The following is a 99,860-nucleotide window of genomic DNA, read 5'->3' on the forward strand; positions in this document are numbered from 1 at the left end:
TGTTAATACAGGGCGTGTCGGAGGGGTATTTTCTTGATAAGAGAAAGTGACCGTTGGCTGATAATAACCTAAAGGCCGTAGGCCCTCTTTAATTGCCTTTTCAACACGCGCACGAAAACGCCCGTCTGGTGCAACTTCTTCTGTTGTTATGTTTGATAGCTGGACTCGTACATTCTTTTCGAGTTGCCCTTCTAAACCTTCTACTTTTAAACGTAAATTTGCCCCATAAGCAAAAGACGTTATAGAAGACAGACAGAGAACGTAGATAACGGAGTATCTCGGCACGTTTTCTCCTCAATATTATTTATATCATTCGGTAATTGACGACAAATAGTTTTAAGCTTTATTGTAGATTTAGTTTATAACAATATTAAACCTTTACCATAGTAAAGCGTTTACAAATATAAAATTTGGAGTTTACCTTGCAACATAAAGCTTATCATCCTGAGCATGCCGTAATCGGCAGCACAACGCCATTAGAAATTTCTGCTAATCATGCCGTCAATGGGCATTCTATCCGTGAGATCCCAGAAAATATGCAAATTGCTTATTTTGCCATGGGCTGCTTTTGGGGCGTTGAACGCCTATTTTGGCAACAACCCGGTGTTTATAGCACAAGTGCCGGTTATAGCGGTGGTGTAACAGAAAATCCCACCTATGAGCAAGTTTGCCAAGGCCGTACCGGTCATGCAGAGGTCGTTCGTGTGGTATTTGATCCGACCCTTATCAGCTATCAACAATTATTGGCTATTTTTTGGGAGAATCATGACCCTTCCCAAGGTATGCGCCAAGGTAATGATATTGGTAGCCAATATCGCTCGGCCATTTATACCCTAACCCCAGAGCAATATGCACAAGCTATTGAGTCAAAACAACGTTATCAACAAGCTATCAATAGTGAAGGGGCACATAAAGAGATCACCACTGAAATACAACCTGCCGGACCTTTCTATTTTGCTGAAGATTATCATCAGCAATACCTATTTAAAAACCCTCAAGGTTATTGTGGACTTGGTGGCATTGGTATCTGTTTTCCACCGGCAAACTAACACTAGCAGAAAATAGCAGGGCGATGATATAATTACGCCCTCTTATCTATCTTTGTGTCTATTTTTATAAAATAGTCTATCACAATATATTGATTTATCTTCGATTATTAACACTCAAGTATTACCCTCTGGATTTAATACTCTGGGTGATGTGAGCCTTATATGCTTAATAGTTTACTCATTGTGCTTTTGCTGTGTGCCATTAGCGCCTTTTTTTCGCTGTCTGAAATATCACTGGCGGCCTCCCGTCGTATTAAACTCAAACAGTTGGTTGACGAAGGAAATATCAACGCCGCTCGTGTATTAAAAATGCAAGAAACCCCCGGTATGTTTTTTACCGTGGTACAAATTGGTCTTAACGCCGTTGCCATTTTGGCGGGTATTGTCGGTGAATCTGCTTTTTCTCCCGCATTAAAAGATCTCTTTTCCCGCTTTTTAGAAGCACCTCTCGCGCAACAATTAGGATCGGTCTGTTCATTTATTATCGTCACATCAATGTTTATTCTGCTTGCCGATTTAACTCCTAAACGTATCGGCATGATCAAGCCAGAAGTCATTGCACTGAAAATTGTTAATCCTATGCGTTTTTGTCTCGCCTTATTCCGCCCTTTAGTTTGGTTGTTTAATGGCATGGCAGATCTTATCTTTAAACTATTTAAAATCCCGATGGTAAGAAATGAAGATATTACATCTGATGATATCTTTGCGATTGTCGAAGCCGGTGCAGTAGCGGGGGTATTACGTAAACAAGAGCACGAATTAATTGAAAATGTCTTTGAATTAGAATCACGTACCGTACCATCAGCCATGACACCACGTGAAGATGTTGTCTACTTTGATCGCGAAGAGACAGAAGAAGATATTAAGCATAAAATTGCCACCCAGCCCCACTCTAAATTCTTAGTTTGTGAAGGGGATATTGACCATATTATTGGTTATGTAGATTCAAAAGAGCTACTCAACCGTGTGATCAATGGGCAAAGTCTCAACCTCAAAGAAGGTGTGCATATCCGTAAAGCCCTTATTATTCCGGATACCTTAACTTTATCTGACATGCTAGAAAGCTTTAAAACCTCAGGGGAAGATTTTGCCATTATTCTCAATGAATACGCGATGGTGATGGGCGTTATCACCTTAAATGACGTGATGACCACTTTAATGGGCGATCTGATTGGCCCGGGTCAAGAAGAGCAAATCGTCAGTCGTGATGAGCATTCATGGTTGGTTGAAGGTGGAACACCTATTGATGATGTTATGCGGGCATTAGATATTGATGATTTCCCGGATTCTAGCAATTACGAAACCATTGCAGGGTTTATGATGTTCCGTTTGCGTAAGATCCCCAAACGTACTGACTATGTGAAGTTTGCAGGTTATAAATTTGAAGTGGTGGATATTGATAACTATAAAATTGATCAACTGCTTGTCACTAAAATTGATGATATTCCGCCAGTAAAACCGGTTTTGCAAGAAGCAATACCTGCTCCTCAAACAACGACAGAAGTGCCATTTGAGCACGAAGAGCATAAAGCCTAAATCAACTGGTAACAAACTGAAATTAATAACTGAGTCTTATCGTAAAAGCACAAGATATAGACTCAGTTATCTATCAGATAAAAGTTAGCCCATTTCAGCTTTGAGTAAAACCACCTGCTGGTTAACTTCACTCATCACATTAAAATGCAGCTTATCTTTTATTTTCGGCAATAAAATTTTACCGTAATCGAACTCAAATGCGCCCATTCCTTTGATATAAAACCGTCCACGAAATAACGTCTTAACGTAGAGAGCAATTTTTTCTGGGTTATAGCGATTGAAGATCTTCATCTTTCAGTTAGTCTCCCATGCTCAGTTGTGAATTTAATCAGTCATAAAGACCGATCTTTATATACCAAATTTAAAGACCTAATTATAAGTACTAGGTTCCATTTATTTAAATTTCTTATCTATTTTTACACTTATTGACAGTAAAGAAGATAAGTCGAGACTGTGAATACTTTATCTTACACCCTATATGTTAAAAAAATGTATCAACAATGAGGTATTATTCTTTTTTAGCCTCTATGCTTAAATAGCCGATAAAGTCGAATTTAATAATAGGACAATAACGATGCACAAAATAACCTTGGCTGCACTTTTGCTTAGCACATCTACATGGGTATTTGCCCATAATATTACTGAAGATGCCCTACTACCGGCGATCTCTGTGAGTGACAAAGGGGAGCTTCTTTATGATGGTGCCAAAGATAAATTTAGCTATCAAAATTGGAATAGCGGACTACTTAGTGGCAAAGTACGCACAATTCAACATATCGCTGGGCGTAGTAAGGCTAAAGAGATGAATGCGCCACTGATTGAAGCCATCAAACAAGCCAAATTTCCACAAAATAGTTATCAGACAACCACTATCATCAATACTGATGATGCTATCTTTGGTACTGGGCCTTTTGTTCGCGGTAGTGTTGAAGACAGTAAAAAAGAGTTTCCTTGGTCACAATTTATTGTTGATGCTGATGGTGTAGCGCAAAAAGGTTGGGGACTAGAAAAAGAGAGTTCAGCAATTATTGTGCTGGATAAACAAGGAAAAGTTCGTTTTGTCAAAGAAGGTGTATTAAGTGGTGCAGAAATAACTTCCGCCATTAACCTTATCAATGACTTAATTAAAGAATAGTATTTAAATCATCTGTATCGGAGCCCTTTAAACTTAAGGGCTCTGCTCTCGTTATCATTAGAAAATAGAAACTCTAAAACCAGGATTTATCAGTGATTCTCTCGGTGAATAATCAAGTGTCACCCCTTTCCAATCGGTAACATGTGCCCCTGCGGCTATCGCAATAGCGTGTCCTGCTGCAGTATCCCATGTATGAGTAGGTCCAAAACGCGGATAAAGCTGAGCTTTTCCTTCTGCCACTAGACAAAATTTTAATGAAGATCCAACAGCCACCGTTTGGTGCTCACCCAATTGCGATAAATATTCTTTTAATTCATCATCTTGATGAGAACGACTAATAACAATCACGGGGGGTTCAGCACGGCTGACTTTTATTGGTAAACGCTGACCACAGGTTTCTTTCCATGCCTGTTTATTGGCTGCTGAGTAGAGAATATTTTGTACTGGTGCATACACAACACCTAATACCGGCACACCCTGTTCAATCAACGCAATATTAACCGTAAACTCACCATTTTTATTGATAAACTCTTTGGTACCATCGAGGGGATCAATCAGCCAATAACGTTGCCAATGGCGACGTTCTTCCCACGCAGGAGGATCTTCTTCAGATAATTGAGGAATATCTGGCGCAATACTGGCAAGTCCTTGCTTAATAATTTGATGGGCGGCTAAATCTGCTGCAGTAACCGGTGAATGGTCACTCTTTTCCTGTACTTCAATTGGCGCTGATTGTTGATAAATTTGCATTATCGCCTGACCCGCTTGGCGGGCTAATTCGCTGACTTGTTCTAACATAATGCACCTCACTTATTTTTATAAGAATGGTACTCACTCTTATAAAAATCAATTATCTTGCACTCTCTTTACTCTAGTATAGAGACAAAAATAGCCGGAAAAAACCGGCTATAGTGTTATTTTTTGCAGAAGAAGAAATTATAAAATTTCTAATAGTTCTACTTCGAAAACTAATGTTGCAAAAGGAGGAATAGCCGCCCCCGCACCACGTTCACCATAAGCTAATTGGTAAGGAATATATAATTCCCATTTAGAGCCTACTGGCATCAAGGTTAATGCTTCAATCCATCCTGCAATCACCCCATTAACAGGGAATTCTGCTGGCTGACCACGCTGTACTGAGCTATCAAATACCGTACCATCGATTAAACGACCAGTATAATGCACACGAACATGATCAGTACGAGCTGGAATAGCGCCATCTCCTGCTTTCAGTACTTTGTACTGTAAACCAGATTCAGTAACCTGCACGCCTTCTTTTTTTACATTTTCTGCTAAGAATACTTTACCTGCTTCTGCCAGTGCTGCTTGACGCTCTTGACGAACTGCTTCAGCACGCTCATGCATAGTACGTAAAGCATTGTGTAACGTTTCAACAGGTACAGAAGGAGTATTGCCTTCTAACGCGTCAGTCAAGCCGGCAAGCAGTGCTGCTGGCTCTAATCCTTGGAGACCTGATTCAGTCAGTTGTTGACCGACTTGCAGACCAATACCGTAACTTGCCTGCGATTCAATAGAATCAAATGATGGTTTTGACATGAAAAAATACCTGTTTTTATGAAAGTTAGTGCCAAGAATAACAGTGGTAAGCTAGAGCGTAAACCTCCCGTCTTGGCTAATCGCGATTATTCGTCGAAAACGCGATAAATTTGCGCTATTTGTCATGGATATTGACCTTTCTTGACGATATTTTTCAGACTTTTTTTCACAAGCCCCTCACACAAGCATATAATTAAAGACAAGGTAGCTCTGTTAACCCAGCGCTCAATATCAATATATATGTTCAGAGAGGTACGAAGTGAAAATAACTGACAATCCCTATTTCCGTGAACAAGGATATATTGACGGTATTTGGTGTGATGCAAAAAGCAAAGACACGGTTGAAGTGATTGATCCTGCAACAAATCAGCCCATTGGTACTGTGCCAAATATGGCAACAGAAGAAGCCAAAGCGGCTGTTGATGCAGCCGCCAAAGCATTACCGACATGGCGTGCGTTAACCGCACATCAAAGAAGCACTTTACTGCAACGCTGGTTCCAACTGATACAGGATAACAAGCGTCAACTTGCAGAACTGATGACGTTTGAACAAGGTAAACCCGTGGCCGAAGCTGAAGGCGAAATCACCTACGCAGCCTCATTTATTGAGTGGTTTGCTGAGCAAGGTAAAAGAACCAACGGTGAAATTATCCCCTCCCCTTCATCAGATAAGCGGCTTATGGTGATCAAACAAGGGATTGGTGTTTGTGCGGCTATCACACCTTGGAACTTCCCTGCTGCCATGATCACCCGTAAAGCAGCCCCAGCATTAGCAGCTGGGTGTACTATGGTGATAAAACCTGCCAACGAAACCCCCTATACAGCCCTTGCGTTAGCTGAATTAGCCGCGCAAGCAGGAATACCTGCCGGTGTTATTAATATTGTCACTGGTGATGCAGTTAAAATCGGTGAGGTGTTCACATCAGACAATCGCGTGCGCAAATTAAGTTTTACTGGCTCTACAGGGGTTGGCCGTTTATTAATGCGCCAATGTGCTGACAGTGTGAAAAAAGTCTCACTGGAGCTAGGGGGAAATGCGCCATTTATTGTTTTTAATGACGCCGATATTGAGAAAGCGGTTGCTGGTGCTATGGGGGCGAAATTCCGTAACGCCGGACAGACTTGCGTGTGTGCAAATCGTTTTTATATCCATAAAGATGTATATCAACAATTTAGTGAACGCTTTGTTGCTGAGGTTAAAAAACTAAAAGTCGGTAATGGCTTTACCGAAGGCGTGACTATTGGGCCTCTTATTAATCATAAGGCGGTAGAAAAATCACAATCACTCCTTGCTGATACCTTACAACGCGGTGCGACACTGCTATGTGGTGGTGAAAGAGATAAATCAGGTGAAAATTTCTTTCAGCCTACTGTGGTCGGTAATGTGCCTGCTGATAGTCATATTCTTGAAGAAGAGATCTTTGGCCCCGTGGCACCTTTAGTCATTTTTGACAATGAAGAAGAAGTAGTACATCTAGCCAATAATACCATCTATGGCTTAGCCGCTTATTTCTACAGTGAAGATCCACAACGTATTTGGCGTGTGGCTGAAAATCTAGAATATGGCATGGTCGGTATTAACACAGGTCTAATTTCTAATGAAGTGGCTCCTTTCGGTGGTATAAAGCAGTCTGGCTTAGGTCGTGAAGGCTCTGAGCATGGTATTGAGGACTATATGGAAATGAAATACCTCTGCCAAGGCCTGTAAACGAGGCCACTGATTAACAGTAAAAGTCATCGCAAGGACGCGATTGCTTTTTGCAACCATTATCTTTTATTAAATAAACAATACCCTCGATAAATATCAAGGGTATTGATGTCAGCCCAATAGGTTATTTATTCACTTTAATTAGTGATAAAGCATTTCATGAACAATATCTTCCCCTTTCATTGAATAAGGGTAATAAGTTGGCCAATTAGTTAGCTCTTTAAGTAATTCATCTTGTGAACTGTTTCCCATATATAGATGAAAATGCTGTGCTTTTTCTGGTGCAATAATATGATCGCTAAACTGAATAAACCGTGGAGCTTGGCTGTTGGCATCGTCACATCTAAACAGATAGCGAACACCTTTTTTACCCGATTGATAATGTAGAATACGATAACCATCATAGTGATATTCACAGCTATCGACTTTATCACCACGATGAAACTCTACGATATTATTCTCAATACCAATCATATCAACATCGGTTTTATAGCCTTGTGTATAGTAAGCTCGATATTGTTCTACTGTTTTATCTTGCTTCGTCTCCGCTTTCTTTTGCAAAACGATATCTAATTCGCCACTACGCAGATAGGGTTCAACAGATTGCCATACGCCATCCCAATCGCTTAATGAGCGATTGAGAACGTCCTTGTCCTCAAAAATCCCATTCGCAGCATCTATTTGTGCTTGTGTGCGTACTTTTTCATGATGATGTCCATGTGCCAAAACAGACATAGCACTACCTAAAAAACCCATAATCAAAAGACAAGAAAGGATTGGTTTTTGCATAGGTTACCCCTGAACGGCTTTAAAACGTGGATTTGATTTGCAAATTACATACAGACGTCCACGACGGCGTACCACTTTACAATCAGGGTGGCGCAGCTTCGCACTCTTTAATGAACTTAATACTTGCATTTTTTTCTTCCCTAATTAACAAATCGGCCAAAACGCTTATTAAAGCGTGCCACATTACCTTCTTGAGAATGTGTTTTTTGTTTACCGGTATAAAATGGATGAGACTGAGAAGAGACATCTAAAGTGACATAAGGATAGCGTTGCCCCTCATACTCAATAGTTTTATCAGTTTGAATGGTTGATCCCACTTTAAAATAAGCATCTACGCTAGTGTCATGGAAAATGACAGTACGATATTGTGGATGAATATTTTCTTTCATACTCGCCCTCTTTATGTGATGTTATAATATAACAATATTGAATTGCGATAATGTAGCGCCTTTTTATTTTAATGGCTAGTTTTTTTGATCATTTTTTTTATATACCTATTAGTGATAGTGGCATCTCTATGTGTTGCAAGGGGTGAGGCAACATAGAACATTTGATTAAGCAGAGTAAGTCTATTAAACAAATAAATGCTAAACATTCGCCACATTATGCCGTTGAATAGATAACACTCAGTATTCTTCTGTCTCGCTTAATCGCACAACTATAGGTGATTAAGCATCGGGTGCTTTTGGTAACACCTTCAAGGACGTAATCAAATTAAAGAGATAATTCTGAAAAGAATTCAGGGAGCAGGTAAGGATCATGGTTCGTGCTAGTATGGCAACAAGAAATAAAAAAGAGGTTACAATTAGTGATAGTGATTCACAGTTCAATCATGAGGTGAATATGGGCAAATTCCCAGGCTTACATCGTCGAGCAATCGTTGTTATTGCCATTATTTTGTTAGTCGTTTTTTTCTGGCCAACAAGTGAAGATACCACCCCACCTCAACCCTCATCTTCGACACAAGATCTTCCTGTGCCTGTAGCACCTTCTGTCTCAAATGAAACACAAAATGTCCCTAATACACTACCACCAGCACAAGATAGTCTAAATGCTGAGCAAGAGACAGAAGACTTACCAGAAGAAGGTGAAGCCAATAATACCAATGACAATACGCCAGTAAATACAACGCCTCAAACACCGTCAACCGCGACTGAAAATTGGCAAACTTATACCATTAAAGAGGGGCAAACCCTTGCACAACTATTTAGAGATAATCAGTTGCTTGTCAATGATGCGTTTACTATGGCGAAATCAGAAGGCCCACAAAAGCCGTTAAGCCAGTTACGCGCCGGACAAACCATTCGTTTACAACGAGGTTCACAAGGTGAAGTGAGTATGCTTGAAGTGACTGACAATACCGGTACTATTATTACCTTCACTCGGCTAAGTGATGGTAGTTATTATCGTACGCCATAGTGTCAACAAGCGGTGTGGAGAAATAGAGCAAATAACCTATATAAAAAACGCCAGCTAAGCTGGCGTTTTTCTATCAACATAACTGTTTAATCTAATGATTATTCAGCAACGATGATTACATTCAGTTCAGCGAATACGTCACTGTGAACTTGGAAGTGAACTTCGTGGTCACCAGTTGTACGCAGAACGCCGTTTGGCAGGCGAACTTCGCTCTTACAAATTTCAACGCCAGCTGCAGTTACTGCATCAGCGATGTCACGTGTACCGATTGAACCAAACAGTTTACCTTCGTCACCCGCTTTAGAGCTGATAGTGACAGATCCCAGTGCAGTGATTTTCGCTGCACGAGCTTCAGCTGCAGCTAAAGTTTCAGCTAATTTAGCTTCTAACTCAGCACGACGCGCTTCGAAAAACTCGATGTTTTTCTTAGTCGCAGAAACAGCTTTACCCTGTGGGATTAAATAGTTACGAGCATAGCCCGATTTTACGTTAACCTGATCACCCAGGCTACCCAGATTCGCTACTTTATCAAGCAGAATAATTTGCATTACCTTATCCTCTACAAGTCATTAATGGACTATATAATACCTATTACTGATGACGATCAGTATAAGGTAATAAAGACAGGTAGCGCGCGCGCTTGATAGCACGAGCCAGCTGACGCTGGTATTTTGCACGAGTACCGGTGATACGGCTTGGTACAATTTTACCACTTTCAGTGATATAGTTTTTCAGCGTAGCGATGTCTTTATAATCAATCTCTTGTACGCCTTCCGCTGTGAAACGGCAGAACTTACGACGACGGAAATAACGTGCCATATGGCTAGTCTCCAGAATCTATCAATTCAATCTGTTCGGCATGCAATACCAGTTTAAACAATCCATTTCTCGCCTGATGGCTACTAATGAATCCTGAAACGGTAACTTTGCTACCGACCGTTATACTGTGAGTATCAGTTTGTAACGCTTTCCCACTGGCAATAATGGGCATTCTGCACCATGATTGTCTTTTTAATCCCGCTTCTTCTTGTGTTGAACGATGTTCAATCACAAATTGGCAATGCGGGATCCCAGCAGGGCTAACTTTTCGTATCAATGCTTTGCACACAGTGCCTGTTAGCACTAATCGATTAGCCGTCACAACACTAATTACTCTTCAGAATCCTCTGCTACATCATCAACTTCTTCTTCATCAAGATCTTCAGCAACATCGCGACGACGTTCGTCTTTTGCTTTAACCATTGGTGAAGCTTCAGTCACTGCGTGTTTAGTACGCATGATCATGTTGCGGAGCACGGCATCATTGAAGCGGAAAGTAGTTTCCAGTTCATCAATCACTTCTTGCGGAGCTTCAACGTTCATCAGAACGTAGTGTGCTTTGTGCAGTTTGTTGATTGGATAAGCCAGTTGACGACGACCCCAGTCTTCGAGACGGTGGATCTGACCATTAGCATTAGTGATAGCGGTTTTATAACGTTCGATCATACCAGGAACTTGTTCGCTCTGGTCTGGGTGAACCATAAAAACGATTTCGTAATGACGCATTTGATATTGCTCCTTACGGATTTATCAGCCTCCTGTCAGGGTCAGTCACCACCCATGGAGGCAAGGAACTTGTTTAAGTGTGACTGAAAAAATTGACGCGTAACTATACCCCCCCACGCAATAAAACTCAAGGGAGGAAGAGAATAAAATACGCGCAGTGTTATTTTACAGAAATACGCTGACGCATTGCTTCAAATAAACAAACTCCGGTTGCCACGGAGACATTTAATGAAGAGACTGAGCCTGCCATAGGAATACTGATTAACTCATCACAATGTTCGCGGGTTAAACGGCGCATTCCCTCACCTTCAGCCCCCATAACCAAAGCTAAAGGCCCTGTGAGTTTGCTTTGATATAATGTATGATCCGCTTCCCCCGCGGTGCCAACAATCCAGATGTTCTCTTCTTGTAGTAAGCGTAAAGTACGTGCCAGATTGGTTACACGGATCAAAGGTACGCTTTCTGCAGCACCACAAGCGACTTTTTTCGCCGTGGCATTTAATTGAGCTGAGCGATCTTTTGGTACAATGACTGCGTGAACACCCGCCGCATCAGCACTACGTAAGCATGCCCCTAAGTTGTGTGGATCAGTCACACCATCTAACACTAATAGAAAAGGTGTACCTACTTCAGCTAATAAGTCCGGTAAATTTTGTTCTTGGTACTGACGACTAGGTTTTACCTTAGCAATTATCCCTTGGTGAACCGCACCTTCAGTTTGATTATCTAACCATTGACGATTAGCAACTTGAACTAAGATCCCTTGTTCTTCCAGCGCATGGATCACCGGCATTAAACGACGATCTTCGCGTCCTTTTAACACATAAACTTCTTTAAAACGTGTCGGATCACGCTCAAGCAGTGCTTTTACTGCGTGAATACCATAAATAATATCTTCGCTCATAGCGGTTGTTACTCGTTAAAAAATAAAAGGCACAATAACAGATAAAAGGCGGAAAATCCGCCTTTTTAATAGGAGTCAAACAGTGAATGACTTCGTTGTATAACTACGCTTTAGTGCGTTTCGCCGCACGTTTGGCTTTTAATTTCGCCTCTATCTTTTTGGTTTGTGCAGAGGCTTTTTTACGTTTAGTACTCGCCTTGTCCTTCGCAATTTTCTCTTTAATGACTTTATCTTTACTCTGTTTTTCTTTACTTGATTTACCTTTCCTAAAGGCACTATCAGGTTCAAAGTTTTTGTCTTTGCTGGCATCACGACGACGAGACTTACTACTGCTCGCATTTTTCTTGTCTTTTCCCCCTTTTAACGCACGAACACGTGCTGTTTTCCCGGGGTTACGTGCTTTACGTGTTGTTGAAATCAATGAGAAGTCAATAGTACGTTCATCCATACTGACCGCTTCAACTTTCACTTCAACTTCATCACCCAGACGATACACCTGACCGGATGACTCACCAATTAAACGCTGTCCAACATTATCAAATTGATAGTAATCATTATTTAATGTGGATACATGAACAAGACCATCAATAAATAGATCGTTTAAGCGCACAAAGAAACCGAAACCAGTGACACTGGTAATAATACCGGTAAATTGCTGACCTATTTGATCAAGCATGAAATCACATTTCAGCCAATCAGCCACATCACGGGTTGCTTCATCCGCCCGACGTTCAGTTAAAGAGCAGTGTTCCCCTAACTGAAGCATGGTATCCATATCACTATGATAGCCACCCGTTGGTGTCCAGCGCTGTGAGCCATGGCCTTGCTGTTTCGCTATCTGGTATTTAATAGCACGATGTAATGCTAAGTCAGGATAACGACGGATGGGTGAAGTAAAGTGAGCATAAGATTTTAATGCTAAACCAAAGTGACCTCGATTTTCAGGATCGTAAATCGCCTGTTTCATGGAGCGCAATACCATGGTTTGTAGCATTTCGTGATCTGGACGCTCTTCGACTTCTTTCATGACTCGTGCATAATCGCCTGGCTCCGGTGTTAATCCTCCCGGTAACGTTAAACCCAGTTCATTAAATACCGAACGTAAATTCATTACGCTCTCTTCTTTGGGTTTATCATGCACACGATATAACGCAGGCTCTTCATTTTTCTCAACAAAACGCGCCGCCGCAATATTGGCTAAAATCATGCACTCTTCAATTAATTTATGTGCATCATTACGTACAACCGGTTCGATACGATCGATACGACGTTCTGCATTGAAAATAAATTTCGCTTCTTCCGATTCAAAACCAATGGCACCACGCTGTTCACGCGCCTTATCGAGGGCTTGGTATAGCTCATAAAGGTGCTCAATATCTTTTACGATCGGTTGGTAGTGCTCACGTAACTCTTCATCACCTTGAATGATTTTCCATACTTTGGTGTAAGTCATTCGCGCATGAGAGCTCATTACGGCTTCATAGAATTTATAAGATGAAAGGCGCCCCTGCTCAGAAACGGTCATTTCACAAACCATACATAAACGGTCGACTTGTGGATTTAATGAACATAATCCATTCGACAGTACTTCTGGCAGCATAGGGACAACTTGAGAAGGAAAATAGACCGAATTGCCTCGGCTACGCGCTTCTGTGTCTAATGCAGTTTGAGGGCGTACATAATAGCTCACATCTGCAATTGCCACCCATAAACGCCAGCCCCCGCCTTTTTTACGCTGGCAATAAACGGCATCATCAAAGTCTCGCGCATCTTCACCATCAATGGTAATTAAAGGGAGATCACGCAAATCAACGCGACCTTGTTTCGCTGACTCTGGCACATCCTCTTTTAAATCAGCGATTTCTTTTTCTACTTTAGGTGGCCAAGTATGAGGAATTTCATGGGTGCGTAGTGCAATTTCTACCGCAATTCCCGTCCCCATAGTTTCACCTAAAATTTCAACAATGCGTCCTACCGCTTGAGTACGCCGTGTTGGTCTTGTGGTAACTTCAACCACCACCACATTCCCCATACGTGCGCCCATGATATCTTCTTTAGGGATAAGAATATCAAAACTTAAACGGCTATCGTCAGGTACCACAAATCCCATACCTGACTCAATAAAATAGCGCCCAACAATTTGGCTGTTTCTGGGTTCAAGAACACGAACGACGCGACCTTCTCGACGCCCTTTTCTATCCATGCCTAGGGGTTGCGCTAAAATCACATCACCATGCATGGTTTTTTTCATTTCATCTTGTGAAAGATAGAGATCATCCTTTTGGCCTTCCGCACGTAAAAAACCATAGCCGTCACGGTGACCGATAACTTTACCTTTCCAAAGATCGAGGCGTTCAGGTAAGGCATAACACTGACGTCGAGTAAAAACTAACTGACCATCTCGTTCCATAGCCCGTAAACGACGACGTAATGCTTCCAGATTTTCTTCACCTGAAATTTTCAATGCCTGCGCGATATCTTCACGGCTCATCGGGGCCGGGCGTTTCTTCATTTCTTCTAAAATAAATTCACGACTAGCAATTGGAGAGGCGTATTTTTCGGCTTCTCTATCCTGAAAAGGATCTTTGGACATTATGACCTCCAAGCTATCAGAATGATGAAATTGTCGACTCAAACATCTTCTAATAACAATTTATATAAGGGGCTGTTGTTTTCTACCAATTCAGCCAGTGTATGACGGTCTAGCTCTTTCAAAAACTGTTCTATCGCTTGATTTAATACAAGTTTTAATCGACAAGCTGGGGTGATATGACAAAACTCAGCACTACAGTTAACCAGTGAAAGCGGCTCTAAAGCACGAACGACCTCGCCGACAATAATATCAGCGGCAGGTTTACCTAAGCGTATACCACCATTTTTTCCACGTATCGCTTCGACAAATCCCATATGACTTAGCTGATTAATAATCTTAACCATATGATTACGTGACACACCATAGACCTGCGTCACTTCGGTGATGCTCGTCATTTTGCCTTCTGGCAATGAAGCCATATATATCAACGCCCGCAATCCATAATCTGTAAAACTGGTTAATTGCACAATGACCTCTGAAAAGTAAAACTCCCAGTTAAAGAAGTTAAAGGATAAATAATGAGTAATGAGAATATCATTTTATTAAGCAATATTATGTTTAATTTTTGGACATTTAGCAAAGATATACTCAAAAGTCCGCGCTTTTAGGCTTACTCACCACAACCATTAAAATAATAGCGATATCACAGGCAAAGAAAAAGCGATCCTGTCGCTTTTCAACAGATCGCTTCTCTTAGTTGACAACAAAATAACGTTATCTTATTTCACTTCTGACCATAGCCCTAAAACAAAAACGCAACCGAGCGGGAAAGAGTTTTTCGTTTTATTGCTAATCAACATAGTGACTCAGTTCGGCTTTGTTACAGATACGAAAAAATCGCCCCTGTCATTTTCAGGGACGATTTTCACATCAAACCAATTAATACAATAAATTATGCATCAAATGGATGACGGAGAATAATCGTTTCTGAACGATCTGGACCTGTAGAAACAATATCAACAGGCACACCAGTTAACTCTTCAACGCGTTTAATATAATTTAACGCAGCTTGTGGTAACTGTGCTTTATCTTTAACGCCGAAAGTGCTTTCGTTCCAGCCAGGCATAGATTCATAAATAGGCTCAATACCTTCCCAATCATCTGCTGCTAATGGTGTAGTTTCAATCACTTCGCCATTTGGTAAGCGATAACCTACACACACTTTAACTTCTTTCAGACCATCTAAGACATCAAGTTTGGTCATGCAGAAGCCTGACAATGAGTTGATTTGAACAGCACGGCGGATAGCAATAATATCTAACCAACCAGTACGGCGACTACGACCTGTTGTTGCACCGAACTCTTGGCCTTTTTCACGTAGGAAATCGCCCGTTTCGTCAAATAATTCTGTAGGGAATGGACCTGCACCAACACGGGTAGAATAGGCTTTAATGATACCTAATACATAACCAACATAACGAGGACCTAAGCCGGAACCTGTTGCAACACCACCTGCGGTGGTATTTGAAGAGGTGACATACGGATAAGTACCGTGATCGATATCTAATAGAGTACCTTGCGCCCCTTCAAACATCACTAACTCACCTTTTTGTGTTGCTTTGTAAAGTAAGTCAGAAACGTCAACAACCATCCCAGTTAAGATATCAGCGATCGCCATGATATCGTCTAAGGTTTTTTGGTAATCAACAGGCTCAACTTTGTAATAATTAACCAGTTGGAAATTATGGTATTCGATGATCTCTTTAAGCTTCTGAGCGAATGCTTTTTTATCAAATAGATCACCAACACGTAAACCACGGCGTGCGACTTTATCTTCATAAGCAGGACCAATACCACGACCCGTAGTACCAATCGCTTTCTCACCACGCGCCTTTTCACGGGCGTTATCTAATGCAATGTGATAAGGCAGAATTAATGGGCAAGCTTCTGACAGCAGTAGACGTGAACGAACAGGAATACCACGCTCTTCGAGCTGTGTCATTTCTTTCATCAGTGCTTCTGGCGATAATACGACACCGTTTGCGATGATGCTGACAACATTTTCACGAAGAATGCCTGATGGGATTAAGTGGAGAACGGTTTTTTCACCGTCAATGACTAGGGTGTGACCTGCGTTATGTCCGCCTTGGTAACGAACAACATACTTAGCGCGTTCTGTCAGCAAGTCGACGATCTTGCCTTTGCCTTCGTCACCCCATTGGGTGCCTAATACGACAACGTTATTACTCATTTCAAAATACACTCGGTTGCTTAAAAAAGGATTCTACCATCTCAATTCAAGAGTTACAGTAGATTTTATCTAATTATGCCATCCCCGCTTTTAAGCAATAGATTATCTTGCCATTGTCAATATTTTTGCCCGAAAAAACCACATCACAAGATATTTGTGATTTTTATCAACAGTTTTGATCGCAAAAACAGGAAGCAGAGTGACATAAAAGTGAAAATGGCTAAGAAGACGCCTCGGGATTGCCGAAGGTTTATCTTGAAATGCAATTTTCACTTTATACTATCTCAGCTAAAGGCAATTTGGAAATGGTTGCGAGCGATTTTTCGTTTCATTCAATAATAAAAAATGATTTTCTTTATTCGTTTTAATTCTATCTGCTTGATTAAAAGCTAAAAAAATCCCCTAAGTTTTATCTTAGGGGATGATTATTTATTTTCTTGAACGATGACGATTACTCTTCAATCGCTCTCGCTTTAGTTGGTGCTTTCATATAGCGTAAGAAATCGCTATCTGGACTTAACACCATGACGTCATTACCGTCTTTATTAAAGCTATTCTCATAAGCACGTAAGCTACGGATAAACGCATAGAAGTCAGGATCTTGACTGAATGCATCAGCAAATAGTTTAGTTGCTTGCGCATCCCCTTCACCTCGAATACGTAACGATTCACGCTCCGATTCAGCTAAGGTTTCTGTCACTGTTTTATCTGCCGCAGCACGGATTTTCACCGCTTCTTCTTGACCTTGTGAACGGTGACGACGAGCAACCGCTTCACGCTCTGCACGCATACGTTGATAAATGGCTTCAGAAACTTCCATTGGTAAGTTGATTTGTTTGATACGAACATCAATCACTTCAATACCTAATGCCGCCATACTGTTCATATTGATAGCAGGGGCTTTACCTTTGGTCTCTTCTGCCACTTTCTTCGCAGCAATAGCAATAGCATCATCTGCATCGCTTTTATCGCGAGAAGGTGTACCTTCATTCAACGCATTACGTACATCAATGGTTAAACGACCACGTGAATCAGTGATAATTTGGTTTACACTCATACGACCAATTTCAGAGCGTAAACGGTCACTAAATTTACGACGCAATAAGGTTTCTGCTTGCATCGTATTACCACCACCAGTAGCTAGGTAGTAAGTACTAAAATCACTGATACGCCATTTCAGATAAGAGTCAACTAACAAGTCTTTGTTCTCACCTGATAAGAAGCGATCTTGCTGGATATTCATCGTTTGGATACGCGCATCCAGTTTTTTCACATTCTCAATAAATGGAATTTTAAAGTGAATACCCGGTTCATAAACGACCGGTTTATTTTCACCATCACGTACCACTTTCGAGAAACGTAAAATAATACCGCGTTCATATTGTTGCACGACAAATACTGAGGAGTACAACAACGCTAAAATAATAACTGCAACAACAGCGATAACTTTACGCATGATTATTGTCCTCCTTGATTAGAGCCATAAGGCTGACCATAACCACCACTATTATTGCTACCATATCCACCGTTACCATAAGTTGTTGCTGGTTTCTGAGTAGGTGTTGTGTTGGTACTTGGCGTAGGGGTTGAAATACGCGCAGGTGCCTCTGTGACACTATTAAATGACGTTGGCGCTTTTGGTTGCTGGCGTAACATTTGCTCTAAAGGCAGAACCAACATACTGTTACCTTTGTCATTGGCAATGACTTTACGTGTTTTCGACAACACTTTTTCCATTGTTTCAATATACAGACGCTCACGAGTAATTTCCGGTGCTGCGCGATATTCAGGTAAGATTTTGGCGAAACTCGCCACCTCACCTTCTGCTTTCATCACCACACTCGTTTTATAAGCGGTTGCTTCTTCAATCATACGTTGTGCGTTACCTTTCGCTAATGGTAACACTTCGTTTTTATAAGCCTCAGCCTGACGAATGGTTTTCTGCTCTTCTTCTCGTGCCGCAATTACGTCATCGAATGCCGCTTTTACCGCTTCTGGTGGGCGAGCAACTTGGAAGTTGACGTCCACAATGGAGATCCCCATTTTATAAGGGCGGATCGTCTCTTCTAATTCTTGACGAGTTTGATCACGAATTTCTGAACGGTTCGATGTCAGGATCTTTTCCATTTCTGAACGACCAATGACACCACGGACGGCACTGTCTGTCGCTTGTCCTAGGCTATTCATTGGCGTTGTGACATTAAAGAGAAATGCTTCTGGATCTGAGACAACATATTGAACGTTTATCTCAACTTGAACCATGTTTTCATCTGATGTCAACATCATGCCACCCGTAGTTAAATCACGGATGGTTTTTACGTTGACAGGCTGAACTTCATCAATGAAAGTCGGTTTCCAGTTTAAACCAGGCTCGACGATTTGGTAAAATTTACCGAAACGAGTCACAACACCTTGTTCGGCTTCTTTAATGGTATAAAAACCACTGGCAGCCCAAACGACAACCACTGCACCTAATGCAAGAGAAACTAATACGTTTCCAGCATTACCACGAGGTCCGCCATTTTGCCCAGAAGAGGAGTTTCCTCCTTTTTTACCACCGAAACCGCCAAGTTTTGCACTCAGTTTCCGGAACAAATCATCGAGATCTGATGCTTTACGATCCCGACCTCCTTGATTACCGTTAGAGTTCCCGTCGCCGTTATTATTACCGCCGTTTCGGTTCCCCCACGGGTCGCGGTCTTGTCCGTTGTTACCGGGCTGATTCCACGCCATGTTCTAGCTCCATTATTATGATTAGATTTATCAGGCTTAAGAGCCGATTTCATCGCCAGCTCTCAGTTAATGTTCTTTAGTATGGCCAATTATCAGACCACGTAATCCAATAAAGTAGGCTCCTGCTTGCAAAGTCGATGCCAGTCTACCATAGGCATTCGGGTGATTAGCCCAACTTTACCGTCTTTTTCAATCCATTCACGCTCAATAGCCTGTAATTGATAAAAACGGCTACGTAATCGCCCTGCTTCTTCTGGCGGTAAACGCAATTCAACGTGTGCGATCTCACCTGAAAGGCGCTCTGTCAACGCCTGATATAACAGAGGAATACCTTCACCTGTTTGTGCAGAAACCCAAACCCTAACAGGTAAATTATCTTCATTTCGATCAATTCTTGGGGTGAAGTCCTCAAGAAGATCAATTTTATTCATCACATACAGTGTCGGTATCTCGTGAGCATCAATCTCTTCTAATACATTTTCAACTGCATGAATGTTCTCTTCAAAACGGCTATCAGCGGCATCAATAACATGAAGAAGCAATGTCGCTTCACGTGTTTCTTGTAGCGTTGCCTTAAATGCCGCCACCAGATCATGAGGTAGATGTCGGATAAAACCAACCGTATCAGCTAACACCACGGTACCAACATCATCGACCTGAATTCGTCTTAAGGTAGGATCCAGTGTCGCAAACAACTGATCAGCAGCATACACATCAGCACAGGTTATACGATTGAATAAACTCGACTTACCCGCATTGGTGTAACCCACCAGAGATAACGTTGGAATATCAGCTTTACTTCGCGCTTGTCGTCCTTGTTCACGCTGACGTTCAACTTTGCCTAGACGCATTAGAATTTGACTAATTTTGCCTCTGAGCAAACGTCGGTCCGTTTCAAGCTGTGTTTCGCCAGGGCCACGTAATCCAATCCCCCCTTTTTGTCGTTCTAAGTGTGTCCACCCTCGAACTAAACGGGTTGATAAATGACGTAACTGAGCGAGTTCTACCTGTAGCTTTCCTTCGTGAGTTCTTGCTCGTTGAGCAAAAATATCGAGGATAACTCCCGTGCGATCAACTACACGACATTCACAAAGTCTTTCCAGATTTCGTTCTTGTGCCGGTGAGAGTGCGTGATTAAATAACACCACATCTGCACCACTCGCTTTTACTGCTTCTGCGATTTCTTCCGCTTTACCTTCTCCCACATAATATTTGGAGTGAGGCGCTCTACGGCTCCCTGTAATAATTTGAACTGGTTTTACACCGGCAGATGTCACCAAAGATTCAAACTCTTGCAAGTCATCAATATCCTTTTCTTGCGAAAAGAAAACGTGCACTAAAACGGCTAATTCGCCACCTTCATAACGATCAAACAAAGGCGAAACCTCATGGACTTTATAAAAACAGGAAAAACATAGGTAAAGTCTCCCTACCTATGTTTTTATTATATTAAGAATAATATTTGATAATTATTCTGCAACATCATCCTGCTGAGTCGCGTTACCGCCACTGTAGTTTGTACCCGCTTGGTTGGTACCTGTATTGCTATGATGAGAAACAGGACGAGAAGGTACTACGGTAGAGATAGCATGTTTGTATACCATCTGACTAACAGTGTTTTTCAGCAGAATAACAAATTGGTCAAAAGATTCGATCTGACCCTGTAATTTAATGCCGTTTACCAAATAGATTGAAACAGGGACCCTTTCACGACGTAATGCGTTCAGAAAAGGATCTTGCAAAGATTGCCCCTTAGCCATTCTATGTTTTCCTTATTTTGTTGTTTTATACTAGAACCTAATGGTTCGAAAAAATGAACTACTCAAAAATTGCACTTTAGCAACTATCAATTTTACACAAACCTACCATCTATGCACTAACTACCTGCAAAACAGTGTTAAGAGACTGTTCAAAATCTTCACTATCTAACCAATGAACATCATGCCAACCTCTTAACCAAGTGATTTGTCGCTTCGCTAATTGCCGGGTAGCGCAGATCCCTCGATAAACCATCTCATCATAGTCGATTTCGCCGGATAAATATGACCACATCTGGCGATAGCCGACACAACGTATAGAAGGTAAATCTTCATGCAGATCGCCCCGTTGGTATAATGATTTTACTTCATCTTCAAAGCCACACGTTAACATCTGTTTAAAACGTGCTTCAATGCGTTGATGAAGTACATTTCTATCTTTCGGAGCAATCGCAAACTGATAAACATCATAAGGCAATGCTTCGCCTGATATTTGAGTTAATTCTGTCATCGATTTACCTGAAATCAGGTAAACTTCCAGTGCACGAGAAAGGCGTTGAGGATCATTAGGATGGATCCGTTTGGCCGCAACGGGATCGACGGATGCTAGCTCTTGATGAATTGCCTCCCACCCTTGTTCGGCTGCTTTTTTTTCGATTTCAGCACGAATTTCTGGATTAGCACTGGGTAAAGGCGATAAGCCTTCTAATAACGCTTTAAAATATAGCATAGTCCCGCCCACTAATAGTGGAATTCGTCCTGCAGCCGTAATTTCTTCCATTGCTTTTAACGCATCTTTACGAAAGTCTGCGGCAGAATAAGGTAATGCGGGATCTAGAATATCAATTAAACGATGTGGTGCAAGCGACTGCTCTGTCTCATCCGGTTTCGCAGTACCAATATCCATACCACGATAAATAAGAGCAGAATCAACACTAATAAGATCAACGGGCAGTTTTTGTCTTAGCGCAATGGCTAATGCGGTTTTACCAGAGGCTGTTGGCCCCATCAGAAAGATTGCTTTAGGTTTTATTTGCGTTTTTACTTCGCTCATTATTCAGTGCCGCTACCACAGGTTGTAATTCTATTAATTGTAATAAGTTTTTGGACGGCTGTCTGACATATTGTGGACATAATCGTTCAATATCAGCCAATAATCCTACTGCCTGAGCCTGTGACCAAACACCCGACTCATGACTTAACTGTTTTGCTAACCAATGCCCAATTTGTTGTTTAGAGCATAATTTTTCTGTTGCCAAATAAGCTAATAGCTTTGTCAGTAATACAGGTAAATTTTGCTGTCGCAACGGCAACGAGACCGCATGGATCGTCGCTTTACCATGAGAGATGTCAATAACAATCCCAAAATCACTGATTAACGCCTGAAACTGCTTAAATGTATTAATTTCATCTTTACTGAGTGTGACTTTTAAAGGCACTAGCAAAGGTTGGGGTTTCAAATTTTCATTTTCTGGCAATAACTGGGCACATTTTAACAGAAAATCAGCTTCTTCCAATGCTAACAGCCCTAGACCTTGCGAAGATTCAATTAACGCATATTTCTGCTGATAAATCGCCAATACCCGGCCAAAAGTATAATCTGTTTGCGCTGCGCTGGCATTAACAGAACGAGGCACCACTGAAATTACATTTGTTTCATTGTTATTAGTTGTATGACCAACATCAACCAAATTCAATGGGGGACGAGGGGGAAATAGAGGTATTTTTTCTTTATTTTCAACATCGCTCGCACTTTCTTGCATCATTTTTTGATAAAGCATGCCTTGCGTACGTTGATAACTCTCACCAAACTGACGTGTATCTAGCGTTTTTTGGGGACTCTTTTGCGTATCTGTTAACCCTTTTCCTGCACTTCCTTGGTAAGCTCCCGTGCTCTTTTTTTGCGTAGATGAGGTTACTGGTGCTTGATAAGGCTGCGAAAAAACATTTTCTCCCGCAACTTGGCGATTTTCAGGAAATGTTGTGGCAGTTAAAGCCCCATTATCCTCTTCATCTAAAGATAACGTATCTTCTGTAACCTGCCTTAACACACTCAAGACAGCTTGATAGATAAAATCGTGTACTAAGCGCGATTCGTGAAAACGCACTTCATGTTTGGCAGGATGTACATTGACATCCACTTGATGAGGGTCGACGGTTAAATAAAGCACATAAGAAGGTTGCTGCTCACCTTGCAAATAACCTTCATATGCTTGACGAATAGCATGGTTAATCAATCTATCGCGCATCATGCGCCCATTGACATAACAGTACTGTATTTCACTGCTTTGCACTGGAGCTAAAGGATGCTCTACCCAGCCTTTTATTGCCAGATCACCATGCTCCCACGTCAGTTGCATTGCTTGATCAACAAAATGATTACCACAGATAGCACTTAAACGACGATGATGCTGATGAGTTTCTTTCGCAGCGCGATATTGACGCACCCGCTTACCGTTGTGGGTTAAATTAATTGACACATCAAAGCGGGATAAGGCTATACGACGTACTACTTCATCTATATGACCAAACTCTGTTTTTTCGGTACGTAAAAATTTACGTCTTGCAGGAGTGTTATAAAAAAGATCGAGCACTTCAACTGTGCTCCCCACCGGATGTGCTGCTGGCTTGACTGCCACTGTCATATCACGCCCTTCGGCGTAGGCTTGCCAAGCCTCCTCCTGAGATGCGGTACGAGATGTTAAGGTTAAACGTGATACAGAGCTGATACTGGCTAAGGCTTCACCACGAAACCCCATGCTCATAATGGCTTCAAGATCATCCAGTGTCGATATTTTGCTTGTTGCATGGCGAGCAAGTGCTAACTTCAAATCATCACGAGAAATGCCGCATCCATTATCGCGGATACGAATTAGCTTAGCGCCACCTTTATCGATATCGATATCAATTGTTGTCGCACCCGCATCTAAGCTGTTTTCAAGTAACTCTTTAACAACAGAAGCGGGTCTTTCAACGACTTCCCCTGCTGCAATCTGATTTGCTAACTGAGGAGGTAATAAATTAATCGCCATTACCTTATCCCACGTTTATCTTTATTTTGGCCCATTCTGTAAGGGATGAGCGAGAAAGTAATTTTTTAATCCGGCATAGATTGAAGCGGCTAATTTCTCTTGGTAAGCATCTGAAATCAGCAATTGTTCCTCAGCGGCATGACTAATAAAACCTGTTTCGACCAAAATAGACGGAATATCAGGTGAACGTAAAACCCCTAAGCTGGCGTGCTCTGGTGTTTTTTTATGTAATGATCCTACTTTTCTAAGTTCAGATAACACCGCTACCGCAACGTCATAGCCTACACGCTGTGAATTACCAAATTGTAAATCTAATACTGCTTGGCTTAAATAGGGATCAACCCCTTCTGCGAGTGCATCACCAGCGCCACCGAGAAGCTCTGATTGTTTTTCGCTTTGTTCAAGCCATTTACCTAATTCACTATTCGCGCGACGATTTGACAATACCCAAACAGATGCCCCGCGCGCACTACGATTAGGTGCAGAGTCGGCATGAATAGACACTAACATATTGGCACCTTGCTTACGGGCCACTTCAGAGCGTCCAGCAACAGAAATAAAATAGTCGCCATTGCGGGTTAAAACGGGTTTGAACATAGGATCATTACGCAAAATCGCTTCTAATTTTTTTGCCACTCTTAAGGTAACATCTTTTTCACGATTACCTTTTTGCCCAATAGCGCCGGGATCTTGACCACCATGCCCTGCGTCAATCGCAATAATTATTTGCCGATCGCTCGACGCGGGCTTATTCGAGGTTGTGCGAGGCTTTACTGGTACTACAGGTGCAACGGGTTGCTTAGGTGTACTCACTAAAGGCGCCATCTGTTGATTAGCCACCGTATTTGTGGCTTTGTTTGCTGATAACGCCACTACACTGACCGTCGTTGATGTATTGTTATTTTGTCGAGCATTAATAGGTTTGATAGTAAGTACTAACTTATATTCACCATTGCTATTTAACAAGCGCTCCGTCACCACCACTGGTTTGGCAAGCTCTACCACCATACTTTGATATTGGCTATCTTTTGATTGTGTCGTGCGAATTTTCTGTGCTAATTGCTGACGATTTAATGTCACAGGTAAACCCGTTATTTGGCTACCTTGCTTAAAATCCATCACTAACCTATCTGGATTTTTCAGTGAGTAATATCTATAGCTTGGTTTCCCACCACTAAACGAAAATGTAAGTGTTGTAGCCACATCCCCATTTTCGGCCTTCACTTCTGTTACCGTAGCGGCTTGTGCTATTTGCACCACAAAAAGTGACAGAACAACCAACAAAAAGGTGGCAATATAACGCTGACATTGGCTCACAATAGTGATGAGACTCGACATAATCAATATTCCTTTATGCAGACTGAATACGGGATAAAACAGCATTCCCTCTCTGTGAAAGGGCAATAAAATGGGCTTTACGACCTTCATTTTCATAGCTTAAATGAAGCTCTAAATCCGCATTAGGTATAAACCCTTCCCCTTGAGAAGGCCATTCAATGAGACACAGTGGATCTTGTGCAAAATAGTCACGTATCCCCATAAATTCTAACTCTTCCGCTGAAGCTAAGCGATAAAGATCGAAATGATAGACTGGGCGTGGTGTCAGCATATAAGGCTCTACCAAGGTATATGTTGGACTTTTAACATGACCTTGATGACCTAAAGCTTGTAAAAATCCGCGGCTAAAGGTGGTTTTCCCGGCCCCTAGATCACCAAATAAATAAATAATAAGCCCTTGGTTATTTGTCGCCATTGCGACTGAATGCCCTAGTTTTACTGTTGCAGCTTCATCTTCTAATGTAACAACCCATTCTTTCATATTCATACAATCTATTGTTAGGTAATAACGACTTAGTTAATAGCATGTTAGAGCACATGCAAACAGACCATTTTTATATTCACTTAAAGTAAATTATTATCAGAATCAATTTCAAATAACCATACCATAAATCTATTTCTTACGAGGATTTTTCCTATCGTTGCACTATGATACACTGCGCACTCTTAGGACTCACCTATTAGCTATTATTTCGGTTGCTCATGTCATCACTCGATCTTCATCACCTTGCTCAAAATATAAAACGTTGGGGAACTGAATTAGGATTCCAACAAACAGGAATTTGCGATACTGATTTATCGCTCGAAGAGCCTCGTTTACAAGCTTGGTTAGATAAACAGTATCATGGTGAAATGGCATGGATGGCTAAATATGGCATGACTCGAGCAAGACCCCATGAATTGGTGCCGGGCACATTGCGTGTGATCAGCGTCAGAATGAACTATTTACCAACAGATGCCGCTTTTGCTCGTACCCTTAATAATCCAGAGCAAGGCTATATTAGCCGTTATGCATTGGGTAGAGATTATCACAAAGTATTAAGACAACGCCTTAAAAAATTAGGTGAAAAAATTACGCAATATTGCCAACAGTTTGAATATCAAGGTATTGTTAATTTTCGTCCTTTTGTTGATTCAGCGCCGATAATGGAACGACCATTGGCCGTGAAAGCTGGCCTTGGGTGGGTTGGTAAACACTCACTTGTTATCAATAATCAGGCTGGCTCTTGGTTTTTTCTCGGTGAATTATTAATTAATTTACCTTTGCCTATTGATTCTCCCGTTGAAGAGCAATGCGGTAAATGTGTAGCTTGCATGACCACTTGCCCAACAGGCGCCATCGTAGAGCCTTACACCATTGATGCTCGTCGCTGTATTTCTTACCTAACGATTGAACTTGAAGGCGCTATTCCTGAAGAATTTCGCCCTTTGATGGGCAATCGTATCTATGGTTGTGATGATTGCCAATTAATTTGCCCATGGAATCGTTTTTCTTCGCTCACAGAGGAAGATGATTTTTCTCCGCGCCGTGCCTTACATACACCAGAATTGCTGGATCTATTCCAATGGAGTGAAGAAAAATTTCTGCGTATTACAGAAGGTTCACCGATCCGACGAATTGGCTATTTACGTTGGCTAAGAAATATTAGTGTTGCGTTAGGCAATGCCCCTTATCAGGACAAAATTGTACTGGCCTTGCAAGAGCGCTTTGGTTTAGGGGAGGTTTTAGATGAACATTTGCACTGGGCTATCGCCCAACAGAAAGCCAAAAGAGAAGAAAAAACACTAAAAATACAGACTTCACAACAAAAACGTCTAGTAAGGGCAATAACTAAGGGCCTACCTCGTGATGCTTAGTTTTTAACATGATACGCATACTCATAAGATGAGATAATTTCACCTGTGAATAAAATAAAAACTCTTTGTCTATCAATATGAAGAAAAAATTCAAGCGAAGTGTGGCACAAATTAAAAAAAATAAAAATAAACTTACTTATCAATTGGATAGATAAAAGCAATATTTAACTCACTAGCATAATATGCTAATGACTCAATGATAGCAGCCTGTGGATAACTCTGTGCAGTAAAAAAATAAATTAGTGCTAGATGCAAGGATTATGAGCATCTTATTGTGGATAATTTATTTCGATAAGAATATTAAGATAAGTGGAACTCGGGCTCTTTTTTCCAAAGAAAAGTCATAAAAATACTTTTCTTCATAAAAAATACTCTTCAAAGTATATTTAACAGAATAAAAACCTAAACAACAAAAATTGATCTGAGGTTTAGCTCCCCCCTAAACGAGGAAAGGCGCACATTCTAGTGCTGGCTAAATAGAAATGCAAGCAAAGATCAAAGATAGATCACAAAAAAATAGCTTGATCTTTCTTGCTGTTATCGATTTCCCTTTTTCTGCACTGCAATGGGTCACTCGCTTTAAGTGTATTAGCTACAATCGCTGATCTGCACCTACCACAGTGTAGACTCATTTTTAAAAAGTGAGAGAGAAAATAAAGATTTTTTGGTTATATTTTATACAAGTATTGCTATTTCCTGTCCATAGTTATGCCCTTGTGACTTTTAGAATGCAATAGCTTTATTTGGGTGTTATTAAACAAAATAACGCTTTGTATTGTTGCTTATGCGTGACTGCTCCCCGCCCTGTTGAAGTGACCTCATAGAGTTGGACTGTTCATTAAGCGGTTTTCGCTAAAGGTTTTCTATATTGCATTTTAGCTTTTATCTCTTCACACTCAGATTAGACTTTTTTTAGACTTAATTTAGTCTTATTGATTGAGGTAGATATGCGTTACTCAGAACAAATCAAACCAATTAGTTATTTAAAAGCTAATGTCGCCGAAGTGATGACTAAACTCACTGAATCTGGTGCACCGATGATTATTACTCAAAATGGCGAAGCAAAAGCGGTTATTCAGGATATTACCTCTTATGAAGAGACACAGGAAACATTAGCCTTACTTAAAATATTGGCGTTAGGTCAGCAACAAGTTGAAGCCGGTGAAGTAAAAGATATAAAAAGCGTTGTTCAGCGTTTAAAAAGTAAAAGGAAATAATCGTAATGGCGTCCTATAAAGTGGTAATGACGAAAGATGCCGAAACAGACTTAGAGAACATCTATAACTATATTGCCGACCACGACAGCATAGATAATGCAGATTATGTATTAGATGAGCTGCTTAAGGTCACTAATACACAGGCTAACTTTCCTATGAAAGGCAGTATTCCAAAGGAATTACAAAGTTTAGGTATTCGTGAATATCGGCAAATCTTTTTTAAACCTTATCGTGTCATCTATCACACAATAGCAAAACAAGTGGTTATCTTTATTATTGCGGATGGCAGACGAGACATGCAAGCCCTGCTTACTCGGCGACTTTTAGGGTAAAAATATCTTACTGTATATTCTTATCATAGAGAGACAGGCCGACTTCTAAAAACAGCTTAGCTAATGCTATTACGACAAACGCTTTGATTTATAAGAATTTACTGAGTTTATTGAAGTCTTTGGAAGAAGATTTGGAGCGGGAAACGAGACTCGAACTCGCGACCCCAACCTTGGCAAGGTTGTGCTCTACCAACTGAGCTATTCCCGCATTTGGTAAGTTTTGTGCTGATAATTATCGAAGAAATATTTGGAGCGGGAAACGAGACTCGAACTCGCGACCCCAACCTTGGCAAGGTTGTGCTCTACCAACTGAGCTATTCCCGCGTCGCTAATACTGATAACTATCGAAGAAAGATTGGAGCGGGAAACGAGACTCGAACTCGCGACCCCAACCTTGGCAAGGTTGTGCTCTACCAACTGAGCTATTCCCGCGTCTTTCTTACACCCGTACAAACGAAATTCTTCATCGGTACGGGAAGCGCATTATACGAGAAAAATGCTTAACCGCAAGCCCTTATCAGTAAAAAAATGCGTTTTTTTGATTGCATGACGATAAAATCGTCACAATGATGCAATATCAGCCATCAATCCGCTAATTTCTACTCTTTAATAAAGGTTTGGCGATAATAGGCTAATTCAGCAATAGATTCTCGAATATCATCCAACGCTTGATGAGTATTTTTTTTCTTAAATCCTTCAAGGATTTCAGGTTTCCAGCGACGAGCTAACTCTTTTAGTGTACTGACATCGAGATAACGATAATGAAAATATTTTTCTAATTCAGGCATATAGCGAAATAGAAAACGTCTATCTTGCCCCACACTATTACCACAGATCGGTGATGCACCCTGTGGCACCCATTTTTCAAGGAATTCGATAGTGGCTTGTTGTGCAGCTGCATCATCATACTGACTCTCTTTAACCCGCTGAACTAAACCACTTGCCGTATGTGTTGTAGTATTCCATTCATCCATCGAGACGAGTAATTTATCCGATTGATGTACGGCAATAACGGGACCTTCAGCTAAAATATTAAGTTGGGGATCGGTGACGATAGTGGCAATTTCAATAATACGATCGCGTTCAGGATCAAGGCCGGTCATTTCCAGATCTATCCAGATAAGATTGTTCTCGCTTTTTGACATAATATATCCTAGCTGTTTCTTAGAGTGAGACATGATATTTTAACCTTTATCATAGCGCGTTTACTCAATAAGCACGACAAAAGAACATCTAACCGAATAACACAAGTGAGGATCGGTGACAAAACGTAAATTATCTAAAGGCCAGCAACGCCGAGTACAAGAAAATCATAAAAAGCGTTTGCAAAGCAAAGAGAAAAAAAATCACGTTGAATTAGACGATACACAATTAGGCGAAGCGACCGAAGGCCTCGTTATCAGTCGCTTTGGGCAACATGCAGATATTGAAGCTGCAGATGGCTCTATTACCCGTTGTAATATTCGCCGTACTATTTCATCCCTAGTCACAGGCGATAGAGTGGTGTGGCGCCCTGCATTACAAACCCAAGAAAATGTGCGCGTCAATGGCATTGTAGAAGCTGTTCATGAGCGTACTTCTGTACTCACTCGCCCAGATTATTATGATGGTATTAAGCCTATTGCCGCTAATATTGATCAAATTATTATTGTTTCAGCCATTTTACCTGAGCTTTCACTTAATATTATCGACCGCTACTTAGTGGCTTGTGAAACCTTAAATATCGAACCCCTTATTGTATTGAATAAAGTCGATATGTTAGATGCAGAAAGCCGAGCGATGGTAAGTGAGTGGATGCAAATTTATAAAGATATTGGTTATCGAGTGCTTGAAGTCTCAAGCTATACCAAAGAGGGATTAGAAGCATTAACTCAAGCATTAATTGGCCGCATCTCTATTTTTGCTGGCCAGTCAGGTGTGGGTAAATCGAGCCTTCTCAATACTCTCTTACCACCAATGGAAGAAAGTATTCTGGTCAATCAAGTCTCTGACAACTCAGGGCTTGGACAACATACCACCACCGCATCGCGCCTTTACCATTTCCCTCTAGGAGGCGATGTTATTGATTCACCGGGGGTACGTGAATTTGGTTTGTGGCATTTAACACCTGAGCAAGTGACCAAAGGTTTTATTGAGTTTCGACCTTTCTTAGGAGGCTGTAAATTCCGTGATTGTAAGCATAATGACGATCCGGGTTGCTTGATCACCGAAGCCGTAGATAAAGGTGAAATCGCACCAACCCGATTTGAAAACTATCATCGTATTTTAGAAAGTATGAGTCAGGTGAAAGTGCGTAAAAATATTAATTTAGACTCTTAAGCATAGATTCACTGACAACCCTATTAAGGGTGGGTACAATAGACCCCTTTTGTCGATTTTTTATCGTTCGATCCCAGAGGTTGCCATTTTGGACAAGCTAAAAATTAAACTACAGTATCTATTGCCTAAATTATGGCTAACACAGCTAGCTGGTTGGTTTGCCAATAAAAAAGCAGGTAGCGTTACTCAATTTGCTATCAAAATGTTTGCTCGCGCATATAAAGTTGATATGAATGAAGCGAAAGAGAGCCAATTTCAGGCTTATGCAACATTTAATGAGTTTTTTATTCGTGCATTAAAAGATGGCGCTCGCCCTATTGTTGAAGGAGATAACCAACTGGCTCTCCCCGCAGATGGCGCTGTCAGTCAGCTTGGTCAGATCCAAGACGATCAAATTTTACAAGCCAAAGGGCACTCTTACACCCTTGAAGCGTTGCTAGCAGGTAATTTTACCTTGGCCGACCAGTTCCGCCATGGACAATTTATTACAACCTATCTTTCACCACGGGATTACCACCGTGTTCATATGCCTTGCGATGGGTTATTAAAAGAGATGATTTATGTCCCCGGCGATCTCTTTTCTGTTAATCCTTTAACTGCGGCAAATGTTCCTAACTTATTTGCTCGTAATGAACGTATTATTTGCCTTTTTGACACCCAATTTGGTCCCATGATACAAATTCTTGTTGGAGCGACCATTGTAGGGAGTATTGAAACGGTCTGGTGTGGCATGGTAACACCACCACGTGAAGGTATTATTAAACGTTGGACTTATCCTCAAGCGGATAAAGTTGGCGCTATATTTCTGAAAAAAGGTGAAGAGATGGGACGCTTTAAATTAGGCTCGACCGTTATTAACCTCTTCCCTGAAAATAGTGTTCAATTAAATAAAGATCTGATGAACGGCTCTGTAACATTAATGGGAGAACTACTAGGCTCTATCATTAATGCCACAGGCACTGATCATAAGGCCTGCGATAATAATACCATTAATGAATAATTCGTAATTCGGAGTAAACCTTGTGCGCCTGATAATCAGTCTACTTTTTAGCTTTTTTCTGACTATCTCATTCAATACTTCGGTGTTTGCTGCGGATGTTGATAAATTACGTCAAGATATCAAACAACTTGAAGGCAGTACTAATCCTCAAGATATTGAAACTGTTCAGGCGCTACAAGGCACCATCAATTGGATAAATGATGGTGAAAAAGCTCAAGTTAATGCGGATAATTATCAAAAGACTATTGATGAATATCCGCAGATCACTCAAGAGTTAAGGGCTAAATTACTCGAAGAGAGTCACTCAGTTCCAACAATTCCAGAAAAAATTACTATTCCTGAGCTTGAGCAAAAAATCATTCAAGTGAGTAGCCAACTGATGGAACAAGCTCGGCTACAACAACAAGAGCAAGATAAAAGCCGTGAAATCAGCGAATCACTCAATTTACTCCCTCAGCAACTTTCAGAAGCTCGTCGTTTACTAAGTGATGCAACGGCGCGTTTAGCGGCAATAGGGGCATCAAACACCCCACTAGCAGAAGCACAAAATAAATTAACCCAAGCTGAAGTCACAGCACGAAAAGCGATGGTTAATGAGCTGGAAATGGCGCAACTTTCTGCTAATAATCGTCAAGAAATTACTCGACTGCGCTTGGAGCTATTTAAAAAACGTTATCAACGACTTGATGTACAACTGCAACAATTGCGTAGTTTACTGAATATTAAGCGCCAAGAAGTGGCAGATCTCGCTTTAGAAAAGACAGAAATGCTCGCCGAGCAAGGGGGCGAACTCCCCGAGTTTCTGACTAAGCAAATCGAGACTAACCGTCAACTTTCTCAGATCCTCAATAAACAGACGCAAGAAATGAGTGAGTTAACCGAAAAACAGCGTCTAACAACACAACAAACCCAACAAGTAAGACAGACACTCACAACCATTCGAGAGCAAGCCCAATGGTTAAGTGGCTCTACGGCATTAGGTGAAGCATTAAGAACACAATTGGCTCGCTTACCTGAAATGCCCCGCTCTCAAGAGCTGGATAGAGATATCGTTCAGTTACGTGTTGAGCGATTAGGCTATGAAGAGATGCTAGAAAACCTAGGCAAAATCCAGCCTCCTGAAACTGCCGATGGCTCAAAGCTACCAGAAGCTCAGCAATATATTTTTGACTCTCTCATTCAAGCGCGCCAAGAGTTACTCAATTCTCTTTTATCCGGTTATGACTCCCAAATCTTAGAGTTAACCAAACTCAAAGTAGCCACAACACAACTTGCGGATGCCTTAAAAGAGACAAAAGATGCCACAAACCGCTATATGTTCTGGGTGGCCGATATCAGCCCAATAAAACTCAATTATCCGGTTTTATTAATTAAAGATATTACTCGCCTACTCTCATTAGATACTTTCTCACAATTAGGGCATGCTGCGGTTAACATGCTCAAAAACCAAGATACCTTTATCTATCTACTGGTCACCCTATCTATTGTCGGTTTTAGTCTTCGTACCCGTAAGCATTACAATGCGTTTCTTGAAAGAGTCAGTAATCGCATTGGTAAAGTCACTCAAGATCATTTCTCATTAACGGTGCGTACCGTATTTTGGTCAATATTAATCGCCTTACCACTACCGCTATTATGGTCTGCCGTAGGATATGGTTTACAAAGTGTCGAATGGCGTTATCCCATGGCGGGAGCGATTGGTTATGGTGTAACTGCCGCAGCCCCCGTGCTATGGCTATTTATGATAAGTGCTACCTTTGCTCGCCCTAATGGGTTATTTATCGCGCAATTTAAATGGAAAGAGAGTCGTGTGAAAAAAGCGATGCGCTTTTATCAACTGTCGATTTTCGTCATTGTGCCGTTAATGATGTCGCTTATCACCTTTGAATACTATAGTGACAGAGAATTTGCGCCAACAGTTGGACGTTTTTGCTTTTTATTATTGTGCATTGCTTTAAGTTTTATTACCTCAAGCCTAAAAAAGGCACATGTGCCGCTTTACTTAGATAAACATGGCTCTGGTGATAATGTGATAAATACCATTTTATGGTGGTTCTTGCTTGTTGCCCCTGTTCTTGCAGCCCTCGCGGCTATCTTAGGCTATCTCTCAACCTCCATTGTATTACTGGGTCGCTTAGAGATGTCTGTGGCGATTTGGTTTGCCTTGCTGATTATTTATCATATTATTCAACGATGGATGCTGATCCAACGTCGTAAGCTTGCCTTTGAACGAGCCAAACAAAAACGGGCAGAAATTTTAGCTCAACGAGCTAAAGGGGAAGATGAGAATACCATTGTTGGTAGCAGTGGTGAGAGTACCGCTAACTTAGAGTTGGAAGATCAAGCCATTGACCTTGATGCGATTAGTGCACAATCTATTGGTCTAGTACGTTCTATTCTGACCATGATTGCACTCGTGTCTATGATTTTACTCTGGTCAGAGCTCAATACAGCCTTCTCTTTTGTCGATAATATCCGACTATGGGATGTGACTTCCTCTGTTAATGGCGTCAATACTATCCAGCCCATTACCATGGGGTCTATCTTAGTCGCTATATTAGTGATTATTATCACGGCACAATTGGTAAGAAACCTGCCAGCACTGCTTGAACTGGCAATTTTACAACACTTAGATCTAACACCTGGTACAGGTTACGCCATTACCACTTTAACTAAATACAGCATCACCCTAATAGGCAGTATTGTTGGTTTCTCATTATTAGGTATTGAGTGGTCAAAACTACAATGGTTAATTGCGGCTATGGGGGTAGGTCTTGGTTTTGGCTTACAAGAAATTTTTGCCAACATTATCTCAGGGTTAATGATCTTGTTTGAAAAGCCAATTCGTATTGGTGATACCGTTACTATCCGTAACTTGACTGGGAATATTTCTAAAATCAATACGCGAGCCACCACGCTCACCGATTGGGATAGAAAAGAGATCATTGTGCCTAATAAAGCATTTATTACAGAGCAATTTATTAACTGGTCATTATCAGACTCTATTACACGTATCGTGATGACCATCCCTGCGCCAGCTGATTGCAATAGTGAACAAGTGACCAATGTTTTATTAGAAGCCTCTAAACGCTCTACCATGATTTTAGACAACCCTGCTCCTGAGGTTTACTTGGTTGACCTACAACAAGGGATCCAAATCTTCGAGTTACGTGTTTATGCCGCAGAAATGGGACATAGAATGCCAGCCAGACATGAGATCCATCAAAATATTCTGCTAGCCTTTGCAGAGCATGGCATTCCATTACCGTTCCCGCCGTTCCAAGCACGGGTAGATATGGTGGGTAATACCATTAGTACTTCAATGCGTGCAGCACCGAGAGAAGTAGGCGGATTGTAGTCAATTACATCTATTACTTTGAATAAAAATGCCACTAATTTAAATGAAAAAACCAAAATAGTGGCATTTTTGCTTCTTGTTACCACTCTTCTTACCACTGTTATGCGCCTAGCATTCAATGCAAACAACCTGTTCTAGATAGCTATTGGTATGACAAATTTAGCGCTACAATAGGCATTTCCTCAGTTTTGACGTATCACTACTAATAACTTTTTCCATTTTTTTGTTTAATGAAACTGATGATTAGTAACATAACGAAACTATTTTATCGATATATAATTATATAATATTAGAATATGAACATCAGAAAATGTTACTTAGTTTTCTATTTACTTATAGAGATCTCTTTTATTACCAAAGATCCTTCTTACTAAGTAAAGAATTAAGAAATAATAGCGACCATCTTAGTTGCTTACTGTTTTCTCTTATTTTAATTTTTATCAATTTTTGCAATATAAAAAGCCATCTTTGTTCTGTATTCTTCAAAAATTTGTGCAAACACGCCTATCTTTTTTTATTGCTAAAGATCACAAAAATACGTTTTTATACTTAAATTTACTCAATAAATGAGTATTAAAATACTATTTTCGATATTTTATTTTACTTATTTTTATCATATTTAATTTTTGTTTAACTTAAGTCAAATAATTTTAGTTTATTTTTTAACCTATCATTATCCTCTCCTTTTCCTTGCTGCATCAGCGTGACGTAGCAAAAATCATTCAAATTGCTATATGAAACACCAACAAGCAGTCTAAAAAAGATGAGTTTATTAATTTATTATATACGCAGTTTTGTTTTCTCTTCACACGAGGTGAACACTAACTTGGCCAATTTCTTTTTTATCTTTATTTTTAAATATAATAGATAAACATATTTATTAAAAAAATAAGTAATTAAGAAATTAATTAATATTTATATTTAATAAAAACAAAATAAAAAAAATAAAATGAAAAAAGAAAAGTAAAAAACACAAATAAAAAATATAAAACATCAATTAACAATTTATATTAAAAAAATACTAAAACTTAAGTGGACTATTAATGAAAATAAAAACAATAGTTATAAAAATTACATATAAAAAAATAAAAATTTAAGTGTTATATTCAAAGATAACAATAAAAAATAACTATAAATATTCTTCTCTAATTAAAAAGTAGCATTACAACTTATAATGTTAATATTTTTTTAACTCACAAAAAAAATGCGTATTATTACCTATTAACAATGCTAAGATATATTGCTAGCTTCGTTTAAAATGCATTATTAATAAACAATAATAAGAAGGACTCCATTATGGAAAAATCCCGCACAACATTAGACCAATGGATCACCTTACAAGCTGTTGTTGATTACGGTGGCTTTGCTCAAGCCGCTGATGTGTTACATAGGACTCAATCATCAATTAGCTATACTATCAATAAGTTAGAACAAACCTTGGGTATAGAAATACTTTCTTTAGAAAAAAGACGCGCAGTATTAACTACTGAGGGAGAACTATTGCTAACACTTTCTCGAGAAGTGACAGAAAAAGCATTATCTCTAGAAAAAAAAGCAAAAAACATCAAATTTAACAATAAGTTAAAAATTAACGTACTAATTGACCCAATGTATGTCGCTGATCTTTTTTTAAATAAAATCTCACAATTTATTAAGCAGAATAAACAGTATGATATTAATATTTATAGGAATTCTCTCAGCAAATCAGAAATTTTAGCGCAAAAAGAATATGATTTAATTGTGTCACCTTATTATATTAAATCACTGCAACCTATTGTTTTAGAAAGCATTACAACTACCTTAGTATCACATCCAGATAGCCCATTACAGAAACTACAAGATGAGGAATTATTGCAGGAATTACAAAAACATAGCTGTATTTCTCTTTCTCCTGATTCACCCGATACTGATAATCAAGCCCAAGTCATTCAAGTTGGCTCGGTAGAGACAGCAATTAGCTTAATTCAGCATGGTTTAGGTTATGCACGTCTCCCCCTTATTTTTATTCAAGATGAATTGAATAAAAAAACAATAAAACAATTAATAACGCATAAAAAAGAGAAGGAATATAAATTCTATTTATATTTGAATAAAAATTCATTTATTAATGAAAACTTGCAAAGTTTATTATCAACAATTAGCTATTCAACAAATATCTAAAAATTTTTAATAAAAAATCATTTTAATTAAATTACGACATATTAAATAATTTGATGTAAGAACAAAAAAACTCATGTAAATGTTTATTAACTTAAAAAATTAGCAGTGTTATATTTTATCGGCATACTGTCTATGCAAATAAATTTATACACATATATACTTATAAATAGATTAAAAAGTAAGTTCACTTACTTTTTATATAGGACCGATCATGAGCAAATTAAATAAATCACTCTGTGCATTAGGAGTGACTCTTTCTATATTCTCAGCACCTGCTGCTTTAGCATCAGGCACAATTAACTTTACGGGAGAAATAACCGATCAAGCATGTACTGTTGATGGCTCTTCTAAAAACTTAACCGTCGACTTAGGCAAAGTTTCTTCTAAAAGCTTAGCAACCAAAGGGGAAGTTGCTGGCCTGAAAGATTTTACCATTAAATTAATCGACTGCCCTGTTGATACCACGGTAGCCGTACGTTTTGGCGGTACTCGTGATGCAAGCGACAGAGATATCTTAGCTATAGATCAAGTTTCTGGTGGCGCAACTAACGTAGGTATCGCGTTATTTGAGAAAGATGCTGTTTCCCAAATCAAACTGTATGACGATTCACAAGATGTACAGATCACAGGTACGGAAATTAACCTAGACTACGTTGCTCGTTATAAAGCAACTGATGCGGCAACACCAGGCCCTGCCAATGGCTCTGCTGTATATAGCATCCAATATAAATAATAAATGATAAATATGAGGGTAATCACCATTACCCTCTCACCTCTCCTCAAACTTATGGCCACTTATGAAAAAGAATATTTCCCTAATATTATTTTTACTATTTTCCCTCATAACGGCTAGCCAAGCTGCTGGAATAAGTGTGGGAGGAACACGTTTTGTCTATGACGATAATCTACGTGAAATCAGTATTCCAATTATGAATACAGATAAGGAAAAACCCTATTTAATTCAAAGTTGGGTTTCAGCTTATCAAGGTGATGAAAAAACACCTTTTATTGCAACACCTCCACTATTTCGTATTGAGCCAGATAGTTCAGGCACGGCGCGAATTTCATATACCGGAGCACCTTTGGCGTCAAACCAAGAAGTGGTTTATTGGCTCAATATCAAATCCATTCCACCGATGGAAAAAAGTCCAGAGAATCAACTCCAATTAGTGATTAATTCTCAATTTAAATTGTTTCTCCGTGCCCATGATATTGAACCGCTTGATTTTGATAAGGTGAAATTATCTAAACAAAATAAAGGGTTAGTAATAAATAACGATACGCCGTATCACCTGACAATTAAACATATCTTAGTGGGTGATAAACGCTACCCATTTAATGATTTTGTTAATCCTCACCAAGAAGTGGTCTTGCTAAAAGAAAATCATATTCCGCAGAAAGTTACCGTTCAATTTATCAATGATTACGGTGCGACTGTAGATAAAGTATTAAATTAAGAGTATACGGCGATGACTTTTTCTATGATAGCAGTATCTACAAAACGATTACCCATCAACATGGCAGATAATCTTTATCGTCGTGGAGTGTTAGCTATTGCTATCACGACTGTTTTATTCCCTTATACTGTTCTTGCTGAAGATATTTTTAATCCTGAAGCACTTAATTTAGGTATCGAAAATCACGTTGCAGATATTAACAGCCTGAATTACCTGTCCTATGCAGGAGGACAACTTCCTGGTGTCTATTCTGTCGATATTTATCTTAATGATAAACTTATCGATAATCGTCAAATTCGTTTTATTTTTGATGACGATAAAAAAGTGCTGGCGCCTGAAATCAGTAAACAGGATTTACTCAATTGGGGAGTCAAAGGATCCGTTACAGACGCGTTTAGCCAACAATCTGATAGTAGTAAAATAACGGATATTGCTCGTGTTATTCCTAATGCTACATATAAATATGATTTTTCACGTGCACGATTATCATTTTCGATCCCACAAATTGCATTATATAACTATGGGCAAGGTTATATATCTCCCACAGAATGGAATGATGGGATTAATGCAGCCTTTATTAATTACACCTATCGTCAGAATAAATATTGGTATAGAGACCAAAAAGACAGTGACAATATCTTTTTAGGATTGCGCAGTGGTATTAATCTAGGCGCTTGGCGTGTACGTAATCACAGCACTTACAACAAAAATAGTGATAACGCCGCAGAATGGAACAGTCTACAAACTTACGTTGAACGCGATATCCGCCGTTTAAAAAGTCGATTAACACTAGGTGAAACCGCATCAAGTAATGATGTGTTAGAAAGTGTTCCTTATCGTGGTATTAAATTAGCCTCAGATGAAAGCATGTTGCCACAAAGTCAGCGTGGCTTTGCTCCTGTTGTGAGAGGAATTGCACAAAGCAACGCAATGGTGACTATCCGCCAAAATAATAGTGTTATTTATCAAACCTCTGTTCCCCCCGGTGAATTTGAAATATCAGATCTCTATCCCACCTCTTATAGTGGTGATTTACAAGTGACTGTTGAAGAAGCTGATGGGAGCAAACGTACATTTTCCCAACCCTTCTCTGCAGTCCCCATGATGCAACGAGCTGGGAACTTAAAATATAGTCTCGACTTGGGGAAATATAATGTTGATAGCGCAGAGCGAAAACCGACCTTTTTACAAGCTTCTGCCATTTACGGCTTACCTTATAATTTTTCCCTTTATGGAGGTACGCTACTTTCAGCAGATTATCAAGCTTATGCGATAGGTGCCGGCGTAAATATGGGGTATTTAGGGGCGATTTCAGCCGATATAACTCATGCAAATACCACGCTTATCGATAACCATAAAGCACAAGGGCAATCTTATCGTGTCCAGTATTCAAAATATTTACCGGATACCAAAACAGGATTTTCATTAGCGTCTTATCGCTACTCAACTAAAGATTATTATGATTTTTCAACCACGAATGAACGCTTTTCACAGCTTTATCGTAAGAAAAAACAGTTTCAGATCTCAGTATCGCAAGCATTAGGAGAGCTTGGTTACCTCTCTTTAAATGGTTATCAGCAATACTATTGGTATCAAGATAGAGTCGATCGCAATATCAACCTAAGCTTTAACTCTAATTATCGCTCACTCAGTTATAGTATTTCTTATGCCTATAATAAACGGCAAGAAAGTGAATTAACCGATCAAATTTTATCGATTAACTTTAACCTGCCGTTCAATATGACCAGCAATAACAATTGGTTAAGTTATCGTTATAACACCAGTAAACAAGGTGATTCGATAAGTTCTGTGAGTTTAAGTGGTACTCGTCTCGAAGATAACAATCTTCAGTATGATATTTCGCAAAACTATAACCATACTCGCCAAGAATATAGCGGTGCTATCAATGGTAGTTATAGTGCTTCAGGTGGCGAAATCAGTGCTGGTTATAACTATGATAAACGTTTCCAGTCAGTGAATTGGGGAGCAACTGGCGCGTTATTAATCCATCAAGATGGAATAACCCCATCCCGCACTATCTATGACTCCGCTATTTTAATCAAAGCGGAAGATATTGATCATTTGAAAATTAGCAGTGCACAAAGTTTATATACCAATGCTCAAGGTTATGCCGTTATCCCTAACGTTTCCCGTTATGAACGCAATAGAGTAACGGTTGATCCCGCTTCCTTAAAGGGAAACAACGATGTGGAACTCACTTCAACAACAGTGATCCCAACAAAAGGCGCGATTGTTTTAGCCGATTTTAAAGCTCGCAAGGGTGCAAGAGTATTAGTGAACCTCTCTTATAACGGTAAACCTTTACCATTTGGTAGCCAAGTTGAAATTAGCCAAGATGGACAAGTGATTTCCAGTGGGATTGTGGCTAATGATGGTGAGGTTTTCCTAAATGGTGTACCTGCAAGTAGTCAACTACAAGCCAAATGGGGGAATAGTGCTACCGAACAGTGCCAAGCAACATTAAACGCCGATCTATCGCTCGAGAAAATTCAATTTTTACAACTGGACTGCAGATAGGTGATAAATATGAATAAATATATAACTTTGGGTTGTCTGTCTGCACTTTTGTATACATCAACCGCTTTTGCTGAATATCGTGCCGATACAACCACTAGAACGGTGAGTTATAACAATCCAATTTATGTTTCAAGAACCGCGCCTATTTTAACAGAGCTGGCAACGATTGACTTAGGCACTATGTATGGCTGGACTTGGTGGAATATCACAGGCCCAGTACAAGCGGGGATCTACTTGCCCGGCTATATTTCAGCTTCCAGCCCTAAAGTAGGCAGTGCCTATGTGCGTGAATTAGGGACTAGTGGTATCGGTTATACCCTACACGGGACTATTACTGTCGGTTGCACCGGTTCCGCTTATGTCGATGGACTATATAATGTTGATGGCAACTACAGTAATCGCCTTATTTGCACAAGTAACTTAAACCGTAGTAGTTATACCGCTTCTTTAAAAATGACGTTATATAAACTGCGTAACAATATCAAATCACAAACCATTCCAAGCACATGGGTTGCTATGCTGATTTTGTATCACAATGGAGGATTTATCACCAGTGACAATACTGGCCGTACTGAACCAAAGGTTTACCTTAATCCCCTTAATATTGTTTCCAGTGGCTGTGAAGTTATCAATAATAATATTAATGTTCCTTTAGGCTCTGTGGCAAAATCGAGCTTTAATGGTGTTGGCTCTGTTAGCCCTGATAGTCTACAAGATGTGAATATCGATTTAGATTGTGATCCCGTTTCACCCATTAAGATAAAATTCGATGGCACCCCAGATGCTAGCCAAACCGCCGGCACGATTAGCCTTAATAATGCCAGTGATAGCAATACAGCCAAAGGCTATGGCATTCAGGTGAAATACCAAAACCAACCCATTGAGTTAGGAAAATTGATAACGGTGAGCGAAAAGAATAACAGTGGTAATTTTTCTATTCCTTTAGAAGCGGGTTACATACAAACTTCTGAGACTACCACCGCAGGCAAAGCTGATGGAACACTGCAATTTACCCTGCAATATCATTAAGTAAATTGCGCTCTTAAACTAAAAGGCGGAAGTATATCCGCCTTTTAATTTATCAGCAGGAACCCGCCGAGGCGATTCAGACATCAGTCTGAACGCAGTAGGGATCCACGTCCTTTAGGGCGTGGAGGATTTCAACCCATTGGTTGTGATTAAACCTGATACAACTTACGTAAATAGTGTGCAACAGCATCATCAACATTTGAGCCAATCACTTCCATATCCGGTAATAGATCTTTTAGTAGCTGGTGGGCATTTTGCATAATGCAGCCCTTACCCGCCATCTGTAGCATCTCTTTATCATTCATACCATCACCAAATGCAATGGCATCTTTTACTGAATGTTGCATCAACTTAGCGACTTTTTGTAGTGCCTCTCCTTTTGATACCCCACCCGCCATAATCTCTAGACAATTACGTAATGAAAAACTTGCGTTGATTTTATTGCCCCAGCGTTGATTAATTTTCTTTTCTAACTCAACTAACAATTCATGATCTTCTGAGGTAAAAAAGACTTTGCACACCTGTGTTGTTGGGAAGCCCGTTTGTTCAAATAGACGATAATTAAATACCGATTCTTTAAAAAATTCTTTTAATTCAGGGGTTTCTTTATTGATATACCAATCATCACTGCTATAAATATTCGTTGCGATATCTGGGTGATCAAACACCATTAGGGCTAAGTCATAAACGATTTCAGGTTCAAGATCTTGACTGAAAATCAAGGTACCTTGGGTATTGTGTACTCGAGCCCCATTTGAAGTGATCATATACGCGTCAATACCAAGCCCATCACGAATTTGTGCCACATCGATATGATGACGTCCTGTGGCAAATACAAAATGGATCCCTTTTTCAATAAGCAGATGTAACGTTTCTTTAGTATAGGGAGTTAATAAGTGGTTAGGTGATAACAAGGTGCCATCAAGATCAGAAGCAACTATCGAATACATACACATTCCTGATTAAAATAAATGCTTATCATAAAACTCACAGATTTCAATTAATGCTTGTGAGCGTAGCTTATCTATTTCGAACAAGATTTCATGGTGCGCACCTTCAATCACAAGTGGCAATTTTTGCTTTTCTTCTCTTGTTCTGGACTGACTATAACCATCACAGAAAGCCCTTACTCCCCGATTATCCACCACTTTATCTAGCTCAGCTTCAAGTACTAGCAAAGGGGTGTTAATCTCTTTTGCATGTTCAATCAGCCAATCCCCCGTTTCTAGGCTCTCTTTCATCCAATGATAGGTCGGCCCACCTAAACGTAATTGAGGGAAATCGGCATAGTAACGTAAGTATCGACGATACCTTTCATGGCTATGAGTCAATACATTCAAGATAAATGGCAAAGGAAACCATTTGCCCGTTGATACCGCGTAATTATTTCGTTCTGGAAGACTTTGTTCTGCACGGTTAACTAAAAAATTAGCCACCCAGCGTGGTATCGGTAAATTAATCCCAAACATCGGCGCACACAGTGCGGCGGCTTGGAAAGTATCTGGTTTACGTAATAGGTAGCTGGCTAAAATAGCGCCTCCCATCGAATGGGCTAACGCAAAATAGTGCTGATAGTGATAAGGCAAAACGATAGTATCAATAAATTTCGATAAATCATCGACATAATCACTGAATTTTTCTACGTGCCCTTTTTGCGGATCATCTAATAAGCGCCCTGATAATCCCTGCCCCCGATGATCGAGAAGAAAAATATCATAGCCAAGGTGATAAAAATCGAAGGCCACTTCAGGATATTTCACATAACTTTCACTACGACCAGAGCAGATCACCAACGCTTTTTTGTGTGATGAAGAGCGCCAATGAACATAGCGAATGCTCACGCCATCGACTCCGGTAAATTCGCCTTCCTGTCGTTGGTTCCAAAAGTCCAATAAGATACCATTCGTAAAAGCAGAGAATTGCTTTTCACGAGATAACCACATGTGCTGAAAAAGTGTGGTTGTCATTCGGCTCCTCCTCGTTGGCGCTATTCGAACCCCTCAATATGATCACGGATAAGTGTCATAAATGCTGGCCCAAATCGTTCTAGTTTTCGTTGTCCTACCCCATTGATCAACAACAATTCATCAGGGCAGACAGGGCATTGTTCCGCCATTTCAATCAGTGTGACATCATTAAATACCACAAAGGGTGGAATATTTTCTTCATCAGCAATAGATTTACGTAATTTGCGTAGTTTCGCAAATAATTTCCTATCGTACTGTCGATGACTATTTTTTGTTTGCTGATAACGGCTTTTTGTTGGGCTTAATAGTCGTGGTACTGCCAAGGGTAATGACACCTCACCACGCAATATCGGTCGAGCTATCTCAGTCAATTGTAATGCAGAACGATGAACGATATTTTGCGCAACCATACCTAAATGGATCAATTGGCGGATCACACTCATCCAATATTCATGGCTATGGGCTTTACCAATACCATAAACTGGCAATTTATCATGACCATTATCGCGAATGCGTTGATTATTGGCACCGCGTAAAATTTCAACAATATAACCAATGCCAAAACGTTGTCCGGTACGATAGATGCAAGATAACGCTTTTTGTGCATCCACTAACCCATCATATTGTTTAGGTGGATCAAGGCAAATATCGCAGTTACCACAAGCTTGTTGGCGGTGTTCACCAAAGTAATTAAGTAACACTAAACGTCGACAAGTTTGTGCTTCGGCAAAAGCCCCCATGGCATTTAATTTATGGGATTCAATCGCTTTTTGTTCACTTTCTGGCTTCTCATCTAAACAACGACGTAGCCAAGCCATATCCGCGGGATCATAAAACAGCACCGCTTGTGCAGGTAAACCATCGCGTCCTGCGCGTCCCGTTTCTTGATAGTAAGATTCAATATTACGCGGAATATCAAAATGAACCACAAAACGTACATTGGGTTTATTAATTCCCATGCCGAAAGCGACCGTTGCGACCACAATCTGCAAATCATCGCGTTGAAAAGCATCTTGCACTTTTGCTCGTGTGGCAATATCCATACCCGCATGATAAGCGGCGATACTTAATCCTCGCTTACCTAGTCGTTCAGCGGTCTCTTCTACTTTGCTGCGACTATTACAATAGATAATGCCTGATTTTCCTTTCTGCCCACGAATAAACAGCCAAAGTTGATCGAGCGGTTTATATTTTTCAACTAAAGTATAGCGAATATTCGGTCGGTCAAAACTGCTAATATGAACTAAAGGTGTGCGCAACGCGAGCTGATTAATAATGTCATGACGTGTTGTATTATCAGCTGTCGCCGTTAACGCAATAATAGGGACATCAGGAAGATACTGTCTTAATAAGCCAATTCCTCGGTATTCAGGGCGAAAATCATGACCCCATTGAGAAATACAGTGTGCTTCATCCACCGCTAATAAAGCAGGCTGCCATTGCACTAAATGGTGAAGAAAACTCTCCATCATTAGGCGTTCAGGTGCAATATATAACAGTTTTATTTCACCCCGTTGACAACGCATTTGTACTTGCAGTTGTTCATCTCGGCTTTGAGTTGAGTTAAGAAATGCCGCGTCAATACCGTGTAAGCAGAGTTGATCAACTTGATCTTTCATTAGGGAAATCAACGGAGAAACAACTACGGTTAAGCCATCAAGCAAAAGCGCAGGTATTTGATAGCAAAGCGATTTTCCCCCTCCCGTCGGCATGACGACTAAACAGTCGCGCCCGGTGATAATGGTATCAATAATCTCTTGCTGGCCTGGTCGAAATTGCTGATAACCAAAGGTTTCGCGCAAAATAACCTGAGCTGATGGCATTGAATTAAGAACTTCTGCTGTGGACACGCCATTCCTCTGAAAAGCTGGTAAGAACGATAATGAGGAGTAAAAGAAAAGGCACCAGTATAAAGGTGCCATCACCACTTGTCGTGTTATGCTACCCTAGAATGAAGAAAATTACAGCATATCATTGAGCATAACGCCGACACCGATACGAGTTTGACGGAAATTATAATCAATCATCGACTCCCCATACCCACTAAATAGTTGGGTATAAAAGCGTACATGCTTGGTAATAGGATAGCTCCAGCCTAGCTCAGCAGCACCGTATCCGCTACTCCAGTTATAACGCCCTGTTAAAGTAAACGTACTTTCGCCTAAACGATAACCCGCTTTTAAGCGGTAATATCCCATATAGCGATTAATATCGGGATTATCATCATTTTTAGCACTTTCATTAAAACGGTACCAAGGTTTCAGATCGAGTTGGAAATTACCTTTTTGCGCCATAAAACGTGCATAAACACGATTCCAACTTCGTGAAGTAGGCTCTGCGCGGCCATTCGATTCATGGTTAAATCCCGTTTCAATTTCTCTTAATGTCCAACCGGCAAATTGATAATCCGTCGCCCAACCTAAAAACAGTTGTGGTTCATAGTTGGTTTCACGAAACGGCGCAGACTCTTTTTTATTACTTAGCTGCCACCAAGAGCGTTGCGTATAGGAAGCTGCTAATACAGAATTTTCCCCGGCAATGCCACGCCACAGCGGGAATGCAAGACTTATCTGAAACTTAACTTCATCTTTTTTAGCCTTATGACCCCAATCATAACTGGCAATCGCCTCTTTATTCATATCGGAGGTTTTTGTGTAAATAATATAATTAGATTCATAAGGGTAAAGTACAAAGGGTGAATCATACTCTTGTAATAGACCGGAAATAATACTGCCCTGAACCAACGGTGTTGGAGATGATACAGGTGATATCTCCGCCGCCACTCCCCATACAGGGTAGGTTAAAATCACCGTGAGTAAAGAACGGATGTAACGCATAGTTAATTATCCTGTATTATTAGTGAACAATATAAAAGATAGCACTTAATATTTGTCGTGAGCGCTTATAAATCAGCTTTATTCGCGTTAGGCGTCCATATTTTACACGTTATTTCCATTAAATCTCATATATTTTCTCGACACTCTATTAACCTGATGAATGGGAAATTACCTTTTTGTCATCTATTATTAACAAAACATTAACCTAATAATAAAATGTCGAGGAACTTTAAAATGGAGAAAATATTAACACTGGAAGAAGCACAAGCGTTGATTGGACATGTTTTTGTCTATCAAATGCCTTTTAATCAACTGATAGGTTTAGAATTAATTCGCTTCGAACAAGATTATGCTGAGATCCAATTTCGCTACCAAGACAAACTGGTTGGCAATATCGCACAACGCATTTTACATGGTGGCATGATAGCCTCGGTGTTAGACGTAAGTGCAGGTTTAGTCTGTGTAGGTAATGCCCTAACACGTCTAGCCCCTATATCCCAAGAGCAACTTGAACAAAAACTGGCCAAAATGGGTACTATCGATCTACGAGTTGATTATTTACGCCCAGGGCGAGGGGAATGTTTTACCGCAAGTAGTCATATACTACGTAGTGGTAATAAAGTTTCTGTGGCAAGGGTTGAATTACACAATGAAAAACAAGTTCATATCGCCAGCGGCACAGCAACTTATATTGTTGGCTGATGCGACTTATCCATTATCTTGGGTAGATTAATATTAATTACTTGTAAAAAAACATGCCTAATGACACATTAGATAATGTCATTGGGTATGATAACCCCGTCACATATTTCATTTCCATCAATACCAGAGATAGCATGAGCCAGAAAAACACTTTAAAAGGCGTTTTATGTGCCCTAGGCGCCTATTTGATCTGGGGTATTGCCCCTGTCTATTTTAAAAGCATTCAAGAAGTGCCCGCAGAAGAGATCTTAACACACCGTATTTTATGGTCATTCTTCTTTATGTTGCTTTTAATGTCGATCACTCGCCATTGGCCCTATTTACGCCAACTTGTTCGTCAGCCCAAAAAAGTACTAATGTTAGCACTTACTGCGGTGATTATTGCCAGTAACTGGCTTATCTATATATGGGCGGTTAACCACGGATTTATGTTAGAAGCCAGTCTTGGTTACTTTATTAATCCATTAGTTAATGTGTTATTCGGTATGATTTTTTTAGGCGAGCGCTTTCGCCGTATGCAATGGTTCGCCGTAAGCTTAGCCTTTACTGGCGTCTTTATCCAATTATGGCAATTCGGCTCTGTACCTGTTATCGGCCTTAGTTTAGCAGTCACATTCGGCCTATATGGACTATTACGTAAAAAACTTGGGGTAGATGCACAAACGGGTATGACAATAGAAACACTGTGGCTGTTTCCTGTTGCTTTAGTTTATATCCTCTTTTTTACCCATTCACCCACCAGCAATATGTTAGAAAATAGCTGGTCGCTAAATACATTACTGATTGCTGCAGGGGTTATCACCACCGTACCCTTACTGCTCTTTACCGAAGCAGCTCAACATTTGCGTCTATCTACCCTAGGATTTTTCCAGTATATAGGACCCACATTGATGTTTATTCTCGCCACTATGGTGTATGGAGAACAAATCGATGCGGAGCGTTTAGTGACCTTTGGGTTTATTTGGGTCGCCCTTATCTTATTTACTTTAGATGCACTCTACACTCAGCAACGTTTAAGACGAAGTTAGCACATACTTACTATTGAGCTAAATTATCAATACTAATGAAAGCGCCAGAAAGATACCCCTTTCTGGCAGGGCTTGAGTGCTCTTCTTTTGTATTACAACCCATTGCTATCGCTTCTATACGGCGTTGTGAGCGTCTAAAGAATGTTGATGTAGAATTAGTTGCAATACGGATAGCACCGATCACCCCACTTAAATACAGATTCATGCGTGGCACAAAATCACGTTGATGTCGTAATAATCGACAATAGAGATCTTCTTCAAACGGGTTGGCAGGAGCACTAGGATGGTAAGTATCAAAACGCTGCTCATAAATAGGCTCCACGGGAGGCATTTTATCAACAGAGAAATCCTCAGCGATTTTTGTCACAGGCTTAATTGAATAATAAGTATCAAATAATACAGAAGTAATTTTCATCAGCTAACTCCGTTAAAATAATCTGTAACGGAATTATTAATTCTGTTAATTATATGTTCATTAAAAAAAACACCCTTAACTATCTTCTAGATTAGTAAGGGTGTTTTTTTATATTGTTCTCTTTTAAAAAATTAACAGTGTCAATAAATAACAAATCACTCTAATCGTGCAAAAGCAGCAACCAACCACTTAATACCTTCACCATTAAAGGCTATTTGTAATCGGCAGTGTTCACCGCTACCTTCGATATTAATAATAGTACCTTCACCAAATTTAGGGTGCTTAACCCGTTGACCAAGGGAGTAACCTGTATCATTACTAACAATCGGTGTACCTAAACGATGATGATTCACGGGACGTGAAACCGTCGCCCGTAACCGTACTTCTTCAACACACTCTTTTGGTAACTCGCCAATAAAGCGCGAAGGTCGATGGCTCACTTCTTTACCATATAAACGGCGGTTTTCAGCGTAAGTAAGTGTTAACTTTTTCATGGCGCGCGTCACACCAACATAAGCTAGCCGACGCTCTTCTTCTAAGCGCCCACCTTCATCCAAGGACATCTGGCTTGGGAACATGCCTTCTTCAACCCCGACAATAAACACTTGTGAGAACTCTAGCCCTTTCGCCGAGTGTAGTGTCATCAATTGAACAGCATCTTGATACGCATCAGCCTGTCCTTCTCCTGATTCTAATGCCGCATGAGAGAGAAAAGCTTGCAATGGCATTAAATCTTCGTCTTCATCTTGATAGCTAAATTGACGAGTCGCCGTCACCAGCTCTTCCAAGTTTTCAATCCGCGCTTGTGCTTTTTCACCCTTTTCCTGCTCATACATCGCTTTTAAGCCAGAATCGCGAATAATACGGTCTGTTTGCACATGCAACGGCATATCCGCTGTTTCATTTGCTAACGTCTCAATTAATTCTAAAAAGCGCGCAATTGCCGCAATAGCCCGGCCTGCTAGCATTTTATGCTCAATAACCTGTAATGCACTTTCCCATAATGTGATTTGGTTATCTCTAGCTACTTGGCGAACCACATCTAAGGTTCTATCACCAATTCCACGCGTTGGCGTATTCACAACACGTTCAAAAGAGGCATCATCGTGACGATTCGCTGTTAAACGCATATAAGAGAGGGCATCTTTGATCTCTTGACGCTCGAAGAAACGCTGTCCACCATAAATACGATAAGGCATATTCGCTTGTAATAGCGCTTCTTCCATGATGCGCGATTGGGCATTACTACGATAAAGAATGGCACAATCTGCAAGGGCGCCTCCCTCTTCATGCCAACGCTTAATACGCCCTACTACATAACGCGCTTCATCTAGGTCGTTAAATGCACAATAGAGTGAAATCGGCTCGCCTTCAGCCCCTTCTGTCCATAGGTTTTTACCTAAGCGATCGCTATTATTAGCAATTAAGGCATTAGCGGCTTTTAGAATATTACTGGTGGAGCGGTAATTTTGCTCTAAGCGGATGGTTTCAGCACCGGGAAATTCATTTAAAAAGTTTTGAATATTTTCAACTTGAGCCCCACGCCAACCGTAAATAGATTGATCATCATCACCGACTATCATCACCTTACCAGTCTGTCCTGCCAACATCCTGATCCAAGCATATTGAATACGGTTAGTATCTTGGAATTCATCCACTAAGATATTGGTAAAACGGTGTTGATAGTGTTCTAAAATTTGTGGTTTATTCAGCCACAACTCATGGGCACGTAATAACAACTCTGCAAAGTCCACTAAGCCTGCACGATCACAAGCTTCTTGATAAGCTTGATAGACTTTTAACCATGTGGTTTCCACGGGGTTACCATAGGTCTGAATATGTTGTGGGCGGAGTCCTTCATCTTTCTTTCCATTGATATACCACATACCTTGACGAGGAGGCCATTGCTTATCATCAAGAGCCATGGATTTTACAATTCGACGAATTAAACGGTACTGATCATCACTATCAATGATTTGGAAGTCTTGAGGTAAACCAGCATCAAGATAATGCGCCCGTAATAAACGATGGGCGAGACTATGGAAAGTTCCTATCCACATTCCCCCTTGACTAGTACCAATCAAGTCCTCAATACGATGGCGCATTTCTGCTGCAGCTTTATTAGTAAATGTTACCGCCATAATGGAAAAAGGAGAGGCTTGTTCAACAGATAATAACCAAGCAATGCGATGTACTAATACACGTGTTTTACCACTACCAGCACCTGCAAGTACCAGCATATTTACACGCGGTGCTGCAACGGCTTCGCGCTGTTTATCGTTAAGGCCTTCGAGCAGATATGAGACGTCCATAATTACCAATCATTGAGTGAAGAGAAATACTGTGGATATATACAGAAGTTAGTTTATTAAGCAACAAACTAACAGGATTTTACGCCCGATGCAAAACTATGCCCACTGAAAAGTGGATAAAGACCTGCACAGAGCGCGTCTATGACTAAATTAATTCAACCAGTTTAGCTAATTCAGTGATCTCAATATGAGGCATAACACGCGTTTCACCTTCGGTAAACAAACTGCGATTATCTAAATTAATCCAACACGCCTGTAATCCACTTTTAACCGCGCCTTCTACATCCGTCACTAGATGATCGCCTACATGCAAAATATTCTGATGAGGGAGTTTAAGTAACGAAGCCGCCTTATCAAACATATCAGGATAAGGCTTAGAGCGCCCATCAGGCCCTGCCTTTAAAATATGTGTAAAGTATTGCCCCAACCCACAGCTTAATGGATTAGCATTACCATTAGTAATAGCGATTAATGGGATTTTTTCCGCCAGTTGTGTCAACACTTGATGGGTATTATTAGGGACATTAATACGGCTACGCCAATAAGCAAAATGAGCCATAATTTCATCAGCACCTTGCTGTGCTTTAGTTTCACTATAACCATAGTCTAACAACATATTTTTAGCCGCTAACCAACGCCACTGAGTGATATCGTGAAAAATATCAGGATTATTTTCTAATAGTGGCTGTTTGTAAGCATCTACATCATGTTCAGTAAAATGGTGAAAACGCTCATCATACTGACGGATAAACGCTAAGGTCTCTTCTTCTGTTTTATCCATCACAGGAACATTGTCATACAGCGTATCGTCTAAATCAAAAGTCATCGCTGCAATCGGCATCAGAGTGCGATAAAAGTGCATTATGATTTTTCTCTCTTAGCTCTTGGATGAGCAGCATCATAGACTTTCGCTAAATGCTGAAAATCTAAGTGAGTATAAACTTGTGTGGTTGATAAATTAGCGTGGCCTAATAGCTCTTGTACTGCTCGCAAATCACCACTTGATTCAAGTAAATGAGTGGCAAAAGAGTGGCGCAGTTTATGAGGATTGACATGGCTACTGAGTCCTTGTTTCACCCCCCAAAGTTCAAAACGTTTTTGCACACTGCGAACAGATAATCGTTTACCGCTTTTCGTTGAGATAAAAACCGCAGTATCCTCAGGAGAATACAGCTCCCGCATGGCAAACCAATGCTGTAACCACTCTACAGCTTTTCTTCCCAAGGGAACTTTACGCTCTTTACTGCCTTTACCTAATACTCGGACTTCGCCTTCTTGGAGATCAATATCATTGATATTTAAGTTAGTCAGTTCAGATAAACGTAATCCAGCGCCATACATCACTTCCAGCATCGTTCTATCCCTTACAGAGAGGGGATCTTTTAAGTCGATATTCATCAACTGACTGACTTCATCAACATCCATATTTTTAGGCAAGTGACGACCTGATTTGGGTGTTCGAACCCCTTTGGCGGGGTTTACTGCTAACATTCCTTGAGAAACTTGCCAATCAAGGAAGCTACGCAATGCTGAAAAGCGCAATGCTAAACTTGCAGGTTGTAATCCACTGCGATGGCTTTTAGCCAATAACATACGCACATGTTGGCTTTCTAGTAACGACCATTGGTTGATTTTTATTGCAACCATCATTTGTGCAATGGTCATTAATTGTCGCTGGTAATTTTCTACCGTTACCGGACTTAATCGCCGTTCAACTTCGATATAACTTAAGAAGCTATCAATGGCTAATGAGAGTGTTTCAGGGACGTCAATAATTTGGCTCATTGTCTTGCGATCCAGCGAGTTAATAACTCAGGTAATATCTGTGCGAGTTTATCCAACATTGCCGTTCCCATACCTTCTTGAAAATGTTGGCTATCTCGACTATTAAAAATGATCACCCCTAAATCGCCATAATGCCCTAATAATGAGAGTGCTACAGAGCCAGAACGACGAACATTAGGCATTAATAACATCATTTCTTGGCCATTTAATGGCCCCAAATAGTGATTATTATCGCCCATACGCTGAATACGGAAATGCTCAAATGTTTGACGAGATAGTGCGAGTGTTTGAGCATCTAAAGGAGGTTGTAATTGCCAACGATCGGTGAAAAGACGCAGTTGTACTGAGTAAAGCCCTAACTCCTTCGCCCAAAGATTTAACTGTTCCAGCATTTCCTTTAATGAATTACAGCGGGATAACTCAGAGATAAGCCTTAGTAATTGGCTAAATAGAGATTCATTTTCTGCTGCTTGCTCAATCAACAAACGCATATCCTCTTCAAGATAATGAATACGTGTTCGCTGACGTGACATTATCCACTCAACTAATGAGATACTCCCTCTTACTGGGTGAGGAACTTGCATTTGCTCAATATAGCTGGCATTACGGATAAAGAAACCAGGATGCTCCTTGAGATAATCAATGATGGTTTGATCGTTGAGTTCGTTTTTCTCAGGGTAACAAAACTGCTCATTCTTATCCGTCATACCAAGCACCTCTCAAAAATAATATTATAGCTGGATTGTTCCATCATAAATATGCACAGCAGGTCCTGTCATATAAAGTGGGTTTCCTGTACCTTTCCATTCAATTGATAATGATCCACCCGGTAAATTAACTTTCACTTTTCTATCTAATAAACCTTGGGAGATCCCCACCGCGACAGCGGCACAGGCACCGCTTCCACAAGCTTGAGTTTCTCCAGCACCACGTTCAAATACCCGTAAATGCAATGTATTTCTATCAACCACCTGCATAAAACCAATATTGGCGCGCTCTGGAAAGCGTTCGTGTTGTTCCAATACTGAGCCCAATGACTCAACTTCCGCAGTTTTGATATCTTCCACTTGGATCACGCAGTGCGGATTTCCCATTGACACCACACCACATAGAACTGTTCGTTCCATCGCTCTGATAATATAGGTTTTTTCTACTTTTTGAGCACGAAACGGTACTTTTTGTGGTTCAAACTCTGGCTCTCCCATATTGACACAAACATCTTCATTATCCATAACATGTAAGGTCATTCTGCCAGACTGGGTACTGACTTTTATTTCTCTTTTATTTGTAAGCCCTTTTAGTCTCACAAATCGAGCAAAACAGCGAGCACCATTGCCACATTGTGCGACTTCACTCCCATCAGCATTAAAAATGCGGTAATGAAAGTCCAATTCAGGATCATAAGGTGCTTCAACTACTAACAGTTGATCAAACCCAACACCAGTATGTCGATTGGCTAACCGGCAAATTAATTCTGGTGAAAAATAAACATTTTGGGTAACAGCATCAACAACCATAAAGTCATTGCCTAACCCATGCATTTTTGAAAATTGCATCTTAACCCTGCCTGAAACGGGTGTCCCGTTTCTAATATTGACTAATTGTTTTGTGTTGAGGAAGTCTCAACTTGCTGGGTTGGCTGGGATGACTGAGTCATATTTGCCTGAGTATCTTCAGGCGGGAAATAGAGAGGGCCTTTCAAGCCACAACCAGAAAGAGAAATCAGTGTTATTATAACAAGGGTGCAACGTAAATACGTTTTCATTCGAAATCTGCCTATCATTAATTTGGTTAATATCCTCTATAATCGCAGTTAGATCTCGAAAAGCAAATAGGAAAATGAAGATGAACGATAGTGAATTTCACCAATTAGCTGACGAATTGATGTCAGAAATAGAACAAACCATTGATAATTATGAAGGTGATGCAGATATTGATTGTGAAATCAATGGTGGCGTAATGACATTAACCTTTGAAAATCATAGTAAAATTATCATTAATCGTCAGGAAGCCTTTCATCAAGTATGGTTAGCTACGCGTTCTGGCGGTTATCATTTTGATTGGAAAGGTACACAGTGGGTTTGCGATCGTAGTGGCGGGGAATTTTTAACCATGTTGGCTCAAGCAATCAGCGAACAAAGTGGTGAAGCATTTTCTTTTTAACACAGACAACTAAGTGATGGGTGCTGGAAAGTCCCCATCACTTCTCTATCGGTTTTGCCGTGTCGATTATCAGTGATGATGTACAGCCTGATAATCATTAAATCCTTGAATAGGCTTAGTACTCATCTCTTCTTTTGGCGCGGTTTTACCTAGATCACTTAGCTTACCAAACGATCCCCCAGCAAAAGGCAGTACTTGCGTTGCTCCATCCACTTTCACGATTTGATAAAATTGTGGCAAATTGAAGTTGATAAAGCTTGAGCCATAAGTAAAGCGATCATGAGATGAAGAGTAAAAACGGCTGACATCTTTTACTAGCTCTTCTTTACTACCTTCGCAGTGAGAATAAATCTCCACTCGATTAGCTTCATCTAAGATATAGATATTAAAGACATTATTATCCTCTGTTGTTTCAAAGAAGAACTGAATAATCCCTTCACAAGCAAAACCATCAATCACAGCGGGCAGATAACGGGCATCTTTGCCTAATTTAACGGGTAATCCATGCAATTTGTTGTATGAAATAGCACCATAAAATTCAATGGCATTCTCCAACTTTTGTACAGAAACATTAAGACGTTCAAAGAACAATCCCCATGTTTGCCCTGCAATACGTAATGCTTTAAAACGCCCTGGCTCTAATCTATTGGTTGATAAACGCAATTCAATACATTCTGAGACTAACTGTTGAACACGGGTGCGAATTAAACCACGTAGATGCTGGCTATAACAAAAAACTTCAACCGATGCAGGTGGGGCCGCATCTTGGTGCATTTTACCTAAAATAGTTTTTAACGATTCCAACATCGATTGCGTACCGTTAAAATGCAGCGTTCTCACTTCATTCCAAGAGTTACGATAGAGTAAATCGATACTGCCAATTAAGCATTGCTCTTCCTCGCCAAAGCTAAATACATCCAACTTTCTAAAATCAAAATGCACTACTTGATCAGAAAAACGCTCTGTTGGGTCGACTTCTAAATTGACAATAATGGCTAAATGTCTAATTTCACAAGGGCTATACAGTGCTTTAGGCGTCGGGGCAGGTAAACGAATAGGAAAATGACTCGAGATATCCCGCACTAATTCATGAAGTTTAATTTCATCACAAGAGGAGTCACCTTGATGAATATAAACCTGTGAATCTTTAGTAAGTAACCCATTAAAATAAGACCAAGCCACTAATTTATTTAAGTAACGGTTATATTCTAACGGTTGATGACCAACAATATGTGCAAAATCAGGAGCCCGATTATAAAGATACCAACCACTACGATTAGCGCGTCCCGGTGGCACATAGATAAAGGTTAAATGAGGCTCGGATAAATCAGGAGAAATCTGTGGATTAACCAGGGTTACTTTACCCGGTAGCGCTTCAAAAGCGGCATAAAGCTTACGTGTTAATACACCAATATCTTGTGGACTAGCACTGACACTTAAGTTATTACGGCGCGCAAAACGAATAAGATTACGATAGCTTTGCATCATCGTATCTAATAATTCATTATGTGCGTTACGAACGCGCTCTATTTTCCAGCTATCACGATTATCTAATATCGCCAAACGTTCGTGATCCCACTGCCACTGCGTGACTAACTGAGATAATACTTGGCGTCGCCAACCTGCAGGTTCATTCTCATTTTTTTCATTAGATAGTTTTTCACAAACTTTCAGGTAGAAACAGCGACGGATTAAATCAAGGCGGGTTAAATCATTAATCGAAACTAAATAGCGGGTTACGCGCTCAAGCATCATACAATATGCATCTAAACCGTAATTTACGATTTCACCACGATGAAGATGCTGTTTCATTTCTAATGCCAACAATTTGCCATTAGGGTAATCCGCGGAATAGGCTTCCAATAAAATACTTTTTAATACGGCTTTATAAGGTGAATCAACACTCTTATAGAGTTGCCACAGGCTTGCACCAAAATACTCTTCGGCAGAAAGCTCACCCAGTCCACCTAAATCAAGCCATTCATTGGGCGTTAATACACCTTGGGCATAGAGTGAATTAACATATTCATCGTAATGGTACTCTTCTTCTACTGGTACCATCGTCCATAACAAACGTTTACCTGCAAGGCGAACAGCTGTACGGTAGAACTCATCAAGTAACAGGATATGCTGAGTTGAGCCGCAATCTTCCCCACCTAAGCTACCACTTGCATGATGACGGAAGCGGTTCTCATCAATTAAGAAAAAAGTAACATCAATACCTAATTCTCCCGCCCATTGTTCGATCAGTAAACATTTACGTTGTAAACGCGCACGCTCATCTTGGTCCAGCCAAGATTGGTGACAGACCCAAATATCAATATCGGAGCAGTGACTTTGCCCAATCGAGGAAGTACTTCCCATCGAATAGATACCCGTAATAGGTAACTCTCCGCTGGTGTATCCATTCATTGGCTCATCACATGATGCATTAGTCAGCTTATTGACCCATTGACGTTGCACGTCATCAGGTTCAAAGAAACATGTACCATGAGGGACATTTCCTTGAATATAGCCTGGCAACTGAGGGTGGTGGTAATGCAGTAAAACAGGAATTAAACCATACACCTGTTTAAACACATCACTCATCGATGCAAATGCACGTTCCAGCCTGAGTTGATTAATCGCATCCAGCCGTTGCTTCAGTGTTTCAATATAAAGATACAAGAGTTTCGCCTGAACAATACTAAGAAAATAGTAGAATCTGAGTTTATAAATTACCGAGCTTTAATTATTCAATTATTAATAGATAAAACTTTACTAACAAAATCTCGGAAACGTGATCAATTTAACACCTTGCAAGCAAGGCGTAAAGAGGATCTCAAAATATAGCACCAAGATCTAAATTGCTTTTTTAGTCGCTTAATCGTATAAAGCAGAGCGAATAATGACTTTTATATCATAGAGATAGTCTATTTTACTTATAGAGAAAACATATAGAAAAAAGTGTTGATCGGCCATAAAACAGCTAAAATCGACGAGTTACCTTGTGATAACAAGTTGAAAAAAATACTTACCTTTACCTAAAAAAGAGTAAAAAAATAAAAATAAACATAACTTATTGATATATAATAACTATATATAGCATTACTTTTTTCTATGAGTTATCTATAAAAATAAGTAAATAATAACAATATAAACAATAAAATTAATTAAAGACATATTCAAACTTCATCATTGTCTATTTAAATAAAATTTAAATTTTCATTATTTATTTAATTATTTTATTTCTTTTTTATTAATTAATATTTTTGTTAATTTTTTGGGTGGTTTTATATTATAGAAAAAATAGATAGAAAAGGGTCACATTAAAATAATGGTTGTTTTATCAATGTGTTCAGAAAATTCTGTAAGTCTCTCCTTTCTCTCCTTTTAGTATTGTTAAATAAATTAATTTAATGTTTAAATATTGTAAATAACCACACTTTTTATATAGATATAAAACAGTAAAAAGATAAAAATAACGATTTTTACTATTTGTAATTCCCTTTTTTATTTTTTATCTCACTAATATTGATTTAAAACCTCTTTATGATTCATTGTTTCCCTACCACACCACGCCTTAACTGGAAAAATGAACCTTAAAGTGTTAAAACAAAGCCTTATTTATAAACAGAAATTATGCTAACTCGCTCGGAAGAGATAATAATATTATGTCAAAAAGTACCATCCGTATTGCTACACGCCAAAGCCCTCTTGCTATGTGGCAAGCGCTTTATGTTAAAGAACAACTACAAATCGCTCATCCGAGCTTAGTCGTTGAATTAGTACCGATGGTCACGAAAGGCGACATCATCTTAGATACCCCATTAGCGAAAGTGGGTGGTAAAGGGTTATTTGTCAAAGAGCTAGAACTAGCACTACTCAGCTCTCGTGCAGATATTGCCGTACATTCAATGAAAGATGTCCCCATTGATTTTCCTGAAGGTCTGGGATTGGTGACGATTTGTGAGCGAGAAGATCCCCGTGATGCCTTTGTCTCTAATCATTATGATTCATTAGAACAACTGCCAGCCGGAAGTGTCGTTGGTACCTCAAGCCTACGTCGCCAATGCCAATTAAAAGCACTGCGCCCCGATTTAATTATTCGTGATTTACGCGGTAATGTAGGAACCCGTTTAAGTAAACTCGATAATGGCGACTATGATGCTATTATTCTTGCTGTCGCGGGCTTAAAACGTCTTAAATTAACTGAGCGTATTCGTTCTTCTTTGTCTGCGGAACAATCTCTTCCTGCGGTAGGACAAGGTGCCGTTGGCATTGAGTGTCGCTTAGATGATCATGATACTCAAGCCTTATTAGCCGCTCTTAACCACGCAGATACTGCAACTTGTGTAAAAGCAGAACGCGCGATGAACACTCGCCTTGAGGGGGGGTGCCAAGTACCTATTGGTAGTTATGCAATTTGGCAAAACGGCAAAATTTGGCTACGAGCATTAGTTGGCTCCCCTGATGGTGAAACTATTTTACGTGGCGAACGCTTAGTATCACCTGAAGATGCAGAGCAAGCTGGTATTTCTCTGGCCGAAGAGCTACTAGATAAAGGAGCTAGAGAGATTTTAACCGCTGTATATCAAGGTAATACAGCGATATGAGTATTTTAATCACTCGTCCTAGCCCAGCAGGAGAACAACTTACGCAACGCTTAATTGATGCGGGAAAGCATGCTTTTCATGCACCTTTAATAGAAATAGCCGCGGGTAAAGAGCTTTCCATATTAGAAAACAAATTAAATAAGCTAAGTACGGGTGATTACCTTTTTTTACTTTCTAAAAATGCGGTGTGGTACGCAAACTGGCAACTAAATCAATTACAACAATCATGGCCAGATACGCTATTCTATTATGGAATAGGTCAAAGCACCGCTGAAGAGTTTCAGCAATTAACAGGACATTCTATACGTTATCCAGAATTTGGAGAAACCAGTGAAGACCTACTGGCCTTGTCTTCACTTCAACAAATAGAAAACAAGCGAGTACTACTACTAAGAGGCAATGGTGGTCGCGAACTACTTGCCACAACATTACGTCAACGCGGTGCAATTGTTGATGAATGTGAATGTTATCAGCGTCTATTTATTGATTATGTATCTGAAGAGTTTGCGCTAAAGTGGAAAAATGCCCAAGTGGATACCTTTGTGGTCACCAGTGGCGAAATGTTGCAACAACTCTTTTATCTAGTCGCTGGATCTGAAAAAGCATGGCTGTTAGACAGTCATTTAGTGGTGGTCAGTAAACGATTAGCAACAATAGCTAGCACATTAGGCTTTAAAAAAATAACCGTTGCTGAAAGTGCCAATAATGATGCTTTATTTCATGCATTAATATAGAACTTAAATGAGACGCCGATATGACGGAACAGAAAAATACGAATGAAAATGACTTGCAGAATGGTACATCAAAGGCTGATGACGATATCCGCTATCAAGAAGTAAAACCTGTAAACAATAAGCGTTCAGGTTTGATAGGGAGTGCCGTTGCGATCCTCGTTATTCTGGCAATCGGTGGTGGTCTTTATTATTACACCACTCAACAAGCGACTAAACTAAGTACAGAAAACCAATCGCTAAAATCACAATTGGCACAATTACAACAATTGCAAGATACTTATCAACAACGTTTTGACAATATTGACAGTCAGTTTAACTCACAAAAACTCACTATTGATAAACTGCAAAATGAACGCCAAGTTACTGAGCGTCAAATCCAAAATTTACAAACGCAATTTGCTGCTATCTCAAGTGCAGATGTAAAGAGCTGGCTATTAGCACAAGCTGATTTTATGGTAAAAATGGCGGGGCGCAAATTATGGAATGACCAAGATGTCGTCACAGCGGTAAGTTTATTAAAAGGTGCAGATAGTAGCTTAGCAGAAATGAATGACCCAAGCTTATTGGCCATCCGCCGCGCCATTAATGAAGATATTGGCAACTTAGCCGCGCTGAGCAAAATTGATAATGATGGTACTATTTTACAATTAAATCAGTTAGCTAATCAGGTTGATAACCTACGCTTATCTGGATTTGAGCGTGATGGCTCACCGATGGATAAAAATGATGAAGCCATTTCAGGCTCGCTTTCTGACTGGAAGCAAAACCTCAGTAAAAGCTGGAAAAGCTTTATGGATGACTTTATTACTATCCGTCGTCGAGACAGTACCGCTATTCCACTATTAGCTCCAAACCAAGATATTTATCTGCGAGAAAATATCCGCTCTCGTTTATTAATTGCATCTCAAGCGGTGCCTCGCCATCAAACAGAGATTTATCAACAATCATTAGAAGCGGTATCTACTTGGGTACGCGCCTATTTTGATACCACCGATCCGAATACAACGGCTTTCTTAGACAGTATTAATGAGCTTGAAAAGCAGCCTATTACTCTTGCAATGCCAACAGAATTAAAAAGCCTCTCTCTGTTAGAAAAACGAGTAGAAAAGCAGATCCGTAATTTGCTGACCCAAAACGAGACATCACAGCCAGAAGCGGTTGAAGCTAAAGATGCCGAAGCTACACAAGCCCCTTATGCGGTTGATGCAGCACAAGATAGTGCAACATCAGGAACAACGACATCAACAACCGTAGCACCACAAGGAGAATAAATTTATGTTCAAGATCTTACTCCTGTTTGTGGTATTGATTGCAGGGATAATCTTCGGCCCTGTATTAGCGGGTCATCAAGGTTATGTCTTTATACAAACCGATAATTGGGATATTGAAACTAGCGTTACCAGTCTTGTGATCATGTTTGTCTTACTGCAACTGATATTGCTCTTGCTTGGCTGGTGTTATCGTCGTTTTATTGGTACAGGCTCTAAAGCCTATAGTTGGTTCTCTTTGCGCAAACGCAGCCGAGCACGTAAACAAACACGATTAGCATTAATGAAACTTGCGGAAGGTGATTTCAAACAAGTAGAAAAACTGATGAGCCGCAATGCCGATTATGCGGAACAACCTGTAGTAAACTATTTACTAGCAGCAGAAGCAGCACAACAACGGGGTGATGAGTTTAGAGTACAGCAACATCTGGAGCGTGCTTCTGAGCTTGCTGATACCAATCAGTTACCCGTTGATATTACCCGAGTGCGCATTTTACTGGCACAAAATGAAAACCATGCTGCTCGTACTGGGGTCGATGAATTACTCAATCAAGTGCCTCGTCATCCGGAAGTATTACGCTTAGCAGAAACTGCGTATATACGTACAGAAGCTTGGCAAGCACTACTTGATATCATCCCTTCAATGCAGAAAATAGCCCTACATACAGATGATGAATTAGAGCAATTACGTCAACAAGCCTATATTGGGCTGATGGGACAGAAGATGTCCGAAAATGGTTGTGATGGACTGAAAAATTGGTGGAAGGCACAGCCTCGTAAGATCCAACATGATAACGGACTACGATTTGTATTAGCAGAACACCTTATTGAGTGCAACGATCCGCAAACTGCGCAGACGATCATTTTAGATGGGATCAAACGTCACTATGATGAACGCCTGATCTTATTGTTACCGCGCTTAAAAAACAGCGATCCAGACTCAATTTTAAAAGTGCTTAACTCACTAATTAAACAACATGGTCCGACACCATTACTCAATAGCACCGTCGGTCAAATTGCCATGCAACAAGGGCAATGGGCACAAGCAGAAACAGCATTTCGCAATGCATTAAAACAGCGTCCAGATGTTCATGATTTTGCGTGGTTGGCTGATGTGCTAGATAAACAGAATAAATCAGTTGAGTCAGCCAAAGTACGCAAAGATGCGCTATTAATGACGTTAAAAAAAGACTCTGTTATTTTTGACGAGCCTAAAACAAATAAAGCACTGCAATAAATACATCATTTCATTTATTGACCAAAACCCTCAAACACAAAATTGAGGGTTTTTTATTACTTTTAAAAAGCGTATTGAACCAGTAGTACTACTTCAAGACACAAAATTAAAAATAAATAGACCCAAGCGATACGATAAAAACGATAAGGTATCCCTTTATTATTTTGGTGTGTAAATGACAAATAATATTTTCTTGCTTGGTAAAACACCACGATATAAATCAGTGCGATCCCCTGACACAGAAAAGCGACATACTTCGCCCATGATTTTCCACCGATAATCAGCATGATCAGCGGGATCAAAAAAAACAGCAATGGGCCAAACTTATCTATCAAAAAGAGCCTTTCTTGCGCAAGATACGCTTTTTGGTTATTTATCATCGTGATACTACCCCCTATTTACCCTTGCGCTGGATAATAGCGTGATAGTGTTATCAATTCAAAAGGGATGAGATAAAAAACAGACAAAAAAACACCCGTATTAAAAAATACAGGTGCATAAAATATACAATCAGGTCTACAGACGGATGGTGCCTCACTCAACGTTTCGTCCTGTTGGTGATGAATGGTGTTTCATCGATAACGTGGACGTAGGCACCGATAATCGGCTCTGCATCATTCCTAGGTTTATGAAGTCATATGCTGTCATAAGGAGTGGAATGAGCATCTACAGGATAAGTAATGCATTTAGCGTGCCAACTTGTATTTTCCGCCAATAAAAAATTAATTCCCAAACAGCATAAAACTAACTAATTGAATTTTTTAGGCGCCTTCGCCTGTATGGCGTATTTAAAATATAAAAGATCAGAGAGCGTATTTTTATCAGGCTATTGTTAAATAAAAAAGAAAAAATAAATTTGCTAACTCGTCTCTGTTTCACGACAGTTAAGCTAACACCAGTATATAATATATAAAAATCATTGAGTTAAATGTCACCTTTTAGCGACATCAAATTTGCCATGTGTTGTTTTTTACCGACAATAAAAAATATTTCATTTAAATTCATACGGTTACATAAATCATTTAACTTTCTCATGATGCTCTTTTTATGTAGTATAAAATCAGGCGGTAATACAAATTATTAATAATCTTTAACTAATATACTTACACTGCCCTGTAAACAAATAGCCTAATGATCTCCCTTTTTAAACTAAAAGAGCCAACAACCTGCTTTAATCATGAATCATAGATAAACGGTCTATTGTGTTTAGGACAGTAGCAAAAGGACAAAAGAGAAAGGACAGAAGGAAGATACAACAATATAAATGAAATAAGACAATATTGCTGTCAATAGCTTGATAATAAATGCAAAAAAGCCTCGATATATATCGAGGCTTTTTCTTATTGGTCGGCGAGAGAGGATTCGAACCTCCGACCCACTGGTCCCAAACCAGTTGCGCTACCAGGCTGCGCTACTCGCCGTCTGAATGACTGCTCTTATCTTGTTTATGGTGCGAAGGGGGGGACTTGAACCCCCACGTCCGTTAGGACACTAACACCTGAAGCTAGCGCGTCTACCAATTCCGCCACCCTCGCATAAACAAAAACTAAGATAAGATGGGGTGGCTAATGGGACTCGAACCCACGACAACTGGAATCACAATCCAGGGCTCTACCAACTGAGCTATAGCCACCATAACAGCTATCTTACTACTTCTACAACAACGCTCTTCACCGTAACTCTTAGCACGCTTTAATGGCGCGCCCGACAGGATTCGAACCTGAGACCTCTGCCTCCGGAGGGCAGCGCTCTATCCAGCTGAGCTACGGGCGCTTCACGCCGTTGCGGGAGAGGATAGTACGGATTTACGCACTGTCTGTCTAGTGCTTTTTGAAAAAAAAAGTTTGTTTGACGATAGTTTGTGCATTTCGTCGATAAATGGAGCGTTTTTACCCACTCAACGCTCCATTAGTATAATAATCAAACAATCAAGATACCAGTAAAGATTGTGATTTTTGCTATTTAACACTTATTGCCGACAAAAAATACTCACGCAACTTACAATTTATTGGAATAGTAATAGCCAACAAATTTTAATAACTTAAATTGGCGCTTGATCCGACTAGGTTGTGACAGTAAACGATATAACCACTCTAGGCCTAAGTTTTGCCATGCTTTTGGCGCACGCTTAACATGCCCTGTAAAAACATCGTAAGTGCCACCTACGCCCATATATAACGCGTCTGGGTGTACTTGCCGACAAGCACGAATAAATAGCTCTTGCTTAGGTGAGCCCATGGCAATGGTCACAATCTTTGCTCCAGAAGCTTTGATACGTTCAAAAAGTGCATCTCTATCTTGTGGCGTAAAGTAACCATCTTGGCTACCGACAATATTCACATTCCATTGTGCCTTTAATTTACTTTCCGTCTGCGCCAATACCTGAGGTTTGCCACCAACCAAAAAGACCGGTGTGCCTTCTTTCCCGGCACGCTCCATTAAAGCTTCCCATAAATCGGCTCCCGCAATACGAGACACTTGTGCATCAGGATATTTACGTCGAATGCCGCGAACAACACTAATGCCATCGGCGTACAAATAATCCGCTTCATCTAATAACTGATTTAGGCCTTTATCTGTTTCTGCGGTTAAGATTTTTTCTGCATTAATCGCAATTAAAGAGCCACTTTTAATTTGCGCACCTTGATAAAGATAATCCAAAAAATGCGCCATATCTTTAAATCCCCAGATATTGTGCCCACGGATGGAATACTTCGGAATTGAATTTGTATCCATTACTTTTCCTTTTGTTCTAAACGAGGTTTATTGCGCACTTGATTAATAACATAGTGACGAACTAATCCTGCACTTTCAAATAACCAATACAGGAGTTTGGCTGCAATTAAACAGGCACCAAATACTAAACAGAAAAAGACCACGCGAGACACAAACGAATCAACGCCCTCACGCGCTAAAACAATCATGTTAAAAATAGCACCAAAGCAAAATGCTTGAAGAATGGCAGATTTGTAGCGATTGTGTTCATTTAAACCTTGCTGATAGAGCCAATCAAACCACTTAATAATAAGCCCAACAACCACCGCGCCTAAGGGGATAAATACAACGCCCCCCATCACCACCAAGGAGCCAATTAACGTTGGTGAAATGGCAAGTCCTGCATGATAATTAAGCACTTCCCAAGTAAAATAGTTTGCTGAATTTAGTACGACATCTGGTCTTTGTGGCCAAACCCATGAAGGGATAAACACATAAAAATCGCGAATAATAGGTGCGAGTCCTTGAAACTCGATTTTGTCGTAATTATTCAACAATAATGCAAGATTTTCCCAAGGAGAGAAGGTATCGCGAGTCAGATATAAAAAGGTATAAAAAGCTTCGGCACCACTGACATCAAGCCCGTAACGTTTTAGTGCTAACCAAAACATACCGACAATGCTCATCACACCTGCAGCAATTAACATCCATAAGGTTATCCAACCACGTACGATGCCAATAAATAAAAATAGTGCAAACGCAATAATGATATTTGCGCGTGTTCCCCCGACGATAACATAGGTCAAAATACCAAAGCCGACCGTCGCACAAAGGAAAAAAAGCCAACGTTGTTGTGTGGGCTTTAAGAAATAGACCACCAGCATTGCAGGAATAAAAAAATAGAAAAAGCGTTTTAGCGCCACACCTGATACTTGGCTTGAAAAAATTTGGCTATATGTTTTCAACTTAAAGAGTAAGAAACCATTTTGTAAGAAAAATATGCCCACAGTGACGATAGCAATTAACGCTAACAGTATCCAAGTTAGGTTGGTCTCTACCCGATTCATCGTAAATAACGGCCTAGAAGGCTCGCTAGAGGCTTTTCTTAGTCTTACCTTATAAGTGACATAATAAATCGCATAAAAGCTAGTAGCGGCTAATAGAGCGTGTAATAAGGCATCGACAGGAACAACTGCCACATCAAACTGAAAGACTAATAAACAAGTTAATGGAAAGCCAAAATAGAATGTCAGCAAATAAAGCATGGAAAAGAAGACATTAAAATTAAAGCGTACCCGACGAAACTCTTGGTAGGTCAGTAATAAAATAAACCCCAACGAGATAAAGTAGACAAGGGTTAATCCCCCCAATTGCGCCAATGTCATTGGGTGTCTCCTGTGCTCATCTCAATCAATTGCTTCCAACCTTGGATAAAGTTAGGTGCAAAGAAGGTGATATTCTTCCTATCCAGTAGCAATAATTGACGTTGCGCTTCTTCAATTAACGCCACATCAAGTTTATCACCAGAGAAGAAAACGGGAACACTTTGCTCTGTTAAGTCTTGCCAAAATGGATTTTGACGGCTAATCACAAAAGGGATCCCAAATTGGATCAACAGGCATAACGTACCAATACCCTGCTGACGTTGGAAAATAAAATAGCCTAAATCACAGGTTTTTAAGAGTGCGAGATAATCATCAAAGGCAAGATTATGTCGTAATATCTCAACGTGTTCTGTTGGAAATAAGTTTGTCGCCGCATCAGATACTTGCTGAATATAATCCTCGTTATTAGCGGGATATCCCATAGGAATGATCACTTTTGCTTTATGACCAAATTGTTCAGCAATCGCATTTAAAGCATCGATATGGCGGTTAGATTTATCGCCTGAGTTACCTAATACAATGGTAATATGCTGAGGATCAACGGCCTTCTTTTCTGTAAGCGTCAGCGCCGGATCCATTCTTGTTGGGAAATAGAGCAAATTCGCGGGGATATTAACATTTGATTGAGCAAAATAATTTAGATCACCCCGTGTACCAAACACACGTCCAACCCGTTTTTGCGCGAGTTTACGCAATAGATAAAACAGTCTAAATTTTAATTGCTTAGCATCCTGATAAAGATCAGCACCCCAAATATGCCACCAGAATTGATGACGTTTAATTTTGCCCATCAATAAAGCAAGCCAAATAGGCGCATTAAATTGCCCCAGAAATAGAAAACGTTGTTTTCTATCTGCTTTAGCTAATGCTACCACTCTCTGCGCGACTTGTTTTTTATCCGCTAAACACTCAATCTCTAAATGAGGATAAAGTGATGATAACGAGTTATCTTTACTGGCAACGATAAAACGAGGTTTATACGTTAATGCCGCCTCAGTCACGAGGTGGTCGTTAAAAAAGCGTAACATTGTGTTGTTATGATGCACAATGTCTGAACCTAGTACGTAAATCAAAGTTGTCATTTGCGCCTGCAATAAATCACGAAAACAGAACTACAGAGAAGGAAGTAAATAATATAGGTTGCCATATAGGCTTGAGCTGCACCTAAAGCACCATGTTCAGGAATAAGCCAGCGTGAAAAAAGCGTTAATAAGGCAAATTGGCTCACTTCTGTCAGAATATAAAAACGCAAAGCAGCCTTTGCAATCACCAGATAGCCAAAAACATAAGCCCCTACTTTCAACACATCACCAACCAGTTGCCAAGCAAATAACTCTCGCATAGCGATAAATTTTTCAGAAAATAGCAACCAAATGGCAAAATCTCGCAATAACCAAACCATAAAACTAGCCACTGCCACCGCTGGCAAGACGAATTTCAGTGACTTGGTTATCTCTTTGGCTATCTCACTTTTTTGCGTTAATCGTGAAAGTGTGGGTAATAAGTAAACAGAAAATGATGCTGTAATAAATTGTAGATAAGCATCCGATATACTGCTAACCCCTTGCCAAATGCCAACATCATCCCAGCTATAATGTTCTGCTAACAAGTTACGCATCATGATATAAGCGACGGGTAAAGTGATAGAAGTCAGTAGCGCCATAATGGTAAATTTACCAAGATGACTGGCGATAGCCTTATCCCAACTTGGTTTTAATTCACTGAGAGCAAAACGCTTACGTTTTATTAAGATAACCATCGCTGGCAATAAAATCAGTGCAGGTACTAAAGCTAAGCCAATTAATGCACCGTGATAACCTGCAACGAGATAACAGAGATAATAGGCAATAACACCAATTAAACTTCCCGCAATAATCGCTAAAGCGTTTCCAGATGCATCTCGATAACCTTTTAATATCGCCAGAAAATAGTTGGCATAGGCAATCCCCATCTGAATAAAGGCAACCATTCTGACAATATCTAGATATTGCAGATAGTCATCACCAAATAAAACGCGACTAATTGGTGTGGTAAAAATAAGAAATAAAATGGCAAGTAGTGTAGAAAACAGCAATATCATTGATGATGATGTACCCAACACATTTTTGCGTTGTACCGCATCATCTTGATATTGCGCAATCAATTTTGTTACACCATTAAAAATACCCGCCCCTGACAGTACACCAAGAACGGTAATTAATTGGCGGAAGTTACCCGCAAGTCCCACTCCGGAGGGACCAAAGGAGACCGCCAATAACTTTACAACCAACAGGCCAGCCCCGATTTTTATCAAGGTTGACCCAGCTGTCCAAATTGAAGCTTTAGCTAACGACATATCAAGCAAAGAAATGACGAATATGATGAATAACGGTTTGCTGCTCTTCTTCAGTCATGTTGTAGAACATCGGTAAGCGCACCAAGCGTTCACTCTCTTGTGTAGTGAAAATATCTTTACCATCAAAACGACCAAACTTCATTCCGGCAGGACTCGTATGCAGTGATACATAGTGGAATACCGTTAAGACGCCCTGTGCTTTCATATACTCATTAAAAGCCGTACGCTGCTCTATATCATTAAGTTTAATATAGAACATATGGGCATTATGCTCTAAACCGTCTGGTACAACAGGCAATGTTAACAAACCTTGTTCGGCTAACGGCGTTAATGCATCGTAATAGATTTGCCAGAATGCTAAACGACGTTCATTAATTTTATCGGCTTGTTCGAGTTGCGCCCAAAGATAAGCGGCTTGCAAATCAGACAGCAAATAGCTAGAGCCAATATCACGCCAAGTGTATTTATCAACTTGCCCACGGAAAAATTGACTACGATTGGTGCCTTTTTCACGGATCACTTCCGCACGATTAATTAAAGCCGGATCGTTAATCAGTGTTGCCCCACCTTCACCACCTGATGAATAGTTTTTCGTCTCATGAAAGCTATAGCAACCAATATGACCGATAGTTCCTAAGGCTTTGCCTTTATAAGTCGACATTACCCCTTGCGCAGCATCTTCAACGACAAACAGGTTATGCTTTTTGGCGATCGCCATAATGGTATCCATTTCACAGGCAACACCTGCGTAATGAACGGGCACTATCGCACGCGTTTTCTCCGTAATCGCCGCTTCAATTTTTGTTTCATCAAGGTTCATGGTGTCTGGACGAATATCGACAAACACAATAGTTGCACCACGTAAAACAAAGGCGTTCGAAGTCGAAACAAAAGTGAAACTCGGCATAATCACTTCATCGCCGGGTTTGATATCCAGAAGGATAGCCGCCATTTCTAACGATGCTGTACAAGAAGGTGTTAACAGCGTCTTATGACAATGAAATTGTTCTTCTAACCACTTTTCACATTTTTTTGTGAAGTTGCCATCACCACAGAGCTTGCCACTTTCCATCGCCTGTTTCATATACTCTAATTCTGTGCCAACAACGGGTGGTTTATTAAACGGAATCATATTATCCCCTGTATAACCAATAAGTAGTGCTATCAATTAAAGCACCGCTTTGTGTATATAAACGCGAAGCTGCAATATTGCTAATTTGTGTTGCAACATAGAGGGTTGATAGACCTTGCTGTTGACACCAATACTTCGCCACCGACATCAGTTGCTTACCAATGCCTTGTCCTGTTCTATTGGGCATTACAGCAAGTAATCCCACTCTTGCTTCACTCTCAGAAATCCGACGTAATGTTACAAACCCTGTAACCTTATTTTCGCGATCCATCGTCAATAAACAGCTATCATCGAAAGTGCCTAAAACCGCTTTTTTTACCCATAATGCATAAAAACGGCTGCTATCACCTTCTTGATACCATGGCGCTCGAAAGCGACTTTGTACAAAAGCCGCAGAAGCCGTTGTCATTAATAATGGGATATCAGTTTCATTGGCAGTGCGAAAATGTATTTCAGCAATATTTTCACAAGCATTTTCTGTGCCAATTGGCAATTTGAAATCTATTTCACCTTCAGCGAATTGAAATCCTAATTGCGTTAAGTTATCAATCAGTAGAAGATCATAGGAAGCAACTTTGGCATGAACAACCGTAAATTGCTCAAGCCTATCTTGTGTTAAAACAGGCGCTTGAGCACTAAACTCAAGACGGCCTGTATTGAGGGAGAAAAAATCGCTCTCCCACTCAAGATAATTAATATTGGCGAGGACGGACATGTAATAAATCCAATAGATAGCGGCCATAACCTGTTTTGGCGAGTGATTTTGCGCTTTCTCTAACTTGTTCGTCAGTTAACCAACCATTACGCCAAGCGATCTCTTCCAGACACGCCACTTTAAAACCTTGACGTTTTTCAACGGTTTGTACAAAAGTACTGGCTTCAATTAAACTATCGTGAGTCCCCGTATCTAACCAAGCAAAACCGCGTCCCAATAGCTCCACATTAAGCTCACCACACTCAAGATACATCTGATTAATCGAGGTTATCTCAAGCTCACCACGAACAGAAGGTTTCACCTTTTTCGCAAAATCAACCACGCGGTTATCATAGAAATAAAGCCCAGTGACCGCCCAATTCGATTTAGGCTGTTGAGGTTTTTCTTCTATTGACAGCACTTTGAAATCATCATCAAATTCAACAACACCGAAGCGCTCCGGATCCATCACTTGATAACCAAATACTGTTGCGCCCCGCTGACGTTGAGCAACTTGTTTTAGTTTGGGGCTAAACCCTTGACCAAAATAGATATTATCGCCTAAGACTAAACAACAGTGCTCATCACCAATAAACTCATCCCCTAAAATAAAGGCTTGAGCTAAACCATCAGGAGATGGCTGAACTTTATATTGCAAATGAACACCAAATGCAGAGCCATCACCCAATAAACGTTGAAATGAAGTGAGATCATCAGGAGTGGTGATAATCAAAATATCACGAATTCCCGCTAACATAAGTACTGAGAGCGGATAATAGATCATGGGTTTATCATAGATAGGTAACAGCTGTTTCGATACCCCTTTCGTTATCGGATGTAAGCGTGTACCAGAGCCACCCGCTAAAATAATACCTTTCATCATTTATCCTTCACGTAATCAATCACCCAGTCCTAAACGCTCTCCTGCATAAGAGCCATCTAGTACTCGTTGCCACCAAGTTTGGTTATTTAAATACCACAATACCGTCTTACGAATACCTGACTCAAAGGTCTCTTGTGGTTTCCAACCTAACTCTGCTGCAATTTTAGCGGCATCAATAGCATAGCGTAGATCGTGACCCGGTCTGTCTTTTACATGGGTAATTAAATCAACATATTTCGCCACACCAGCAGGTTTATTAGGATGCAACTCTTCGAGCAATTCACAAATAGTTGTCACTACATCAATATTACGGCGTTCATTATGACCACCAATATTATATGTTTTACCCGGTTGAGCCGTTGTTGCCACTAAATACAATGCACGGGCATGATCTTCAACATAGAGCCAATCGCGAATTTGTTCACCTTTGCCATAAACAGGCAGTGGTTTTCCTGAAATTGCATTCAAAATAATCAGCGGGATTAATTTCTCAGGAAAATGATAAGGGCCATAGTTATTTGAACAATTGGTGATCAATGTTGGCAAGCCATAGGTACGCAACCATGCTCGTACAAGGTGGTCACTGGATGCTTTAGAAGCTGAATAAGGGCTACTTGGTGCATAAGGTGTCGTTTCAGTAAAGAAATCATCCGTTCCTTCTAAATCGCCATACACTTCATCAGTTGAAATATGGTGGAAACGAAATGCCGCTTTTTTATCTTCAGGTAATACTGACCAGAAATGACGTGCAGCTTCTAATAAGGTGTAAGTACCAACAATATTAGTTTCAATAAACGCTGCCGGCCCATCAATAGAGCGGTCAACATGGCTTTCCGCGGCTAAATGCATCACGATATCTGGTTGATATTGCGCAAATAGACTATCAAGTGCAGCGCGATCGCAAATATCAACCTGTTCAAACGCGTAACGTTCACTGTTTGCCACAGGGGCAAGTGACTCTAAATTTCCCGCATAAGTCAGTTTATCTACCACGACGACACTGTCATTGGTGTTATCAATAATATGTCTAACAACCGCGGAGCCGATAAAACCGGCGCCACCTGTGACTAAAATACGTCTCAACGCCATACTCCTTTTGTATCGACAATCCATTTTTGGGTAACTTGGCTACCAGGTATCGCTTTAAACTGTTGATGGTCGACTAACATTAAAACAATATCCGCCTCTTTTAATGCCTGCTCTGTAGAGACTAATTCAGTGATACCTTTTAATTTTGTCGGTAATTCATGAATATTTGGCTCTACGGCAAATGTTTTCCCACTATGCCAGTTAGCAACTTGTTGGGTGATATTCATTGCTGGACTTTCACGTAAATCGTCAATATTAGGTTTAAAGGCTAAACCAAAGCAGGCAATTTTGATCTCGTTAGCACGTTTACCGGTTTCAGTTAAACAATCCGCCACAGCGGCTTTAACTTGATCGATAACCCATACAGGTTTGCCATCATTTACCAAACGGGCAGTATGAATTAAGCGTGATTGTTTAGGATTTTGAGACACGATAAACCAAGGATCAACGGCAATACAGTGTCCACCGACACCAGGACCCGGCTGTAAAATATTCACGCGAGGATGACGATTAGCCAAACTAATTAGCTCCCACACATTAATATCTTGGTCAGCACAAATCAGGGATAACTCATTAGCAAATGCAATATTCACGTCACGGAAGCTATTTTCTGTTAGCTTACACATCTCTGCAGTACGGGCATTAGTGATAACACATTCACCTTCAAGGAAAATTTTGTATAACTCGCTGGCACGCTCTGATGATTTACGGTTCATGCCCCCCACAACACGGTCATTGCGGATAAGTTCAACCATCACTTGTCCTGGCAATACACGCTCAGGGCAATAAGCGATATCAATATCGGCATTTTCACCTTGTTGATGTGGGAAAGTTAAATCCTCACGAGCCTGCGCAAGCCACTGTGACATTTGTTCTGTTGTTCCAACGGGTGAGGTTGATTCTAAAATAATCAAATCACCTTTCTTAAGTACAGGTGCTATTGAACGCGCAGCAGCTTCAACATAAGCCAGATCAGGTTCATGTTCGCCTTTAAAGGGGGTTGGAACAGCAATAAGGTAAGCGTCTGCGGGTTGTGGTGTGGTATAGGCTTTTAAATGCCCTTCTTCAACAGCTTGTTTTACCACTTTATCCAGATCAGGTTCAACGATGTGAATTTGACCTTTATTAATGGTATCAACAGCGTGTTGGTTAACATCCACACCAATAACACTTTTTTTACGAGAGGCAAAAGCTGCCGCTGTTGGTAATCCAATGTAGCCGAGGCCGATAACAGAAATAGTTTCAAAACTCATAATGTCACCTGATTATTTTTCAATGCTTCAAGAATACGTTGGCAGGCATGACCATCACCATAAGGATTTGTTGCTTTACTCATTTGGTGATATGCGTTTTCGTCTGTCAATAAAGAGGTTACTTCGCTAACAATACGTTTAGTATCTGTACCCACTAAACGCACAGAACCGGCTTCAACTGCTTCAGGGCGCTCTGTTGTATCGCGCATAACAAGAACAGGTTTACCTAATGAAGGCGCCTCTTCTTGAATACCACCTGAATCAGTTAAAATAAGGTAAGCGTGGTTCATTAAATAAACAAAAGGCAGGTAATCTTGCGGTTGAATTAATTTAATATTATTAATTCCATGCAGAATACGCTTTACGGGTTCACTTACATTAGGATTCAAGTGAACAGGATAGACAACTTCAACATCGGGGTGAGCCAATGCAATCTCTGCTAATGCTTGGCAAATGCGCTCAAAACCACCCCCAAAGCTTTCTCTGCGATGTCCCGTAACTAAGATCATCTTTCTTTCTGGCTGAATAAAGGGATATTGCACAGCAAGTTCATCGAGCAGGGTTTGATTTCCCATCACTCGCTCGCTAACCCAAAATAGCGCATCAATAACGGTATTGCCGGTAACAAAAATATTTTTATCCGCAACCGCTTCTCGCACCAGATTTAACTTTGCAGTTTCAGTGGGAGCAAAATGGTACATCGCCAAATGGCCGGCAATTGTCCGATTCGCTTCTTCTGGCCAAGGAGAATAGAGATTACCGGTACGTAATCCCGCTTCAACATGACCGACGGGGATTTGTTGATAAAAAGCAGCAAGGCTTGCCGCCATGGTGGTGGTTGTATCACCATGTACTAACACAACATCAGGTTGAAATGACGCTAGAACAGGTTTTAAACCTTCTAAAATGCGACAGGTTATATCTGTTAAATCTTGTCCTGGTTTCATAATATTGAGATCATAATCTGGTTTGATCTCGAAAAGATTTAATACCTGATCAAGCATTTCTCGATGTTGGGCCGTAACACAAACTTTCGCCTCAAACGAATCATCATTTGCTAAAGCGTGCACTAAAGGTGCCATTTTGATCGCTTCAGGGCGTGTGCCAAAAACAGTCAACACTTTCACAGTGGCTCTCTTTTTTCTTTGTTATATTGCTTATTTTTGGGAAAGCAATATGCCCTTATTCTCAGGGGCATCAGGTGAAAATACACCTGATGTCTCGTTATTATTAAAATGATAAAAAGGTAATAATGATTATTTTTTTAATGAACTACGTCTGACTAATGCCACACCCGCGCCCACTAAAACACCAATAGCACCCCAAAGCACCATCATAAAGGCACGGCGAGGACTATCTCGTTTCACAGGATCTTCAGGTGTACGCAAGAAACGGTAAGTTTGGAAGTTATCTTGTAATTTAGCACCTACCGCGAGGGTGGATAACATTGCCGTATTTTGATCATAATCACTATCAAAATCAGGTCCTGTTGCCATTAATGTTTCTAACTGTGATTGCAATAAAGGCACGCCGAGTAGAAACAGCTTCGAATCCGGTAATTCATCTATCGCAATCGAGGTCTGTTTTTGAGAAATACCTTGTTTCTCAGCAACTTTAATCGATTGTTTGAGTAAATTAATTTGTCGTTGATAAGCAGCTTGAGCAGCCATTTCTTGGCGTTTCACTAAGGCTTTCATCGATTGTGTTCGAGTTGCCCATGCGGCAATCACTTCTTCATTTAGATGCTCTGCGGCACGTTTATTCGCAAAAGCAATATATTCATTGAGCAGTTGACTCGAATCGTTGGCCGTTTCAGCAATGAGTTTCAATTGATCATTAACCAATTTCTTCTCATCAGCCGGTGTAAATTGAATATTATTGATGAGCTCATCTAATAATGCCGCATCTGCTTGCGCATCGTTTTCTTTACGTTGTTTGTAATAATCCGTTTGCAACCAAAACTCACGTCGCGTATCAAAAGCTGAAATCTGTGTTACAAACTCTTGATAAGCTTCATCAGGGATACTTAACTGAGAAACAGTTACAGACGGATTAATTTGCGTATCAAGATTACGTAAGAACTGAGACTGAGAATAATAACTACCTAAATTATTCACAGTAGGTCTCTCTGTCATCGCAATAGCGCTCCATTTAGGTTGCATCAAGTAAGATGCCCCTAATGCAATCAGCGCAAAAAGCAGCGCGAACCCTATTATCCAGCGTTTTCCTGACCATAGTGCACAACAAAGACCTCGAATATCGAGTTCATTATCGGGTGAAAACCCCTGTCGGGAGACGTTATTTTCCGAGTTCATCACGTTAAAAGACCTCTGCTTATTTAATGCTTAAGTTGTGTCGCTTTACGTAGGCGACGTTTATATCGTTTAATAAAACGAGCGACTCGCCACGCGCGTTTAATGCAATAACCGTACATAACAAAAGCAAGCAAAAACAATGCCAACATTACCCATTCTGGTACAAAAGATAAGTTTTCACCAATAATACCAATAGCGGCCAACACCGCGGCTGCAAGCGTGATCAAAACAAAAGCTTGGCGAGGGGTAAAACCTGCTCGCATAATTAAATGGTGGATATGTTGACGGTCTGGTGAAAAAGGACTCATTCCTTTACGTAAACGGCGGTACATAATTGCCACCATATCCATAAGAGGAATAGCAATGATCCATAATGCAGTAACCGCATTGATTGGATGAGGATCAACTTGAGTAGAGGAAATTAATAGCCAAATAATAGTAAAGCCTATTAGCGTACTTCCCGCATCGCCCATAAAGACTTTAAATTTTTTACCACAAACACCAAGGTTTAACATGATATAAGGTAAAATCGCGGCAATAAATGAGAAGCACCAAAACGCAAGTGCAGAGCTTCCACTTTGGTAAAGTAAAATACCCAGCGCACCAAACGAAACGCAAGAAAGACCGCCTAATAAACCATCAATACCATCCACCATATTAAAGGCATTGATTGCAGCCCAAACAGCAAATAGCGTGACGATATAACCAAAAGGCCCTAAATGCATATCCCAAGGCCCAAAAGCATGACCAAGTGATTCAAGTTTTAAACCACCGAATACCATCATAGCAATACCCACTAATGCTTGGATAGTTGCCCTGATTTTGACACTGATATCATAACGATCATCAAGCGCACCGATAAAAACAAGTATCCCCGCACAAATCAAATACAGCTCTTTGTGAGGAATGTAGATATCTGAAACATAAAAAGCGAAAACAATACCAAAATAGACTGAAATCCCACCTACAAGGGGGATCAACCCATGATGTCGTTTACGATAGTTAGGTTTATCTACGAGTCCAATCTTCTTTGCCACCTTACGAGCTACAAATAGGAAAGCGAAAGAAAATAGGAACACGTAAAAAACATTTGTGCTCATTTTTAGTATATCCACAGTACTGTTCTCTATAATAAATATAGCTGGTTATTTACCCATCCATGTGTTTTTTATTCTTTCTCCAGCTTGTACCACGACGAGTTTACTCAGTAACCCACCACCCTTTATCAATAATAAATTTTCCTTAACTATTTTTATTGATGTTATCGCTATTTTTATTAAAACTATAAATATGCAATATACATACCAAATTATCATTTTGCGATGATAATAAAAGACCTAAGTCCAATGTAAAAAAAACGCCACTGACTTGTGGCGTTTTTATCATATCGTTAATTACACAAAGTAAATGAGTTTAACAACCTCTAAATTGGTGTGATATCACTTATTTTTCTATCATCAACACAATTTTTCTTTTTTTGTTGTCTCTCTCAATTTTGTAATAACACTTTATGAGCGTTTCATAAAGTCGAAGAATTCTTCATTTGTTTTTGTCATCGCTAATTTATTAATGAGGAATTCCATTGCATCAATCTCACCCATTGGATGGATAATTTTACGCAGGATCCACATTTTTTGTAACTCATCTTGCGATGTCAGTAATTCTTCTTTACGTGTTCCTGAACGGTTGTAATCAATTGCTGGGAATACTCGTTTTTCTGCAATCTTACGCGACAGGTGTAATTCCATATTACCTGTACCTTTAAACTCTTCGTAGATAACTTCATCCATCTTAGAGCCAGTATCAACCAATGCAGTCGCAATAATGGTTAAACTACCACCTTCTTCTACATTACGAGCAGCCCCGAAGAAACGTTTTGGACGATGTAGCGCGTTCGCATCCACACCACCGGTTAATACTTTTCCTGAAGAAGGTACTACGGTGTTATAAGCACGGGCTAAACGAGTAATAGAGTCTAATAAAATGATAACGTCTTTTTTATGTTCTACTAAACGCTTGGCTTTCTCAATAACCATTTCCGCTACTTGCACATGACGAGATGCTGGCTCATCAAAGGTAGAGGCAATAACTTCACCTTTAACTAAACGTTGCATCTCTGTGACTTCTTCAGGACGTTCATCAATAAGAAGTACCATTAATACGCAATCAGGATAGTTATGAGCAATGTTGGCCGCAATATTTTGTAGCAACATTGTTTTACCCGCTTTTGGTGGGGCAACGATTAAACCACGTTGTCCACGACCAATAGGTGCAGCCAAGTCGAGTACGCGGGCAGTTAAATCTTCGGTAGAACCATTACCACGTTCCATACGTAAGCGGTTATTAGCATGTAATGGTGTTAAGTTTTCAAAGAGGATTTTACTGCGGGCGTTTTCTGGTTTGTCAAAGTTAACTTCATTCACTTTAAGGAGGGCAAAATAGCGTTCACCTTCTTTAGGTGGGCGAATTTTCCCTGCTATGGTATCACCAGTGCGAAGGTTAAAACGACGGATTTGACTTGGAGAAACATAGATATCATCTGGGCCAGCAAGGTAGGAACTGTCTGAGGAACGTAGGAAGCCAAAGCCATCCTGTAGTATTTCCAGCACTCCATCACCGAAAATATCTTCTCCACTTTTGGCATGTTGCTTCAAGATAGAGAAAATGATGTCTTGTTTTCTCATTCGAGCTAGGTTCTCTAGCCCCATATTTTCGCCAAGTGCTATCAGTTCTGATACCGGCGTATTTTTTAATTCGGTAAGATTCATAATGGTGGGTTCTTAATAACTCGGGGTAACTCTCGAACTATGAACGTGAATAGTATAACAGCGAATCGCTGTCAGTTTCGTCATGTGTAAAATTACAGATTACTACTTTATAACATCAGTATAAACATCGTGATAATGTTAGAAAGCATGTTAATGCTATATAGACCAGTCACAACACTGTCCCCAGAAAGTGACATCCATTGCCGTAACAAGATGATTGTACTTTCAGTTATGGGTTAGGAACATATATAGAAAAATTATATTCCTTGAATACTATAGATTATTCTAAGACAACCGGACTGGTTAGATGAATTCAGATTACTTATAGTTTATTCAAATACAATATTCAAATAGTTTATATCAAAGCTCTAACAATCTGAACCTGATATTTAATATCTCAGACTTATTAACCATGTCATATCATATGACCAATAAAATCCGCTATATTATGTAAGTAAGTGGCGCTAACTTATCATGCTTCGAAGCGGACGTCTAGCGGTCAGTAACAGAAATACCAACAAGATCTAAACGTCCTTCGTTATTTTGGTGCTTTAAATCAAATTAGATGTTTTCGTCTAAGAACTCTTTTAATTGAGTTTTTGACAATGCACCAACTTTAGTCGCAGCAACTGCACCATTTTTGAATAAAATCAGTGTAGGGATACCACGAATACCGTATTTTGGTGCTGTCGCAGGGTTTTCATCGATATTTAGCTTCGCAACTGTTAATTTACCCGCGTATTCTGTTGCAACTTCATCTAGAATAGGAGCAATCATTTTACATGGGCCGCACCATTCAGCCCAGAAATCAACGAGCACGGGGCCGGTTGCTTGTAATACATCAACATCGAATGTGTTGTCAGATAAGTGAAGGATTTTATCGCTCATTGTTCTACTCCAAAGAATAATATTGACCGTACCAGTGTAACATTAAATAACAAAAGACTATCAGCATTTCAGCGGATATCCTTTTGTAATGCAACCTATAACTGATATTCTATTACATTATGAGCAAAACATATTTGACAGAAAAGAAGTTTTCCGACTTCGCCTTGCATCCAAAAGTGATAGAAGCCCTTGAGAAAAAAGGGTTCTCTAATTGTACACAAATTCAGGCATTGACGTTACCTATCACTGTGAAAGGTCATGACATTGCTGGGCAAGCCCAAACAGGAACAGGAAAAACGTTGGCGTTTTTAACCTCGACGTTTCATTATCTTTTAACTCACCCTGCAAAAGAAGGGCATGAAAAGAATCAACCTCGTGCACTGATTATGGCGCCAACGCGCGAATTAGCTGTGCAAATTTATACAGATGCACAACCTTTAGCACAAAGCACTGGTATTAAAATGGGTCTAGCCTATGGTGGAGATGGCTATGACGAACAACTTAAAGTATTAAATAACGGTGTAGATATCGTTATCGGTACCACGGGCCGTTTAATTGACTATGTAAAACAAGGTCACATTAATCTTAACGCTATTCAAGTTGTCGTACTTGATGAAGCAGACAGAATGTACGATCTGGGCTTTATTAAAGATATTCGCTGGTTATTCCGTCGCATGCCAAATGCCGCAGAGCGTATGAATATGCTCTTTTCCGCCACACTCTCATATCGTGTCAGAGAGTTAGCTTTCGAGCAGATGAATAACCCTGAATATGTAGAAGTTGAACCTGAACAAAAAACTGGGTTTAGCATAAAAGAAGAGCTGTTCTATCCTTCTAATGAAGAAAAAATGCGTCTTCTGCAAACCTTAATTGAAGAAGAGTGGCCAGAGCGCTGTATTATTTTTGCTAACACCAAACATCGTTGTGATGATATTTGGGCGCATCTTGCCGCAGATGGACACCGCGTAGGTCTATTAACAGGTGACGTGCCACAGAAAAAGCGTCTGCGTATCCTAGAAGATTTTACCCAAGGTAATATTGATATTCTTGTGGCAACCGATGTTGCAGCTCGTGGTCTTCATATACCTTCTGTAACACATGTCTTTAACTATGATTTACCTGATGACTGTGAAGATTATGTACACCGTATAGGTAGAACTGGACGTGCGGGTAAAAGTGGTAACTCAATTAGCTTAGCCTGTGAAGAATACGCGTTGAATTTACCGGCGATTGAGACCTATATTCAACATGCTATTCCTGTTAGTAAATATAACAGTGATGCATTATTAACTGATTTACCTGAGCCAAAACGTCGTCATCGTCCTCGTCAAGGTCAGCCTCGTCGTAATAATTCGGCACCTCGTAGAGGAAATAATACTCAACGTAATAACCGTAATAAACGCCCGAGTCACTCATAAATTATGCTGAAATCCTCATCACTTTATGCTGCTATCGATTTAGGCTCTAACAGCTTTCATATGTTAGTCGTTCGTGAAATCGCGGGATCTATCCAAGTATTATCTCGCGTTAAACGTAAAGTCAGACTTGCTGCTGGCCTAAATAAAGAAAACGAGCTGTCAGAGCAGGCTATGGAGCGTGGTTGGCAATGCTTGCGACTGTTTTCTGAATATCTCAGAGATATTCCCGCAGAACAAATCCGAGTCGTTGCAACTGCGACCTTACGTATTGCTAAAAATGCAGATATTTTCGTCGCTAAAGCGTCTGAAATATTAGGCAATACGGTTCATGTTATCAGTGGTGAGGAAGAAGCACGCCTTATCTATCGTGGTGTTGCCCATACAACGGGTGGTGCAGAACAGCGCTTGGTGGTAGATATTGGTGGCGGTAGCACAGAATTAGTCACCGGTACGGGGGCTAAAACAACACAGCTAATGAGTTTAAGCATGGGTTGTGTAACATGGCTAGAGCGCTATTTTAGCGATCGCTCATTAACAGAAGAAAACTTTGCTCAAGCACAACAGGCAGCAAAAGCTATCCTTGCACCTGTGGCAGAAAAACTTATTCAACAAGGTTGGCAGGTTTGTGTAGGGGCATCGGGCACCGTTCAAGCATTACAAGAGATCATGATTGCTCAAGGAATGGATGAATTAATTACCTTACCTAAATTAGAGCGACTGAAACAAAAAGCCATTGAGTGTGGCAAGCTTGAAGAGTTAGAAATCGAAGGCCTTACTTTCGAAAGAGCGCTTGTTTTCCCTAGCGGATTAGCCATTCTGATCGCTATTTTTGAAACCCTGCATATTGAAAATATGATCTTAGCCGGTGGTGCACTACGTGAAGGCTTAGTCTACGGTATGTTGCATTTACCTATTGAGCAAGATATTCGTCAACGTACTTTGCGTAATATTCAGCGCCGTTTCCAAATTGATATTGAGCAAGCCCATCGTGTTCAACAATTAGCAGAGCATTTTTTCATTCAAGTCAGTAAAAGTTGGCAATTAGATAATCGCTGTCGTGAGCTACTTTCCAGTGCTTGTGCCTTACATGAAATCGGCTTAAGTGTTGACTTTCGCCAAGCGCCTTCACATGCCAGTTATTTAGTTTCTCACCTTGATTTACCTGGTTATACACCCGCGCAACGACGTTTAATCGCCTCATTTTTAAGAAATCAGAAGGGAATTATCGATCTCGCACCTTTGAATCAGCAAAATGCGCTACCGATAAATCAAGCATACCGCTTGGTACGTTTACTTCGCCTAGCAATTATTTTTGCCAGTCGTCGTCGAGATGATACTTTACCTGCACTGCGTTTACGTACTGAAGATGAAAAATTAATCATTACCTTGCCACATCAATGGATCGCTGAACATCCTTTACGTGCAGAAAATCTTCATGAAGAGATACAGTTACAAAGCTACGTTCATTGGCCATTAATGCTTGAAGAGCAAAATAACTCACGCATAGGTTAAAACGTCTAACCAGATTCAAAATAATCCCTTACTTATCATGCAAGTAAGGGATTTTATTTTTTACTGACAGACAGCTAAGGTTTATGTCTCGCCAGCATCGCTTTAAGCCCAGCGACCCCTTTTTGCCCTTTTTCTTGCTTTTCTTGAGCACTTAACACTTTCTTTTTATTGGTATCCCAATGGAGATCGTCTTGAGGCAATTCATATAGAAAACGACTGGGCTCTGGACGAATTAATTCACCGTATTGACGCCGCTCTTTACATAATGTGAAAGTTAATGTCTTTTGTGCTCGAGTAATACCGACATAAGCTAAACGCCGCTCTTCTTCAACGTTATCTTCATCGATACTACTTTGATGAGGCAAGATCCCCTCTTCCATGCCAACCAGAAAAACATGTGGAAATTCCAGTCCTTTTGAGGCGTGAAGTGTCATTAATTGCACTTGATCTAACTCTTCATCGGTTTCGCCACGCTCCATCATATCGCGCAGAGTAAAACGATTGACCACTTGAGAGAGCGTCATGGGTTCATGTAGCTCATCCCCCTCAAGCATTTCACTCATCCAAGAAAAAAGCTGGTTAATATTTTTCATTCTCATTTCAGCTGCTTTCGCGCTACTAGAGGTTTCATATAACCAACTTTCATAATCCATTTCATGAAGCAAATCACGTACAGCGAGCAAAGGCTCACGCTCTGATTGTTGTACAATTCGCGCCATCCACTGTGAAAAAGCCTGTAATGCACTTAAACCTCGCCCTGTTAACGTTTGGCTTAATCCCAAGTCAAAACAGGCATTAAATAAGCTTTTATCACGGACTTTAGCCCACTCCCCCAACTTTTGGATAGTCATCGGGCCTATTTCACGACGAGGCTTATTGACGATACGTAAGAATGCAGCATCATCATCCGGATTAGTGATCACTCTTAAGTAAGCCAAAATATCCTTGATCTCTTCACGGGAAAAAAACGAGGTTTCACCCGAAATGCGATAAGGAATGCGATTTTGCATCAAATACTTTTCAAAAATACGCGACTGGTGATTACCTCGATAGAGTATTGCGTAATCTTTATAATTAGTTTTATTAATAAAATGATGGGCAATCAGTTCCCCCGCTACACGCTCAGCTTCATGCTCTTCATTATTAGCGGTTAATACTCGTAGCTCATCCCCATAACCTAATTCTGAAAACAGCCGTTTTTCAAATACATGGGGATTATTTTCAATTAAAATATTAGCTGATTTTAAAATACGCCCTGATGAGCGATAGTTTTGTTCCAGTTTGATCACATTTAGCTGTGGGAAATCTTTTTGCAATAGCACCAGATTTTGGGGACGCGCACCACGCCATGAATAAATAGACTGATCATCATCCCCCACCACAGTGAAACGGGCTCTTTCGCCCACTAACCATTTCACCAACTCATATTGGCTTGTATTGGTATCTTGATATTCATCCACCAGCAGATAACGAATACGCTGTTGCCAGCGCGCCCTAACTTCTTCATTAGTACGTAATAGCAAGGTAGGCTTACTGATTAAGTCATCAAAATCCAATACATTACAGCTTAGTAAATGTTGCTCATAACGTCGAAAGCACTCGGCAAAAGTATGATCTTGTTGCGATTGTGCTCTACCAATCACTTGCTCAGGTGTGAGCATGTCATTTTTCCAGTTAGAGATTTGACTCTTTAACTGTGATAGCAAATCTTTATCTTCTTCTAATAAATCTACCGTTAATTCTTTTAATAATGCGGATTGGTCTTGATCATCAAACAAAGAAAAGTTGGATTTTATGCCTAATGCTTTGTATTCTCGCTTAATAATCTCCAATCCTAATGTATGGAAGGTCGAGATCATTAATCCTTTCGCCTCTTGTTTTCCCAATGTTTGAGCAACACGCTCTTTCATTTCACGCGCTGCTTTATTGGTAAAAGTCACCGCAGCAATCTGCTTAGCAGAATAACGGCATTGACGAATAAGGTAAGCAATTTTATTGGTTATCACTCGTGTTTTACCCGAGCCGGCTCCCGCCAAGACCAGACAAGGACCTGACACATATTCAACTGCTTTTTGCTGACCGGGATTTAATCGCATACTTTTTCCAAACTTCATTAACCAAGAATATCACGGGGAGTCATTGTAGCAGAAAGCGCATAGGAAAATGGTTCAGTTTTTTGAGCTTTATTTCTCTAGGTAAAGGAAGTTTAACCTTGTTTAATAAAGTTTTACTTTGTATAATATTCAAACAAATATGGAGGTGTATATTATGAGTATAAAAAGCGAATTAATAGCCACTAAAGTTGATATAGAGCTCAAAGAGGCTTTTGTTGCAATAGCTCGAAATAAACACAGACCAGCCTCTCAAATCTTAAGAGATCTCATTCGAGTTTATGTGGAAAGTAATCAAACACAACCAAATGAAAAAACATTAAACACTTTTGCAAAAACAGATAAAGGTGATGATGTTTTTTATGCTGAAGATGCCCATGATTTATTCAAAAAATTGGATATCTAAATGCGAAAAGTGAGTTATTCAGGACAATTTAAAAAAGACTTAAAACTCGCAGAAAAGCGAGGAAAGGATATTAATAAACTAAAAGAGATTATATTACTATTAGTGCAAGGAAAACGACTACCTGCTCAATTGAAAGATCATCCATTAACAGGAAACTGGAAGCCTCGTCGAGATCTTCATATCGAACCTGATTGGCTACTTATTTATAAAATAGACAATGATACTGTTCATTTTGACAGAACTGGCTCACATTCTGATTTATTTAAATAAAAACCACATATCAAATTGATAGATATGTGGTTTTATCTTTTTAAAATATATTTAGCACTTATTTTTCTAAGCTATCTATTTCAAGATAATAAACTTATATTCTGTTTTATCTTTTAAAATATATTAGTACTTATTTTTCTAAGCTATTTGCGTGAGAAGAAGGCGGCAAAGGAGGTTATCCCAAGGAGCATACATTAGTATGTGACTTGGGTAACCGAGTGCAGCCAACGCACTTATCGCGTAAAGAGCGACGAAAAATTAGTTGGCAACAGCAATCTTTTTCATATCCGTCATATACCCTCTTAATTTCTTACCGACAATCTCAATAGGGTGCTGACGAATGGCTTCATTGATATCACGCAATTGAGCATTATCTGTCCCACTATCTGGAACATGCTTCGCTAAATCGCCACTTTGCAACCTCGTCATAAACTCTTTTAACATCGGCACGGCGGCAAAAGAGAACAGATAGTTACCGTACTCTGCGGTATCTGAAATAACCACATTCATTTCATACAGACGTTTACGCGCAATCGTATTCGCGATTAATGGCAATTCATGCAGTGACTCATAATAGGCAGACTCAGCGATAATGCCAGCTTCAATCATCGTATCAAACGCCAGCTCAACACCCGCTTTAACCATCGCAACCATCAATACGCCATGATCAAAATATTCTTGCTCACTGATTTTACCTTCATATTCAGGATAATTTTCAAATGCGCTTGCACCCGTTTCTTCACGCCATGTCAGCAAATTTTTATCATCATTTGCCCAATCTGCCATCATGGTTTCAGAGAATTTACCTGAAATAATATCATCCATATGTTTAGCAAACAGTGGTGCCATAATCTCTTTTAATTGCTCTGATAAAGCATAAGCACGCATTTTGGCAGGATTAGATAATCTATCCATCATCAAGGTAATACCACCTTGTTTCAGAGCTTCTGTAATCGTTTCCCAACCAAACTGGATAAGCTTACCTGCATAGCCCGGTTCAACACCTTCAGCAACCATTTTGTCATAACACAGCAGAGAGCCGGCTTGTAACATACCACACAGGATAGTTTGCTCGCCCATCAGGTCTGATTTTACTTCCGCAACAAAAGATGATTCCAACACTCCCGCACGATGTCCACCTGTGGCTGCCGCCCATGCTTTCGCAATGGCCATACCTTCACCTTTAGCATCATTTTCTGGGTGAACAGCAATTAGGGTAGGTACACCAAAACCACGCTTATACTCTTCGCGCACCTCAGTACCCGGACATTTTGGCGCAACCATCACAACGGTAATATCGTCACGAATTTTTTCACCCACTTCAACGATATTAAACCCATGAGAATACCCCAAAGCGGCGCCTGACTTCATCAGTGGTTGAACGGCTTGAACAACGGCGGAGTGCTGTTTATCCGGCGTTAAGTTAACCACTAAATCGGCTTGCGGGATCAATGCTTCATAGGTTCCTACTTCAAAACCATTTTCAGTGGCACGACGCCATGAAGCACGCTTTTCATCAATAGCCTCTTGGCGTAATGCGTAGGCGATATCCAGTCCTGAATCACGCATATTTAAACCTTGGTTTAAACCTTGTGCACCACAGCCAACAATAACGACTTTTTTACCTTTTAGATAATTAGCCTCATCGGCAAATTCGTCACGAGACATAAAGCGACATTTACCCAGTTGCGACAACTGCTGACGCAGATTCAATGTATTAAAATAATTGGCCATGAGCGACTCCCAAATCGTTGTGTATATGTTTGCTATTGTTATCCCCACTCTCGGTGAGGTATTGCATGACTTTACTATAGGGGATGAAAGCCATTGCTTAAATTGATATATTTACAAGATGATGTTGCAATAAATGCAACGTTGTTTTTACTATTTACCTAGGCGGCTGACCATGGATATTCGCGATCTCAAACTCTTCTTACATCTTGCTGAAAGTTGCCATTTCACCAAGACTGCGCAAGCCATGCACGTCAGTCCATCCACACTTTCACGTCAGATCCAGCGTCTTGAAGAACAACTAGGGCATCCACTTTTTTTGCGTGATAACCGCCAAGTCACACTGACTGATGCAGGGGAGCAACTTAAACGTTATGCTCAACACACCTTATTGCAATATAAGCAACTCAAACATACGCTAAACCAGAACAGTCCCAGCTTGTCTGGAGAGCTACGTCTATTTTGTTCAGTCACTGCAGCTTATAGTCACCTTCCGCCGATCCTTGACCGTTTTCGTGCGGAAAATCCCTTAGTCGAGATAAAATTGACTACCGGTGATGCCGCAGATGCTGTGGATAAAGTTATCTCAGATGAAGCCGATTTAGGTATTGCAGGAAAACCAGAGAAGTTGCCTGAAAATATCTGCTTTGAGAAAATAGGCGAGATCCCCTTAGTTCTTATTGCCCCTGCTCTACCGGGTAATGTTCGACACCTTGCTACACAAGAAAAACCGGATTGGCTCAATATTCCCTTTATCATTCCTGAACACGGCCCATCACGACAGCGCATTGCTTTATGGTTTAAACGCCATCGAATTCAAAATCCTCTTATTTATGCCACTGTTTCAGGGCATGAAGCGATTGTTTCAATGGTTGCTCTTGGTTGTGGTATCGCACTTATTCCGCAAGTTGTCGTCGATAACTGCCCTGAGCCGGTACGAAACCGTATCTCTTTGCTCGATAATATATCGCTGGTAGAACCCTTTGAACTTGGCGTTTGTGGTTTACACAAACGCCTTCAAGAGCCTGTGATCAGTGCGTTTTGGCGCCTACTCCACCACTAAGCTGGCTGTTTGTGGTGAAAGAAATAACTGAAAAGACGGATTTCCTGTCTCATCATGATATTCATAACCTAACGCATCTAAATGCCGTTCAAAACGCCCTTCCGTTTCAGGTAACTCAAACGCCACCAGCACACGGCCATAATCAGTACCATGGCTTCGGTAATGAAATAGCGTAATATTCCAGTAAGTCCCTAATGTTTTAAGAAACTTCATTAATGCACCCGGTGCTTCTGGAAACTCAAAGCTAAACAGACGCTCTTTTAATGGCTGGTTAGGGCGACCACCGATCATATAACGCACATGCAATTTTGCCATCTCATCATCGGAGAGATCGGAGACTTGATAACCCGCCTCCGTTAGCTGTTGCACGATTTCCTTACGCTCTTGTAGCCCTTGGCTTAAACGCACACCGACAAAAATACGTGCATTTTCTGGATCGGCATCGCTATAACGATAGTTAAATTCAGTAACAACACGTTGTCCTAAAATTTGGCAAAAACGCAAAAAACTACCCTTTTGTTCGGGAATTGTAACGGCAAATAGCGCTTCTCGTTTTTCACCTAGTTCACAACGTTCCGAAACATAACGTAAGCCATGGAAATTGACATTAGCGCCAGACAGTACGTGGGCTAAACGTTCCCCTTTGATCTGATGCTCCTCAACATATTTTTTTAGCCCTGCTAATGCTAAAGCACCAGAAGGCTCTGCAATAGCGCGTACGTCCTCAAACAGATCTTTTACAGCGGCACAAATTGCATCACTATCAACGGTTATCACATCATCAACATACTTTTGGCATAAACGGAAGGTTTCATCGCCAATACGTTTGACAGCGACACCTTCGGCAAATAATCCAACGCGAGGTAACTCAACAGGATGTCCTGCTTCTAACGCTGCTTTTAAACAAGCAGCATCTTCTGCCTCAACACCAATGATCTTTATTTCAGGCATCAGTTGTTTAATTAATACAGCAACCCCAGCAATTAAACCGCCGCCGCCAACAGGTACAAAAATACGATCAAGATGGACGTCCTGTTGTAACAGCTCCATTGCTAATGTTGCTTGCCCTGCAATCACAGCGGGATGATCAAAAGGAGGCACAAAGGTATATCCCATCTCTTTTGCCAAAGCGATGGCTTTTGCTTTTGCTTCATCAAAGTTAGCCCCATACAACAATGCTTCACCACCAAACTGGCGTACGGCATCCACTTTGATATCCGCCGTTGCAATAGGCATTACAATTAATGCTTTTACGCCCATTCGATTAGCTGATAACGCCACCCCTTGGGCATGATTTCCCGCTGATGCAGTAACCACCCCTTTTGCCTTTTGCTCCGGCGTTAACCCTGCAATCATGTTATAAGCGCCACGCAGTTTAAAGCTATGTACCGGTTGTCGGTCTTCTCGTTTAACTAAAATGGTATTTTCTAGACGCTGAGAAATTTTTGCCATCTCTTGCAAAGGTGTCACGACAGCAGCTTCATAAACAGGCGCACTTAATGCGGCTTTTAAATATTCAGCACTACTGGGTGCTGAAGTTAAAGGTCTAAAGGCTGCCATGAGTTAGCCCCCTAGTTTAGATTTGTCACGTACAGCACCTTTGTCTGCACTGGTTGCTAAAGACGCGTAGGCACGTAAAGCAAAAGAGACTTGGCGCTGCCTATCTTTAGGTGTCCACGCTTTATCTCCACGAGCAAGTTGTGCTTCACGACGGGCTGCTAGTGTTTTCTCATCTACCCGTAAGTTAATTTCGCGATTTGGAATATTGATATCAACAATATCCCCTTCTTCCACTAAACCAATGATCCCACCATTTGCCGCTTCCGGTGAAACGTGTCCGATAGATAACCCCGAGGTTCCACCAGAAAAACGTCCATCAGTGATTAATGCGCACGCTTTGCCTAATCCCATTGATTTTAAATATGAGGTTGGATAGAGCATTTCTTGCATACCGGGCCCCCCTTTCGGGCCTTCATAACGGATAATGACCACATCACCCGCAACAACCTTGCCACCTAAAATTGCCTCTACCGCATCATCTTGGCTTTCGTATACTTTAGCAGGGCCACTAAACACTAAATTATCTTCATCCACACCTGCTGTTTTAACAATGCAGCCATCTTGCGCTAAATTACCTGATAACACGGCCAAACCACCATCTTGGCTATAAGCATGCGCTTTACTTCGGATACACCCCTGTTCACGATCGGTATCTAAAGTCGGCCAACGGCAATCTTGTGAAAAAGCTTTTGTGGTACGAATACCTGCGGGACCGGCTTGGTACATTGATTTCACTTGCTCATCTTGGCTTAGCATCACATCATATTGTGCTAATGTTTCAGGCAAACTTAAGCCTAAGATATTATTAACATTGCGATTAAGTAATCCTGCTCTGTCTAATTCACCTAAAATCCCCATCACCCCACCTGCTCGGTGCACATCTTCCATATGATATTTTTGGGTACTTGGTGCCACCTTACATAAATGAGGAACTTGGCGAGAAAGTCTGTCGATATCTTCCATCTTAAAATCAACATCACCTTCTTGCGCGGCAGCTAATAGATGTAAAACGGTATTTGTTGATCCCCCCATGGCGATATCTAAGATCATCGCATTTTCAAATGCTTCTTTTTTAGCGATATTACGTGGTAATGCAGATAGATCATCTTGTTCGTAATAACGTTTAGTTAATTCAACAATACGCTTACCCGCATTAATAAATAATGTTTTACGATCAGCATGGGTTGCTAATAATGAACCATTACCCGGTTGCGATAATCCTAACGCTTCAGTCAAACAATTCATTGAGTTTGCCGTAAACATACCAGAGCATGATCCACATGTAGGGCAAGCAGAACGCTCAATTTGTTCACTATCAGCATCACTGACATTAGGATTAGCCCCTTGGATCATCGCATCAACCAGATCTAACTTGATCAATTGATCAGAAAGCTTAGTTTTACCCGCTTCCATCGGTCCACCAGAAACAAAAATGACTGGGATATTTAAGCGTAAAGACGCCATCAGCATACCCGGTGTGATTTTGTCGCAGTTAGAAATACATACCATGGCATCTGCACAATGTGCATTGACCATATATTCCACAGAATCAGCAATTAACTCACGGGAAGGTAACGAATAAAGCATGCCACCATGTCCCATCGCGATACCGTCATCCACCGCAATAGTATTAAATTCTTTAGCCACACCACCCGCAGCTTCAATTTGCTCTGCAACCAGTTTTCCTAAATCCCGCAAATGCACATGACCGGGTACAAATTGAGTAAATGAATTTACAACTGCGATAATAGGTTTACCAAAATCAGCGTCAGTCATTCCTGTTGCACGCCATAATGCGCGGGCGCCAGCCATGTTGCGACCATGTGTCGTTGTTGCTGAACGGTATTTAGGCATTTTTCACACTCCTGCGATAATAACAGCGAGTAGGGAACGAACTACTCGCTCAATAAATGTATTTAATTATGATTATGGATTGACAGGATCTAACCAGCCGTATTTGTCTTCGGTTTCACCCGTAAACAAACCAAAGAAAGCTTTCTGAATAGCTTTTGTTACTGGACCACAGCGACCAATACCAACTTGAATACCATCAACGCTACGAACTGGTGTAATTTCTGCAGCGGTACCAGACATAAACACTTCATCAGCAAGATAGAGAGATTCACGAGACAGTACTTGTTCACGAATTTCATAACCGAGATCTTTCGCTAATTTAATAATTGCGTCGCGAGTGATCCCCGGTAGCGCAGATGAGGTAAATGGAGGAGTAAAAATAACGCCATCTTTTACTTCAAATAAGTTCTCACCAGCCCCTTCAGAAAGATAACCATGAACATCTAATGCAATCCCTTCTTGATAACCATGGCGACGAGCTTCACTGCCCACTAACAATGAAGAGAGATAATTACCTCCTGCTTTGGCCGCCGTCGGGATAGTATTAGGTGCTGCTCGATGCCAAGAAGAGACCATCGCATCAATCCCTTTATCTAACGCCTCTTCACCTAAATATGCCCCCCATGGGAATGCAGCAATAATGATATCGGTTTTATAACCTTCTGGTGGATTAACCCCCATTCCGACATCACCAATAAAAACTAAAGGACGAATATAAGCGCTGACTAACTGGTTTTTGCGCAATGTTTCACGACAAGCTTCCATTAACTCATCAACACTTTGCGCGACAGGCATACGATAAATTTTGGCAGAATCATGCAATCGTTGCATATGCTCACGATGGCGAAAAACGACAGGCCCTTTATGGGAATCGTAGCAACGTACTCCTTCAAATACAGACGTTCCATAATGTAGTGCGTGAGACATGACATGTACTTTTGCCTCAGCCCATGGAACCATTTCACCGTTGAACCAAATATAATCAGCTTGCTTTGTCATTCTTCTATCCTTACATGGCACTAAGTGCACTTATGAATTGTAATTTTTCTTTTTGTTGTTGATGTAAGACCTGAATACCTGCAACATCAGCTAACTTTGTTAACTGGCTACATAAAAGATCAACAGGTCGTTGACTGCTCACAGTCAGAGCTAAATTAATATAGTTACTTTCTGTGATATTCATATTCATTGAGCATATATGAAAACCACGGTGGCGGATAACTCTCAAGATACGTTCTAAGATCTCTGGACAAAAACGGGCTTCAATTGTGATATCGTGTTGGTTCATTTTGATTTCTCCATCATCTCATCATTGCTTGCGCCCGGCGGGACTAAAGGCCAGACATTCTCTGCATCATCGATAGATACCTGTAATAAATAAGGGCCATCACTGGTTAATAAACATTTAATTGCTTCAGCAACCTGTGCTTTTTCTGTAATACGCTGCCCCGGAATATCAAAAGCTTTTGCCAAAGCAACAAAATCAGGGTTGTCCGTTAAAATGGTTTCACTATAACGTTGCTCAAAAAACAGCTCTTGCCATTGGCGCACCATACCAAGCCGCTGGTTATCCAATAACACCAATTTAATAGGTAATTGCTTACGTTTAATGGTGCCTAACTCCTGCACATTCATCATAAAAGAGCCGTCACCAGAGACACAGATAACACACGCATCAGGTCTAGCTATTTGCGCACCAATAGCCGCGGGGATACCAAATCCCATCGTGCCTAACCCACTAGAAGTAATAAAATTTTCTGGCGCATCAAATGTCATATGCTGTGCTGACCACATTTGGTGCTGTCCAACATCTGTTGTCACAATGCTATTTTCAGGCTTAGCATCAGATAACTGTTTTAACAACAAAGGAGCATAAATTGCTTCACCGGGATGATCATAGCGCCAAGCATATTCAGCGATTAATTGCTGTACCTCTTCTTGCCATGCCTCAATAGCTAACGGTTGAGATAACTTAGGTAATAACACTTTGGCATCACCTAACAAAGCAATATGGGCTTGTTTTAATTTATTAAGCTCTGCGTAATCGATATCGATATGGATCACTTTTGCATTGGGTGCAAAAGTATTTAAACGACCCGTTACGCGATCATCAAAACGAGCACCTACAGCAATTAATAAGTCACTACGTTGAACGGCATAATTAGCAGCTTTTGTACCATGCATACCCAACATACCTAAATAATTGGCATCAAATGCATTAGCACAACCTAACCCTTTCAATGTCGAAACAACGGGGATTTGCGTCTGTTTTACAAAAGATCTTAGCGCCTCAACACCTTGGCTCATTGCTACACCGCCCCCAACATACAAAATCGGCTTTTTCGCTTGTGCTAACATCTGCAGAGCCTGCGCGATTTCGTGTTCGGGATAGGGAAACTCTTGCTCTTGTGGCAATGGATAATCAGCTAAATGTGAAGCATCTGCTAATTGCACATCTTTAGTAATATCAATTAACACAGGGCCTGGACGCCCTTGCTTAGCGATCGAAAATGCTTCTGATACGACTCTTGGCAGTTCATTCACATCAGAAACCAGAAAACTATGTTTGGTGCATGCTAAAGAGAGCCCAAGTACATCCACCTCTTGAAAAGCATCTGTCCCGATTAAATTTGAAGCAACTTGCCCTGTGATAGCAACAACAGGCACAGAATCTAACAATGCATCAGCAAGACCTGTGATGACATTAGTAGCGCCTGGGCCTGATGTCGCGATACAGACACCAGTTGTACCGGTAGAACGAGCAAATCCGATAGCAGCAATAGCGGCTCCCTGTTCATGACGACACAAAACATGTTCGACACCGCCATCATAGAGTGCGTCATACACAGGCATAATCGCACCGCCAGGATAACCAAAGACCGTTTCCACTCGCTGTTTTCGTAATGCTTGAACTAACCACTGTGCTCCATTCATTCTTTCACCCTGCGTCTTAACTTCTTGTTTAATATTAATTTATTTTCTTTTTTATTCTCTTTAAAATCCTTGGCTCAAAAAAAACCCCCGCGCCTTTCGGTGCGGGGGTTTTTCTGAGATCCGGCTAGTTTAGTTAGCCTTTCTTCGTCCTAGTGCAGCCCCGCACAGTGGGTTAATAATCACCACCACGCTGACAATAATTAGGCTAATCACTAGGACGATAGTATTCATAATATTAAAATTCTTTTTCTGTAGTAAAAAATAGTATGTGTTGTGTTCTCTTTCACTCTGTCCTTTTAGAGTTACCATGATATTTTCATGTTGACAATGATTATTTTTAAAATAATTCTAACCACATGAAACATATAGCTATTTTTATCTCTCCATAACGCATCGGAATATAACACTGCTTAATAATTATATTGCAGTGGTTAATACTGAAAGAAAAACCATTAATTTACTATTTATTCTGTTAATAGAAATAATTAAATTCAAAAATAAAAAGTTTCGTATAAATAATAATTTTTTATCCAATAATTATTTTTTAATTTTATTTATTTTCTATATTTTTCAATAAATTAAATATTCACGAGATATCTCTCATTTAATTAACTTCTTATTTAACACCTCAATAAAAATAAATTAAAAAGAGAGAAAATAATGGAGAATAAAAAAATGGCATTAGCAGTAATATATACGCGAGCCTCATTAGGGATCTCTGCACCACTTATTACTATTGAGGCTCATATTAGCCAGGGATTACCAGGACTCACTTTAGTTGGTTTACCTGAAACTGTCGTAAAAGAAGCGAAAGATAGGGTAAGAAGCGCATTAATAAATAGTGGATATAGTTATCCAGCAAAAAGAATTACGATTAATCTTTCACCCGCTGATTTACCTAAAGAAGGAGCCCGCTATGATTTACCCATTGCATTAGCTATCTTAATTGCCTCAGAGCAATTAATCTCTGATAAATTAAATAGTTATGAATTTATCGGTGAGCTTGCACTTTCCGGTAAATTACAAAAAGTGAATGCGGTTATTCCCTCAATTTTAAGCGCCAACAAAGATAATAGAATATCTATCATTTCTATTGAACATCAATCAGAAGTTTCACTCTTACCTAATAAATCCGCGTTATTAGCTAGCCATCTTTTGGATATTTGTCATCATTTAGAAAATAACACCCCATTAATTGAAGCTAAAAACAATATTAATCACAAAACAATTGAAAACCAAAATAATAAAGATATTAGTGATATTATTGGACAAAATAACGCAAAAAGAGCTGCAGAAATCACTGCAGCAGGAAATCACAACATTTTATTTCTTGGCCCTCCTGGCACAGGAAAAACAATGTTGGCACAACGCATTAATACTCTCTTACCTCCACTTACAGCTAAAGAAGCCCTTGATGTATTAATTATCAGTAGCCTATCAAATACGATACATCATGATGGTAAATGGCCTTTACGTCCTTTTAGAGCACCTCATCATACGGCATCTGCCGTTGCTTTAACCGGAGGTGGATCTATTCCTAAACCCGGTGAAATTACACTTGCACACCATGGCATTTTATTTTTAGATGAATTGCCGGAATTTGATAGACGTGTGTTAGATGCACTTAGAGAGCCTCTTGATGCGCGCAAAATTACCATTTCACGTGCTAAAGCCAAAATTAGCTATCCCGCAAATGTGTTACTTGTCGGTGCATTAAATCCAAGTCCTACAGGGCACTATCAAGGTACTCATAATCGAACGCCCGTAAAACAAGTATTACGTTATTTAAGCAAAGTATCGGGACCTTTTTTAGATAGGTTTGACTTATCCGTTGAAATGCCATTATTACCTCAAGGTGCATTACTACAATCGACCCATACAAATGAATCGAGTAGCATCATACGAGCTCGAGTTTTACAAGCCAGAGAACGTCAGTTCCAGCGAAGTGGCAAGCTTAATACTTATTTATCAAGTAAAGAGATTGAGCATTTTTGTCAATTACATACCGAAGATGCAATCTTTCTTGAAGAGACACTGAATAAATTAGGCTTATCTATTCGTGCATGGCATAAAATTTTAAGAGTTTCGAGAACTATTGCCGATCTTGAGAATGAGCAAAAAATACAACGAAATCATCTTATTGAAGCGTTGAGTTTTCGCGCCATGGATAGACTGATGATCTATTTACAAAAACAGTTAGAAGGGTAAGTAAAAAAGGAGCGAAATACGCCCCTTTTAAATTAAAACTAATGATATTAATCATCAGAATCGGTATAGTCATCAGATGGATCGAGCTGTGGCTTTCCACCCGATAAGGTATGAAAACGTTTTGGACGACTTATACGACTGGTATATTTCTTCCAAATTTTTTCTTCAACAGTAGCTGCTTCTCGTTCGCCACGACACATGGCAACAAATAATTTTTCCGCTTCAGTTGCAGGCTCTCGTTTGCCTAAATCAAGTTCATTGAAAGCTTGACCATGACGTTCCAATATCTGGGCTTCCTTGATAGTGAAATCGCCATGACGAGAAAAACCACGCGGATAATGTTTATTGTCAAAAAAACGATTAGTCGTGATAAAACTTTCTGCCATCTGACACACTCCTAATTCTCTATCGTCATACTTATGGCGCGGAGTATTAGGGAGTCATGCGGTTCTGTAAAACAAAATATTTAAATCGTAACGACAAATTTTTTTGGAGATAGATGTGGATACCGAATTACTGAAAACCTTTTTGGAAGTCAGTAAGACAAGACACTTTGGCCGAGCCGCTGAATCTCTTTATTTAACACAGTCTGCGGTCAGTTTTAGAATACGCCAATTAGAAACCCAACTTGGGACAAATTTGTTTACTCGCCATCGTAACAATATTCGCTTAACACTCGCTGGAGAAAGGCTTATCCCTTATGCTGAGTCATTAATGAATACCTGGTTACAGGCAAAAAAAGAAATTAGCCACGCCTCCCAACACTCAGAACTTTCAATTGGTGCGACAGCATCGCTCTGGGACGCTTATCTAACCTCTTGGCTACAAGAGGCTTACTTAGAAAGAAATGAGCTTAGAATTGAATCTAGAGTCTCTACAAGGCAATCTCTAGTAAAGCAACTTCATGCTCGTGAGCTAGATCTGCTTTTTACTACAGAAGCACCCAAAATGGATGAGTTGGAAAGTAAAGTAATTGGCAATATCACATTTCAACTAATGAAAAGAGCATCACACCTGAACCAGCAAAGCGCACAATTTATCAAAATTGAGTGGAGTGCTGATTTGTCACCACTTTCACAAAATAGCTCTGCACCAAAAACAGAACCTATTTTGACAACAAATTCAGCTATGATTGCTTATCAGTTAATGAAAACAACAAATGCCGTTGCTTTTTTACCTACTCATTGGCTCGATTTATATCCCGATCTCTCACCAGCAGCAGTAGAGATCATCCAAAAACCGCTATTTGCTGTATGGCTCAATACTAGTGATCAACAAGTGTTAATTCAGCAACTACTTTCTCAACCTGTCTCCAACCATCAGTAGCATTGTGCTTCAGTCAAATTGATATATCAGTAATAAAATTGATGATTGAAGCACATGTTATTACTAATAACAGACTCAATACCCAGAAAAATATTATGTGAATAATGTTAGATTAATCATTTGGATGATACATAAAGTTATAAATACGATTTAGGATTGGCAGAGTTGGAAGGATTGGAGAAAAATATAGTGGTTTTTATATAACAAAAAGCCCAGTTAATTAACTGGGCTACAAAGTAGTATAAATTTTGTTATTACTTAATTGGTAACTGGCAGGGGCGGAGAGGCTCGAACTCCCAACACCCGGTTTTGGAGACCGGTGCTCTACCAATTGAACTACGCCCCTAAATAGTTGGCGGAACGGACGGGACTCGAACCCGCGACCCCCTGCGTGACAGGCAGGTATTCTAACCA

General features: G+C 40.2%; 90 protein-coding genes and 8 tRNA genes (1 of these 98 only partly in view). 30 read left to right on the forward strand and 68 right to left on the reverse strand.

Annotated elements, in window-relative coordinates; translation table 11 throughout:
- Positions 1–285 carry the start of an autotransporter assembly complex protein TamA gene (gene tamA / locus AACV01_RS01500; protein WP_004246266.1) on the reverse strand. It extends 1,458 nt beyond the left edge of the window, so only the first 285 of its 1,743 coding nucleotides appear in the window; it begins with the start codon at positions 283–285; its stop codon lies beyond the left edge, outside the window.
- Positions 286–422: 137 nt separating this feature from the next.
- On the opposite strand from tamA, the gene msrA reads away from it, so the two are divergent.
- Together msrA and AACV01_RS01510 are read left to right on the forward strand one after the other, a co-directional pair.
- The gene (gene msrA, locus AACV01_RS01505) at positions 423–1,049 is read left to right on the forward strand and encodes a peptide-methionine (S)-S-oxide reductase MsrA (protein WP_004249614.1); all 627 of its coding nucleotides are present in this window, start codon (positions 423–425) and stop codon (positions 1,047–1,049) included.
- A 162-nt stretch (positions 1,050–1,211) separates the two neighbouring features.
- Complete coding sequence (locus tag AACV01_RS01510; protein WP_004249615.1) at positions 1,212–2,585, forward strand: hemolysin family protein; 1,374 nt, start codon at positions 1,212–1,214, stop codon at positions 2,583–2,585.
- Between the two features lie 84 nt (positions 2,586–2,669).
- Here the strand turns inward: AACV01_RS01510 and AACV01_RS01515 are convergent, their stop codons facing one another.
- Positions 2,670–2,876: a DUF1107 domain-containing protein gene (locus tag AACV01_RS01515; protein ID WP_004246270.1), complete on the reverse strand. Its 207-nt coding sequence runs from the start codon at positions 2,874–2,876 to the stop codon at positions 2,670–2,672.
- Positions 2,877–3,159: 283 nt separating this feature from the next.
- Here AACV01_RS01515 and AACV01_RS01520 point away from each other — a divergent pair, with 283 nt between their 5' ends.
- The gene (locus AACV01_RS01520; RefSeq protein WP_004253029.1) at positions 3,160–3,720 is read left to right on the forward strand and encodes a YtfJ family protein; all 561 of its coding nucleotides are present in this window, start codon (positions 3,160–3,162) and stop codon (positions 3,718–3,720) included.
- Between the two features lie 57 nt (positions 3,721–3,777).
- On the opposite strand, the gene cysQ is transcribed toward AACV01_RS01520, so the two are convergent.
- Positions 3,778–4,518 (reverse strand): 3'(2'),5'-bisphosphate nucleotidase CysQ, encoded by a 741-nt coding sequence (cysQ, locus tag AACV01_RS01525; protein WP_004246272.1) that lies wholly within the window; start codon positions 4,516–4,518, stop codon positions 3,778–3,780.
- Positions 4,519–4,656: 138 nt separating this feature from the next.
- Positions 4,657–5,277 (reverse strand): peptidylprolyl isomerase, encoded by a 621-nt coding sequence (locus tag AACV01_RS01530; RefSeq protein WP_004246273.1) that lies wholly within the window; start codon positions 5,275–5,277, stop codon positions 4,657–4,659.
- A 259-nt stretch (positions 5,278–5,536) separates the two neighbouring features.
- Between AACV01_RS01530 and AACV01_RS01535 the strand changes: the two genes are divergently transcribed.
- Positions 5,537–6,985, forward strand: coding sequence for an NAD-dependent succinate-semialdehyde dehydrogenase (locus AACV01_RS01535; protein ID WP_020946620.1), 1,449 nt, complete (start codon positions 5,537–5,539; stop codon positions 6,983–6,985).
- A 141-nt stretch (positions 6,986–7,126) separates the two neighbouring features.
- On the opposite strand, the gene zinT is transcribed toward AACV01_RS01535, so the two are convergent.
- The 3 genes from zinT to AACV01_RS01550 are packed head-to-tail and all read right to left on the reverse strand — an operon-like array spanning position 7,127 to position 8,163.
- Positions 7,127–7,774, reverse strand: coding sequence for a metal-binding protein ZinT (gene zinT, locus AACV01_RS01540; RefSeq protein ID WP_004246276.1), 648 nt, complete (start codon positions 7,772–7,774; stop codon positions 7,127–7,129).
- A gap of 3 nt (positions 7,775–7,777) precedes the next feature.
- A complete protein-coding gene (ykgO, locus tag AACV01_RS01545; RefSeq protein ID WP_004246277.1) occupies positions 7,778–7,903 on the reverse strand; it encodes a type B 50S ribosomal protein L36 in 126 nt (41 codons plus the stop codon).
- A gap of 11 nt (positions 7,904–7,914) precedes the next feature.
- A complete protein-coding gene (locus tag AACV01_RS01550) occupies positions 7,915–8,163 on the reverse strand; it encodes a type B 50S ribosomal protein L31 (protein WP_004246279.1) in 249 nt (82 codons plus the stop codon).
- A gap of 370 nt (positions 8,164–8,533) precedes the next feature.
- Between AACV01_RS01550 and AACV01_RS01555 the strand changes: the two genes are divergently transcribed.
- Positions 8,534–9,193, forward strand: coding sequence for an OapA family protein (locus AACV01_RS01555; protein ID WP_161682331.1), 660 nt, complete (start codon positions 8,534–8,536; stop codon positions 9,191–9,193).
- A 98-nt stretch (positions 9,194–9,291) separates the two neighbouring features.
- On the opposite strand, the gene rplI is transcribed toward AACV01_RS01555, so the two are convergent.
- The 16 genes from rplI to tsaE all read right to left on the reverse strand — a co-directional run bounded on the left by rplI (position 9,292) and on the right by tsaE (position 25,767).
- Positions 9,292–9,741 carry a 50S ribosomal protein L9 gene (rplI, locus tag AACV01_RS01560; protein ID WP_004246281.1) on the reverse strand — a complete coding sequence of 150 codons (450 nt, stop codon included), beginning with the start codon at positions 9,739–9,741 and terminating at the stop codon, positions 9,292–9,294.
- Positions 9,742–9,784: 43 nt separating this feature from the next.
- Positions 9,785–10,012 (reverse strand): 30S ribosomal protein S18, encoded by a 228-nt coding sequence (gene rpsR / locus AACV01_RS01565; protein ID WP_000135199.1) that lies wholly within the window; start codon positions 10,010–10,012, stop codon positions 9,785–9,787.
- Between the two features lie 4 nt (positions 10,013–10,016).
- Positions 10,017–10,334 carry a primosomal replication protein N gene (gene priB, locus AACV01_RS01570; RefSeq protein WP_004246282.1) on the reverse strand — a complete coding sequence of 106 codons (318 nt, stop codon included), beginning with the start codon at positions 10,332–10,334 and terminating at the stop codon, positions 10,017–10,019.
- A gap of 8 nt (positions 10,335–10,342) precedes the next feature.
- Positions 10,343–10,738: a 30S ribosomal protein S6 gene (rpsF, locus tag AACV01_RS01575; RefSeq protein WP_004246283.1), complete on the reverse strand. Its 396-nt coding sequence runs from the start codon at positions 10,736–10,738 to the stop codon at positions 10,343–10,345.
- A 160-nt stretch (positions 10,739–10,898) separates the two neighbouring features.
- Positions 10,899–11,630, reverse strand: a complete 732-nt coding sequence (rlmB, locus tag AACV01_RS01580; protein ID WP_196559170.1) for a 23S rRNA (guanosine(2251)-2'-O)-methyltransferase RlmB — start codon at positions 11,628–11,630, stop codon at positions 10,899–10,901.
- Positions 11,631–11,745: 115 nt separating this feature from the next.
- Positions 11,746–14,235, reverse strand: a complete 2,490-nt coding sequence (gene rnr, locus AACV01_RS01585; protein ID WP_004246285.1) for a ribonuclease R — start codon at positions 14,233–14,235, stop codon at positions 11,746–11,748.
- 38 nt (positions 14,236–14,273) lie between these two features.
- Complete coding sequence (nsrR, locus tag AACV01_RS01590) at positions 14,274–14,702, reverse strand: nitric oxide-sensing transcriptional repressor NsrR (protein WP_004249627.1); 429 nt, start codon at positions 14,700–14,702, stop codon at positions 14,274–14,276.
- Between the two features lie 425 nt (positions 14,703–15,127).
- Positions 15,128–16,426 carry an adenylosuccinate synthase gene (locus AACV01_RS01595; RefSeq protein ID WP_004249629.1) on the reverse strand — a complete coding sequence of 433 codons (1,299 nt, stop codon included), beginning with the start codon at positions 16,424–16,426 and terminating at the stop codon, positions 15,128–15,130.
- A gap of 451 nt (positions 16,427–16,877) precedes the next feature.
- Positions 16,878–17,882 (reverse strand): protease modulator HflC, encoded by a 1,005-nt coding sequence (hflC, locus tag AACV01_RS01600; protein ID WP_004246288.1) that lies wholly within the window; start codon positions 17,880–17,882, stop codon positions 16,878–16,880.
- Positions 17,883–17,884: 2 nt separating this feature from the next.
- Positions 17,885–19,159, reverse strand: coding sequence for an FtsH protease activity modulator HflK (gene hflK / locus AACV01_RS01605; protein WP_004246289.1), 1,275 nt, complete (start codon positions 19,157–19,159; stop codon positions 17,885–17,887).
- A gap of 92 nt (positions 19,160–19,251) precedes the next feature.
- Positions 19,252–20,535 carry a ribosome rescue GTPase HflX gene (gene hflX / locus AACV01_RS01610; RefSeq protein WP_004246290.1) on the reverse strand — a complete coding sequence of 428 codons (1,284 nt, stop codon included), beginning with the start codon at positions 20,533–20,535 and terminating at the stop codon, positions 19,252–19,254.
- Between the two features lie 93 nt (positions 20,536–20,628).
- Positions 20,629–20,919 carry an RNA chaperone Hfq gene (gene hfq / locus AACV01_RS01615; protein WP_004246291.1) on the reverse strand — a complete coding sequence of 97 codons (291 nt, stop codon included), beginning with the start codon at positions 20,917–20,919 and terminating at the stop codon, positions 20,629–20,631.
- Between the two features lie 109 nt (positions 20,920–21,028).
- Positions 21,029–21,970 (reverse strand): tRNA (adenosine(37)-N6)-dimethylallyltransferase MiaA, encoded by a 942-nt coding sequence (miaA, locus tag AACV01_RS01620; RefSeq protein WP_004246293.1) that lies wholly within the window; start codon positions 21,968–21,970, stop codon positions 21,029–21,031.
- Complete coding sequence (mutL, locus tag AACV01_RS01625) at positions 21,939–23,948, reverse strand: DNA mismatch repair endonuclease MutL (protein ID WP_004253034.1); 2,010 nt, start codon at positions 23,946–23,948, stop codon at positions 21,939–21,941. Before mutL ends, miaA begins: the two co-directional genes overlap by 32 nt.
- A gap of 21 nt (positions 23,949–23,969) precedes the next feature.
- A complete protein-coding gene (locus AACV01_RS01630) occupies positions 23,970–25,286 on the reverse strand; it encodes an N-acetylmuramoyl-L-alanine amidase (protein ID WP_004253037.1) in 1,317 nt (438 codons plus the stop codon).
- A 13-nt stretch (positions 25,287–25,299) separates the two neighbouring features.
- Entirely contained in the window at positions 25,300–25,767 is a 468-nt protein-coding gene (gene tsaE, locus AACV01_RS01635; protein WP_004249636.1) for a tRNA (adenosine(37)-N6)-threonylcarbamoyltransferase complex ATPase subunit type 1 TsaE, read from the reverse strand.
- A gap of 221 nt (positions 25,768–25,988) precedes the next feature.
- On the opposite strand from tsaE, the gene queG reads away from it, so the two are divergent.
- The 3 genes from queG (at position 25,989) to AACV01_RS01650 (ending at position 28,692) form a co-directional block, all read left to right on the forward strand.
- Positions 25,989–27,143: a tRNA epoxyqueuosine(34) reductase QueG gene (gene queG / locus AACV01_RS01640; RefSeq protein ID WP_004246297.1), complete on the forward strand. Its 1,155-nt coding sequence runs from the start codon at positions 25,989–25,991 to the stop codon at positions 27,141–27,143.
- A gap of 947 nt (positions 27,144–28,090) precedes the next feature.
- A complete protein-coding gene (locus AACV01_RS01645; protein ID WP_004246304.1) occupies positions 28,091–28,360 on the forward strand; it encodes a type II toxin-antitoxin system Phd/YefM family antitoxin in 270 nt (89 codons plus the stop codon).
- A 5-nt stretch (positions 28,361–28,365) separates the two neighbouring features.
- Positions 28,366–28,692 (forward strand): type II toxin-antitoxin system RelE/ParE family toxin, encoded by a 327-nt coding sequence (locus tag AACV01_RS01650; RefSeq protein WP_150452890.1) that lies wholly within the window; start codon positions 28,366–28,368, stop codon positions 28,690–28,692.
- 132 nt (positions 28,693–28,824) lie between these two features.
- Here AACV01_RS01650 and AACV01_RS01655 read toward each other — a convergent pair.
- The 4 genes from AACV01_RS01655 to orn all read right to left on the reverse strand — a co-directional run bounded on the left by AACV01_RS01655 (position 28,825) and on the right by orn (position 29,837).
- A tRNA-Gly gene (locus tag AACV01_RS01655) sits at positions 28,825–28,900 on the reverse strand.
- A 40-nt stretch (positions 28,901–28,940) separates the two neighbouring features.
- Positions 28,941–29,016 (reverse strand) — tRNA-Gly (locus AACV01_RS01660).
- A 32-nt stretch (positions 29,017–29,048) separates the two neighbouring features.
- Positions 29,049–29,124, reverse strand: a tRNA-Gly gene (locus AACV01_RS01665).
- Positions 29,125–29,291: 167 nt separating this feature from the next.
- Complete coding sequence (gene orn / locus AACV01_RS01670; RefSeq protein ID WP_150452889.1) at positions 29,292–29,837, reverse strand: oligoribonuclease; 546 nt, start codon at positions 29,835–29,837, stop codon at positions 29,292–29,294.
- Between the two features lie 115 nt (positions 29,838–29,952).
- Here orn and rsgA point away from each other — a divergent pair, with 115 nt between their 5' ends.
- The 8 genes from rsgA to AACV01_RS01710 all read left to right on the forward strand — a co-directional run bounded on the left by rsgA (position 29,953) and on the right by AACV01_RS01710 (position 42,553).
- Positions 29,953–31,011: a small ribosomal subunit biogenesis GTPase RsgA gene (gene rsgA / locus AACV01_RS01675; RefSeq protein WP_004246308.1), complete on the forward strand. Its 1,059-nt coding sequence runs from the start codon at positions 29,953–29,955 to the stop codon at positions 31,009–31,011.
- A gap of 88 nt (positions 31,012–31,099) precedes the next feature.
- The gene (gene asd / locus AACV01_RS01680) at positions 31,100–32,011 is read left to right on the forward strand and encodes an archaetidylserine decarboxylase (RefSeq protein ID WP_004246309.1); all 912 of its coding nucleotides are present in this window, start codon (positions 31,100–31,102) and stop codon (positions 32,009–32,011) included.
- Positions 32,012–32,033: 22 nt separating this feature from the next.
- Complete coding sequence (gene mscM / locus AACV01_RS01685; RefSeq protein WP_041701521.1) at positions 32,034–35,369, forward strand: miniconductance mechanosensitive channel MscM; 3,336 nt, start codon at positions 32,034–32,036, stop codon at positions 35,367–35,369.
- Positions 35,370–36,665: 1,296 nt separating this feature from the next.
- A complete protein-coding gene (locus AACV01_RS01690; RefSeq protein WP_063108944.1) occupies positions 36,666–37,529 on the forward strand; it encodes a LysR family transcriptional regulator in 864 nt (287 codons plus the stop codon).
- Between the two features lie 211 nt (positions 37,530–37,740).
- Positions 37,741–38,262: a fimbrial protein gene (locus AACV01_RS01695; protein WP_004246312.1), complete on the forward strand. Its 522-nt coding sequence runs from the start codon at positions 37,741–37,743 to the stop codon at positions 38,260–38,262.
- 64 nt (positions 38,263–38,326) lie between these two features.
- The gene (locus tag AACV01_RS01700; protein ID WP_004246313.1) at positions 38,327–38,986 is read left to right on the forward strand and encodes a fimbrial biogenesis chaperone; all 660 of its coding nucleotides are present in this window, start codon (positions 38,327–38,329) and stop codon (positions 38,984–38,986) included.
- A gap of 12 nt (positions 38,987–38,998) precedes the next feature.
- Positions 38,999–41,524 (forward strand): fimbria/pilus outer membrane usher protein, encoded by a 2,526-nt coding sequence (locus tag AACV01_RS01705; RefSeq protein ID WP_161682333.1) that lies wholly within the window; start codon positions 38,999–39,001, stop codon positions 41,522–41,524.
- 9 nt (positions 41,525–41,533) lie between these two features.
- Positions 41,534–42,553, forward strand: coding sequence for a fimbrial protein (locus AACV01_RS01710; RefSeq protein ID WP_046334229.1), 1,020 nt, complete (start codon positions 41,534–41,536; stop codon positions 42,551–42,553).
- A gap of 149 nt (positions 42,554–42,702) precedes the next feature.
- On the opposite strand, the gene yigL is transcribed toward AACV01_RS01710, so the two are convergent.
- The 4 genes from yigL to pldA form a co-directional block, all read right to left on the reverse strand.
- Positions 42,703–43,503, reverse strand: coding sequence for a sugar/pyridoxal phosphate phosphatase YigL (gene yigL / locus AACV01_RS01715; RefSeq protein WP_149127282.1), 801 nt, complete (start codon positions 43,501–43,503; stop codon positions 42,703–42,705).
- Positions 43,504–43,515: 12 nt separating this feature from the next.
- Positions 43,516–44,520, reverse strand: a complete 1,005-nt coding sequence (gene pldB, locus AACV01_RS01720) for a lysophospholipase L2 (RefSeq protein ID WP_046335064.1) — start codon at positions 44,518–44,520, stop codon at positions 43,516–43,518.
- 20 nt (positions 44,521–44,540) lie between these two features.
- A complete protein-coding gene (recQ, locus tag AACV01_RS01725) occupies positions 44,541–46,370 on the reverse strand; it encodes an ATP-dependent DNA helicase RecQ (RefSeq protein ID WP_004246318.1) in 1,830 nt (609 codons plus the stop codon).
- Between the two features lie 111 nt (positions 46,371–46,481).
- Complete coding sequence (gene pldA, locus AACV01_RS01730; protein WP_004246319.1) at positions 46,482–47,357, reverse strand: phospholipase A; 876 nt, start codon at positions 47,355–47,357, stop codon at positions 46,482–46,484.
- A 234-nt stretch (positions 47,358–47,591) separates the two neighbouring features.
- On the opposite strand from pldA, the gene AACV01_RS01735 reads away from it, so the two are divergent.
- Positions 47,592–48,059: a thioesterase family protein gene (locus tag AACV01_RS01735; RefSeq protein WP_004249652.1), complete on the forward strand. Its 468-nt coding sequence runs from the start codon at positions 47,592–47,594 to the stop codon at positions 48,057–48,059.
- Positions 48,060–48,193: 134 nt separating this feature from the next.
- Entirely contained in the window at positions 48,194–49,087 is an 894-nt protein-coding gene (rarD, locus tag AACV01_RS01740) for an EamA family transporter RarD (protein ID WP_004249653.1), read from the forward strand.
- Between the two features lie 10 nt (positions 49,088–49,097).
- Here rarD and AACV01_RS01745 read toward each other — a convergent pair whose 3' ends face one another.
- The 7 genes from AACV01_RS01745 to lptM all read right to left on the reverse strand — a co-directional run bounded on the left by AACV01_RS01745 (position 49,098) and on the right by lptM (position 55,364).
- Positions 49,098–49,502, reverse strand: a complete 405-nt coding sequence (locus AACV01_RS01745) for a hypothetical protein (RefSeq protein WP_046335065.1) — start codon at positions 49,500–49,502, stop codon at positions 49,098–49,100.
- 155 nt (positions 49,503–49,657) lie between these two features.
- The gene (uvrD, locus tag AACV01_RS01750) at positions 49,658–51,814 is read right to left on the reverse strand and encodes a DNA helicase II (protein WP_004246323.1); all 2,157 of its coding nucleotides are present in this window, start codon (positions 51,812–51,814) and stop codon (positions 49,658–49,660) included.
- 145 nt (positions 51,815–51,959) lie between these two features.
- A complete protein-coding gene (gene yigB / locus AACV01_RS01755; RefSeq protein WP_004249656.1) occupies positions 51,960–52,676 on the reverse strand; it encodes a 5-amino-6-(5-phospho-D-ribitylamino)uracil phosphatase YigB in 717 nt (238 codons plus the stop codon).
- Positions 52,676–53,599: a tyrosine recombinase XerC gene (xerC, locus tag AACV01_RS01760; RefSeq protein WP_004246325.1), complete on the reverse strand. Its 924-nt coding sequence runs from the start codon at positions 53,597–53,599 to the stop codon at positions 52,676–52,678. Before xerC ends, yigB begins: the two co-directional genes overlap by 1 nt.
- Entirely contained in the window at positions 53,596–54,306 is a 711-nt protein-coding gene (locus tag AACV01_RS01765; protein WP_004249657.1) for a DUF484 domain-containing protein, read from the reverse strand. Before AACV01_RS01765 ends, xerC begins: the two co-directional genes overlap by 4 nt.
- Before the next feature lie 24 nt (positions 54,307–54,330).
- Entirely contained in the window at positions 54,331–55,155 is an 825-nt protein-coding gene (dapF, locus tag AACV01_RS01770; RefSeq protein WP_004246327.1) for a diaminopimelate epimerase, read from the reverse strand.
- 41 nt (positions 55,156–55,196) lie between these two features.
- A complete protein-coding gene (gene lptM / locus AACV01_RS01775; protein ID WP_072052198.1) occupies positions 55,197–55,364 on the reverse strand; it encodes an LPS translocon maturation chaperone LptM in 168 nt (55 codons plus the stop codon).
- 80 nt (positions 55,365–55,444) lie between these two features.
- Between lptM and cyaY the strand changes: the two genes are divergently transcribed.
- Positions 55,445–55,762: an iron donor protein CyaY gene (gene cyaY / locus AACV01_RS01780; RefSeq protein WP_004249659.1), complete on the forward strand. Its 318-nt coding sequence runs from the start codon at positions 55,445–55,447 to the stop codon at positions 55,760–55,762.
- Between the two features lie 69 nt (positions 55,763–55,831).
- On the opposite strand, the gene AACV01_RS01785 is transcribed toward cyaY, so the two are convergent.
- Entirely contained in the window at positions 55,832–58,429 is a 2,598-nt protein-coding gene (locus AACV01_RS01785) for a class I adenylate cyclase (RefSeq protein WP_004246330.1), read from the reverse strand.
- A 986-nt stretch (positions 58,430–59,415) separates the two neighbouring features.
- On the opposite strand from AACV01_RS01785, the gene hemC reads away from it, so the two are divergent.
- Genes hemC through hemY form a run of 4 tightly spaced genes read left to right on the forward strand, consistent with a single transcriptional unit; the run spans position 59,416 to position 63,596 of the window.
- A complete protein-coding gene (hemC, locus tag AACV01_RS01790; RefSeq protein WP_012368705.1) occupies positions 59,416–60,357 on the forward strand; it encodes a hydroxymethylbilane synthase in 942 nt (313 codons plus the stop codon).
- Positions 60,354–61,091: a uroporphyrinogen-III synthase gene (hemD, locus tag AACV01_RS01795; RefSeq protein WP_004246332.1), complete on the forward strand. Its 738-nt coding sequence runs from the start codon at positions 60,354–60,356 to the stop codon at positions 61,089–61,091. Before hemC ends, hemD begins: the two co-directional genes overlap by 4 nt.
- A 20-nt stretch (positions 61,092–61,111) precedes the next feature.
- Positions 61,112–62,362, forward strand: a complete 1,251-nt coding sequence (gene hemX / locus AACV01_RS01800) for a uroporphyrinogen-III C-methyltransferase (protein WP_004246333.1) — start codon at positions 61,112–61,114, stop codon at positions 62,360–62,362.
- A gap of 4 nt (positions 62,363–62,366) precedes the next feature.
- Positions 62,367–63,596 (forward strand): protoheme IX biogenesis protein HemY, encoded by a 1,230-nt coding sequence (gene hemY / locus AACV01_RS01805; RefSeq protein ID WP_004246334.1) that lies wholly within the window; start codon positions 62,367–62,369, stop codon positions 63,594–63,596.
- Positions 63,597–63,658: 62 nt separating this feature from the next.
- Here the strand turns inward: hemY and AACV01_RS01810 are convergent, their stop codons facing one another.
- From AACV01_RS01810 to trxA, 19 genes are all read right to left on the reverse strand, one after another.
- Positions 63,659–63,976 carry a hypothetical protein gene (locus AACV01_RS01810; protein ID WP_020946595.1) on the reverse strand — a complete coding sequence of 106 codons (318 nt, stop codon included), beginning with the start codon at positions 63,974–63,976 and terminating at the stop codon, positions 63,659–63,661.
- 964 nt (positions 63,977–64,940) lie between these two features.
- Positions 64,941–65,017 (reverse strand) — tRNA-Pro (locus tag AACV01_RS01815).
- Between the two features lie 27 nt (positions 65,018–65,044).
- Positions 65,045–65,131: transfer RNA gene (locus tag AACV01_RS01820), tRNA-Leu, on the reverse strand.
- A 22-nt stretch (positions 65,132–65,153) separates the two neighbouring features.
- A tRNA-His gene (locus tag AACV01_RS01825) sits at positions 65,154–65,229 on the reverse strand.
- A 63-nt stretch (positions 65,230–65,292) separates the two neighbouring features.
- Positions 65,293–65,369, reverse strand: a tRNA-Arg gene (locus tag AACV01_RS01830).
- A 225-nt stretch (positions 65,370–65,594) separates the two neighbouring features.
- A complete protein-coding gene (gene wecG / locus AACV01_RS01835) occupies positions 65,595–66,332 on the reverse strand; it encodes a lipopolysaccharide N-acetylmannosaminouronosyltransferase (protein WP_004246339.1) in 738 nt (245 codons plus the stop codon).
- On the reverse strand, positions 66,332–67,696 hold the full coding sequence (gene wzyE / locus AACV01_RS01840; protein ID WP_004246340.1) for an ECA oligosaccharide polymerase: 1,365 nt from the start codon (positions 67,694–67,696) through the stop codon (positions 66,332–66,334). The genes wecG and wzyE overlap by 1 nt, the downstream gene beginning before the upstream one ends.
- Complete coding sequence (locus AACV01_RS01845) at positions 67,693–68,778, reverse strand: TDP-N-acetylfucosamine:lipid II N-acetylfucosaminyltransferase (RefSeq protein ID WP_004249664.1); 1,086 nt, start codon at positions 68,776–68,778, stop codon at positions 67,693–67,695. Before AACV01_RS01845 ends, wzyE begins: the two co-directional genes overlap by 4 nt.
- Complete coding sequence (gene wzxE, locus AACV01_RS01850; RefSeq protein ID WP_004246342.1) at positions 68,775–70,031, reverse strand: lipid III flippase WzxE; 1,257 nt, start codon at positions 70,029–70,031, stop codon at positions 68,775–68,777. Before wzxE ends, AACV01_RS01845 begins: the two co-directional genes overlap by 4 nt.
- A 1-nt stretch (position 70,032) precedes the next feature.
- Positions 70,033–71,163 (reverse strand): dTDP-4-amino-4,6-dideoxygalactose transaminase, encoded by a 1,131-nt coding sequence (rffA, locus tag AACV01_RS01855; protein WP_004246343.1) that lies wholly within the window; start codon positions 71,161–71,163, stop codon positions 70,033–70,035.
- A gap of 1 nt (position 71,164) precedes the next feature.
- Positions 71,165–71,878, reverse strand: coding sequence for a dTDP-4-amino-4,6-dideoxy-D-galactose acyltransferase (gene rffC, locus AACV01_RS01860; RefSeq protein WP_004249666.1), 714 nt, complete (start codon positions 71,876–71,878; stop codon positions 71,165–71,167).
- Positions 71,856–72,737: a glucose-1-phosphate thymidylyltransferase RfbA gene (gene rfbA / locus AACV01_RS01865; protein WP_004249667.1), complete on the reverse strand. Its 882-nt coding sequence runs from the start codon at positions 72,735–72,737 to the stop codon at positions 71,856–71,858. The genes rffC and rfbA overlap by 23 nt, the downstream gene beginning before the upstream one ends.
- Positions 72,738–72,755: 18 nt before the next feature.
- The gene (gene rffG / locus AACV01_RS01870; protein ID WP_012368702.1) at positions 72,756–73,829 is read right to left on the reverse strand and encodes a dTDP-glucose 4,6-dehydratase; all 1,074 of its coding nucleotides are present in this window, start codon (positions 73,827–73,829) and stop codon (positions 72,756–72,758) included.
- Positions 73,820–75,082 (reverse strand): UDP-N-acetyl-D-mannosamine dehydrogenase, encoded by a 1,263-nt coding sequence (gene wecC, locus AACV01_RS01875; RefSeq protein ID WP_004246348.1) that lies wholly within the window; start codon positions 75,080–75,082, stop codon positions 73,820–73,822. Before wecC ends, rffG begins: the two co-directional genes overlap by 10 nt.
- A complete protein-coding gene (gene wecB / locus AACV01_RS01880) occupies positions 75,079–76,209 on the reverse strand; it encodes a non-hydrolyzing UDP-N-acetylglucosamine 2-epimerase (RefSeq protein ID WP_004246349.1) in 1,131 nt (376 codons plus the stop codon). Before wecB ends, wecC begins: the two co-directional genes overlap by 4 nt.
- A gap of 129 nt (positions 76,210–76,338) precedes the next feature.
- Positions 76,339–77,397, reverse strand: a complete 1,059-nt coding sequence (gene wzzE, locus AACV01_RS01885) for an ECA polysaccharide chain length modulation protein (protein WP_004249670.1) — start codon at positions 77,395–77,397, stop codon at positions 76,339–76,341.
- 23 nt (positions 77,398–77,420) lie between these two features.
- Positions 77,421–78,512 (reverse strand): UDP-N-acetylglucosamine--undecaprenyl-phosphate N-acetylglucosaminephosphotransferase, encoded by a 1,092-nt coding sequence (gene wecA / locus AACV01_RS01890; protein WP_004246352.1) that lies wholly within the window; start codon positions 78,510–78,512, stop codon positions 77,421–77,423.
- 393 nt (positions 78,513–78,905) lie between these two features.
- Entirely contained in the window at positions 78,906–80,165 is a 1,260-nt protein-coding gene (gene rho, locus AACV01_RS01895; protein ID WP_004246354.1) for a transcription termination factor Rho, read from the reverse strand.
- Positions 80,166–80,726: 561 nt separating this feature from the next.
- Positions 80,727–81,053: a thioredoxin TrxA gene (gene trxA / locus AACV01_RS01900; protein ID WP_004246355.1), complete on the reverse strand. Its 327-nt coding sequence runs from the start codon at positions 81,051–81,053 to the stop codon at positions 80,727–80,729.
- A gap of 119 nt (positions 81,054–81,172) precedes the next feature.
- On the opposite strand from trxA, the gene rhlB reads away from it, so the two are divergent.
- Together rhlB and gppA are read left to right on the forward strand one after the other, a co-directional pair.
- Positions 81,173–82,471, forward strand: a complete 1,299-nt coding sequence (rhlB, locus tag AACV01_RS01905; protein WP_004249672.1) for an ATP-dependent RNA helicase RhlB — start codon at positions 81,173–81,175, stop codon at positions 82,469–82,471.
- Between the two features lie 3 nt (positions 82,472–82,474).
- On the forward strand, positions 82,475–83,983 hold the full coding sequence (gene gppA / locus AACV01_RS01910; RefSeq protein WP_004246357.1) for a guanosine-5'-triphosphate,3'-diphosphate diphosphatase: 1,509 nt from the start codon (positions 82,475–82,477) through the stop codon (positions 83,981–83,983).
- Positions 83,984–84,057: 74 nt separating this feature from the next.
- On the opposite strand, the gene rep is transcribed toward gppA, so the two are convergent.
- Positions 84,058–86,079, reverse strand: a complete 2,022-nt coding sequence (gene rep, locus AACV01_RS01915; RefSeq protein ID WP_004249673.1) for a DNA helicase Rep — start codon at positions 86,077–86,079, stop codon at positions 84,058–84,060.
- Between the two features lie 172 nt (positions 86,080–86,251).
- Between rep and AACV01_RS01920 the strand changes: the two genes are divergently transcribed.
- A complete protein-coding gene (locus AACV01_RS01920; RefSeq protein ID WP_004253075.1) occupies positions 86,252–86,500 on the forward strand; it encodes a hypothetical protein in 249 nt (82 codons plus the stop codon).
- Complete coding sequence (locus tag AACV01_RS01925; RefSeq protein ID WP_004246360.1) at positions 86,501–86,770, forward strand: type II toxin-antitoxin system YafQ family toxin; 270 nt, start codon at positions 86,501–86,503, stop codon at positions 86,768–86,770. It begins immediately after the preceding gene.
- A gap of 258 nt (positions 86,771–87,028) precedes the next feature.
- On the opposite strand, the gene ilvC is transcribed toward AACV01_RS01925, so the two are convergent.
- A complete protein-coding gene (gene ilvC / locus AACV01_RS01930; protein ID WP_004249675.1) occupies positions 87,029–88,504 on the reverse strand; it encodes a ketol-acid reductoisomerase in 1,476 nt (491 codons plus the stop codon).
- A gap of 172 nt (positions 88,505–88,676) precedes the next feature.
- Between ilvC and ilvY the strand changes: the two genes are divergently transcribed.
- Positions 88,677–89,564: an HTH-type transcriptional activator IlvY gene (ilvY, locus tag AACV01_RS01935; protein ID WP_004246362.1), complete on the forward strand. Its 888-nt coding sequence runs from the start codon at positions 88,677–88,679 to the stop codon at positions 89,562–89,564.
- Here ilvY and ilvA read toward each other — a convergent pair.
- The 6 genes from ilvA to ilvL form a co-directional block, all read right to left on the reverse strand.
- Complete coding sequence (ilvA, locus tag AACV01_RS01940) at positions 89,550–91,124, reverse strand: threonine ammonia-lyase, biosynthetic (RefSeq protein ID WP_161682335.1); 1,575 nt, start codon at positions 91,122–91,124, stop codon at positions 89,550–89,552. The genes ilvY and ilvA overlap by 15 nt on opposite strands.
- A gap of 3 nt (positions 91,125–91,127) precedes the next feature.
- Complete coding sequence (gene ilvD, locus AACV01_RS01945) at positions 91,128–92,978, reverse strand: dihydroxy-acid dehydratase (protein WP_004249676.1); 1,851 nt, start codon at positions 92,976–92,978, stop codon at positions 91,128–91,130.
- Positions 92,979–93,050: 72 nt separating this feature from the next.
- Positions 93,051–93,977 (reverse strand): branched-chain amino acid transaminase, encoded by a 927-nt coding sequence (locus tag AACV01_RS01950; RefSeq protein ID WP_004246365.1) that lies wholly within the window; start codon positions 93,975–93,977, stop codon positions 93,051–93,053.
- Positions 93,978–93,987: 10 nt separating this feature from the next.
- The gene (gene ilvM, locus AACV01_RS01955) at positions 93,988–94,266 is read right to left on the reverse strand and encodes an acetolactate synthase 2 small subunit (RefSeq protein WP_161682337.1); all 279 of its coding nucleotides are present in this window, start codon (positions 94,264–94,266) and stop codon (positions 93,988–93,990) included.
- Positions 94,263–95,912 (reverse strand): acetolactate synthase 2 catalytic subunit, encoded by a 1,650-nt coding sequence (ilvG, locus tag AACV01_RS01960; RefSeq protein WP_004246367.1) that lies wholly within the window; start codon positions 95,910–95,912, stop codon positions 94,263–94,265. The genes ilvM and ilvG overlap by 4 nt, the downstream gene beginning before the upstream one ends.
- A gap of 129 nt (positions 95,913–96,041) precedes the next feature.
- The gene (ilvL, locus tag AACV01_RS01965) at positions 96,042–96,143 is read right to left on the reverse strand and encodes an ilv operon leader peptide (protein WP_017827031.1); all 102 of its coding nucleotides are present in this window, start codon (positions 96,141–96,143) and stop codon (positions 96,042–96,044) included.
- A gap of 444 nt (positions 96,144–96,587) precedes the next feature.
- On the opposite strand from ilvL, the gene AACV01_RS01970 reads away from it, so the two are divergent.
- On the forward strand, positions 96,588–98,120 hold the full coding sequence (locus AACV01_RS01970; RefSeq protein WP_004249679.1) for a YifB family Mg chelatase-like AAA ATPase: 1,533 nt from the start codon (positions 96,588–96,590) through the stop codon (positions 98,118–98,120).
- 47 nt (positions 98,121–98,167) lie between these two features.
- Here the strand turns inward: AACV01_RS01970 and AACV01_RS01975 are convergent, their stop codons facing one another.
- The gene (locus AACV01_RS01975) at positions 98,168–98,506 is read right to left on the reverse strand and encodes a DUF413 domain-containing protein (RefSeq protein WP_004246370.1); all 339 of its coding nucleotides are present in this window, start codon (positions 98,504–98,506) and stop codon (positions 98,168–98,170) included.
- Between the two features lie 115 nt (positions 98,507–98,621).
- On the opposite strand from AACV01_RS01975, the gene hdfR reads away from it, so the two are divergent.
- Positions 98,622–99,446 (forward strand): HTH-type transcriptional regulator HdfR, encoded by an 825-nt coding sequence (hdfR, locus tag AACV01_RS01980; protein WP_004249680.1) that lies wholly within the window; start codon positions 98,622–98,624, stop codon positions 99,444–99,446.
- Between the two features lie 270 nt (positions 99,447–99,716).
- On the opposite strand, the gene AACV01_RS01985 is transcribed toward hdfR, so the two are convergent.
- Positions 99,717–99,792 (reverse strand) — tRNA-Trp (locus AACV01_RS01985).
- Positions 99,793–99,860: the final 68 nt, after the last annotated feature.

Origin of the sequence: Proteus sp. G2609 (genome assembly GCF_963896135.1) — a bacterium.
GTDB lineage: Bacteria > Pseudomonadota > Gammaproteobacteria > Enterobacterales > Enterobacteriaceae > Proteus > Proteus mirabilis.

Coding starts and splice junctions, on each gene's coding strand:
- hflK (WP_004246289.1), bottom strand. CDS start 19,159: ATGGCGTGGAATCAGCCCGGTAACAACGGACAAGACCGCGACCCGTGG.
- trxA (WP_004246355.1), bottom strand. CDS start 81,053: ATGAGCGATAAAATCCTTCACTTATCTGACAACACATTCGATGTTGAT.
- ilvC (WP_004249675.1), bottom strand. CDS start 88,504: ATGGCCAATTATTTTAATACATTGAATCTGCGTCAGCAGTTGTCGCAA.
- tsaE (WP_004249636.1), bottom strand. CDS start 25,767: ATGAAAGAATGGGTTGTTACATTAGAAGATGAAGCTGCAACAGTAAAA.
- AACV01_RS01735 (WP_004249652.1), top strand. CDS start 47,592: ATGGAGAAAATATTAACACTGGAAGAAGCACAAGCGTTGATTGGACAT.
- cyaY (WP_004249659.1), top strand. CDS start 55,445: ATGAACGATAGTGAATTTCACCAATTAGCTGACGAATTGATGTCAGAA.
- hemX (WP_004246333.1), top strand. CDS start 61,112: ATGACGGAACAGAAAAATACGAATGAAAATGACTTGCAGAATGGTACA.
- AACV01_RS01695 (WP_004246312.1), top strand. CDS start 37,741: ATGAGCAAATTAAATAAATCACTCTGTGCATTAGGAGTGACTCTTTCT.
- AACV01_RS01950 (WP_004246365.1), bottom strand. CDS start 93,977: ATGACAAAGCAAGCTGATTATATTTGGTTCAACGGTGAAATGGTTCCA.
- lptM (WP_072052198.1), bottom strand. CDS start 55,364: ATGAAAACGTATTTACGTTGCACCCTTGTTATAATAACACTGATTTCT.
- wzzE (WP_004249670.1), bottom strand. CDS start 77,397: ATGAACTCGGAAAATAACGTCTCCCGACAGGGGTTTTCACCCGATAAT.
- AACV01_RS01690 (WP_063108944.1), top strand. CDS start 36,666: ATGGAAAAATCCCGCACAACATTAGACCAATGGATCACCTTACAAGCT.
- rffC (WP_004249666.1), bottom strand. CDS start 71,878: ATGTCCGTCCTCGCCAATATTAATTATCTTGAGTGGGAGAGCGATTTT.
- AACV01_RS01510 (WP_004249615.1), top strand. CDS start 1,212: ATGCTTAATAGTTTACTCATTGTGCTTTTGCTGTGTGCCATTAGCGCC.
- rep (WP_004249673.1), bottom strand. CDS start 86,079: ATGCGATTAAATCCCGGTCAGCAAAAAGCAGTTGAATATGTGTCAGGT.
- uvrD (WP_004246323.1), bottom strand. CDS start 51,814: ATGGACGTCTCATATCTGCTCGAAGGCCTTAACGATAAACAGCGCGAA.
- ilvA (WP_161682335.1), bottom strand. CDS start 91,124: ATGGCAGCCTTTAGACCTTTAACTTCAGCACCCAGTAGTGCTGAATAT.
- AACV01_RS01630 (WP_004253037.1), bottom strand. CDS start 25,286: ATGTCGAGTCTCATCACTATTGTGAGCCAATGTCAGCGTTATATTGCC.
- AACV01_RS01555 (WP_161682331.1), top strand. CDS start 8,534: ATGGTTCGTGCTAGTATGGCAACAAGAAATAAAAAAGAGGTTACAATT.
- AACV01_RS01515 (WP_004246270.1), bottom strand. CDS start 2,876: ATGAAGATCTTCAATCGCTATAACCCAGAAAAAATTGCTCTCTACGTT.
- rho (WP_004246354.1), bottom strand. CDS start 80,165: ATGAATCTTACCGAATTAAAAAATACGCCGGTATCAGAACTGATAGCA.
- hemD (WP_004246332.1), top strand. CDS start 60,354: ATGAGTATTTTAATCACTCGTCCTAGCCCAGCAGGAGAACAACTTACG.
- ilvM (WP_161682337.1), bottom strand. CDS start 94,266: ATGAACCAACACGATATCACAATTGAAGCCCGTTTTTGTCCAGAGATC.
- queG (WP_004246297.1), top strand. CDS start 25,989: ATGTCATCACTCGATCTTCATCACCTTGCTCAAAATATAAAACGTTGG.
- AACV01_RS01595 (WP_004249629.1), bottom strand. CDS start 16,426: ATGAGTAATAACGTTGTCGTATTAGGCACCCAATGGGGTGACGAAGGC.
- AACV01_RS01520 (WP_004253029.1), top strand. CDS start 3,160: ATGCACAAAATAACCTTGGCTGCACTTTTGCTTAGCACATCTACATGG.
- yigL (WP_149127282.1), bottom strand. CDS start 43,503: ATGTATTCGATAGTTGCTTCTGATCTTGATGGCACCTTGTTATCACCT.
- rpsR (WP_000135199.1), bottom strand. CDS start 10,012: ATGGCACGTTATTTCCGTCGTCGTAAGTTCTGCCGTTTCACAGCGGAA.
- ilvD (WP_004249676.1), bottom strand. CDS start 92,978: ATGCCTAAATACCGTTCAGCAACAACGACACATGGTCGCAACATGGCT.
- AACV01_RS01710 (WP_046334229.1), top strand. CDS start 41,534: ATGAATAAATATATAACTTTGGGTTGTCTGTCTGCACTTTTGTATACA.
- xerC (WP_004246325.1), bottom strand. CDS start 53,599: ATGAGCCAAATTATTGACGTCCCTGAAACACTCTCATTAGCCATTGAT.
- hemY (WP_004246334.1), top strand. CDS start 62,367: ATGTTCAAGATCTTACTCCTGTTTGTGGTATTGATTGCAGGGATAATC.
- mutL (WP_004253034.1), bottom strand. CDS start 23,948: ATGGCGATTAATTTATTACCTCCTCAGTTAGCAAATCAGATTGCAGCA.
- hemC (WP_012368705.1), top strand. CDS start 59,416: ATGTCAAAAAGTACCATCCGTATTGCTACACGCCAAAGCCCTCTTGCT.
- rffA (WP_004246343.1), bottom strand. CDS start 71,163: ATGATTCCGTTTAATAAACCACCCGTTGTTGGCACAGAATTAGAGTAT.
- ilvL (WP_017827031.1), bottom strand. CDS start 96,143: ATGAATACTATCGTCCTAGTGATTAGCCTAATTATTGTCAGCGTGGTG.
- rhlB (WP_004249672.1), top strand. CDS start 81,173: ATGAGCAAAACATATTTGACAGAAAAGAAGTTTTCCGACTTCGCCTTG.
- AACV01_RS01645 (WP_004246304.1), top strand. CDS start 28,091: ATGCGTTACTCAGAACAAATCAAACCAATTAGTTATTTAAAAGCTAAT.
- rarD (WP_004249653.1), top strand. CDS start 48,194: ATGAGCCAGAAAAACACTTTAAAAGGCGTTTTATGTGCCCTAGGCGCC.
- rfbA (WP_004249667.1), bottom strand. CDS start 72,737: ATGAAAGGTATTATTTTAGCGGGTGGCTCTGGTACACGCTTACATCCG.
- rpsF (WP_004246283.1), bottom strand. CDS start 10,738: ATGCGTCATTACGAAATCGTTTTTATGGTTCACCCAGACCAGAGCGAA.
- hflC (WP_004246288.1), bottom strand. CDS start 17,882: ATGCGTAAAGTTATCGCTGTTGTTGCAGTTATTATTTTAGCGTTGTTG.
- wzyE (WP_004246340.1), bottom strand. CDS start 67,696: ATGACATTGGCGCAATTGGGGGGATTAACCCTTGTCTACTTTATCTCG.
- AACV01_RS01920 (WP_004253075.1), top strand. CDS start 86,252: ATGAGTATAAAAAGCGAATTAATAGCCACTAAAGTTGATATAGAGCTC.
- zinT (WP_004246276.1), bottom strand. CDS start 7,774: ATGCAAAAACCAATCCTTTCTTGTCTTTTGATTATGGGTTTTTTAGGT.
- wecC (WP_004246348.1), bottom strand. CDS start 75,082: ATGAGTTTTGAAACTATTTCTGTTATCGGCCTCGGCTACATTGGATTA.
- AACV01_RS01845 (WP_004249664.1), bottom strand. CDS start 68,778: ATGACAACTTTGATTTACGTACTAGGTTCAGACATTGTGCATCATAAC.
- gppA (WP_004246357.1), top strand. CDS start 82,475: ATGCTGAAATCCTCATCACTTTATGCTGCTATCGATTTAGGCTCTAAC.
- rnr (WP_004246285.1), bottom strand. CDS start 14,235: ATGTCCAAAGATCCTTTTCAGGATAGAGAAGCCGAAAAATACGCCTCT.
- AACV01_RS01970 (WP_004249679.1), top strand. CDS start 96,588: ATGGCATTAGCAGTAATATATACGCGAGCCTCATTAGGGATCTCTGCA.
- dapF (WP_004246327.1), bottom strand. CDS start 55,155: ATGCAATTTTCAAAAATGCATGGGTTAGGCAATGACTTTATGGTTGTT.
- AACV01_RS01745 (WP_046335065.1), bottom strand. CDS start 49,502: ATGAAAATTACTTCTGTATTATTTGATACTTATTATTCAATTAAGCCT.
- yigB (WP_004249656.1), bottom strand. CDS start 52,676: ATGCACTTTTATCGCACTCTGATGCCGATTGCAGCGATGACTTTTGAT.
- wzxE (WP_004246342.1), bottom strand. CDS start 70,031: ATGTCGTTAGCTAAAGCTTCAATTTGGACAGCTGGGTCAACCTTGATA.
- pldB (WP_046335064.1), bottom strand. CDS start 44,520: ATGACAACCACACTTTTTCAGCACATGTGGTTATCTCGTGAAAAGCAA.
- ykgO (WP_004246277.1), bottom strand. CDS start 7,903: ATGCAAGTATTAAGTTCATTAAAGAGTGCGAAGCTGCGCCACCCTGAT.
- AACV01_RS01975 (WP_004246370.1), bottom strand. CDS start 98,506: ATGGCAGAAAGTTTTATCACGACTAATCGTTTTTTTGACAATAAACAT.
- cysQ (WP_004246272.1), bottom strand. CDS start 4,518: ATGTTAGAACAAGTCAGCGAATTAGCCCGCCAAGCGGGTCAGGCGATA.
- AACV01_RS01530 (WP_004246273.1), bottom strand. CDS start 5,277: ATGTCAAAACCATCATTTGATTCTATTGAATCGCAGGCAAGTTACGGT.
- AACV01_RS01765 (WP_004249657.1), bottom strand. CDS start 54,306: ATGACGGATAAGAATGAGCAGTTTTGTTACCCTGAGAAAAACGAACTC.
- AACV01_RS01810 (WP_020946595.1), bottom strand. CDS start 63,976: ATGATAAATAACCAAAAAGCGTATCTTGCGCAAGAAAGGCTCTTTTTG.
- orn (WP_150452889.1), bottom strand. CDS start 29,837: ATGTCAAAAAGCGAGAACAATCTTATCTGGATAGATCTGGAAATGACC.
- rplI (WP_004246281.1), bottom strand. CDS start 9,741: ATGCAAATTATTCTGCTTGATAAAGTAGCGAATCTGGGTAGCCTGGGT.
- hfq (WP_004246291.1), bottom strand. CDS start 20,919: ATGGCTAAGGGGCAATCTTTGCAAGATCCTTTTCTGAACGCATTACGT.
- miaA (WP_004246293.1), bottom strand. CDS start 21,970: ATGAGCGAAGTAAAAACGCAAATAAAACCTAAAGCAATCTTTCTGATG.
- AACV01_RS01700 (WP_004246313.1), top strand. CDS start 38,327: ATGAAAAAGAATATTTCCCTAATATTATTTTTACTATTTTCCCTCATA.
- AACV01_RS01705 (WP_161682333.1), top strand. CDS start 38,999: ATGACTTTTTCTATGATAGCAGTATCTACAAAACGATTACCCATCAAC.
- ilvG (WP_004246367.1), bottom strand. CDS start 95,912: ATGAATGGAGCACAGTGGTTAGTTCAAGCATTACGAAAACAGCGAGTG.
- AACV01_RS01550 (WP_004246279.1), bottom strand. CDS start 8,163: ATGAAAGAAAATATTCATCCACAATATCGTACTGTCATTTTCCATGAC.
- AACV01_RS01925 (WP_004246360.1), top strand. CDS start 86,501: ATGCGAAAAGTGAGTTATTCAGGACAATTTAAAAAAGACTTAAAACTC.
- ilvY (WP_004246362.1), top strand. CDS start 88,677: ATGGATATTCGCGATCTCAAACTCTTCTTACATCTTGCTGAAAGTTGC.
- wecG (WP_004246339.1), bottom strand. CDS start 66,332: ATGGATACAAATTCAATTCCGAAGTATTCCATCCGTGGGCACAATATC.
- pldA (WP_004246319.1), bottom strand. CDS start 47,357: ATGCGTTACATCCGTTCTTTACTCACGGTGATTTTAACCTACCCTGTA.
- AACV01_RS01650 (WP_150452890.1), top strand. CDS start 28,366: ATGGCGTCCTATAAAGTGGTAATGACGAAAGATGCCGAAACAGACTTA.
- rffG (WP_012368702.1), bottom strand. CDS start 73,829: ATGGCGTTGAGACGTATTTTAGTCACAGGTGGCGCCGGTTTTATCGGC.